This is a genomic window from Hymenobacter sp. B1770 (assembly GCF_049896385.1).
In the GTDB taxonomy this organism is placed as follows: domain Bacteria; phylum Bacteroidota; class Bacteroidia; order Cytophagales; family Hymenobacteraceae; genus Hymenobacter.
The window spans coordinates 287,736-403,078 of the sequence record NZ_JAFCUF010000002.1 but is presented as its reverse complement, the minus strand read 5'-3'; the positions used below and the strand labels follow the sequence as shown (position 1 = coordinate 403,078).

General features: G+C 57.9%; 89 protein-coding genes, 2 tRNA genes and 2 pseudogenes (2 of these 93 cut by a window edge). 35 read left to right on the top strand and 58 right to left on the bottom strand.

Annotation, left to right across the window (positions count from 1 at the left end; all coding sequences use genetic code 11):
• On the bottom strand, positions 1–817 hold the 5' portion of the coding sequence (locus tag ACP7AJ_RS05650) for a tryptophan 2,3-dioxygenase family protein (protein WP_426059219.1). It extends 176 nt beyond the left edge of the window; the window shows 817 of its 993 coding nt (coding positions 1–817); the start codon lies at positions 815–817; its stop codon lies beyond the left edge, outside the window.
• Positions 818–1,090: 273 nt separating this feature from the next.
• Here ACP7AJ_RS05650 and sdaAB point away from each other — a divergent pair, with 273 nt between their 5' ends.
• From sdaAB to ACP7AJ_RS05620, 6 genes are all read left to right on the top strand, one after another.
• Positions 1,091–1,771, top strand: coding sequence for an L-serine ammonia-lyase, iron-sulfur-dependent subunit beta (gene sdaAB, locus ACP7AJ_RS05645; protein WP_426059218.1), 681 nt, complete (start codon positions 1,091–1,093; stop codon positions 1,769–1,771).
• 71 nt (positions 1,772–1,842) lie between these two features.
• Entirely contained in the window at positions 1,843–3,393 is a 1,551-nt protein-coding gene (locus ACP7AJ_RS05640) for a TolC family protein (RefSeq protein ID WP_426059217.1), read from the top strand.
• A 107-nt stretch (positions 3,394–3,500) separates the two neighbouring features.
• Complete coding sequence (locus ACP7AJ_RS05635; protein WP_426059216.1) at positions 3,501–4,907, top strand: efflux RND transporter periplasmic adaptor subunit; 1,407 nt, start codon at positions 3,501–3,503, stop codon at positions 4,905–4,907.
• 272 nt (positions 4,908–5,179) lie between these two features.
• Positions 5,180–6,169 (top strand): NAD(P)H-dependent glycerol-3-phosphate dehydrogenase, encoded by a 990-nt coding sequence (locus ACP7AJ_RS05630; protein ID WP_426059215.1) that lies wholly within the window; start codon positions 5,180–5,182, stop codon positions 6,167–6,169.
• A 6-nt stretch (positions 6,170–6,175) separates the two neighbouring features.
• Positions 6,176–7,048 (top strand): glycosyltransferase family 2 protein, encoded by an 873-nt coding sequence (locus ACP7AJ_RS05625; protein WP_426059214.1) that lies wholly within the window; start codon positions 6,176–6,178, stop codon positions 7,046–7,048.
• A 62-nt stretch (positions 7,049–7,110) separates the two neighbouring features.
• A complete protein-coding gene (locus tag ACP7AJ_RS05620) occupies positions 7,111–7,539 on the top strand; it encodes an EamA family transporter (RefSeq protein ID WP_426059213.1) in 429 nt (142 codons plus the stop codon).
• Positions 7,540–7,591: 52 nt separating this feature from the next.
• On the opposite strand, the gene ACP7AJ_RS05615 is transcribed toward ACP7AJ_RS05620, so the two are convergent.
• The 5 genes from ACP7AJ_RS05615 to pdxH form a co-directional block, all read right to left on the bottom strand.
• Complete coding sequence (locus tag ACP7AJ_RS05615; protein WP_426059212.1) at positions 7,592–9,421, bottom strand: hypothetical protein; 1,830 nt, start codon at positions 9,419–9,421, stop codon at positions 7,592–7,594.
• Positions 9,422–9,523: 102 nt separating this feature from the next.
• Positions 9,524–11,284: a hypothetical protein gene (locus tag ACP7AJ_RS05610; RefSeq protein WP_426059211.1), complete on the bottom strand. Its 1,761-nt coding sequence runs from the start codon at positions 11,282–11,284 to the stop codon at positions 9,524–9,526.
• A gap of 26 nt (positions 11,285–11,310) precedes the next feature.
• The gene (locus tag ACP7AJ_RS05605) at positions 11,311–11,901 is read right to left on the bottom strand and encodes a Maf family protein (RefSeq protein ID WP_426059210.1); all 591 of its coding nucleotides are present in this window, start codon (positions 11,899–11,901) and stop codon (positions 11,311–11,313) included.
• Entirely contained in the window at positions 11,898–13,223 is a 1,326-nt protein-coding gene (locus ACP7AJ_RS05600) for a DUF1015 domain-containing protein (RefSeq protein ID WP_426059209.1), read from the bottom strand. Before ACP7AJ_RS05600 ends, ACP7AJ_RS05605 begins: the two co-directional genes overlap by 4 nt.
• A 99-nt stretch (positions 13,224–13,322) precedes the next feature.
• A complete protein-coding gene (gene pdxH / locus ACP7AJ_RS05595) occupies positions 13,323–13,973 on the bottom strand; it encodes a pyridoxamine 5'-phosphate oxidase (RefSeq protein WP_426059208.1) in 651 nt (216 codons plus the stop codon).
• Positions 13,974–14,271: 298 nt separating this feature from the next.
• Here pdxH and ACP7AJ_RS05590 point away from each other — a divergent pair, with 298 nt between their 5' ends.
• The 10 genes from ACP7AJ_RS05590 to ACP7AJ_RS05545 all read left to right on the top strand — a co-directional run bounded on the left by ACP7AJ_RS05590 (position 14,272) and on the right by ACP7AJ_RS05545 (position 26,948).
• Positions 14,272–14,829: a YqgE/AlgH family protein gene (locus tag ACP7AJ_RS05590; RefSeq protein WP_426059207.1), complete on the top strand. Its 558-nt coding sequence runs from the start codon at positions 14,272–14,274 to the stop codon at positions 14,827–14,829.
• Between the two features lie 90 nt (positions 14,830–14,919).
• The gene (locus ACP7AJ_RS05585) at positions 14,920–17,385 is read left to right on the top strand and encodes a DUF349 domain-containing protein (protein ID WP_426059206.1); all 2,466 of its coding nucleotides are present in this window, start codon (positions 14,920–14,922) and stop codon (positions 17,383–17,385) included.
• Positions 17,386–17,516: 131 nt separating this feature from the next.
• Positions 17,517–17,589: transfer RNA gene (locus tag ACP7AJ_RS05580), tRNA-Thr, on the top strand.
• Between the two features lie 106 nt (positions 17,590–17,695).
• On the top strand, positions 17,696–18,565 hold the full coding sequence (locus ACP7AJ_RS05575; RefSeq protein ID WP_426059205.1) for an EamA family transporter: 870 nt from the start codon (positions 17,696–17,698) through the stop codon (positions 18,563–18,565).
• A 410-nt stretch (positions 18,566–18,975) separates the two neighbouring features.
• Positions 18,976–19,623 carry an HD domain-containing protein gene (locus ACP7AJ_RS05570; RefSeq protein ID WP_426059204.1) on the top strand — a complete coding sequence of 216 codons (648 nt, stop codon included), beginning with the start codon at positions 18,976–18,978 and terminating at the stop codon, positions 19,621–19,623.
• Between the two features lie 63 nt (positions 19,624–19,686).
• Entirely contained in the window at positions 19,687–19,917 is a 231-nt protein-coding gene (locus tag ACP7AJ_RS05565) for a hypothetical protein (protein WP_426059203.1), read from the top strand.
• Positions 19,918–20,205: 288 nt separating this feature from the next.
• Positions 20,206–22,806, top strand: a complete 2,601-nt coding sequence (gene gyrA, locus ACP7AJ_RS05560; RefSeq protein ID WP_426059202.1) for a DNA gyrase subunit A — start codon at positions 20,206–20,208, stop codon at positions 22,804–22,806.
• 195 nt (positions 22,807–23,001) lie between these two features.
• Positions 23,002–24,159, top strand: coding sequence for a tetratricopeptide repeat protein (locus ACP7AJ_RS05555; RefSeq protein WP_426059201.1), 1,158 nt, complete (start codon positions 23,002–23,004; stop codon positions 24,157–24,159).
• A 1,139-nt stretch (positions 24,160–25,298) separates the two neighbouring features.
• On the top strand, positions 25,299–26,339 hold the full coding sequence (locus ACP7AJ_RS05550) for a hypothetical protein (RefSeq protein WP_426059200.1): 1,041 nt from the start codon (positions 25,299–25,301) through the stop codon (positions 26,337–26,339).
• A 120-nt stretch (positions 26,340–26,459) separates the two neighbouring features.
• On the top strand, positions 26,460–26,948 hold the full coding sequence (locus ACP7AJ_RS05545) for a BON domain-containing protein (RefSeq protein ID WP_426059199.1): 489 nt from the start codon (positions 26,460–26,462) through the stop codon (positions 26,946–26,948).
• A 205-nt stretch (positions 26,949–27,153) separates the two neighbouring features.
• Here ACP7AJ_RS05545 and hisIE read toward each other — a convergent pair whose 3' ends face one another.
• The 7 genes from hisIE to hisG form a co-directional block, all read right to left on the bottom strand.
• The gene (gene hisIE, locus ACP7AJ_RS05540; protein WP_426059198.1) at positions 27,154–27,825 is read right to left on the bottom strand and encodes a bifunctional phosphoribosyl-AMP cyclohydrolase/phosphoribosyl-ATP diphosphatase HisIE; all 672 of its coding nucleotides are present in this window, start codon (positions 27,823–27,825) and stop codon (positions 27,154–27,156) included.
• 75 nt (positions 27,826–27,900) lie between these two features.
• On the bottom strand, positions 27,901–28,656 hold the full coding sequence (gene hisF / locus ACP7AJ_RS05535) for an imidazole glycerol phosphate synthase subunit HisF (RefSeq protein ID WP_426059197.1): 756 nt from the start codon (positions 28,654–28,656) through the stop codon (positions 27,901–27,903).
• 126 nt (positions 28,657–28,782) lie between these two features.
• Positions 28,783–29,499: a HisA/HisF-related TIM barrel protein gene (locus tag ACP7AJ_RS05530; protein ID WP_426059196.1), complete on the bottom strand. Its 717-nt coding sequence runs from the start codon at positions 29,497–29,499 to the stop codon at positions 28,783–28,785.
• Between the two features lie 29 nt (positions 29,500–29,528).
• Positions 29,529–30,116: an imidazole glycerol phosphate synthase subunit HisH gene (gene hisH, locus ACP7AJ_RS05525; protein WP_426059195.1), complete on the bottom strand. Its 588-nt coding sequence runs from the start codon at positions 30,114–30,116 to the stop codon at positions 29,529–29,531.
• Positions 30,117–30,189: 73 nt separating this feature from the next.
• The gene (gene hisB, locus ACP7AJ_RS05520; protein ID WP_426059194.1) at positions 30,190–31,290 is read right to left on the bottom strand and encodes a bifunctional histidinol-phosphatase/imidazoleglycerol-phosphate dehydratase HisB; all 1,101 of its coding nucleotides are present in this window, start codon (positions 31,288–31,290) and stop codon (positions 30,190–30,192) included.
• Positions 31,291–31,320: 30 nt separating this feature from the next.
• Positions 31,321–33,729, bottom strand: a complete 2,409-nt coding sequence (hisD, locus tag ACP7AJ_RS05515) for a histidinol dehydrogenase (protein WP_426059193.1) — start codon at positions 33,727–33,729, stop codon at positions 31,321–31,323.
• A gap of 10 nt (positions 33,730–33,739) precedes the next feature.
• A complete protein-coding gene (gene hisG, locus ACP7AJ_RS05510) occupies positions 33,740–34,591 on the bottom strand; it encodes an ATP phosphoribosyltransferase (RefSeq protein WP_426059192.1) in 852 nt (283 codons plus the stop codon).
• A gap of 454 nt (positions 34,592–35,045) precedes the next feature.
• On the opposite strand from hisG, the gene ACP7AJ_RS05505 reads away from it, so the two are divergent.
• The 4 genes from ACP7AJ_RS05505 to ACP7AJ_RS05490 all read left to right on the top strand — a co-directional run bounded on the left by ACP7AJ_RS05505 (position 35,046) and on the right by ACP7AJ_RS05490 (position 37,089).
• Positions 35,046–35,612 (top strand): Crp/Fnr family transcriptional regulator, encoded by a 567-nt coding sequence (locus ACP7AJ_RS05505; RefSeq protein ID WP_426059191.1) that lies wholly within the window; start codon positions 35,046–35,048, stop codon positions 35,610–35,612.
• A 96-nt stretch (positions 35,613–35,708) separates the two neighbouring features.
• On the top strand, positions 35,709–36,038 hold the full coding sequence (locus tag ACP7AJ_RS05500; RefSeq protein WP_426059190.1) for a sterol desaturase family protein: 330 nt from the start codon (positions 35,709–35,711) through the stop codon (positions 36,036–36,038).
• Positions 36,039–36,047: 9 nt separating this feature from the next.
• On the top strand, positions 36,048–36,428 hold the full coding sequence (locus tag ACP7AJ_RS05495) for a sterol desaturase family protein (RefSeq protein WP_426059189.1): 381 nt from the start codon (positions 36,048–36,050) through the stop codon (positions 36,426–36,428).
• Between the two features lie 61 nt (positions 36,429–36,489).
• Positions 36,490–37,089 carry a DUF4202 domain-containing protein gene (locus ACP7AJ_RS05490; RefSeq protein ID WP_426059188.1) on the top strand — a complete coding sequence of 200 codons (600 nt, stop codon included), beginning with the start codon at positions 36,490–36,492 and terminating at the stop codon, positions 37,087–37,089.
• On the opposite strand, the gene cobA is transcribed toward ACP7AJ_RS05490, so the two are convergent.
• From cobA to rpe, 10 genes are all read right to left on the bottom strand, one after another.
• A complete protein-coding gene (cobA, locus tag ACP7AJ_RS05485; RefSeq protein WP_426059187.1) occupies positions 37,059–37,838 on the bottom strand; it encodes a uroporphyrinogen-III C-methyltransferase in 780 nt (259 codons plus the stop codon). The genes ACP7AJ_RS05490 and cobA overlap by 31 nt on opposite strands.
• 32 nt (positions 37,839–37,870) lie before the next feature.
• Positions 37,871–38,599 (bottom strand): precorrin-2 dehydrogenase/sirohydrochlorin ferrochelatase family protein, encoded by a 729-nt coding sequence (locus tag ACP7AJ_RS05480; RefSeq protein WP_426059186.1) that lies wholly within the window; start codon positions 38,597–38,599, stop codon positions 37,871–37,873.
• Positions 38,600–38,629: 30 nt separating this feature from the next.
• Entirely contained in the window at positions 38,630–40,123 is a 1,494-nt protein-coding gene (locus ACP7AJ_RS05475; RefSeq protein WP_426059185.1) for a rubredoxin, read from the bottom strand.
• A gap of 16 nt (positions 40,124–40,139) precedes the next feature.
• Positions 40,140–43,655, bottom strand: a complete 3,516-nt coding sequence (locus ACP7AJ_RS05470; RefSeq protein WP_426059184.1) for a molybdopterin-dependent oxidoreductase — start codon at positions 43,653–43,655, stop codon at positions 40,140–40,142.
• Between the two features lie 53 nt (positions 43,656–43,708).
• A complete protein-coding gene (locus ACP7AJ_RS05465) occupies positions 43,709–45,028 on the bottom strand; it encodes an MFS transporter (RefSeq protein ID WP_426059183.1) in 1,320 nt (439 codons plus the stop codon).
• Positions 45,029–45,069: 41 nt separating this feature from the next.
• The gene (locus ACP7AJ_RS05460; RefSeq protein ID WP_426059182.1) at positions 45,070–46,350 is read right to left on the bottom strand and encodes an alginate export family protein; all 1,281 of its coding nucleotides are present in this window, start codon (positions 46,348–46,350) and stop codon (positions 45,070–45,072) included.
• Positions 46,351–46,390: 40 nt separating this feature from the next.
• Complete coding sequence (gene nirD / locus ACP7AJ_RS05455; RefSeq protein ID WP_426059181.1) at positions 46,391–46,747, bottom strand: nitrite reductase small subunit NirD; 357 nt, start codon at positions 46,745–46,747, stop codon at positions 46,391–46,393.
• A gap of 66 nt (positions 46,748–46,813) precedes the next feature.
• Positions 46,814–49,318, bottom strand: coding sequence for a nitrite reductase large subunit NirB (nirB, locus tag ACP7AJ_RS05450; RefSeq protein WP_426059180.1), 2,505 nt, complete (start codon positions 49,316–49,318; stop codon positions 46,814–46,816).
• Positions 49,319–49,670: 352 nt separating this feature from the next.
• The gene (locus ACP7AJ_RS05445) at positions 49,671–52,232 is read right to left on the bottom strand and encodes a TonB-dependent receptor (protein WP_426059179.1); all 2,562 of its coding nucleotides are present in this window, start codon (positions 52,230–52,232) and stop codon (positions 49,671–49,673) included.
• A gap of 62 nt (positions 52,233–52,294) precedes the next feature.
• Entirely contained in the window at positions 52,295–53,017 is a 723-nt protein-coding gene (rpe, locus tag ACP7AJ_RS05440; RefSeq protein WP_426059178.1) for a ribulose-phosphate 3-epimerase, read from the bottom strand.
• A gap of 139 nt (positions 53,018–53,156) precedes the next feature.
• On the opposite strand from rpe, the gene ACP7AJ_RS05435 reads away from it, so the two are divergent.
• Positions 53,157–53,753 (top strand): hypothetical protein, encoded by a 597-nt coding sequence (locus tag ACP7AJ_RS05435; protein ID WP_426059177.1) that lies wholly within the window; start codon positions 53,157–53,159, stop codon positions 53,751–53,753.
• 69 nt (positions 53,754–53,822) lie between these two features.
• Here the strand turns inward: ACP7AJ_RS05435 and trmB are convergent, their stop codons facing one another.
• The 9 genes from trmB to holA all read right to left on the bottom strand — a co-directional run bounded on the left by trmB (position 53,823) and on the right by holA (position 65,932).
• Positions 53,823–54,488: a tRNA (guanosine(46)-N7)-methyltransferase TrmB gene (gene trmB / locus ACP7AJ_RS05430; protein WP_426059176.1), complete on the bottom strand. Its 666-nt coding sequence runs from the start codon at positions 54,486–54,488 to the stop codon at positions 53,823–53,825.
• A 32-nt stretch (positions 54,489–54,520) separates the two neighbouring features.
• Positions 54,521–55,843 (bottom strand): bifunctional folylpolyglutamate synthase/dihydrofolate synthase, encoded by a 1,323-nt coding sequence (locus tag ACP7AJ_RS05425; protein ID WP_426059175.1) that lies wholly within the window; start codon positions 55,841–55,843, stop codon positions 54,521–54,523.
• Between the two features lie 119 nt (positions 55,844–55,962).
• Entirely contained in the window at positions 55,963–56,844 is an 882-nt protein-coding gene (locus ACP7AJ_RS05420) for a hypothetical protein (protein WP_426059174.1), read from the bottom strand.
• Positions 56,845–57,076: 232 nt separating this feature from the next.
• Complete coding sequence (locus ACP7AJ_RS05415; RefSeq protein ID WP_426059173.1) at positions 57,077–57,496, bottom strand: ExbD/TolR family protein; 420 nt, start codon at positions 57,494–57,496, stop codon at positions 57,077–57,079.
• A 95-nt stretch (positions 57,497–57,591) separates the two neighbouring features.
• Complete coding sequence (locus ACP7AJ_RS05410; RefSeq protein ID WP_426059172.1) at positions 57,592–58,287, bottom strand: MotA/TolQ/ExbB proton channel family protein; 696 nt, start codon at positions 58,285–58,287, stop codon at positions 57,592–57,594.
• 8 nt (positions 58,288–58,295) lie between these two features.
• Positions 58,296–59,537, bottom strand: coding sequence for an SPOR domain-containing protein (locus tag ACP7AJ_RS05405; RefSeq protein WP_426059171.1), 1,242 nt, complete (start codon positions 59,535–59,537; stop codon positions 58,296–58,298).
• Positions 59,538–59,642: 105 nt separating this feature from the next.
• On the bottom strand, positions 59,643–61,436 hold the full coding sequence (locus tag ACP7AJ_RS05400; RefSeq protein WP_426059170.1) for a hypothetical protein: 1,794 nt from the start codon (positions 61,434–61,436) through the stop codon (positions 59,643–59,645).
• A gap of 45 nt (positions 61,437–61,481) precedes the next feature.
• A complete protein-coding gene (locus tag ACP7AJ_RS05395) occupies positions 61,482–64,724 on the bottom strand; it encodes a tetratricopeptide repeat protein (RefSeq protein ID WP_426059169.1) in 3,243 nt (1,080 codons plus the stop codon).
• Between the two features lie 149 nt (positions 64,725–64,873).
• Positions 64,874–65,932, bottom strand: coding sequence for a DNA polymerase III subunit delta (gene holA, locus ACP7AJ_RS05390; protein WP_426059168.1), 1,059 nt, complete (start codon positions 65,930–65,932; stop codon positions 64,874–64,876).
• A 160-nt stretch (positions 65,933–66,092) separates the two neighbouring features.
• On the opposite strand from holA, the gene tyrS reads away from it, so the two are divergent.
• On the top strand, positions 66,093–67,412 hold the full coding sequence (gene tyrS, locus ACP7AJ_RS05385; RefSeq protein WP_426059167.1) for a tyrosine--tRNA ligase: 1,320 nt from the start codon (positions 66,093–66,095) through the stop codon (positions 67,410–67,412).
• Between the two features lie 242 nt (positions 67,413–67,654).
• Here the strand turns inward: tyrS and ACP7AJ_RS05380 are convergent.
• Positions 67,655–67,825, bottom strand: a pseudogene (locus tag ACP7AJ_RS05380) (histone H1); the annotation flags it as partial.
• Positions 67,826–68,079: 254 nt separating this feature from the next.
• On the bottom strand, positions 68,080–69,327 hold the full coding sequence (locus ACP7AJ_RS05375; protein WP_426059456.1) for an aminotransferase class I/II-fold pyridoxal phosphate-dependent enzyme: 1,248 nt from the start codon (positions 69,325–69,327) through the stop codon (positions 68,080–68,082).
• A gap of 279 nt (positions 69,328–69,606) precedes the next feature.
• On the opposite strand from ACP7AJ_RS05375, the gene accC reads away from it, so the two are divergent.
• The 8 genes from accC to ACP7AJ_RS05335 all read left to right on the top strand — a co-directional run bounded on the left by accC (position 69,607) and on the right by ACP7AJ_RS05335 (position 79,739).
• Positions 69,607–71,118 (top strand): acetyl-CoA carboxylase biotin carboxylase subunit, encoded by a 1,512-nt coding sequence (gene accC, locus ACP7AJ_RS05370; protein ID WP_426059166.1) that lies wholly within the window; start codon positions 69,607–69,609, stop codon positions 71,116–71,118.
• A gap of 460 nt (positions 71,119–71,578) precedes the next feature.
• A complete protein-coding gene (locus tag ACP7AJ_RS05365; protein ID WP_426059165.1) occupies positions 71,579–72,016 on the top strand; it encodes a hypothetical protein in 438 nt (145 codons plus the stop codon).
• A gap of 242 nt (positions 72,017–72,258) precedes the next feature.
• Positions 72,259–72,516: a heavy metal-binding domain-containing protein gene (locus tag ACP7AJ_RS05360; RefSeq protein WP_426059164.1), complete on the top strand. Its 258-nt coding sequence runs from the start codon at positions 72,259–72,261 to the stop codon at positions 72,514–72,516.
• Between the two features lie 70 nt (positions 72,517–72,586).
• The gene (locus ACP7AJ_RS05355) at positions 72,587–73,939 is read left to right on the top strand and encodes an efflux RND transporter permease subunit (protein WP_426059163.1); all 1,353 of its coding nucleotides are present in this window, start codon (positions 72,587–72,589) and stop codon (positions 73,937–73,939) included.
• Positions 73,936–75,828: an efflux RND transporter permease subunit gene (locus ACP7AJ_RS05350; protein WP_426059162.1), complete on the top strand. Its 1,893-nt coding sequence runs from the start codon at positions 73,936–73,938 to the stop codon at positions 75,826–75,828. Before ACP7AJ_RS05355 ends, ACP7AJ_RS05350 begins: the two co-directional genes overlap by 4 nt.
• 3 nt (positions 75,829–75,831) lie before the next feature.
• Complete coding sequence (locus tag ACP7AJ_RS05345) at positions 75,832–77,091, top strand: TolC family protein (RefSeq protein WP_426059161.1); 1,260 nt, start codon at positions 75,832–75,834, stop codon at positions 77,089–77,091.
• Complete coding sequence (locus tag ACP7AJ_RS05340; RefSeq protein WP_426059160.1) at positions 77,069–78,427, top strand: efflux RND transporter periplasmic adaptor subunit; 1,359 nt, start codon at positions 77,069–77,071, stop codon at positions 78,425–78,427. Before ACP7AJ_RS05345 ends, ACP7AJ_RS05340 begins: the two co-directional genes overlap by 23 nt.
• Positions 78,414–79,739, top strand: a complete 1,326-nt coding sequence (locus ACP7AJ_RS05335; protein WP_426059159.1) for an efflux RND transporter periplasmic adaptor subunit — start codon at positions 78,414–78,416, stop codon at positions 79,737–79,739. Before ACP7AJ_RS05340 ends, ACP7AJ_RS05335 begins: the two co-directional genes overlap by 14 nt.
• Positions 79,740–79,790: 51 nt before the next feature.
• Here the strand turns inward: ACP7AJ_RS05335 and ACP7AJ_RS05330 are convergent, their stop codons facing one another.
• The 11 genes from ACP7AJ_RS05330 to ACP7AJ_RS05280 form a co-directional block, all read right to left on the bottom strand.
• On the bottom strand, positions 79,791–80,111 hold the full coding sequence (locus tag ACP7AJ_RS05330; RefSeq protein WP_426059158.1) for a cupin domain-containing protein: 321 nt from the start codon (positions 80,109–80,111) through the stop codon (positions 79,791–79,793).
• A 69-nt stretch (positions 80,112–80,180) separates the two neighbouring features.
• Positions 80,181–80,642, bottom strand: coding sequence for an RES family NAD+ phosphorylase (locus tag ACP7AJ_RS05325; RefSeq protein ID WP_426059157.1), 462 nt, complete (start codon positions 80,640–80,642; stop codon positions 80,181–80,183).
• A gap of 9 nt (positions 80,643–80,651) precedes the next feature.
• Positions 80,652–81,092: a type II RES/Xre toxin-antitoxin system antitoxin gene (gene parS, locus ACP7AJ_RS05320; protein ID WP_426059156.1), complete on the bottom strand. Its 441-nt coding sequence runs from the start codon at positions 81,090–81,092 to the stop codon at positions 80,652–80,654.
• Between the two features lie 139 nt (positions 81,093–81,231).
• The gene (gene bshB1, locus ACP7AJ_RS05315; protein ID WP_426059155.1) at positions 81,232–81,954 is read right to left on the bottom strand and encodes a bacillithiol biosynthesis deacetylase BshB1; all 723 of its coding nucleotides are present in this window, start codon (positions 81,952–81,954) and stop codon (positions 81,232–81,234) included.
• A gap of 75 nt (positions 81,955–82,029) precedes the next feature.
• Positions 82,030–83,157, bottom strand: a complete 1,128-nt coding sequence (locus ACP7AJ_RS05310; RefSeq protein WP_426059154.1) for a peptidoglycan DD-metalloendopeptidase family protein — start codon at positions 83,155–83,157, stop codon at positions 82,030–82,032.
• 128 nt (positions 83,158–83,285) lie between these two features.
• Positions 83,286–84,221, bottom strand: coding sequence for a thioredoxin-disulfide reductase (gene trxB, locus ACP7AJ_RS05305; protein ID WP_426059153.1), 936 nt, complete (start codon positions 84,219–84,221; stop codon positions 83,286–83,288).
• Between the two features lie 173 nt (positions 84,222–84,394).
• Positions 84,395–85,258 (bottom strand): sigma-70 family RNA polymerase sigma factor, encoded by an 864-nt coding sequence (locus ACP7AJ_RS05300; RefSeq protein ID WP_035566352.1) that lies wholly within the window; start codon positions 85,256–85,258, stop codon positions 84,395–84,397.
• A gap of 121 nt (positions 85,259–85,379) precedes the next feature.
• Positions 85,380–87,551, bottom strand: coding sequence for a polyribonucleotide nucleotidyltransferase (gene pnp, locus ACP7AJ_RS05295; protein WP_426059152.1), 2,172 nt, complete (start codon positions 87,549–87,551; stop codon positions 85,380–85,382).
• Positions 87,552–87,751: 200 nt separating this feature from the next.
• Positions 87,752–88,027, bottom strand: coding sequence for a 30S ribosomal protein S15 (rpsO, locus tag ACP7AJ_RS05290; RefSeq protein ID WP_092669123.1), 276 nt, complete (start codon positions 88,025–88,027; stop codon positions 87,752–87,754).
• 154 nt (positions 88,028–88,181) lie between these two features.
• Entirely contained in the window at positions 88,182–89,630 is a 1,449-nt protein-coding gene (locus tag ACP7AJ_RS05285) for an LptF/LptG family permease (protein WP_426059151.1), read from the bottom strand.
• A gap of 103 nt (positions 89,631–89,733) precedes the next feature.
• Positions 89,734–90,147, bottom strand: a complete 414-nt coding sequence (locus ACP7AJ_RS05280) for an START-like domain-containing protein (RefSeq protein ID WP_426059150.1) — start codon at positions 90,145–90,147, stop codon at positions 89,734–89,736.
• A gap of 132 nt (positions 90,148–90,279) precedes the next feature.
• Here ACP7AJ_RS05280 and ACP7AJ_RS05275 point away from each other — a divergent pair.
• Positions 90,280–90,353 (top strand) — tRNA-Met (locus ACP7AJ_RS05275).
• A gap of 195 nt (positions 90,354–90,548) precedes the next feature.
• Here the strand turns inward: ACP7AJ_RS05275 and rplT are convergent.
• The 9 genes and pseudogenes from rplT to ACP7AJ_RS05230 form a co-directional block, all read right to left on the bottom strand.
• The gene (rplT, locus tag ACP7AJ_RS05270; protein WP_426059149.1) at positions 90,549–90,893 is read right to left on the bottom strand and encodes a 50S ribosomal protein L20; all 345 of its coding nucleotides are present in this window, start codon (positions 90,891–90,893) and stop codon (positions 90,549–90,551) included.
• A gap of 166 nt (positions 90,894–91,059) precedes the next feature.
• Positions 91,060–91,254: a 50S ribosomal protein L35 gene (gene rpmI / locus ACP7AJ_RS05265; RefSeq protein ID WP_092669127.1), complete on the bottom strand. Its 195-nt coding sequence runs from the start codon at positions 91,252–91,254 to the stop codon at positions 91,060–91,062.
• A 205-nt stretch (positions 91,255–91,459) separates the two neighbouring features.
• Positions 91,460–92,017, bottom strand: a pseudogene (infC, locus tag ACP7AJ_RS05260) (translation initiation factor IF-3); the annotation flags it as partial.
• A gap of 227 nt (positions 92,018–92,244) precedes the next feature.
• A complete protein-coding gene (gene thrS / locus ACP7AJ_RS05255) occupies positions 92,245–94,179 on the bottom strand; it encodes a threonine--tRNA ligase (protein ID WP_426059148.1) in 1,935 nt (644 codons plus the stop codon).
• A 228-nt stretch (positions 94,180–94,407) separates the two neighbouring features.
• Complete coding sequence (locus ACP7AJ_RS05250; RefSeq protein WP_426059147.1) at positions 94,408–95,565, bottom strand: tetratricopeptide repeat protein; 1,158 nt, start codon at positions 95,563–95,565, stop codon at positions 94,408–94,410.
• A 111-nt stretch (positions 95,566–95,676) separates the two neighbouring features.
• Positions 95,677–96,519: a hypothetical protein gene (locus ACP7AJ_RS05245; RefSeq protein ID WP_426059146.1), complete on the bottom strand. Its 843-nt coding sequence runs from the start codon at positions 96,517–96,519 to the stop codon at positions 95,677–95,679.
• A gap of 393 nt (positions 96,520–96,912) precedes the next feature.
• Positions 96,913–99,660: a DNA gyrase/topoisomerase IV subunit A gene (locus tag ACP7AJ_RS05240; RefSeq protein ID WP_426059455.1), complete on the bottom strand. Its 2,748-nt coding sequence runs from the start codon at positions 99,658–99,660 to the stop codon at positions 96,913–96,915.
• Between the two features lie 874 nt (positions 99,661–100,534).
• Positions 100,535–102,499 (bottom strand): tetratricopeptide repeat-containing sensor histidine kinase, encoded by a 1,965-nt coding sequence (locus ACP7AJ_RS05235; protein ID WP_426059145.1) that lies wholly within the window; start codon positions 102,497–102,499, stop codon positions 100,535–100,537.
• Between the two features lie 375 nt (positions 102,500–102,874).
• Positions 102,875–104,818 carry a DNA topoisomerase IV subunit B gene (locus ACP7AJ_RS05230; protein ID WP_426059144.1) on the bottom strand — a complete coding sequence of 648 codons (1,944 nt, stop codon included), beginning with the start codon at positions 104,816–104,818 and terminating at the stop codon, positions 102,875–102,877.
• Positions 104,819–104,998: 180 nt separating this feature from the next.
• On the opposite strand from ACP7AJ_RS05230, the gene ACP7AJ_RS05225 reads away from it, so the two are divergent.
• The 4 genes from ACP7AJ_RS05225 (at position 104,999) to ACP7AJ_RS05210 (ending at position 110,590) form a co-directional block, all read left to right on the top strand.
• On the top strand, positions 104,999–106,192 hold the full coding sequence (locus ACP7AJ_RS05225; protein WP_426059143.1) for an AI-2E family transporter: 1,194 nt from the start codon (positions 104,999–105,001) through the stop codon (positions 106,190–106,192).
• A gap of 90 nt (positions 106,193–106,282) precedes the next feature.
• A complete protein-coding gene (locus tag ACP7AJ_RS05220) occupies positions 106,283–106,759 on the top strand; it encodes a PA2169 family four-helix-bundle protein (protein ID WP_426059142.1) in 477 nt (158 codons plus the stop codon).
• A gap of 289 nt (positions 106,760–107,048) precedes the next feature.
• Positions 107,049–108,986: a cytochrome c oxidase subunit I gene (locus ACP7AJ_RS05215; RefSeq protein WP_426059141.1), complete on the top strand. Its 1,938-nt coding sequence runs from the start codon at positions 107,049–107,051 to the stop codon at positions 108,984–108,986.
• A gap of 119 nt (positions 108,987–109,105) precedes the next feature.
• On the top strand, positions 109,106–110,590 hold the full coding sequence (locus tag ACP7AJ_RS05210; protein WP_426059140.1) for an exonuclease domain-containing protein: 1,485 nt from the start codon (positions 109,106–109,108) through the stop codon (positions 110,588–110,590).
• A gap of 101 nt (positions 110,591–110,691) precedes the next feature.
• Here the strand turns inward: ACP7AJ_RS05210 and acs are convergent, their stop codons facing one another.
• The 4 genes in view from acs to ACP7AJ_RS05190 are tightly spaced (at most 57 nt apart) and all read right to left on the bottom strand, a layout consistent with a single transcriptional unit that may run on beyond the window.
• A complete protein-coding gene (acs, locus tag ACP7AJ_RS05205; protein ID WP_426059139.1) occupies positions 110,692–112,620 on the bottom strand; it encodes an acetate--CoA ligase in 1,929 nt (642 codons plus the stop codon).
• Between the two features lie 57 nt (positions 112,621–112,677).
• Positions 112,678–114,597 carry a propionyl-CoA synthetase gene (locus tag ACP7AJ_RS05200; RefSeq protein WP_426059138.1) on the bottom strand — a complete coding sequence of 640 codons (1,920 nt, stop codon included), beginning with the start codon at positions 114,595–114,597 and terminating at the stop codon, positions 112,678–112,680.
• Positions 114,598–114,654: 57 nt separating this feature from the next.
• Positions 114,655–115,032, bottom strand: coding sequence for a response regulator transcription factor (locus ACP7AJ_RS05195; RefSeq protein WP_426059137.1), 378 nt, complete (start codon positions 115,030–115,032; stop codon positions 114,655–114,657).
• Positions 115,033–115,066: 34 nt separating this feature from the next.
• Positions 115,067–115,343 carry the final stretch of an ATP-binding protein gene (locus tag ACP7AJ_RS05190; protein ID WP_426059136.1) on the bottom strand. It continues 2,537 nt past the right edge of the window, so 277 of the gene's 2,814 nt are visible here — the last part of the coding sequence; the start codon falls outside the window, past its right edge — the gene reads right to left on this strand; the stop codon is at positions 115,067–115,069.

The following is a 115,343-nucleotide window of genomic DNA, read 5'->3' as shown; positions in this document are numbered from 1 at the left end:
AGCGCACCGCCGACTTGAAGTGCATAAGTGGCCAGTTGACGTTCACGCTGATGTCGAGCTGGCGCATGGCGCGCAGCAGGCGGGGGTGGCTGCGGTCTTCCTCGGGCAGGCGCTGCACCACGGCCCACACGTTGCGGTTGCGGTAGGCCTCGGCGTGGCGCACGAGGTCGACCGTGTACTTGCGCTCAAACTCGATTAGGGTCAGGGCTTTGGCGCCGCTTTCCTCAATGGTGGCGCCGGCTTTCCAGTAGATGCAGCCCAGCATCTGGTCGTAGTCGTGGGCAGAAGCTTCGCCCAGGGCCTGGCGTTTGGCTTTGTCGGTCAGGTTTTCGAGGCTGGTGCTGGCGATTTCTATCATGCGGTATTGCACCGACTGGAAGCCTGAGGCGGGCATCAGCGCCATGCGAAAGTCCAGAAACTGCTGCTTGTCCATGCCGTCCACCATCACATCAAACGAGTCGATGAGGTTGTCGAAGTAACGGTTGATGCGGCCCAGGCGCATTACTACTTCGCCCAGGGTGGGCTGGGCGAGGTCGCCAATCTGCTCGTATTCACAGAGACAGAGCTTAAAATACAGCTCTGAAATCTGGTGGTACATGATGAAGATGCGCTCGTCGGGCAGGTTGGTGAGCGGGCGCTGGAGGGAAAGGAGGGTATCGAGCTCGATGTAGTCCCAGTAGTTAATGTATTTGGCGTGGTACAGGCCTTCGAGGTAGGCGGCCAGGTCCTGGCCGTCGGGGGCGTATCGTTCCTGAAGCCGTCGGAGCTGGGTGAGTACGGCCGGAGAAAATTCGTCCAGGGCGGGAGGGGTGGACATGAAAGACAGGGGTGAGGTGGGAGGGAACGGCCTGGGTGGGGCCGCGGCAAATATCGCCAAATTCTTGACGTTGCACTTCCACTTCAAGCGGCTGCTCAAACAATATGCAACCCATCAAGTTTAGCAACATCTTTGTTTGAATCCAGCGGTCCGGCGGCCATTTCCTCCATTTTTGTGGCCCCGGTTTAAGTCGTTCACTTTGCGCGCTCAAGCGCTTGGTATGGCTCAAATGCGCTACTTTTAGGCTTCTAACTACTAGCACGGCGCAAGCCTATGGCCGAGAAATCCAGCATTTTCGATATGATTGGCCCCGTGATGATTGGCCCCAGCTCGTCGCACACCGCCGGTGTGGTCCGCATTGCCCGGGCCGCCATCCGCATTCTGGGGGCTGTGCCCACCGAGGCGGTGGTCACGTTCTACAATTCGTTTGCCCGCACCTACGAAGGCCACGGTTCGGACCGCGCCATTGTGGCCGGCCTGCTGGGCTACGCAGCCGATGACACCCGCATCCGCACGGCATTCGACCACGCCGCCGAGGCGGGCTTGAAGTACACGTTTCAGAGCGTGGGCAATGCCTCCACCATGCACCCCAACACCATCAAGCTCAACCTACTCGACGCCCATACCGGGCACCGCGTGGAGGTGATTGGGCAGAGCCGGGGCGGCGGCGTTATCCGGATTGTGGAGGTCGACGGCTTTCCGTCCGACTTTTCGGGCGCGCTGCACACCCTCGTCATCGATGCCCACGACGTGCCCGGCTCCATCGCCTTTATTGCTTCGGTGATTGCCCATGACGAGTGCAACATTGCCACCATGTTTGTGAGTCGTAAGGGTCGCAACGACGCGGCCCGGCAGTTTATTGAGATGGACAGCCCCGTTAAAGAGATTACCCTCAATTACCTGCGCCAGCTAAACTGGGTGCAACGCATTACCCACATTCCTACCCTCGAATAGCTGGGCCGCGCCACCCGGCCATCTCCTCCTCACGCTCCCTGCCTCTACACATACACGAACTTTTCTGCAAAATGAAACAATGGAAAACTACTACTGCGCTTAGGCCGCGGCCGGTGGCCCTGGCCGGGCTCGTTGGCACCCTGCTCACGCTGGCCCCCGTCCCGCCAGCCCGGGCCCAAGACGTACCCCCGTCAACACTGGGCCAGCAGCAGCCCGCCACCGGCCCCTGGACGCTGCAGCGGGCCGTGGATTACGCCCTGAAGAACAACCTCACCGTTCGCCAAAGCGAGCTAACGGCGCAGCAGCAGGAAGCCACGCAGCGCCTCAACCGCGCTGCGCTGCTGCCCACTGCGGGCCTCAACGGCACTCAGGGGTTCAACTTCGGCACTAACCGCGACCCGTTTACCAACCAGTTCCAGCAGCTGAACGTGCGCACCAACAACTTCACCGCCAGCGCGCAAGTGACGTTGTTCTCAGGTTTTCAGCTGCGCAACGCCGTGCGGCAGGGCCAGCTCGACGCCCAGGCCACCCGCGTCGATATCGACAAAGCCCGCAACGACTTGTCACTCAATGTGGCTTCGTCTTATCTGCAGCTGCTGCTCTCCGAAGAGCTGATTCGGGCGTCGGAGGCCCGCATGAGCACCGTGCGCGAGCAGGTGTCGCGCAGTGAAAAGCTGCTGAAAGCCGGGGCCGTGGCCGAGGGCAATGTGCTCGACAGCCGGGCGCAGCTAGCCGGCGAGGAGCGCACTCTGGTTACGGCCCAAAACCAGCGCGACCTGGCCCAACTGACCCTGGTGCAGCTTCTCAACCTGGACCCCGCCACCGCCTCTCAGTTCCGGGTGGAGGTTCCGGCCCTGCCCGACCCCACGGCTTTCTCAACAACGGCCACCGATGACCTAGACCCCAATGCCACCTTTGAGTTGGCCCGCCAGAACCTGCCCGAAATCAAGGCTGCTGAGTTGCGCGTGGAGAGTGCCCGCCGGGGCATCGACATTGCCCGCGGCGCCTACTATCCCCGCCTGTCGTTAGCCGGAGGCGTCCAGACAGGTTTTTCGTCGGTGCGCACCCAGCAAATCCGGACCTCGACCGGGCTCAACCAAGTCGACGTTTTGCAGAGGGACCCTTCCTCGCCCACAGGGTTCTCGCCCTCGCCCTTCGTCATTCTTACCCCTGCCACCAGTTTCGAGAGCCTGCCCTACAAGTTCTTCGACCAGCTGGCCGACAACCGTGGTGAGTTCGTGCAACTCAGCATGAATATTCCCATCCTGAACGGCTTGCAGACGCGCGTTGGTGTGCAGCGAGCCCAGGTTAATATTCAACAAGCCGAGCTGCGGTCGGAGCAGACCCGCTTGCAGCTGCGCCAAACTATTCAGCAAAGCTATGCCGACGCCCTGGCGGCCCAGCGGCGCTTCGCTGCCAGCTCCCGCCAGGTAGAAGCGCTTAACCTAGCCTTCCGCAACGCGGAAATTCGCTTCAACAACGGCCTGCTCAACGGCACCGATTTTAACATTGCCCGCAACAACCTCACGGCAGCCGAGTCGGATATGATTCAGGCGAAGTATGAGTTTTTCTTCCGGCGCAAAGTGCTGGACTTCTACCAGGGCAAGCCACTGGCGTTGTAAGCTACAAGCTGTCGGCCCCGGGCTGCATGCTCTTGGCTTTTGCCGAACCCTCTCTTTTTACTTCTTCAACAACTTGCAGCCTGTAGCCTACAGGCTGCAGCTTACTTATGAAAAATAACCGTTTACTGTACATTCTGGGCGGCTTGGTGCTGGTGCTGCTGGTGGGCTATACCGTGGCCAAAAAACAAGGTTGGATAGGGAAACCCCCAGGAGTAGAAGTGTTGGTGGCCAAAGCCGGCCCGGCTAACATTGTGGAGAAAGTGAGCGCCTCGGGCAAGCTACAGCCCGAAACCGAAGTAAAAATCTCGCCCGACGTTTCCGGCGAAATCATTGAGCTGTATGTGGAAGAGGGCGACTCGGTGCGCAAAGGCCAGCTCCTGCTACGCATTCGGCCCGACAACTACCAGGCCCAGGTGGCCATGCAAAGTGCCCAGGTGGGCACCCAGCGCGCCAACGTGGGCCAGGCCCAGGCCCGCTTGCAGCAGCTGCTGGCCAGCGCCAAGCAAACCGAGCTGACCTACCGCCGCAATGCCTCGCTCTACAAGCAAAAGGTGATTTCGCAGGCCGATTACGAAGCCAGCCAGGCCGCCTACAATGCCTCGCAGGAAGAAATAAACAGTGCCCGCCAGCAAATACGGGCTTCGCAAAGCACCGTGAGCGCCGCCAATGCCTCACTGGTGGAGGCCCGCCGCAACCTCGACAAAACCACCATCTACGCTCCCGTAAGCGGCACGGTAAGCAAGCTCAACGTGAAGAAAGGCGAACGAGTGGTGGGCACCACCCAAATGGCGGGCACCGAAATCATGCGTATTGCCAACCTTAACAACATGGAGGTGCGGGTGAACGTGAACGAGAACGACGTGAACAACGTGAGCATCGGTGATTCGGTGGAGGTAGACGTGGACGCCTACAGCAGTCGGGCCGAAAAATTCAGAGGCGTAGTGACCAACATTGCCAACACCGCCAAAGACGCCCTGACCGCCGAAGCCGTTACCGAATTTGAAGTGCGCATCCGCCTGCTGCCGGATAGCTACCGCCACTTGCAGCGCGTGGTAGCCGGCAAAACCATTGTGCCTTTCCGCCCGGGCATGACGGCTTCGGTCGACATTATTACCGAGCGCAAAGCCGGCGCGCTAAGTGTGCCGCTCGCTGCCGTCACCACCCGCTCCGACTCCGCTTCTCTGAAAAGCGATAGCAAAGACGGCCCGCGCGTGGGCTCCAACCGGGGCAATGGCACCGCCACGGCTGTGACCGCAGGAGCCCCCAAGCCACAGATTCAGGAAGTTGTATTTGTAATCAAGGATGGCAAAGCCGTGCTAACGCCAGTGAAAACCGGCATCAGCGACTTCCAGAACATTGAGATTGTGAGCGGGGTGCCCGCCGGAGCGCAGGTGGTTAGCGGACCCTTCCGCGCGGTAGCTAAAACGCTGAAAGACGGCTCCCTCGTGGATATCAAAGATGCCAAGAGCCTGAACAAGGAAGCGCTGAAGGAAGAGCCGGAAGAAGGCAAGTAAAAATTGAATGCTGAAGCATAGAAAAATCCCCTCTTTCTCTAAAGGGGGGATTTTTTATTGACACATGTGGGAGACGGGTTCAGCCGGCGCGCCACCCTGGCTGCTGCCCTGAGCCACCTGAACTACTGCACACACCGGCGACTCCAAACCCCTGGTGTCGCTGTTGTGCCAGCACCGCCATGCCTTGGCGCGGCCCAACTAAAACTGCCCCGCCGAAAAAGTGGAGAGGGTTTTCCCGTTCTTGCAGCGGATTACTCACCAGCTTTGCTCTCTTGGAAAAAATAGCTATGCTCGGCGGCGGCTCCTGGGCCACTGCGCTCACCAAAATTCTCAGTGAAAACGGGGCCCGCGTCGACTGGTGGCTGCGCTCGAAAGATGACGTGCAGCACCTGCTGCGCACCCGCCACAACCCCCGCTACCTTTCGGCCGTGCAGTTCGACCTGCACCGCGTGTTCCCCAGCACCGACCTGGAGGATGCCGTTGAGGAAGCCGATTGGCTGGTGCTGGCCGTCCCGGCTGCCTTTGTGCAGCCCGTGCTCGACAAGCTGGACCGCGACGCGCTCAAGCACAAGCGCGTCATCTCGGCCATCAAGGGCATGATACCGGGCAAAAACCAACTGGTGACGGACTACGTGGCCGACCGGTTTAAGCTGGGCCGCCACCAGCTGGGCGTCATTGCCGGGCCGTGCCATGCCGAAGAAGTGGCCCTGGAAAAGCAGAGCTACCTTACCATCGGCTCGCCCGATGCGGAGTTGGCGCTGGAGTTTTGTGGGCTGCTGCGCAACCGCTACGTGCGCGCCCACCCCGCTGCCGACCTCGACGGGATTGAGTACTGCGCCGTGATGAAAAACATCATTGCCCTCACCGGCGGCGTGGCCCACGGCGTGGGCTACGGCGACAATTTCCTGGCGGTGCTGGTGAGCAACGCCGTACAGGAGATACGCCGATTTCTGCAGGCCATCAACCCCCAGCCGCGCGACCTTTCGGCCTCGGCTTACCTCGGCGACCTGCTCGTGACAGCCTACTCGCAGTTCTCCCGCAACCGCACCTTTGGCAGCATGGTGGGGCGGGGCTACTCAGTGAAATCGGCGCAGCTGGAGATGAACATGGTGGCCGAGGGCTACTACGCCGTGAAAAGCATTTTTGAGCTCAACAAGAAGCTAAAGGTGCACATGCCCATCACCACGGCTGCCTATCGGGTGCTCTATGAAAAGGTGTCGCCCGTGGTGGAAATGGAGCTTTTGAAAGACCAACTGCGCTAAGGTCTCATGAAAGTTGTTGGCTTCACCTTCGTTCGCAACGCCATCACCTACGATTACCCGGTGGTGGAAAGCATTCGGTCGTTGCTGCCGCTGTGCGATGAGGTGGTAGTGGCCGTGGGCAAGTCCGACGACGATACCATGTCCTTAATAAGCAGCATCGGCTCGCCTAAAATCCGCATTGTCGAAACCGTGTGGGACGACACCCTGCGCGAGGGAGGGCGCGTGCTGGCTGTGGAAACCGACAAGGCCCTGGCCGCCGTACCCGCCGATGCCGATTGGGCCATCTATTTGCAGGCCGACGAGGTGCTCCACGAAGACGACTATCCGGCCCTGCGAGCCGACATGGAGCGCTGGCTCCACGACCCCGCCATAGACGGTTTGCTGCTAAACTACCGGCATTTCTACGCTTCCTTTGACTACGTTGGCGATTCTAAGCGCTGGTACCGCCGCGAAATCCGAGTTGTGCGGACCGGCATCGGGGTATATTCTTACCGCGATGCGCAGGGGTTTCGCAAGGCCAATAAGCAGAAACTGCGGGTGAAGCTGGTAGCCGCCACCGTGCACCACTACGGCTGGGTGAAGCCCCCGGCAGCTATGCAGCGCAAGCAGCAGACCTTTAACAAGCTGTGGCATTCCGACGAGTGGGTGGCCGAGCATGTGGCCGCGGCCGAGGAGTTCGATTATAGCCAGATTGATTCGCTGGTGCAATTCCAGGGCAAGCACCCAGCCGTGATGGAGGCCCGTATCCGTGCTCAGAACTGGACGTATTCGCACGATATGTCCCGTAACCGCTACGGCTTCAAGGAGCAGATAAAGCATGCCATTGAGAAGCTGACTGGCTATCGGCTCGGCGAGTACCGGAATTATAAGCTTGTTTAACTCATGGCGTCTTCTTACTGCACGGTGGGAGGTGCTTAGTGTAAACAATTAAACCCAAGCTCATGAATTGGCTGCCGCTTGCCCTGCTCACGGCCCTGTGCCTGGCATTCTATAACTTCTTTATTAAGCTGGCCTCAAATCATGTGTCGCCGGCCGTGGGAGCCGTTGTGCTGCAACTGGTAGCGGCGGCGCTGGGGGCAGTGTGGCTATTGCGGCTGAAGCTGCAAGGTCAGCCCCTCGCCGTCACCAGCAAAGGCCTAACGCTCGCCATGCTGGCGGGCTTGGGCGTGGGACTGGCGGAGATTTTGACTTTTGTGGTTTTCCAGCGCGGGGTCAATTCATCAGTGGGCACGCCGGTGATAGTGGGCGGCTCGGTGATGCTCACGGCCGTGCTGGGCTTGGTGGTGCTGCGGGAGATGCTCACAGTGCCACAGGCCGGGGGGCTGCTGCTGATTGTGGCCGGCATTGCGCTGTTGGCGCGAGGACATTAATCCAATTGTACCGTCCCTAAAAGTCGGTTTTATAAGACAAGTCCAGACTGCCCTAGTCTGCTAAGTGGAAATAGGGGGGCAACCCATTGACATCGGCTTGTGGTGCGGGCGTGGGTACACGGTAAATATCCACTTCCTGATTGTGGAAGGCGGGCGGCTGGGTAAACACCGGCTGGAAATAGCCGCGTAGGTTCGGAAAAGCCACCACGTAGGAATAGGGTTTGCCGGGCAGGGGCCGGCCATCAAACTGCCAGGGCTGGCCGGCACGCTCGGAAAGGAAATACATGCCCAAAAAGATGTAGTGCGTTGGCTCGGGTACCAATACCGGGCCGATGGGTTGGGTTGCCAGCCAAGCAAAAGCCGCGTGGTAATGGGCATTGTTCTGGCTGGGCCGGCGGTTGTCGCGCCACAGGCTGGTAAACTGGTAAGTGCACCACAAAAGGAATGTTAGCCCAAGGGCTGGGCGCAACCAGCGTTGCCCTTGCATGACACGCGACTGTAGCAACCATTCTACCACCAGTGCTAGCAGCACAAACAAGAAAAAAGCCTTGTAGAGCAGCGTGCGCCCGGGAGGAAACACCCGTTGCGAAACCACCATGGCGTACGGGAACAGCATAAACCAAAGGGTCGCCGGCACTAGTTGTTGCCAGGGAGCGGCAAGCGCCGGCGGCAGTTGCCCTGTCCGCCCACGACGCCATAGCCAGGCCACTCCCGCCAACGTTGCTACCGTTAGCAAACTGCCTACCTTCATCTGACCAGCCAAAAATCCCTCAGTCTGCCATAAGAAAACGGGTAGGCCCTTCAGAAACTGCGCTATGGGGTGAGAGGCCACAAAGCCGTTGGAAAACAGCATGGCCGGGCCCGATATAAACAGCAAGGGAGTATGGAGAAGCAGCGTGCCCATCACCACGGCCGCGCCAGCTGCCGCCAGCCGGCATACTCTCCCAATCTGGCGCCACCAGTGGAGCCCCAGCCATGTAAAGGCAGAGCCCAGCACCAAAGCAAAAGTGGGAACGGTGTAAGCTCCCAGCACTCCCCCGATAACCAGGCCCGTCCAGGCCAGGCGCGGAAATGCAGTGCCAGCCTGCAGGGCTAGCACGCAGAAAAACACAATCATTGCCAACCCGGTCAGCAACCAATAGCCCCGTCCAACGGCGGCGTGGTAAATGCTGAGCTGCGCCAGACTAAAAAGGGTAACTGCTATGATAGCTGGCCGAAACCCAACGTGGTGCCGCAGCAGCCCCACAAACATTAGTGCTGTGGCGACCGTGGCGGCCAGCACGACGGGCAGCCGCATGGTCCACCAAAAACCGGGGTGGAGTTGGTAAAAAAGCCAACTCAGCGTGTTTGAGAACACATGGTTGTTTGGGATGGGATAGTAGGAGCTGACGGCGATAAGCCCTTTGCTCACAAACAGGGTGTAGGATGCTGCGTCGTCGTACTCAGCGTTCACATCCGGAGAGCTGAGTATCAAACGCAGCAACGTGAGCGCGGCGAGTGCGCCGCCCGCCCAGCGCCGTTGGCCTTGCGTTAGCAAGGACCAAGGCGTCCAGAAGCGGGGAGCCGCGCGCAGCTCTCGGCCCCAGGTCAAAAGCTCGGCTCGCCCGCGTTGGCCCAGGGCGAGGACTCCGAAAATGACCGTCATCAAGGCAGCTCCCGCTAGTAGCAGCTGCTTGGCAGTAGCGTATTCAGCTGGCGAGAACAGGCGCGTCCGCCACTTGTAGAATGGGAAAATAGCGTCAAGCTGACTGGCTTCGGCCCAGGGCGCACTGTTTAGCACCAAGGCCGCATAGCCGGCACACAGGGCCAGCAGTCCCGTACTCAGGAGCCCCATAAATCGATACGCAATGCCTGGGTGAGCAGGGGAAGTGGCAGTAAGCATAATTTATAGCCAAGTGCAGACTAATCGTGAAAAATAAAAAGGGCAGCGCACAAGACTCAAATCAGCACGCTGAAGCTCAATGTGGGCTAGCCGCAGCCGCTCCTAATTGCGTTGGGGAGTGTCGAGCTTATAAATCTGAATTAGCGCGTCCTGATAAGCTAAATGATAAGGGAGGGCAGCGGCCCACGAAGGGAGGATAAGCGTGCCCTGCGGCACCAGCAGATAACGGTAGCGGCCTCCGGGCTCGCTCTTGAATCGGAGTGGTAGCGGGTTGCCATCAGTCAAGCCAAAGTGATGAAACATCAGGCTATGGTAAGAGCCGCCCAGTAGAATGGGGCCGCGGGGCTGAGTTTGAAGCCACTGATATGCGTGCGACACCAGGGCATTTTGCTCACGGCTGCGGCGTAAGGTGCTCCAGCTCCCTGCAAGCTCAGTTACGCGCCAAGCTACCAGCGCCAGCAATAAGGCCAAAGGGACCTTACCCGGCCAATGCCTGGGCCATTTTGTAGCCAAATGGTGGGCTCCGAGAGCTGCCAGCACGAACAGGAAATAGGTCGTGTACATTAATGTTCGGCCCGGGAAAAACATACGCTGTGCTATAGTCAGCACCAAGGGGGTTACCACCATTAGCCAGGCTCCCCAGGCCAGCCACTGCCCACGGGTTTGACTGTGCTGCCGCACCAACACCAGCGGCGTAAGCACTAGCACAGCTGCGCTGCAAACCAGCCCTGGCCGGACGGGGCCCAGCAGCATGGCTGCTGTTTCGTAGAGGTGCGCCCGACTGAGGGCCCAAAATGAGGCGAAGGAATGGGAGGCTAGGTAGCGGTTAGTAAGCAGCCGCTCCCAGCCCGATACGGTGCCAACTGGCATGTAAAGAACCCCGGCGGTAACCATGATGATGGCACCAGCACCCAACATGTGTGCATAATATCCGGCCCGAGCCTGCGCTGGAAGCTGCAGGCTCGCTGCTAATAGCAATACCGCCAGCGCCACCAGTGGTGCTGCATAAGTTGGAATGGTATACAGCCCTATGATGCTGCTAAGCACGAAAACAGCCCAGCCCAGTCGCTGAAAGTTCGGCTTGGTAACTGTTCCTACCGCAGCGAAAAATGCCAGTTCTATGCACACCATCTGCATAAAGTACCCACGCCCGGATGCAGCATACAGCACGGTGAGTGGAGTAAGGCCGAAAAGGGCCGTGACCACCGTAGCCACCCGGAAGTTAAGAAACCAGGTTAGCAGGCCATAGCTTATCGCTGTGCCCACAGTGGCCACCAGCAACGACGGCAGTCGCACGATGAGCAGCACGTGATTTGGCAAGGCTTGCGCCGCAATCCAGCAAAGAAAGTTATAGAAAACGTGGTTGTTGGGAATGGGGTAGAAGCTGGTAACGGCCGCAGCGCCCTGGTGTACAAAGGCGTCGTAGGACGTTATTTCGTCCGGACTCATCGGGTCGAGAAACAACCAGCACAGCCGCGCCAGTAAGATGGCCAGCAGCAACCCTCCCGACACCACGACTTCGGTTCTAGAAAGTTGATGTGCCGTGCCTCGTAATGCTCCTAAGGCTTGGCGTGCTTCCTGCCCCAAGCCCTTGAATTCACTCCTGTAGGCTGGCTGCAATATCAGCAGCGCAGAGCTGATTAAACTGCCCGCCAGCAGAATGCCGAGGCCAGTTCGGAAAGCTGCGTAACGACTCGGCGTCAGGGCGAGTTGCAGGTAGCTGGGCCCATCGGGCACGTACTCATGGTAAGGAACGGCACCCAGCCTTGCCAAGTCCTCGTAAGAAGAAAACCAGAAAATGCCTGCTAGATAAACAGTAGCCCCCAGCAAACACAGCGAGCCGAGGAGCAAGAGAAAGCGCATAAGTGCAGTGATGCAATAGGGCTTGGCTACTTGCTGGACGGTGAGACTGGCAACGCCCCCAGCTTAGACAGCTCCTCCCACACCCGGTGCGTGGGCAGGCCCATCACCGTGAAGTAGGAGCCTTCGAGCCGCGCAATTCCCACCATGCCCAGCCAGTCCTGCGCCCCGTAGGAGCCGGCTTTATCGAAGGGCTGGGCCGTGGCAATGTAGTGGGCAATCTCGGTGGGGCTGAGCGGCCGGAAGTGCACCGTGGTTTGGTCCGAGAACACCACCTCGCGGCCATCTCCGCAGCGCAGGCACACACCCGTGAACACGTCGTGGGCGCGGCCTTGCAGGCGGGTGAGCATGGCGGTAGCTTCGGCTACGTCAGCGGGTTTGTTCAGCACGTCGTCGTCCAGGCACACAATGGTGTCGGCGGTTAGTACTACCTCGTCGTGCGCCAGGTCATCGGCGTAGGCCGCGGCTTTGTGGGCGGCGAGGTACTCGGCTACTTCCGCCCGGCGCAGGTGTTCGGGAAAGGTTTCGTCGACCTCCCGCAGCCGTACCTCATAGGGCAGGCCCAGGGCGGTAAGAAGCTCGCGGCGGCGGGGGGAATTGGAGGCTAAAACAATTTTCACGAAAGAGGGGCTTGAAAATGCTCGGCAAAAAGATTGCCGGCTTCCTCGTCGGCAATGCTGCTGAACAGAAAGCCGCCGATGGTTTTGGGGTAGAAGAAGGTTGATTTAGGAGGCATTACGGCCCCGGAGTGACACACGGCTTCTACTTCCGTCATGCTCACCTCGTTCACAATAAAAGCGGCGCGGGCCTCGCCCCGGTCTACGCGCTGCAGGCATTCGGCGAAGTTGCGCACGTAGGCTACCCCCGGCCAGGCCCGCTGCGCATCCGGACCCACAATTCCCAGGGCTTTTTCTATTACAAAAAAGTGAAGCACTGTTAAGTCCAAAGCCTTTACTTCGGTGGTGGTGTCCCAGTCGAGCAAAGCGTGGGCTTCCGGCCGCAGGCGGATTTTGTAAGCTTGCCCACCGAGGTACACGCCAAAGGCCCACGGCTTGCCTGCAATAATCTCGGGTAGGTCGTTGACATCCTCCTTGGGCAGCACCGTGAAGTACGGCTCGAGCCGGGCCAGCAGTTCGGCGTCGCTGAGGTTGCCGGGCATCTCCAGTAGCAGTCGGTGCGTCGCCAAAATGCGCAGGTCGTCGGCGGCCGAGTTGGTGAGGTACATGAGATGGTAGTTCCAGGGCTCCTGCCCGGTGGCAGCCGGTGCCGCTGCGCTGCGGGCGTGGCGGTAGGAGAGGGAGCCTTCGTACCGGTGGTGACCGTCGGCCAGAATTATCTGCCTCGCTCCGATGATGGCCTGAAACCGTTGAATAATTGCCGCATCCTGAATCACGGCCAGTACATCGCGGGCGCCCTGGTAGTCTTCTTCGGTTTCGAGCAGCGGCGAGCGCATGGCCTCGTCCAGGTACCGCTCCAGCTCAAAATCCTCGTCGCGGTACAAGCCGTGGGTGGCGCTGGTCTGGAATTGGGTGCGGGCCAGCAGATCGGCCCGGTCGTTCACGGAGGCCGGCAGGGTATTTTCGTGTCGCAGCACCACTTCCTCAGCCCAGTCGTAGGCCTTGATGTGGCACATAAAGCCTTTCCGGCAATACTCGCGGGTACTGCCCGGCAGCCGGAAATACTGGTAATAGGCGTAGATGCCGGGCAACTCGTCCTGCCGCAGTACTCCTTCGGCCTGCCATTGCCGAAGCCGCTCCAGCGCCGTTGCCGCCGGGTCGTCGGCGCGCGGCACCGACAGGTGAATTGAATTCAGCGGATTGCGGTAGAGGGTCTCGCGCTGTTTGGCGGATACCACATCAAACAGCGGCGATACATATGAGTCAATATTGGCGCTCAGCGCAGGGCTGTAACGCCAGCCGCGCAATGGTTGAATTTCAGCCACTCAGAAAGGTTGAATAGTTAGTATTTTGTGGGAGCGAGGGCGAACATTAAGGTAAGAAACAGGTATGGCTGTTCTCTCATTACTCATGATAGGCCTTGCTCACGGGGCCAAGCGGCTGCGGTGCCACGTGGTTCCATTCAGTTCATACACAATGCGGTCGTGCAGGCGGCTGGGACGTCCCTGCCAAAACTCCATTCGATGCGGCCGCAAAATGAAGCCGCCCCAGTGGGCCGGGCGCGGGAGCGGGTCCTGGGCGCCAAACTCGGTGGCCATGGCCGCTTCGCGGGCCACCAGCTCTTCGCGGCTGCCAATTATCTGACTTTGCGGCGAGGCCCAGGCTCCGAGCTGGCTGCTGCGAGGGCGGCTCTGGAAATATTCGGTAGACATTTCTTCCGGCGCCTTCTCTACCTGGCCCTCTACCCGCACCTGACGCTCAAGCCCGGGCCAGAAAAAGTTAATGGCTGCCAGGGGCTGCGCAGTCAGTTCCCGGCCTTTGCGCGATTCGTAATTCGTATAGAACAGGAAGCCAATATCATCTGGCAGCCCTTTCAGCAGCACCACGCGCGAGGAGGGCTGGCCCGTGTCAGAAACCGTGCTCAGGGTGAATGCCGTCGGCTCGTCGAGTTTAGCGGCCAGGGCTTCTTCCAGCCACTGCCGAAACTGATGCATGGCATCGGGCAATACGTCGGCTTCGGCAAGGGTGCGCTGTGCGTAGGTTTTGCGCAGGTCGGCAAGTTGCGGGTCAATCATGGGTGATTTTTCATTATCGGCTCGTGGCGGCAAATGACCATTTTGCTGATATATTTAAGAAGCCGAGGCGGGCTGGGCACTGCGTTTGAGCAAGGCCAGCCCACCAAAAGTTTGGTAGCAACAGCTTTACTCCAACCACCCATTTGCTTGCCTGTTTTGGTAAGCCAAAAGGGAATTTTGGCGCAAGGTACTAACATCTGAAAGCCAGTTCATCTTCAAGCTTTATTCCTCGCCCCTGCCTTTGCAATTGCCGTATACCACTCCATACACCATAGGCATTCACTGTTAAGAAAACGATATGCGTCCAGGTACTCTGCTTATCTCTCAGCCTTTTCTTGGCGACCCCAATTTCGAGCGCAGCGTTATTCTTCTCTGCCGCGATGAACCTGAAGAAGGCTCTTTCGGTCTGGTCCTCAACCGGCTCACCTCGCTCACGCTGGGCGATGTACTCGATTTGCCTCCCCAAGTCAGTGCCGCTGCTAATGACTTGCCCATTTATGTAGGCGGACCCGTCGAGCCTGATACCCTGCATTACTTACACCGCCGCGCCGACCTGCCCGGGGCTACCGATTTGGGGCATGATGTATACTGGGGTGGCAATTTTGAGCTGCTTCTGGGCCTGATTGGCAGCGGGGCCGTAGGCAGCGAGGAAGTTCGTTTATTCGCGGGTTATTCCGGGTGGTCGGCGGGCCAACTGGCGGGCGAAATGCAGGGGCAGAGTTGGATACGGCACCCCTCAAGCGCCGGGAAAGTGTTTACTTTGGCATCAGATGCCTTCTGGCGGGAAATTTTGCGGGAGAAAGGTGGGCGTTTCAAGGTGCTGGCCAATTATCCGGTAGACCCCCGACTGAACTGATACGGCCCGCGGGTCTTTTTTTGTTATATTCCAATTCTTTTTTGCTCTCTCCTCTGGCTCCCTTAGTCGGGCTGGCTTTTACGAAGATTTATGGCTGCTGAAGAAAACCCCACCGCCCCCCTAGCTGGCGGCGCCGACCCGTCTGCTGAGGACCGGATGACCATCCTGCAACGGCGCCTTGCCGAAATTCAAGGCAATGCTGCGCCAGATGCGTCTGCTACCACTGCTCCAATGGCTGCCGAAGGCCAGGTTGAAACACCTGCCCAAGGCACCCCCGAGCTTCCTGCCACCGAACCTGCCGGTGCCGGTACGGCTGAGCCCAGCGCTGAGTCCACCATAGCCGCGTCAGAAATCGTTCTGACCCCCGCTGAAGGGACACCCGAAGCGGATGCTGCAGCCGAAACGGCTCAGCACGTTTCCAATCCTGCCTCGGTAGAAGGTCACTTGGTGTCGGCCCCGCAAGCTCGTGCGCTGGCGCATTACGGCGACCAAGGTGCCGACCAAGGCGAGGAAGTGCCCACGCCCAATCCGGAAGCGATGCCTGCCGATGAACACATTGCCACTTCCAATCCTACGCCCATTCCTGACCCTGAAGCCCTTTTGGCTCCGCCTGTGGACGGCACTTCGGTGGAAGACCAAGGCCCCGAGCTGCCCGTCGTGCCTCTGCACAATGCCGACGAGCTGGACGCAGCTTCCGCGCCAGTGGCCATGCTGCCCACTTCCGAAGAAACGCCCCTAAACGCTACCCCAGCCACTGAAAGTGACGTGGTGTTGACGGAGGACACAGCGCAGGAAGGGGAGACCTCCGCGCCCGAATTGGCCATGCCCGACTTTACGGCCTTGGACCTTCCAGCCCAAGCCACCTACCTGGTGAGCCTGTTGCGCGGCCCCGAGGCACGCAGCAACCGCAAGCAAATTCAGGACCTGATCCGTCAGTACGAAGCCAACGTAGGCCTGGCCCGCAGTGCCGCCCGTCAAAAATTTGCCGAAGGCGGCGAAGGGGCTGAAGCCTTTGCATTCCAGCAACCCGAGGGCCAGCAGGAGTTGAATAAAGCAATTCAGGAGTTCCGCGAAAGCCGGGCCAAGGATGCCAAGGCCGAAGATGCCAGCCGTGGCGACAACCTTGTCAAGAAAAAAGAGTTGCTCGATCAGCTCCGTGCCATTGTAGAGGCGGCCGAAACCAAAGACAGCTCGGCCAAGCTGAAAGCCTTACAGGCCGAATGGAAAGCCACCGGTGCCGTACCCCAGGCCGACAGCCAGGCCATTTGGGATACTTACCACGGCTTGCTGGATATTTATTACAGCAAGCAGGGCCGGTTTCTGGAGATGAAGGACCTGGACCGTCGCCGCAACCTAGAGGCCAAAGAGGCCCTCATCAAGCGCGCCGAGGCCCTAGCCCAGGCTCCGGGCATCAACAAAGCCCTTGATGAGCTCACCAAGTTGCACGAGGACTGGAAGCACATTGGGCCCGTGCCCAACGACCAGCGCGAGCCCCTGTGGCAGCGTTTCATCGCGGCTTCCGATGTATTGCACCAGCGCCGCAAAGAGTTTGTAGACCAGCGTTCGACCCAGGAGAAGGCAAATCTGGTGGTTAAGCAGGCCCTGCTCGAGCGGGTACTGCCCTTCGCTACTTTCGATTCGGACCGTGTGAACCTGTGGCGCTCCAAGACCGACGAGCTACAGGAAATCAAAGCCGAATGGGAAGCAGCCGGGTTGGTGCCCCGCGCCCAAGCAGATGCCCTCAACAAGCAGTATTGGGCTGCCTACAAGGCTTTTTTCAACCGCAAGAATGAGTTCTTCAAGTCGCTCGACAACGAGAAATCGGCCAACGTAAAAGCAAAGATTGCCCTCATTGAACAGGCCGAGGAAGCCGCCAACAACCCCGACGGCGATGCCGCACGGCAGGTGGTAATCCGGGTGCAGAAAGAGTGGAAAGACGTAGGTCGTGTGCCCGACAAGCTGGCTGATAAGCTCTGGCATCGCTTTCGTGCCGCGTGCGACGCTGTATTTGAGCGTCCCAAGCACGAAGCTCGCCAGCGCGAAGAAAAGGTGCAGCAGTCCTCGACTGAGCAGGTGGCGCACCTCGACCGCATCGCTGAGCAAGTCAATGCTCTTACTCCCGAAAACCCCGGTACGCTTGAAGGTTTCCGTGAATTGTTGGCTGGCTGGGTTGCGGAATTCGACGCTACCGACGGGGAGCCCGGCCGGGGCACCTCCGACCGCAGCGAAGAGCAGTTGCTGGCTCACTTAGGCAAGTACCTCGACCACGTGCCTGGTCTCGGCTATGCAGACCGTGCCGAGCTGTTGTTCCAAGTGGAAGTGGGTCGTCTCAAAGCCCGTCCGCAGGCCCAGCAGCAGCTTTCCCGCAAGGAGATGGCCTTGCGCAAGGAAATCAACGAGCTCGAAAACGACCACTCGACCTTGCAAACCAACCTAGCATTCTTCGCCCGCTCCAAAAATGCAGCCCAGCTGCGTCAGGAGTACGAAGGCCGCATCGCCGAAGGCCAGAAGCGCATCGAAACGTTGAAAAAACAGTTGAAAATGATTCGCAGCTAGGCATCATCATTTTCAGTGGCTTACCACATGTATCAAGGCCCGGCACTACGCGTGTCGGGCCTTTTTGTGAAAAAGAATGCTGTTGAAGCTGGCATAAATGGTTCGTCTGTGTACTTTTGTGCCACCTCAACGCCTCCTTAGCTCAGCTGGTAGAGCAACTGACTTGTAATCAGTAGGTCGCTGGTTCGATCCCGGCAGGAGGCTCTTTAGGAACCACAGACCCCAAAAGTCGCAGTGCCGTTAGCGGTGGCGAATTTTGGGGTCTGTTTTGTTATAGTGATTGCTTACCCGCCCGCCAAGGGCTTTCGTTATGAATAAAGTTCGCCTTGGTGCCCTGCCACCAGTGCTGTCGGTGCTGCTGGCCTCGCTGAGCGTGCAGGCCGGAGCCGCCATGGCCAAAGGCTTATTTCCGGCGGTGGGGCCCACCGGGGCAGCCAGCTTACGGATTGGTTTGTCGGCGGTGATGCTATTGTTGGCGTTCCGACCCAAATTTGCCTCGATGACTGGTGCTCAATGGAGGGCTGTGGTGCCGTACGGCATTACTTTGGGCACCATGAATGTGCTGTTTTACCTGGCCTTGGCGCGCGTTCCGTTGGGACTATGTGTTACGCTGGAGTTTGTGGGGCCCCTGCTATTGGCTGTGAGCAGCTCCCGGCGCGTTCTGGATTTTCTATGGGTGATGCTGGCCGCCGGTGGCATCGTACTCATCGCCCCGTGGGACGGGCAGGGGCTCGACCTGCTGGGGGCTTTGTTGGCCCTGCTGGCCGGGGCTTGTTGGGCTGGGTACATTGTGCTGGGCGGCCGGGTGTCGCAGGTGCTACCGGGGAGTGGAGCCGTGGCGAGCGGGATGGTTTTCGCCAGCCTCACGGTCCTACCATTTGGTTTAATTGGTGGTGGGCTCACTCAACTTACCCCGGGCTTATTTATGTCGGGGCTGTTGCTGGCACTGCTATCAAGTGCGATTCCATTTAGTTTGGAAATGAATGCGCTGCGCAAGTTGCCTGGGCGCACCTTCAGCATTCTCATGAGTTTAGGGCCAGTGCTGGCGGCATTGTGCGGGCTGTTGTTTTTGCGGGAGCACCTGTCGCCTACGCAATGGCTGGCGGTAGCATTGGTGGTGGCTGCAAGCGTCGGCGCCACCCTGAATGCGAAGAAACTGGTGCCGGCCGTAGAGGGCTGAAGCAAGCCATTTTAATTAGTAATATAGTATTTTAAACATAATATTACTTTTCAGCAGTGCTCTAGTGTTGCAGGGGGGCGTGCAGCCCATTGGTGCCAACCTTTGTCGGGATTTATCGGCTGAAAGCCGGGCGGTTTATGGACTAGTGGTTTTTGCTAGCGGACTCAGAATTACCGGAGCTTAAGCGGAGACGTGCCGAGGTTGCGCATATTCTTGTAAGGGTAACCCTGTCCTAGCGAAATATGGGCGTCTCTTGAAGGGAGAGCGACCCTTGGCTACTTTTGCAATCCGAGCAAGCGGCCTTTATGAGGGTTAAAGGTCAATTCTTTTGGCCTAAGCCGCTGCCTAAATGCATCGTTCTATCCCCTTTCTGCCTGCGGTTAAAACACCCACCAGCAACCCAATCTTTCGTGAGTTTTGTATCTGACACCGCCCAGTTCATCGAACAAAAATTTGCCAACGAGGGCAGTGGCCACGACTGGGCGCACATTCGCCGGGTGTGGCTGATGGCGCGCCGCCTGGCTACCTCCGCCCCCGAAGCCAATGCAGAAGTGACAGAGCTGGCCGCGCTGCTGCACGACATTGCTGACTGGAAGTTTCACAACGGTGACTACGAAGCTGGTCCCCGCGCTGCACGCGAATGGCTTCGCAGCCTGGGCGCGAGCGAACCACTCATAGCCTGCGTAGAAACGGTAATCCGAGAGGTGTCATTTAAAGGACTGGGGGTGGCTACGCCGGTCAGTACCATTGAGGCCGCGCTGGTGCAGGACGCCGACCGGCTCGATGCCATTGGCGCTATTGGCATTGCCCGGGCTTTCGCCTACGGTGGGCACAAGGGACGGCCGCTGCACGACCCGGCCGTGGCGCCGGTAGCGCACGAGAGCTTTGCCAGCTACCAGAAGAACGCCGCGCCTACGCTGAATCATTTTTACGAAAAGCTGCTGCACCTCAAAGACCGGCTCAACACCCATGGAGCCCGCCAAATTGCCGAAGAGCGCCATCGCTTCATGGAGGCTTATGTGGCCCGGTTTCTGGCTGAATGGGACGGGGTCGACTAAAAAAGGGCAGGGTAGGGCTCCAGCAATGGGTTGGTCGGCGGCCACACCCTTTACCTTTGTTTCATGAAGTTGCTCCTCCGCCTGATTCCCTGTGTGCTGCTACTGGCCGTTACAAGCTGCCGCACTTGTCCCATCGAAACGTGTCATGTGCGCAAAGTGCACTTGCACAGTGGCAATAAATACCGTGGCCAGCCGCTGTTCAAAAAGCAGAACCCGTCTATCGGCGAAAAAATCAAAACGTACAATCCAAAGTCGGGCACCCACGCCAACGATAAAAGCAAGTCACTGAAGTAGCTCCTGCTCTTTAGGAGTCTCCATTGCATCGGGTGCGCCCTTTGCAGACTTGCCATTTTGAGTAATGATATCGTCCCTGTGCTTTCTTAGCCAAGGAGCTGCACAAGCTAGTTTTATTTACCTTTCCTCACCGGTTAAACCACAACCGTGGGAAACGCCCAAAAAAGGCCGCAGCGCTTGCCGTTGCGGCCTTTTTGTTGTAACTTCGCACGTATATAAAGAACCATTCACACTGCGGCTAAAATCACCCTTATTGGGGTATTTAAAAGCTGCCTATCAACCCCCTCAATGGCGGAAGGCGAAAAAATCATTCCGATAAACATCGAAGACGAGATGCGGGGCGCGTACATCGACTACTCGATGTCGGTCATCATCTCCCGGGCTTTGCCCGATGTTCGCGACGGCTTGAAACCGGTGCACCGGCGGGTGCTCTACGGCATGAGCGAGCTGGGCGTCGGCTACAACAAATCTTATAAAAAGTCTGCCCGTATCGTGGGCGAAGTGTTGGGTAAATACCACCCGCACGGTGATACTTCCGTGTACGATACCATGGTGCGCATGGCCCAGGACTGGAGCCTGCGCTACCCGTTGGTCGACGGTCAGGGTAACTTCGGCTCCGTCGACGGCGACTCGCCGGCTGCCATGCGTTATACCGAGGCCCGTCTCAAGCGCTTGGCCGATGAAATGCTCAACGACCTGGACAAGGACACCGTTGACTTTCAACCCAACTTCGACGACTCGCTGGAAGAGCCCAGCGTGATGCCCGCCAAGTTCCCGAACCTGCTGGTGAACGGTACTTCGGGCATCGCTGTGGGCATGGCCACCAACATGGCACCCCACAACCTCACCGAAGTGGTAAATGGCATTATTGCCTACCTGGACAACCCCGACATAACGGTTGACGAGTTGATGCAGTACGTTACTGCGCCAGACTTCCCAACGGGTGGCATCATCTACGGCTACGAAGGCGTGAAGCAGGCGTTCCACACCGGCCGCGGCCGGGTTGTGATGCGGGCCAAAGCCACCTTCGAAACTAGCAAAACGGGCAAGGAGCAAATTGTCGTCACCGAGATTCCCTACATGGTGAACAAGGCGTCGATGATTGAAAAGACGGCTGTACTCATCAACGACAAGAAGATTGAGGGCATCTCCGACATGCGCGATGAGTCGGACCGCGACGGCATGCGCATCGTCTACGACCTGAAGCGGGACGCCATGCCCAGCGTGGTACTCAACAACCTTTACAAGTATACCCAACTGCAAAGCTCTTTCGGTGTCAATAACGTGTGCCTGGTAAAAGGCCGCCCCATGACGCTGAACCTGCAGCAGCTCATACAGTACTTCGTTGAGCACCGGGCCGAGGTAATCATTCGTCGTACCAAGTACGAGCTGGCGGAGGCCCTCAAGCGGGCCCATATCCTGGAGGGCTTGCTCATCGCCCTTGACCACCTCGATGAGGTCATAGCCCTTATCCGGAGCTCGCGTGACCCGGAAGTAGCCCGCGGTCAGCTTATCTCGCGCTTTGCTCTGAGCGAAGTGCAAGCCCGCGCCATTCTCGACATGCGCCTGCAGCGCCTCACGGGCCTGGAGCGCGACAAGATTGTGGCCGAGTACGAGGACCTGATGCGCCTGATTGACCACCTGAACGCCGTACTGGCGTCGGATGTGTTGCAGCGGGGCATCATCAAAACCGAGCTGGAAGACATCCGTGAGCGCTACGGCGATGGCCGTCGCACCGAAATCAACTACGTCGGTGGCGATTTCTCGACCGAGGACATGATTGCCGATGAGGCGATGGTTATTACCATTAGCCGCGAAGGTTATATCAAGCGCACCAACCTCGATGAGTACCGCGCACAAGGCCGCGGCGGCGCTGGTTCGCGGGGGGCCATCTCCAAGAAAGACGATTTCACGGAGCATCTGTTTGTGGCCACCACGCACGAGTACCTTTTGTTCTTTACGGAGCTTGGCCGGGTGTTCTGGTTGAAAGTGTACGAAGTACCAGAAGGAGGGAAGGCCACCAAAGGCTTGCCTATTCAGAACCTTATCGAAATTCCGCGCGAAGACAAGGTGCGTTCCGTGCTGAACGTTCGTGGTCTGAAAGACCCCGACTACTTGGAGAATACCTTCCTGATGTTCTGCACCGAGCAGGGTACCGTGAAGAAGACCCCGCTCGAAGCGTATTCGCGTCCGCGTACTGCAGGCATCAACGCCATCACCATCAACGAAGGCGACCGCATTCTGGATGTGCAACTGCTTGCCCCGAATTCGGAGGTCGTTCTGGCGTTGCGTTCTGGCCGAGCCGTGCGCTTCAACGAATCGAAGGTGCGTTCCATGGGCCGCTCGGCGGCCGGGGTTCGCGGCATCTCGTTGTCGGACACGCCCGGCGACCGGGTTGTGGGCATGGTTTGCGTATCCGACCCCTCGCAGGAGCTGCTCGTGGTTAGCGATAACGGCTATGGCAAGCGCAGCCCGCTAGACGAGTACCGGGTAACCAACCGTGGTGGCAAAGGCGTACGCGCCATGAAACTTACGGACAAGACTGGCAACCTGGTGGCCATCAAAGACGTGAATGATACCGATGACTTGATGATTATCAATAAATCGGGCATCACCATTCGTTTGCGCATGAGTGATTTGCGCACCATCGGCCGGGCCACGCAGGGCGTGCGCCTGATTAAGATTGGTAGCAACGATGAAATTTCTTCAGTTGCCAAAGTGGCCGCTGAAGACAAGGACGAAGCTGAGCTTGAGGCGTCCTTGGTTGTTAATACTGAAGGAGATAAATTGGCTGAAGCTAACGGCGTTGACGCTGGTTCTCAGGTTTTAAACGTGGCTGATGATGACGACGAAGCCGACGACGAAGCCGAAGCCGAGGATTTGGCATAATTGCTGAATAGGAGCGGGGCGGCCCATTTGGGCCGCCCTGTTTATTTTTGGCGAACCCAACCGTGGGGGCCTGCGTTTCTGCACTGGGTTTCACTTTTTTTGCTTACCTTTTTCCCACTCTTTCTCGCTGTAATTGGACACGTTAGGCTTTCTTTTAATGCCATAACCATCCGACAAAGGCACATTCACGATTTTATGAAGAAGACTTTTTTGACGATTGCCGCAGCCACCGTGCTAGTCGCTGGCCTGCCTTCGGTGGTTTCGGCTCAAAATTCGGCCGTCACCAATGCCATTCTCAACCAGCGTACGGGCTTGCTCGACAAAGCCCGGACCGATATTGACAAAGCCATCGTGCACGAAAAGACGAGTGGTAAGGCCAAAACCTGGTTCACTCGGGGTGAAATTTATCAGGGCCTGATGGAAAGCCCTATTTATGGCAAGCAGTTGCAGCCGGGTGAAGGTCTGCAAAAGGCTTTTGAGTCTTACAACAAGGCCATTGAACTGGACGGAAAAACGGGCGAATTTGGCAAACAGGCGGTTACGAAAATGGATAACCTGTATGCAGCTGCTTTTAACGATGCCGTAAATAGCTACAACGCCAAGGATTACGATAAGGCTATTGCAAGCTATAAACTTGCTTCAACTATCAAGCCTCAGGATACCACGGCAGTTCTTTACTCTGCCTACGCCTCAGAGGCAAAGCAAGACTATGCCGCTGCCAAAGCCAGCTACGACCAGCTTTTAGGCATGAACTACAAGTCGGTTACGTTGTACACGCGCTTGCTTCAGATGGCCAAGCAGCAGAACAACAGCGCTGAAGCAGCTAACGTATTGAAGCAGGCATTGGCTGCATATCCTAACAATAAGGCCTTCATGCTGGAAGACTTGAACGTTGCCTTGGCTAGTGGCCGTGGCGAGGAGGCTCTGGGAAAAATCAACAAAGCCATAGAGGCAGACCCCAGCAACTCAAATTTGTATGCTGTGCGTGGTTCGATGTATGACCAGCAAAAGAAAAGTGATTTGGCGTTGGCAGATTATCGCAAGGCGGTAGAACTCGACCCAAACAACTTTGACGCCCAGTTCAACCTTGGCGTCTATAATTATAACCGCGCAGCCGATTCATATACCAAGGCTAGTAAGATGGACCTAAAAACCTATCAGGTTTCGGGCAAGAAGTTCGAAGCTGAAGGTAAAAAGTACTTTGAAGCTTCGGTGCCGTATTTTGAAAAGGCCCTGCAGTTGCAGCCCGAAGACCGCAACACGCTTACCTCATTGCAAAAGGTCTATTTCCGACTTGGTCGCAATGCAGACTCAGAGCGCTTGAATGCCAAACTTAAGACGTTGAGCAAATAATTTCGGTGATTTAACTAGGGGAGAGCCCATCCACTTTGTGGGTGGGCTTTTTCATTTTACCTAACTTTCTCTTTCAATTAGCTGATTTTCTCTGTTTCAATTTAACATAATATAAATTATAAGACATTATTTATATGAGTATGAGTCGATGTTAAAGCTATTTGGCTACTTATAAATTCTGTATTTAACCATTCGTTTTGCTTCAGTAGAAGTTTTGAATAGGTTTCTTGATGGACCTTGATTTTTCATATTCCCGTTGCTTATCAATAATGAAGTTGATTTGAATAAATCAACGGCGAATTCTGAATTGCTGGGTAAGTCGGTATGGTACCACAAGTGCATGTTAAATGGGCGATTAGAATCTAATGGTTAGACACATTTTATAATAAATCCATAGGTATTTGTTTAGCCAGAGTATTGTCCGTTAGTTCTTTATTTGTTGAGCACTCGGGTACTCAGGATGACATATTGGCTTTAGGGTATCAAGCTAAGATTCTTTATTCTAAAAGCTGCCAATTCCGACCTTAAGACAAAAAAATATTTTTCAAGTCACGGACTAGATTCACACAATTTTGGAATCTACGTTTTCACCCATTCAAGTTTCTTACTTATGTACCCATAATTTTTAGGCGTATAAGTTTTCAAATGCAGGTCATTAAATAGCCATTTGCTGTGTAGCCTGTCTTTGATACCTCTATCCTACCCTAACAACTTTAATCGTAAAAAATAGTACAAAATTAAAGGACTTTTTGTACTTAAATGTACTTTGTAGATTTGCCTTCAGCATAGTATTTGTACTGAGTCATCTAGTGTGTGGTATTCCTTTAGTATCATATGTAGCTTAAGATTTTTGAGTAACTAAAGAGCCCAATGAGTAGCTTAAGAGCCTGAAGTGACTTAATAATGACTATAGACACTCAGTTCCTAAATAGTAAGTAGTAAGGCATTGTTTCTACATAAATATATTTGTACTAATGGCATTTAGCACAGGGTATGAGTACCACAATGCATTAAACTATAGTTAGTAATAAAAAGCATAAATTTTTTCTCGCGTGTTTACTTTTTTATACTATATTTGTAACTCAATTTTGAAACCCTCGTAATCAAGAACTGATTCAGAAAAGCCTTGTACTAACACCATGCCTAAACTTATAGACTACCCAAGAACGACTTATGCGGGCGCGTGGGAACTTAGCGAGATAGTAGACGACACTGGGGGCAAATGTGCCATTGAAACGGCAGCAAGAAAGCTCAACCGAAAAGTGAGCGGGTCATTTAAAGCCATCATCGGCTCAGCAGTCAAATTTGGATTGCTCACAAGCAAAAGGGATTTACTAACGACTACGACGCTTTTTAAGAGAATAAAACACGCCTATGACAAGCAGGAAGAATTACTGTTCCACCGGGAAGCATTTTTAACCCCACCCCTGTTTACTCAGATTTGCCGCAAGTTTCGGTCCCGCGAGCTTCCCGTCCAGATGCTCGACGTTATGCTCATCAGGGAGTTTGGAGTTGAAGAGATAAACGCTCAAGGCGTCGCGAAAGCATTTATCGAAGGATGTCGGATGGTTGGCCTCTTAGACGAACGAAACATAGTGGCAGATATTGATGCCCTGGCCAATCGCCCTAATTCTCGTCGTGAACTAGCCAACCCCGCTCCTACAGTAAATAATTTCCGTAGCACTCCAGTCCAAAGTCCTGAAATCATTGGGAATGAGAGCATCACCAATTCAAGCATTCCATTCCAGCAAAATGAAAGCCTCACAAATGCGGAGCCGAATCACTTTGATTCAGATTTGACTGCGGAAAGCCCAAACTCCAATAGCAGAGTAGCTACATCCGTCCCACCCAAACAAAGTAGCCCCGATGCAATCGCGAGTTTGTTTGGGTTATTGAATATCCCCGAACAAAATTATACCGAAGCCCAAGTAGAGACGCCCCCTGGTCGAATACCTGTAGCCCACTCCGAACAGCACACGACAGTTGCAGCCTCTACACCAATAGCAACGCATACACCTCGAAGCGCACAAATCACAGAGCTCCCGCAACCAGTAGCAACTACTTATCAACTACAGATGAGTGGACCTGGAGTGAATACCACCTTGACAATTAATGACGAAGACGACATCTCAATTGCCATGGCCCTACTCCAAAAGATAAAGCGTCAGTTAAAGAGCTAAGCCACTTATTTCACTTTTGTTAAGGCGGGCATTTATTGTTAAAATTATTAGTTGTATTTTCATAAAACCTGTTTACACATTCGCAGGAATGATTGGCCGTTATTTAAAATATATAGCGTTATGAAACTACACGACAAATACGCCAGCCATATTCCCAATGTCACTTTTGCGGCTCCTCTTCGCTCCGCCGATGCCGACCTGACAGCGGCCGTAGAATTGCTACTGTTAAAGAAGGGCGTTTGTAGCAACCTAAGCCGCGTAATATGCCACGACGGCATTGTGGAATTAGTAGGGTCTACTGATACCCTACAGTCACGGAAAAAAGCGGCAGAGTTGGCGCTCGCCGTAGGGGGTGTGCAAAATGTTGTCAACAGAATAAGCATCCGCCCACTGGGCATTTCCGATGCCGAACTAAACCAACGCATGGAAGCGGCCTTAGCCAGCGATGCCGTGTTAGGCCAATACCGGCTTTCTGTGAGCGTGCGCAATGGCAAGGCCCGCCTTTCCGGCCGCGTGAATTCCGCTTCTGCGCACGAGCGAGCCGCCGATATAGCCCGACGGGTATGCGGCGTAGTAGCGGTCGACAACCACACTCAAATAGTTGAATGATAGCTATGCAGAGACCACAGCCGGGCCATTCACCAGCGCCTGGATTATGTTAATGCCATGGCCAGTTCCTGAGATAAGTGAGGCCAAACCGATGCAACGCAACTACTTCACCAGTTGCGAGCCAATAGTGTGGAGGCGCTGAGTCTCCTCCATCTCTGCACATAAAATGAACCCATAATGGGCACAATCCCTAACTACCTTCTGTTTATAAACCCTCGGTTAGGTGTCGGGTGTTGGGCAGGCGGTGGCGCTCCTGCAGCACGTCAATGACTTCTGCCATCGGTACACCGGCCGCTACCAGCAGCACCAGCAAGTGGTAGAGCAAATCGGCAACTTCGCCGGGTAGACTTTCGCGGCTGCCCCCCACGGCATCAATAACCGTTTCTACGGCCTCCTCTCCCACTTTCTGGGCTATTTTGGGCATGCCTTTCTTAAATAAAGACACGGTATATGAGGTCGGAGCCCGCTCCGGAAACTGATGCCGCTCCACAATCAAACGCTCCAAATCGGCCAAGAAACCGATAGGCGCGGCGGGCGCCTGCGCCTGCTCCAGCTGCTCAAAGCAGCTCACGGTGCCGCGGTGGCAGGTAGGGCCGGCGGGAATAGCCCGAATAAGGAGCGTGTCGGCGTCGCAATCGACGTGCACGCTACGTACCGTCAGGAAATTACCACTGCTCTCACCCTTCACCCATAGCCGGTTTTTGGAACGTGAGAAAAACGTTACTCGCCCATCCTGCAGGGTGCGGGCCCAGGCCTCGGCATTCATGTAGCCCAGCATGAGCACCTGACCGGTATCGGCATCCTGAATGATGGCGGGCAGCAGGCCGGTAACGGGGTCAAAACGCAGCTCGGAAGCAACAGAAAAAGCGGGAGTCATGGCGGGAATATTAAGGGCAGACAGGCAATACAGCGTCGGTAGAAAACAATCCAACAGGGAACAAAAGCAAGCGGACTACAACCGAACCGGAATTCCTTCGGTGTGTAAATACTGCTTGAGCGCGGGCAAAGCCGTTTCGTTGAAGTGAAAAATGCTGGCGGCCAAAGCAGCATCAGCCCCACCGGCTCGAAACACAGCGGTAAAGTCGGAAGACTGCCCGGCCCCACCGGAAGCAATCACGGGCACGGGCACCGCATCACTTACAGCACGGGTGAGTTCGAGGGCGAAGCCTGACTTGGTGCCGTCGTGGCTCATGGAGGTAAGCAGCAGTTCGCCAGCACCCAACTCGGCGGCTTCGCGGCACCACGCAACGGCCTCTCGCCCGGTGGCTACCGTGCCGGCACGGGTCATCACTTGCCATTCGTTGTCCACCAAGCGAGCGTCAACGGCAACTACAATGCACTGAGAGCCAAAACGACGGGCAAGGTCCCGAATGAGCTCTGGGCGGGCCAGGGCAGCTGAGTTAATTGAAACCTTGTCCGCACCGCTCAGAAGTAGCGCTTCCACATCGGCGACGGTGCTGACGCCGCCGCCCACGGTAAAAGGAATGTCCAACACCCGGGCTACATCGCGAACAAGCTCCGTGAGGGGCTGACGCCGTTGGTTGGTAGCCGTAATATCTAGAAACACGAGTTCATCGGCTCCTTCGCGGGCGTAGCGAGCTGCCAAGGCAATGGGGTCGCCGGCATCGCGCAGGCCTTCGAACTGAATGCCTTTGACAGTGCGGCCATCGCGGACATCGAGGCAGGGTATAAGTCTTTTCTTGACCACGGATTTAACGGATTTGACGAATTACTCGGATTTTGGGGGCAGCGGCTGCATTACTCGGAAAACAAATCTGGTGAAGCTTGGAGCTTCCCTGCACTGCTTCCTGGTGGTGGCAGCGTCTGTTTTATGCTATAAAAAGGGCTTTAGGTCAGGCAATGAAATGGTGCCTTCGTAAATGGCTTTGCCAATAATGGCGCCGTGCATGCCGGCTTCGGCTAGTGCCTCTACATCGGCGATGGTTGTGACGCCCCCACTGGCAATGAATCGGCCCGCAGGGAACTGCTGTACCAAGGTTTTATAGATGGCCAAAGACGGCCCTTGCAGTAGCCCATCCTTGCTCACGTCGGTGCAAATAAAGGTCGTACCGCCTGCCCCTAGATAATTAGTTATGAAGCCGGCGAGGGTGAGCGTACTGGCGTCGGCCCACGCGTTTATCATGATGTGCTCACCTTTGAAGTCGGCGCCCAGGAAGATGGTATCGGCCCCGTAGTTGGCTAGCCAAGCCCCAACCGTGGCGGGCTCCCGCACGGCCAGGCTTCCGGCCGTGACGTGGGCAGCCCCAGCATCAAGCACCTGGGTCAGGGCTTCGAGGGTTTGAATACCCCCGCCTGCATCAATGTCGAGGTTGGTTTGGCGCGCAATGGCCTCCAGGATGCCCAAATTAACCGGCTGACCCGCACGGGCCCCGTCTAAGTCCACCAGATGAAGGCGCCGTATTCCAGCATCGGCAAACCGCTGGGCTACGGCTACGGGGTCAGAATCGTAAGTGGTTTGGCGCGTGAAGTCGCCGGCACTCAGACGGACACACTGCCCATTGACAAGGTCGATTGCGGGAATAATTTCCACGATAAATAGCTAAAAAAGCGAAAAGGAAGCTACAGGTTGAGAAAGTTGGCAAGAATACGGGTACCAGCTACGCCGCTTTTCTCGGTGTGAAACTGCACTCCGTGGAAATTACCGTGCTGCACCGCCGCACTGAAAGGCGCAGGGTGCGAGGATTCGGCCGTAGTGTAGGGCCCCACCGGCGCATAGTAGCTATGCACGAAGTAGACGTGGTCGGCATCGGTGAGGCCGGCGAATAAGGGCCCTTGTAATGCCTGAAGGTTATTCCAGCCCATGTGCGGCACTTTGTGCGTTGCATCAGGCACGAAACGTTTCACCCGAAAGGGCAGCAACCCTAGCATGGGCGTATCGTTTTCTTCGCTGTGCTCGCCTAGCAACTGCATGCCTAGGCAAATTCCAAGGAATGGTTGCGTGAGAGTAGGCAGAACAAGGTCGAGGCCCGCAGCGCGTAACGCCTCCATCGCGGACGATGCTTCGCCCTCGCCTGGGAAAAGCACTTTGTCGGCTTTGCGTAATGTCTCCGGGTCGGCTGTCAGGGTAGCCTGGGCTCCCAAGCGCTCCAATGCGAAAAGCACTGACTGCACGTTCCCTCCTTTATAATCGACGACTGCAATCTCCATGTGAAACCTATTAACTTATTCTTTTGGCGTAATCAAGTAAACTAAATTACACATTTGAATAAGTATGAATTTTCTATAAAATGCCTTTGGTGCTTGGGATTGCCAATGATTCGTCGCGCTGCAAGGCCATCTTGATGGCCTTGGCAACAGCCTTGAAAATGGCCTCTATTTTATGATGCTCGTTATCGCCAGTGCAGGAAATATTGAGGGTAGCTCGGGAGTTGTCGGTGAACGACTTGAAGAAGTGAAAGAACAGCTCAGTAGGCAAATCACCAACTCGCTCGCGCCGAAACTCGGCATCCCAGACCAGCCAAGGACGGCCCGAAAAGTCGATTGCGGCTTGTGCTAAGGCTTCATCCATGGGCAAAAGAAACCCGTAGCGCGCCAACCCACGTTTGTCGCCAAGGGCCTGTGAAAAGGCAGTACCCAGCGCCAGTGCGGTATCTTCTACGGTGTGATGTTCATCAATGTGTAAATCGCCTTTTACACTTATGTGCAAGTCAACACCGCTATGACGGCCCAACTGCTCCAACATGTGGTCAAAGAATCCGAGGCCTGTGTGAATATCCGTCTGGCCGGTGCCGTCGAGATTCAGGCGAATACCAATTTGCGTTTCGTTGGTGTTGCGTTCAATTACGGCGATGCGGGCCGGGAAGCGCAGGTGAAGGTATATGGCCTCCCAGCTGGTGGTAGTGAGCGCAGCGCGGTCGTCGGGCTCCTCTCCTATGAGGATGGCCTTGCTACCGAGGTTTACGGCCAGCTCAACATCGGTGAGCCGGTCGCCAATGACGTAGGAGTTGGCCAGGTCGTATTCATTGGCTGGGTCAAGGTAGCGGCCCAGCAGCCCGGTGCCAGGCTTGCGCGTGGGCAGGCCTTCGTGCGGAAAGCTTCGGTCGATGTGCTCGGCAACAAAACGGATGCCTTCCCCAGCCAGAATCTCCTGCATGAGCTTATGGGGGGGCCAAAAAGTGTCTTCGGGAAAACTATCGGTGCCCAGGCCGTCCTGGTTGGTCACAAGCACGAGTTCGTACTCAGGCAAGTTGTGGGCAATGCGAGCCAGGGCGCTGATGCAACCGGGCAAAAAGGCAAACTTTTCCAGGCTGTCAACCTGCTGGCTGGGCTGAGGTTCCACCAGAATGGTGCCGTCGCGGTCAATAAACAGGGCCTTTTTCAAATTTGGGACAATTATCGGGTGAATTGATTTCTAACGGGCGGCGACTGTGACGGGCAGTTCGGCGCCTATTTCCGCAAGGGCTTGCAGCAGCTGAGCGTTTTCGTGGGCGGTGCCCACAGTCAGGCGCAGGCAGCCGGCACAGCCGGGTTGGGTGGTGCGGTTGCGGACTACAATGCCACGAGCGCGGAGCTGGTCGTACAAAGCCGTGGCGTCTACTTTAAACCGAACCAGCAGGAAGTTGGCATCGGATGGGAAAACGTGGTCCACGAGGGGAAGCAGCGGCAACTCTTCCGCTAGCCGGGCCCGGCCTTCTAATAACTCGGCCTGCAACTCGGGTAGTTGCGGGGCGGCGGCCAAGGCAACCAAGGCGTGCTGCTGCGTGGCGGCTGAGATATTATAAGGCGGCTTGATTTTGTTGAAGTACTCAATGAGCTTCGGGGCGGCGTAGGCCACGCCCAGACGGAGGCCGGCGAGCCCCCACGCTTTGGAGAAGGTTTGCAGTACCACCAGGCGCGGGAATTCGGCTAGGCGGGTCGTCCAACTCGGCGCAGCAGCAAAATCAGCATAGGCTTCATCAACTACCACAATTCCCCGGAAAGTGCGCAAGATGGTTTCCAGCGCGGCTTCGGCCAGCAGGTTACCCGTAGGGTTGTTGGGCGAGCACAGGAATACGACCTTGGCCGATGAAGCAGTCAGCACTTCCACAGCATTGGTCGGCAACTGAAAGTTAGCAGTGAGCGGCAAGCGCTCGACGCGGACGTCGTTGAGATTGGCAGCCACCTCGTACATGCCGTAGGTAGGCGGGCACACGACTATGCTGTCCTTGCCCGGTGTGCAGGTGAGGCGCACCAGCAAGTCGATGGCTTCGTCTGAACCATTTCCCAAGAAAATATTAGCAGGCTCCACTCCTTTCAACCGCGCCAAATCGGCTTTGATGGCCCGCTGGTGTGGGTCGGGGTAGCGGCTGAAATTGTCGGGGCCCACCGAGCCAAGGCTGTTTTCATTGGCGTCGAGCATCACCGGGGCCATGCCTTCAAACTCGTCCCGGGCCGACGAATACGGCTGCATGCGCTCCACGCTAGGACGGATAAGGCCAGCATAGGGGTTGGCGGCAGTCGGGGCATTCTTCTCCGCATCCTGCCCCGTCCCTGCGGCCAAGGCGTCGAGGCGCAGCGTAACAGCCCGGGCGTGGGCGGCGAGGCCTTCGGCTTCGGCCATGGTTTCCACTACCGGGCCCAGGGCCCGCAGCCCTACTGGCGAAAGACGCTGGAAGGTAATTTTCTTAACAAAGGAATCGAGCGAAACTCCGCTGTACTGGCGGGCGTAGCCGCTGGTGGGCAGGGTGTGGTTGGTGCCCGAGGCGTAGTCGCCCACGGCTTCGGGCGTGAGGTGTCCCAGGAATACGGAGCCGGCGTTCACGACCTGTTCGGCCAGGGCTTCGGCGTTGTCGGTGGCCAGAATCAGGTGCTCCGGTGCATACTGATTCGAGAAAGCCAGCATGGTAGCCGCATCGGCCAGCAGCACGGCCCGGCTGTTGGCGAGGGCCTGCGCCGCCACGTCGCGCCGGGGCAACGATGCTAGCTGGCGGTCGAGCTCGGCCTTTACCTGCTCAATAATGGTCTGGCTGTCGCTGAGCAGCACCACCTGCGAGTCGGGACCGTGCTCGGCCTGCGACAACAAATCGGCCGCCACAAAAGCCGGGTTCGCGCTGGCGTCGGCCACCACGAGCACTTCCGACGGACCAGCCGGCATGTCGATGGCCACGCCAAATTCGGCAGCGGCCAACTGCTTCGCGGCGGTAACGTAGCGGTTGCCGGGTCCAAAAACCTTGTCGACGGCGGGCACTGTAACCGTCCCGATTGCCAGCGCGGCCACGGCCTGGGCGCCGCCTGCCTTCACCACCTTGTCGATGCCGAGTAGCTGCGCCACAAACAGAATAATCGGGTTCACGGAGCCATCGGGCTGCGGCGGCGTGCACACCACCACCTCTGGGCAGCCCGCCAGCCGGGCTGGCACCCCCAGCATGAGCAGCGTGCTGAACAAGGGCGCCGTGCCTCCAGGCACGTACAGGCCCACGCGCTGCACTGGCACGGCCCGGCGCGAGCACGCCACGCCGTGCATGGTTTCTACCTGCAACTCGGGTTCACGCTGGGCCCGGTGGAAGGTTTCAATGTTGGTTTTTGCTTGCCGGATGGCAGCTTGTAACTCGGCCGGAACCTGCGCGGCGGCCGCGGCAAACTCAGCTTCCGAAACTACCAAGCTGGCGAGCGTGGCCCGGTCGAGCTCGGCGGCCAAGGACAGCAGGGCGGCATCGCCCCGCTCCCGCACCTGTTCGAAAATAGCGCGCACGCGGGCGGCCACCTGGGGCGCTTCGGCTGCGGCGGGGCGCAGTTGAAGCGCGGGCCAGGTGCCGGGGTCAGGATAGGAATAGACTTGCATGGCGAACCGGCTAGGCAATCATCTTTTCAATGGGTAATACGAGGATGCCCTCGGCGCCAACGGCCTTAAGCTGGCTGGTGATGTGCCAGAAGTCGTCTTCCTGCACCACCGACTGCACCGAAACCCAGCCGGCCTCGGCCAGGGGCGTTATGGTGGGCGACTTGATGCCGGGCAGCAGGCGCCGCACTTCTTCCAGCGCCGACACGGGGGCATTGAGCACGATGTACTTGCTGCGCTTGGCGCGCCGCACGGCTTGCATGCGGAACTGCAACTGCTCGAGCAGCTCACTTTGCTCGGCCGTCAGGTTGGGCTGGGCAATGAGGACAGCTTCGGAGCGGAACACAGTTTCCACTTCGCGCAGGCCATTGCCGAGCAGGGTTGAGCCGCTGCTGACAATGTCGCAAATAGCCTCGGCTAGGCCAATACTGGGCGCAATCTCCACCGAGCCACTGATGGTGTGCAGGTTGGACTGCACGCCGTTTTCGGCCAGGTAGCGGCCCAGGATGTTGGGGTACGAAGTAGCAATGTTCTTGCCCTGCAGGGCCGCTATGGAGGCGTAGGCATCGGCACGGGGCACGGCCAGGCTCAGGCGGCATTTGCTGAAGCCCAGCGCTTCTACTTCCAGCTGGGGCAGGCCTGCTTCTACCAGCACGTTCTGACCTACTATGCCCAAATCGGCTACTCCATCCTGCACGTACCCCGGAATATCATCGTCGCGCAAAAAGAGGATTTCGAGCGGGAAATTGGTGGCTTCGGTCTTGAGCTTGTAGGTGCTGCTGATGAAGTTGATGCCGCATTCGCGAATGAGGGTAAGTGAATCCTCGCTTAGGCGACCGGACTTTTGTATGGCTAAACGTAGCATGAAGTGGGTAAAAGGCGGGCGCGGCCACCGTAGTAGCAACCATCATTTCGACCCCGGCAAGAATGCCCGATGGTGAAATTGCCCAAAATTGAATGAGAGAAGCCCGGCGCAAACACACCCCGGAGCGCGGCGGTGGAGGCGCGGGAGGCCGGTGCTAGCTTAGCACCCGGCACACAACCCGGCCTCCCACAGATGGTGGTGGCGATGATGGGCACCCACAACTACAGCATTGCCTGCGGCCACGCCAATAGCCAGCGCGGCAGTTGCATCAGAGCAAAACAGGGAAGCCAAACAGTTCATATGTGGGGCAAAGGTAGAACAGAAATTCAAAGGGTCATAAGCTGAACGCCTATTTCGTTTCGCAAGACCATACCAGCAACCTATGGCAAAGGTTTGGCCCAGATGAAGAATAATTGGCTGCTAGTTGTGATTATTATCATCAAATTCGCGCTCTATGAGCAATTTCATTGTATTTCTTAATGCCTTACAGCCGCTCAGCCCGGAACTGAATGACACCCTGCTAGCCAACACGTTGCGGGAAGAGTTGCCGGCTCACCACTTACTGCTGCAGCCTGGAAAAATAGCGCGGCGAGTATATTTTGTGGAAACCGGCCTGGTGCGCGGCTACATGCTGCTGCACGGCCGCGAAATTTCGTCGTGGTTTATGCAAGCGGGCGATTTTGTAATTTCCATCCTCAGCTTCTTCACCCAACAGCCCTCCGCAGAGTACCTGGAACTGTTAGAGCCGGCCGTGCTGCACTCCATCTCCTACGAGCAGCTTCAGGCCCTGTACCGGGACTTCCCTGAGTTCAATTTTATTGGCCGGAGCCTGATAGAGAAGTATTATGTACTGAGCGAGCAGCGGGCCTTGCACCTGCGCTCCCGTACCGCAGCCGAGCGCTACGATTTGTTGCTGCGAGACTTCCCGACGGTATTTCAGCGGGTGGCCGTGCAGCACATAGCCTCACACCTGGGCATGGCCCCGGAAACCCTGAGCCGACTGCGAAACAAGCTGCTGTAACACCGCCCGGCAAAGGCGAAAATGATATATATCAAGAAACTGCCGGGGCAGGGCCGCCACCTTTGGGTCATTCATTCACCCCCGAATTTTAAGGTCATGCTCCTCATAATTTTTGGCGTATTCGCCGGCTGCTTTGTACTCGAACGCCTGATTCCGGGCTGGAAACTACCCACGGTGCCCACTTGGACCATCCGGGTGCTGGCCGTCAACTTTCTCCAATTGCTGGTAGTGGTGGTTGCGGGCCTCAGCTGGGAAAAGTGGCTTTCGGCTTATTCGCTTTTTCATTTATCGAAGCACGTTCCGGCCTGGGCCGGCGGCATGCTGGCGTATTTCGTGGCCACGTTCGTGTTTTACTGGTGGCACCGGTGGCGCCACACCGTCGATTTTTTGTGGCAGCACTTCCACCAGATTCATCACAGCCCGTAGCGCATTGAGGTGATTACCTCTTTCTACAAGCACCCGTTGGAGATGACGGCAAATTCCATCATCGGAGGGCTACTAATTTATACGCTGCTGGGTTTGAGCACTCAGGCGGGGGCGATTTATACGCTGTGCACGGCCCTGGGCGAGTTTTTCTATCATACCAATGTGCGGACGCCCCGCTGGGTCGGCTATATCTTTCAACGGCCGGAAATGCACCGCATTCATCACGAGTATGAGAAGCACGCCAACAATTACGGCGACATTGTGTGGTGGGACATGCTATTCGGCACTTACCAAAACCCGGAGAAATTCACTACTTCGTGCGGATTCGACACTCCTAAAGAATTGCGGCTGCTCGACATGCTGCGCTTTCGCGACGTACACAAAAAGTAACGCTTGGTGCTTAAAACGGATGAGATAGGGCTAATTTGCAAGCTCTCCATTGGCCAACCCCATGAGCACCTTCCCCGATTTCCGGCGTTTCGCAGCTGCCTTCGAAGCCTTTGACAACGCAAACGCCGAAGACCCCAACCCGGAAACCGATGCCAACGGACGGGTTTGGCCCAAAGAACTGCTGTATGCCCAGCGCATGAGCGAGTGCCTGGCGCGCGTGGCCCCCGGCGCCCCCGAGGCTGTGCAGCTGGCGGCGCGCTGCCAGCACATCCGCCGCTGGACCATTCCAAGGCAGAGCTTTCCCCTGGACCGGCCAGGCTACCATCGGTGGCGCAATTCCCTGAAGCAGTACCATGCCGAGCTGGCGGGCCAACTGCTGGCGGAAGTTGGCTACGAGCCAGCCGTTATTGGCCGCGTACAGGCCCTGGTGCAAAAGCAGCAGCTGGCGCTCGACCCGGAAGTACAGCTGCTCGAAGATGTCATCTGCCTGGTGTTCCTGGAGTATTATTTCCTCGACTTCGCGCGCCAGCACCCCGAGGAGAAAGTCATCGACATTGTGAAGAAAACCTGGCGCAAGATGAGCCCCCAGGGCCAGGAATGGGCCCTGCAGCTCGCGCTACCCCTGCAGGCTCAAGGCCTCGTGGCCAAGGCCCTCGCATAATCTGGGGGTCCGGCCGTAGCCGGCACGTTGTGCGCCAAGGCCACCACCTCGCCAATAACAATGAGGGCGGGATACGTAATGCCCTGACTCGCGACCAGCTCAGGCAGGTGCTGCACTTGCCCAACGGCGACCTTCTGCTGCGGCAGGGTCAGGTGCTGAACGATGGCGGCGGGGGTGTCGCCTTGGCCCATGTTGCGGTAGGCGGCGGCTATTTCCGGGGCTTTTTTCAGGCCCATGTAAATTACCACGGTGGAGTTGCTTTGCATGGCCAGCCGCAGGTCGGCGGTGAGGGAACCGTCTTTTTTGGTGCCCGTCAACATCCAGATGCCTTCGCTCACCAGGCGGTGCGTGAGGGGGATGTCCTCGAAGCCCAGGCCCTGCATGCTGGAAATGCCCGGGACGTAGTGCGTGGCAATGCCGTTGGCCCGGGCAAAGAGTATTTCCTCAAATCCGCGCCCAAAAACGTAGGGGTCGCCGCCCTTCAGGCGCACCACTCGGCCACGGGTGAAGGCTTTTTCTAAAATCAACGCGTGAATAACCTCCTGCGGAGTGTAGTCACCATAAGGCTTTTTGCCCACGTAGATGCACTCGCACGACAGCGGCGTCATTTTCAGCAGGGCCTCATTGGCGAGGTTATCGTAGAGGACTACGGCCGCCGTTTGCAGCACTTTGAAGGCCTTTAAAGTTAGCAAGTCGGGGTCGCCGGGCCCCGCTCCTACTACATACAGTTCGGGGATGATATCAGCCATAGGGTTACTTAGAATAACTACTGGGAAATAAGCTAGCTTGCTTTTGATAAAGCATTTGGATTGGAAACCCAACGGGCGGCGGCCAAGGCTCCGGCGGCCAGCAGTGCCCCCAGGGCCAGGCGGCGCCAGCGTTTGGTAGCGGGAGGCTCATACCCTGCTCCTCCCACGAGCCCGGCCGTGACGGCATCCAGCGCCCGCACTTTCTGGGCAAAGTCTCCAGCCAGTTGTTGGCGGATGGCAGGCATTTTCTGCAGCACCGAATCCAGTTCCTCGGGCAGGGCAGCTTCCAGCACGGCGCGGAGACGTTTGGCCACCGTCGGAGACTGTCCATTGGTGGAAACTGCCACCTTCAGGGACCCTTTTTGCACCACCGAGGAGAGGTAGAAGTCACAAAGCGGCGGGGTATCGGCCACGTTCACCAGCAGGCGCCGGGCCCGTGCCGCCGTTTTAATGCGCTGGTGCAGAGCCGGGTCGTCGGTAGCGGCGAATACGATATCCACGTCTTGCAGAAATGCATCGTCGTAGGGTCCAGTGTGCAGCTTCACCAGCGGATGGCGTGCCGCCAAGGCCCGCAAGGCTGGCAAAAACGTGAGGCTTACTACCGTAACGGACGTTTCGGGGCTGCTGCGCAGGATGGCCGTGAGCTTCTCCAAGCCCACGTTGCCACCTCCCACTAGCAGCACGCGTAGCTGCTCGAGTTTGAGAAAGATGGGGAATAGTGGGTTGGCAATGGAGGGCTGAGGCACGGAAGCAAGGGGCAAGGAGAGTCAGAATAAAGTGTGGAGCTAGCTTTAGGACATTAAGCGTAGGTCAGGGCTTCCCGCGAAAGCAGGCTCGTGCCAGCGGGTGAACTCAGCGGCTGGGGTTTCGCAGGTTGAACAGCGGTAGTCGGGTAGCTCTTCCCAGAGGGTGCCAGGCGCCACTTCCTGGGCGGGGTCGCCGTAGGCAGCGTCGTACACGGTGAAGCACCGGGGGCACTGAGGCAGCAACACCCTGGTTGGTGCAACGGGTGGTTCCGGAACCGCAGCTTCCGAGTCCTCACGAAGTGCCCCAGTGCCCGCTTGCACGCAGTATTGATGGCATAGCTCAGCCAGGTACCAGCCCAGGCGGTCGCGTTGCACGTGCTGGCGGAAGAGGACAAAGTCGCGGGAGTTGGGGTTGAAATCGCGGGTGTGCAGTATCTCGAACTGCTCGCTGCTGCGCCCGGCTTGGGCTCGAACGACGATGGAGCCGAACAGGCCGGTCTGCGGCTGGGTCTTGATGGCAAAGCAGAGCTGGTAGGTGCGCACGTCCTCCTCGTTGAGGTAGCGCACCAGCTCGTGCTTGAGGGCGAGACCACCGGGGCAGTTGTCTTCTACCTGCCAGTTTAACTCGTTGGCGGCGTGGCGCACGTTGAGGCGGTGACGGCAAAGCACGGCATCCCACAAAGGACGGTCGGCCGGGGCGATGCCTTTTATCACCAACGATTTCCAGGGGGTGGTGCACACCTGGCCAATGCGGGTTTGGAGGCACACCCGGCACAGGTCCTTCAAAAAAGCCACGGTAAAGAGCTCATCACGGCGGTAAATGCCCAACCACAGCTGCTGCCCGGCCCGATTAAAGCCCTCGTAATACGGCAGCATAAAGCCCGGCAGCACCAACGGCGCGGCCACCGGCTGCTGCACCAGCGGCAGCGCGGCACTCACCTGGGCCTGCAGCTGCCCACCGGCCGTGGCCTCGTCCCGGAATCGGCTCGGGTCGGCAAGTAAGGCTCGCTCAAGCGCAGCGCTGAGGGCGGGCACGTCTTCTGAATACACCAAATGGGGCCAAGCATACCGGGTGCCGCTGCGCGGGAAGCGCACGTAAAGGTGCCAGTAATTGCTGGTGTCGGAGGCAATGAAATTGAGGTGACCCGTGAAGAATGGCACGAAAGTTTGCCGGCTGTCGACGAGGTTGATTTTCAGGCGCGGCCGGTAGTCAAACAGGTCCAGAATGTCCTTGTACACGCCTTCGCGCAGCCAGGCGGCGTTGTAAAAGACGTTTTCTCCCGCGTAGGAACTCACGATATTGGGATGCGCCTCCGCATCGGGGTCGCCCAATAAGTTGGCCGCGGCCAGGGCCTGCAACAACGCGCGCCGCCGAGCGGGCACCACTGCCAGCAGCAGCTGCTGGCGGTGGCCCAGCTGCACGTGTTCGACGCCGGCGGCTTCGGCGGCCGTCAGCACGGCCAGCAAGTCGCCGGCCGGCACAATGCCTCCCGGCAGGTTTACAGTGACCACGGAAAGCGGGGATTCAGAAGAGCTCATCAAACAGCACAGTCAGTTAATGGGTAGCCGGGACCAGGGCGGCGAGTTCCGCCAACAAAATCCGTTGCACTTCGGGCCGGCACGAGCCGCAGCCGGTGCCTGCGCCCGTGGCGGCGCAAAGACTTGAGAGGCTATGGCGGCCGTCGGCCACAGCCTGGCGTAGGTTGCCAGCCCCCACGTTGTTGCAGCTGCACACCAGCTTGCCGAGCACGGGCGCGGCGGTGGTGCCGCTGCGCAGGAGCTGCAGGCGCTTGTCGCTCAGCTCGGTTTTATTGGCTATCAGCTCGCGGAACTCCTGAAACTCGCTTTTATCTCCGATGAGGATGGCCCCCACCAGCCGGTCTTGGTGAATGATGCATTTCTTATAGTAGCGCTGGGCTTTGTCGATGAACACGATTTCCTCGTAGTCCTCGGCATTGGGGCATTCCGGCAGGCCAATGCTGCACAGGTCAAAACCGTGGATTTTGATAATGTTCATGAAGGTGCTGCCCTGGTAGCGGCTGCTCACGTCGCCGCTGAGGTAGCGGGCTACCACGGCGGCCTGCTGCTCGGCGGCGGCCGTGATGCCGTAGAGGACGCCCTCAAACTCGGCGATTTCGCCCAGGGCATACACGTTGGGGTCGCTGGTTTGCAATCGTTCGTTCACCTGCACGCCGCGCTTGCACACCAGGCCGCAGTCGCGGGCCAGCTCCAAATTGGGCACGGTGCCAATGGCCAGAATCAAAGCGTCGCAGTCGATGCGGCGGCCGCTTTGCAAACCCACGCCAGTGAGGCGTGTGCGGCCGTAGTAGAGCTCCACTTCATCGTTGAAGTATAGGTCGCAGCCCTGCTCGGCCATCTCATCCTGCAAGAGCTGGCTGCCCAAGGGGTCGAGTTGCCGGTCCAGAAACCGCGAGATGCGCTGGATGATGGTGACCTGGGTGCCCACTTCGCGCAGGGACGCGGCCATTTCCAGCCCCAGCAGGCCGCCGCCCACAATGACCACATGGGCCTGAGCGGGCAGGTGATTTTTGAAATTGTCGGCGTCGGTGCGGCTTCGCATCGTGAAGATGCCAGGCAGCGCGGGCACGTTGCGCGGCACCGCGGCGCGGCTGCCGGTGGCCATAATCAGCACATCGTAGTCGGTGCGCTGCCCGCGGGAGTCCACCACGTATTTCTCGGCGCGGTTTACCATTTCCACGCTCACGCCGCGCAGCAGGTGCAGGTTGTAGGCCGGCTCCTCGGCGTCATGCATTTTCACCAGCTGCTCCCAGCTTTGGTGGCCGCTGATGTAATCCGGCAGCATGACGCGGTTGTAAAACGGGAAGTCCTCCTTGCTGAAAATGGTGATATCGTCTTCCTGGTTGAGCTCGCGGTACGCTTTCACGAACCCAAACGCCCCAGCCCCGGCCCCCACCACCACGATGCGCTGCCGGGGCTTGCGGTACCTGACCACTTGCACGGCGCAGAACTTAAAATCAGGCTCTTTGGAAATTAGGTCGAGGGTACCAGCGGTAAGGTTGTTGGCACGGTTGAGGTCGGAGCCCAAAATCTTGCCCCAGTGCATGGGCAGAAACACCACACCCGGCCGGATACCAGTCGACAGCCGCGCCGCTACCCGCACCATGCCCCGCCGCGAATGCACCTCCACAAGGTCGCCCTCGCGCACATTCAGCGAGTCCGCATCCTGCGGGTGCAACTCCAAAAAAGCGTTGGGGCTGTGCTGGTTTAGCTTGCTCACCTTGCCAGTCTTGGTCATGGTGTGCCACTGGTCCCGAATGCGGCCGGTGGTGAGGATAAAAGGGAAATCCTCGTCTGGTGCTTCGCTGCGAAAAGCGGCCTGGATTGGTTGAATGAGCGCCCGACCCGAGGGAGTATGAAACCGCTTATCTGCAAATAAGCGGGATGAGTCGGACGCAATGCCGTTGGCGCGGTAGGGCCACTGCACCGAGCCGCGCTCCCGCAGCACAGCATAGCTCAGCCCCGAAATATCGAGGCTGGTGCCGGCCGTGAGGCGGGTATGTTCCTGGTAAATGGCTTCCGGATTGGGGTAATTGAACCCCGAAAAGCCCATGGCCCGGGCAAAGCGGCAGATGATTTCGGCATCGGGCAAGGCTTCGCCGGGGGCATCCACCACCTTGGCCAGGTGGCTGATGCGGCGCTCCGAGTTGGTCATGGTGCCTTCCTTTTCGGCCCAGGCGGCGGCGGGCAGCACCACGTCGGCGTAGGCCAGGGTTTCGGGCTGGTTGCTGATATCCTGCACCACCACAAACCGGGCTTTGGCCAGCGCGGCTTCGGCTTGGCGCACGTTGGGCAGGCTGGTGAGCGGATTGGTGCAGATTATCCAGATGGCTTTCAAGCGGCCGTCTTCCAGTGCCTCAAACATTTCGGTGGCCGTGAAGCCCGGCGTGGCCGCCAACGGCCCGCTGCCCCAGAACTGCTGCACCTCGGCCCGGTGCGCGGCATTAGCCAGGTTCCGGTGGGCAGGCAACAAGTTGGAAAGACCACCCACCTCGCGCCCACCCATGGCGTTGGGCTGGCCCGTGAGGGAAAGCGGACCCGCGCCGGGCTTTCCAATCTGCCCCGTAATGAGGTGTAGGTTGAGCAAGCTCAGGTTTTTGTCGACGCCCACGGCGCTTTGGTTCAGCCCCATGGTCCACATCGACATAAAGCCTTGAGCCGCCCCGATGTACTGCGCAGCCAGCCTAATGTCCGCTTCCGGCACCCCGCACAGCCGCGCCGATTCGGCCAGCGGGCGCTCCAGCACAATCTGCTGATAGGCCTCATAACCCTCCGCGTGGTGTTCAATGAAGTGCAGGTCGATGTCGCCGTTCTCAATCAGCACCCGGGCAATGGCCTGGTGCAGCACCACGTCGGTGCCGGGAATGATTTGCAGGTGCAAGTCGGCCAGGGCGCTGGTATCGGTGGCGCGGGGGTCTACTACAACAATTTTGGCGTCGGGGTTGGCGGCTTTGTGGGCCTCCACGCGTCGCCACAAAATGGGGTGGCACCAGGCTGGGTTGGCCCCGGTCACGAGAAAGCAATCGGCCAGTTCGATGTCGTCGTAGCACACGGGCACGCTGTCTTCGCCCAGGGCCATTTTGTAGCCCACCACCGCGCTGCTCATGCACAGGCGCGAGTTAGTATCAAGGTTATTACTGCCAATGAAGCCTTTCATCAGCTTGTTGATGACATAATACTCCTCCGTCAGGCATTGGCCCGACGCATAGAATGCCACCGAATCAGGCCCGTATTGCTCAATGAACGTGGTAAAAACCGCTGCCGTGCGCTGCAGGGCTTCGTCCCAGCTCACGCGTTGCAGGGGGCGGCTCTTGCTGTACCGCATCTGCGGGAACAGCAGCCGGTCGCGGCGGTCGTTCACGGTGTATTGCAGGTTGAGGCCTTTGCTGCACAAGGCTCCCCGGTTCACGGGGTAGTCGGGGTTGCCCACCACGCTCACGTCGCCGTTCTTTTCCTTTTGTACCAATACGCCGCAGCCTACCCCACAATAGCAGCAAGTCGACGGAGCAGCAACGGGAGCAGAAGATTTCATGGGCTTATGGAATTGGAGGGCAGCGACCTCAGGAGAAAGTGCGGGCGCAGGACTTACGCCCCGGCCAGGGTAAGCGGGGCCTCGGGGGCGGCATCGGCAGAATCTTTCACGACCAAGCGAACCAGCAAAACCATTCCACCCACCACGGCCACGCCCACTCCGATGTAGAGAAAAGCCGTGCTGTAGCTAATACTGGAAGATTTGAAGAGGAAGCCCACCAGCATGGCACCCAGGTTGCCACCCGCCCCCACAATGCCGCTCACGCTGCCAATGGCTTTTTTATTCACGAAAGGCACGATGGAATACGTGCAGCCATTGGCCATTTTCAGAAACATGGCAAACAGTAGCATGGACGTGATGGCCAGCGTGAGACTAGGCGCCAGCGAAAACACGGCTATGCCCGCGCCCTCCAGCACCAGTAGCCCACTCAGCAGCAGCCATTTGCCGTTCATGCCATAAGCCCGGCCGGCGCGGTCGCTCACGATGCCGCCCAGGCCCCGAGCGAAAATATTCATAAAGCCAAAAATGCCGGCCAGCAGGCCCGCCACCACCAGCGAGGCCCCAAAATGGTCGACGAAGTACACGGCGGCCACGTTGTCGATGGTGATTTCGATGCCAAAGCAGGCGCCGTAGGCCAGTGCCAGCAGCCAGGTGCGGTAGTCGCGCAACGCCACCATAAAGGTGCCCTTGGCTTTGGCGGCGGGGTCGCGGGGCAGGTCGCGGTAGTTGCCCCGGGGCGTGTCGGCAGTGTATTTGTAGTACACCACGGCCATAAGGAGCAGGATAACGCCCGGCACCACCATGGCCAGCCGCCACGAATTGGCGGTATCGACGTAGCCCAGGGCCACGAACCCGGCTGCTACCAAGGGCATGAGCATGTTGGCAATGCCGCCACCCAGGTTGCCCCAGCCGCCGGCCACGGCGTTGGCCGTGCCCACGATGTTAGGCGCAAACATCATCGAGGTGTGAAACTGTGTGATGACAAACGAGGCCCCGATGATGCCAATGGCCAGGCGAAACAGCAAAAAGCTCTCGTAGCTGTTGCTCAGGCCAATGAGCATAACCGGCAAGGCGCCCACCGCCAGCAGAATGGTATAAGCCAGCCGCGGCCCCAGCGTGTCGCAGAGCCGGCCCATAATCAGCCGCGCCAGGATGGTAGCCGACACCGAGGCAATCACGATGTTGCCCACCTGCCCCTTGTCCAAATGCAGCTGCTCCCGCACCAGGGGCATGAGCGGGGCAATGCCAAACCAGCCAAAGAAGCAGAAGAAGAACGTGAGCCAAGTGAGGTGAAATGTGCGCATCTGCACGCCCTTGGTGGCGAAGATATTGAGCCGGTTCAGGGGCTGCTGGTCAAGTTGCGAAGCATCCATAAGCGGGGTTGTTTAAGGGTAAACCTTTTGGGACCTGATGATTAATTTTTAAAAAGCACCGGCTTGAAAGTGAGCATCACCCACCCCCACTGGTTATTCATTTGGCCGTCGCGGCTTTTCAGGGCGGCCAGCGTGGGCGTGGCCAGCAGGTGTGAGTAGCCCACTTTGAGGTTGAACTCGGGGCTCACGTTCGCATTGAACACGAGGTCGAGCTCTTCGCCGAGTCGGCTCGTGAGCTTCTCATTGGAATCGGATGGGCTGTAAACCGCTACCGGCGACTTGAAATGGTGCAAATGAGCCAGTAGGCTGCTGCCTGGCCCCAGCGTAAAGCTGGTTTTCAGGTAGACGTCGACCAACCCGGCGGTGCGACCGTTTTGCCCGTGGTTGTTGCCCACATAGAAGTAGTCCATGAGCCCGTAAAAAGCGTGATTGGTGCCATAAAGCGGGGCAAAGGCCCGGTTTCGGGTGTCTTTGGCATCAGAGCCCGACAAGTAATCGGCCCCCAGGGTGAGTGGGGTAAGCCTGGTGGGCACCGTTAGGCTCACCGCGGCCAAGTAGGCCTTCACCGCACGCCTCGCCGCATCGGAACCGCTCTGGTAATAAAACTCCCCGGCAACAGTGGCGGCCCAAACCTTTTGCTCGCCAGTCAGGCCATACGTCTGCCGGTACGAAGCGCTGGAATCGGCCCGCTGGCGCTGGTCGTTGAAGAAGAGCCCCGACACTTTGGTGGTAGCCCACTCCTGATGCAGCCACAGGTACTGCATGGCTTTGTAGTTGTCCAGGCCCCCGTAGTAGGTATCGAAGAGCTTGGTGGGCTCTGGGGAAAACGACTGGTTGAAGCCCGCGCCAACGTGGGCCGCAAAGCCCGCACTGTCGGCGTACATGAATTTGATGGCGTCGTGGCTGCGGCCCTGCTGCGCCCAGTCCAGCGCGCCCAGGAAGCGGGCATTGTCGTAGTCCAGCGCCTGGCGGCCCACCCGCAGCGCGAGGCGGTTGGTCATTTGGTATTCGCCATAGGCTTCGAACACGTTGAACAGGTTGGGGTCGGTTTTATACACCTGGCTGGTACTGCCCCAGATGCGCACGTCCTGCACCGAGAGGCGTAGCTGCAGCTTCTCGCGGCCGTAGCCAATGTTGAGCCGGGAACGCTGCTCAATGAAAAAAGCGGGATTGTCGTCCGGGGTCCGCACCGTACGGAACCCATTGCGCAGCTCGGCCCGCGGCCGCACTTCGGCCGACAAAACAAACTGGCCAAACGCCGTTTGGGCGCTCAGCAACAGCCCAGCAGCTAGCATCAGTTTATGGGAGTAGCAGTGTTTCATAAGCACGCAGAGTTTGTGAGAAAAGAAGCTTTAGGCTGTGTTAATAGCCACCCATCCCCACGTACACCTGGTCGCCCACTACCTTCACCGGATAGGTCTGGATGCTGCACTCGTCGCCATTCAGGCACTCGCCGGTTAGGAGCGAAAAGGTGCGCTTGTGAAACGGACAGGCCACTTTGGGCTCGCAGGCTACGCCGGTGCTGCCTATCATGCCGCGGGCCAGGGCCATCTGCTGCTTATGGGGGCACAGGTTCTGGGTGGCGTACCACTCGCCGCGCCGGGCGAAGTTGAAAATGGCTACTTGCTCACCCTCTACCAGCACGCAGGCGCCGCCGTCGGCGGGAATGTCGGTGGTTTTGCACACGGGCAGCCAGTCGACTGCTACTTCAGTTTCCATAATGTTTGCGTTTTAGTGGACGTAGGGTGGCCAGGTGGTTTCCGGCCACATGTCATATTTCAGTCCCTACCAGGTTTTCACCTTCTTCTGGCCGCGCATGATTTCAAATTCCATGGTCGGGTCCTTCACTTTGGGAGCGTTCACGAAGTGGGTGAACTGCTTGCGCAGCTCCGGATTTTCCACCACTTCCTTCCACTCGCAGTGGTAGTTCTGGATGAGCAGCGCCATTTCAGCTTCCAGGTCGGCCGCAATTCCAAGGCTGTCGTTCACCACCACGTTTTTGAGGTAAGCCAGGCCGCCGTCCATCTTATTGAGCCAGGTGGCGGTTCGCATCAGCGGGTCGGCGGTCTTGATGTAAAACATCAGGAAACGGTCGAGGTACTTGATGCAGGTTTCGTTGTCGAGGTCGGTGGCCAGCAACTGGGCGTGCTGGGGCTTCGAGCCGCCGTTGCCGCACACGTAGAGGTTCCAGCCTTTTTCGGTGGCGATGATGCCAAAGTCCTTGGCCTGCGCCTCGGCGCACTCGCGCACGCAGCCGCTCACGCCGCTCTTGATTTTGTGGGGCGAACGGATGCCTTTGTACCGGTTCTCGATTTCGATGGCAAACGACACGCTGTCGTGCAGCCCAAACCGGCACCAGGTGCTTCCCACGCAGCTTTTCACGGTGCGCAGGCTCTTGCCGTAGGCGTGTCCGCTCTCAAAGCCGGCGTTAATCAGCTCCTCCCAGATGTCGGGCAGGTCGCTGACGTGGGCCCCGAACATGTCGATGCGCTGGCCGCCCGTAATCTTGGTGTAGAGGCCGTATTTGTGCGCCACCCGCCCAATCACCATTAGCTGTTCGGGCGAAACCTCGCCGCCCGCGATGCGCGGCACTACCGAGTAGCTGCCGCCCTTCTGGATGTTGGCCAGGTACCGGTCGTTGGTGTCCTGAATAACCGGCTGCTTCACTATCAAATCATTCCACAGGCCCGACAGGATGCTGCCGACCGCCGGCTTACACGTCTCGCAGCCGTCGCCCTGGCCAAAGTGGTCCAGCGCCGCGTCGTAGGAGCGGATATCATTGATTTTCAACAGATCAAACAACTCCTGGCGCGAGTAGTCGAAATGCTCGCACAGGACGTTTTTGATGTACGCGCCCTGCGCCGTAAGCGTACTGTTGATGAGGTCCTTTATCATGGGCACGCAGCCGCCGCAACCGGTGCCCGCCTTGTTGCACTTCTTCATGGCGTCCACGGTCGTCACGTGCTCGTTGGTCACGGCAGTGCAAATAGCACCTTTGGTTATCGCCTCGCAGGAGCACACCAGCGCCTCGTCGGGCAAGCTCAGCACGCCGGCTCCCTCTTCGGCTTCGCCGCCCCGGGCCCCCAGAATGAGGTCCTCGGGATGGGGCGGTAGCACTATCCGGTTGTTCACCGTTTGCAGCAGCATGTTGTAAGCTTCCGCATCGCCGATGAGCACGCCCCCCAGCAGGTACTTACCGTCGGGGCTGATGTTGATGCGCTTATACACACCGCTGTGCGCATCTTCAAACACGATGGCCCGGCTGTGCGGCTCGGCCACAAACGGGTCGCCGAAGCTGGCCACGTCCACCCCAATCAGCTTGAGCTTGCTGCTCATGTCGTAGCCCGTGAAGGCGCGGGCACCCTGCGTGAGCCGGCTCGCCACCACCTCGGCCATGTCGTAGCCGGGGGCCACAAGGCCGTAAATCATTCCCGCATGCAAGGCGCACTCGCCAATGGCGAAGATGCGGGCATCGCTGGTTTCCATCTCGTTGTTAACCACAATGCCACCCCTTAGCCCTACTTCCAGGCCCGCAAGCTTCGCCAGCTCGTCGCGGGGCCGGATGCCTGCTGAAATAACCAGCATGTCCACGTCCAGAACAGAGCCATCGCCGAAGTGCAGAGCATCAATCTTGCCCTCTCCCCCGATACTTGCCGTGGCTTTGCTAAGATGAATTTGCAGGCCCAGGGCTTCGAGCTTGCTTTGGAGCATGGCGCTGCCGGCCGTGTCAATCTGCCGGGGCATGAGCCGGGGCGCAAATTCTACCACGTGGGTTTCCTGCACGCCCAGGTCGAGCAGGGCCTTGGCCGCCTCGAGGCCCAGCAGCCCGCCGCCGAGCACAGCCCCGCAGCGGGCAGTGGCGGCATAGGCCTTTATTTCTTCCAGGTCTTCAATGGTGCGGTACACCATCACCCCTGCTTTTTCCACTCCCGGAATATCGGGCACGAATGCCGAGGAGCCCGTGGCCAACACCAGATAATCGTAAGGCTGCACCAAGCCGCTGCGTGAATGCACCGTTTGGCTTGCCCGGTCAATTTCCAGCACTGGGTCGCCCAAATGCAGGGCAATGTGGTTGTCCAGGTACCACTGCTTGGGAGCCATGAGCAGGTCGTCGGCCGTCTTCCCCCCAAAATATTCGCTCAGGTGCACCCGGTCGTACGCCACCCGGGGTTCTTCTCCAAACACCACCAAGTTAAAATGGGTCGACTTAGCGAGGAGCTTCTCGCAGAATTTGTAGCCAACCATGCCGTTGCCAATGACAACTACTGTGGGAATATGCTGCAATGCCATGCTGACCGGGTTTAGTTGGCTCTATGTGATAGTCGGGTCGGTTAAAGAGTGGGTGGGATTTGGAAGAGGATGAAGTTATACAGTACAAGCACTACCCTTAGTGTTTATGGGGCTTTTCTTATTGTTTCAAACAAATCTACTCAACTACACCTAAAATTCAATGGACATTTTATAAAAATTTAAATCATATTAAACTTTACCCCCTAAAATTTAAGGGCAATTTTCAATTCTGCTCGGTTTTCATATTTCATTAAAACAGCTCGCATACATAACTCAAAAGCCCCGGAGCGGGCGAACGGCACTGTGCTGTTCGCCCGCTCCGGGGCTTTGGGATTGAGGAAAGTATTTTGCGTCAGAAGCGCGCGATAAAACGCAGGTTCACTACCCGCTGCGAGAGGTAGCTAGGCACCGAGTACGTCACACCATTCACGTCCTGCAGGTAGCTATAACCCGCCACATTATTGGCAGCCAGCACGTTCAAAATTTCCAAGCCCAGCCAGAGACTCTCGAAACTGTAGAAGTGAGCTTTCGGCGCATCGTTGTTCTTCAAGCCTACGACTTTCGAAAAACCCAAATCAACCCGCTTGTAGCTGGTTTCCAGGGCCGAAGTGCCACGCAAATCCGGCTGGTTAGGCGGCGTGAACGGCAAACCCGTGCCGTACACAATGTTCACGTAGCCGCGCACCGACGGGTTATTCGGCAGATGGTCCTGGAAAAACACGCCCACATTCAAGCGCTGGTCCTGCGGTCGGCGGATGTAGTCCTTGGCCTGCCGGCTGGTCTGGTTGCCGTTGGCATCAAAAAAGCTGATTGAATCCCCCACCACATTCTCCTGGGTAGTAAGCAGGCCCAGGCTGAACCACGACTCGGCTCCTTTCACAAACTCGCCACTCACGCGGGCATCAAAGCCGGCAGCATAAGCGGTGGCGTTATTTTTTGCGAAGTAGCGCAGCCGCACATTGTCCACGTCGTAGGGCACCACGTCGGTCAGGTACTTATAATAGGCCTCGCCCGAAAACTTAAAGGGCCGGCCAAATTGCTGGAAGCTGATTTCCTTGCCTGCAATGAAATGGTAAGACTTCTGGGCGCGCAGCGCCGGATTCAGGAAGCCTTGCTGCACGCCAAGCTGGGTGGTTTGCTGGTCGCGCAGCTCGCGGTAGAACGGCGCCTGGTAGTACACGCCTACCGCGGCCTTGAACGAGCGGTTCGGGTGGCGCCGGCTGATTTGCGAGTACTGCACCCGCGGGCTGAAGACGAGTTGGCCATTGGTGGTCCAGTAGTGCGCACGCACCCCGTAGCTGATGGTGCGCATCGAGTCCAGCACCCAGGTGTCCTGCACAAACCCTTGGCTGCGCGTGCTCAGCAAGCGCAGGTCGGAACGCAGGCGCAGGCGCCGCTCATCGGGCACAAAGTCGGCCGAGTCGGCAAAGCTGTACTCGTTGAGCACGTCGCTGATTCGCTCCCGGCCAATTTTGGCGCCCCAGCGCACGGTATGGGCACCGCCGGGGGTCCAGCGGCCACGGGTTTCGGCGGTATAAATCTGGGCCGTAAGGTTGTTGCGCGAGTTCTTAAACTGCGAGCCGATGTCGCGCTGCCGCACTGCTTGGTTGAAATCCGGCGAGGTTGGGTCGCGGTTGATTTCGGCAAAGGTGTATGCAGCTTCCACGTCGCGGTATTCCAGCTCGCGCGAAATCAGGGCTGAGCCCAGCAGCTCCATCTGCAGGTTGGGCGAGAAGTCGTGCTTCAGGTTAAGGCCGCTCTGGTAGGTGTCGAACTGCATCCGCTCGCGGCCTTCGTAGGCTATGAACACCCGCGTAAACTGGTTGGTACCGGTGGAGAAAGTAGCCCGGCCGGTTTCTGGCGAAAAGCGGTAGTCGTTGTGAGCCACCACGCCCAGCAAGCCCAGCGTGGTGCGCTGCATGTCCTTCCTCTTGCCCAGCCCGATGTTCACAAACGCCTGAGCATCATAAAACGTGGGGTTGTAGCCTCCTTGGGCCTGTCGCAGCGCATTCAGCACGTATTGGGCATTTTTGTAGCGCACCCCGGCCAGATAGCTCACCCGGCCGTTGGCCGAGCGGGCTTCAGCATGCGCCGCCCCGCCCACTAGGCTGCCCGTGAGCGAAGCGGCAAACTTTTCCGGCGTCTTATAGTCAACACTCAGCACCGAGGCAAGCTTGTCGCCGTACTTTGGCTGCCAGCCCCCGCTGCTAAACTCCACCTGCTTCACCAGGTCGGGGTTAATAAAGCTCAGCCCTTCCTGCTGGGCCGAGGTTACCAGAAACGGCCGATATATCTCAAAGCCGTTGACGTACACGAGGTTCTCGTCGTAGTTGCCGCCGCGTACGTTGTAGGTGCTGCTCAGCTCGTTGTTGGACACCACTCCGGGCAGCGTCTTCAGAATGGCGTTGAAATCACCAAAGGGCGAAGGAATCTCCTTGGCCGAACGCGGGTCTATTCGCGTAATGCTCACCTGCTCGCGGGTGTCGGCCTGGTCCGACCTGCCGGTCACTTTCACGGCTCCCAGGGCCTTGGTATCTAGACGCATGGTCAGCAGCAAAGGCTCCGCGGCATCGGTGGGCAGCTTCAGGGGCACCCGTAAGGGCAGATACCCCAGGCGGCGCACGATGAGAACCGTGCTCTGGCCTGCTTCCGGCACTCGTACCTGCAGCTTAAAGGTGCCTTCGACAGTTGTATTGGCTCCGCTGGGCTGGCCCTCTACTCCTACCGCCGCCAGCTCCAGCGGCTGGCCGTCGGCGTCGCGCAGGGTTCCTGTCACAGTCACCACCGCAGTGGCCGGCACTTGCACCGGAGCCGGCACCGGCTCCTGGGCCTGCACTTGCCCCGCGGCCAGCAGCAGCAGCATTAAGCCACCAGCTCCTACCCGAACCTGGTGGCCCTTCCTTTTTTCCGGCATTACTGACTCCCTCGGCGTAACGTTTTCTTCCACGATGCTTAGATAACGGGCGTCTTTAGCAGCTATTGCGCCCGGTGGCTGTCTGAGGAACCGGCCGCGTGCACCTCCAGGCCCGCCAGGTAGTCGCGCATACTGGCCAGGGTGGCCACTGGCCCTTCAGCAGCACTAAACACAAAGTTGCCAGCCACCAGAACGTCGGCACCGGCCTCCACCAAGGGCCCGGCATTAGTCAGGCTCACGCCGCCGTCAATCTCAATCAACGCATCGGAGCCGGCATCGAGCAGCAGCTCTTTGAGCATGGCCACTTTTTTCAAAGTGTTCGGGATAAAGGCCTGCCCCCCAAACCCCGGGTTCACCGACATCACCAGCACCACGTCCAAGTCGGCGGCAATGTCTTCGAGCAGCGCCACGGGTGTGTGCGGGTTTAGGGCCACGCCCGCCTTGCAGCCCAACTGCTTTATCTGCTGCACCACGCGGTGCAGGTGCTGGCAGGCTTCGTAGTGCACGGTAATGTTGGTGGCCCCGGCATCGCGGAAAGCCGCCAGATAATGCTGCGGCTCCTCTATCATCAAATGCACATCAAGGGGCTGCTTGGCGTAGCGCGCCACGGCCTGCAGCACCGGCAAGCCGAAGGAAATGTTGGGCACAAACCGCCCGTCCATTACATCGAAGTGCAGCCAGTCGGCGGCGCTGGTAGCGAGCCTTTCGGTTTCGGCTTGCAAATTGGCAAGGTCGGCAGCCAGAAACGACGGGGCCAGCAAGGTGGCGCGGCGAGTTGAGTTCATGGCGGCGAAGATACAGCGGGCGGGCACTACCCAAACGCGGTTCAGCCAGCTTGCCGGCTCTACTTTTGTGGCAACCTGGCCGGTCGGTTCCCCTAGTGCCAGTACGCTTACCTTTCCCCTCGCTTCACTTTTTGCTTCTGTGCCCCACCTGCTTCCCCTCCTCATCCGCGGCATCAACAACCTCTCCGATGCCCGCTACTGCGCCGGCATGGGTGCCGACAAACTCACCTTTATTCTCGACCCGGCCATTCCCGGCTTTCTCGACACCAAGGCCGTGAAGGAGCTGGCCGGCTGGGTGGCCGGAGTTGAACTGATAGGTGAATTTGACCAGCTCAATGCTTCCGAAATAAACGCTATAGCAGCTGAGTGCGGGCTCGACGCAGTGCTCCTTCGGCAGCCCCGCTCCGCCGCGGAACTTGCTGAAATAGCCCCCCCTGCTTACATCGAACTAGCCATCGGCTCGGTCAGTATTGCCGGGTACCTACCCCACTCTTCGGCGGGCCTGCTCATTGAGATAACCGAGCCCTTAACCACTAAAACCATGGAAAAGCTACATGCAATTAGCCAGCAGCACCCTCTGTGGCTGGGCCCCGGCCTGCAGCCCGACCTTGCGCGGGACCTGGCCACCCAGTTGCTCTTGGCGGGCCTGGTTTTCCCTTCCGGCGACGAAGTAAAGCCCGGCCTGCGCGATTTCGACCAGCTCGAAGCAGTATTCGAAGCCTTGGAAACTGAGTAGCTAGCTTTCAGATGTTAGGTGTCCGTTGTCAGGGTTCTTATTCCTGACAACGGACACCTAACAACCATTTTAGCTCAGCCGAAACTGCACGTACTTGATGGGCACGCCCACCGCCCGGTATTTGCTCTCGAAGTTGGTTTGAATGGCTTGGGCTTCGGTGAACTCCTCCCCGGTTTCTGAGTAAAGGTCCCGCGTAAACCGCTCCACGCGGGCGCCGGGACGAGCAGCCAGGGTCTCAAGCGTGTACTCAAACAAGCCCTCGTTATCAGTTTTCAAATGCAGCAGGCCGCCGCTGGTTAACAGCTGCTCATACAAAGCCAGGAAACGCGGCGACGTAAGCCGGCGCTTGATGTCCCGGTCACGGGGCCGGGGGTCAGGAAACGTAATCCAGATTTCATCAAGTTCGCCGGGGCCGAACTGCGCGGCCAGCGCTTCGGCACGCATCCGCACGAAGCCCACGTTGGTCAGCTCCATTTCGGCGGCGCGGGTGCTGCCCCGCCAGATGCGCTCACCCTTGATGTCGAGGCCAAGAAAATTGCGGCCGGGATGGCGCTGAGCCAACCCCACGGTGTACTCGCCCTTGCCACAGCCCACTTCCAGCGTCAGCGGGTAGGGCGCTTTAAAAAAATCGGTGCGCCACCGGCCGCCGAGCTGCTCGTACTCGGGCTTGCCGGGTTCAATAATATCGGGGCGGGTGGCATTGTCCGTAAAACGGTGCAGTTTGACGCGAGGCAAAACGAGGGTCGGATGAAATGAAAAATAAAGATTTAAGCGGTGCGGACCGGGGCAAATAGCTCCTCTACCTCCGCCACCACAAAAGTGCTGCCACCGATGAACACAACATCGCGGGGGCCCGCCGCGGCACGCGCTGCGGCTACAGCCGCCGCAACTGGGCCATAGGCCCTGCCGCTCAACCCCAGCGCTACGGCTTGCTCTGCCAGGTCCTGGGCGGGCAGGGCCCGGGGAATATTAGCTGCACAAAAATAGTAGGTAGCCGCTGCCGGCAGCAGCTCTAGCATGGCCGCAACGTCTTTGTCTTGCACCGCTCCGATTACCATATGGAGCTGCTCGTACTCCAGCCGCTGCAGCTGCGCTACCACCAAGCGCAGGCCAGCTGCGTTATGGCCCGTGTCGCATACTACCAGCGGACGTCGCCCGATGATGCTCCAGCGCCCGCGCAAGCCGGTGAGCTGGCTTACATGTTGCAGGCCAGTCCGCACCGCGGCGTCCGTTAGGTGAAAGCCCAGGGCTCGGAGCTCATCCAGGGTAGCCAGCACACCGGGGAGGTTAAACTGTTGATAGTCGCCCGGCAGGCCCAGCTCCGCGTTGGGAAGATACGGGCGACCGTGCTGCGTCACAGACAGGGGCCGCAGGCCTGTTTCGGGTTCGGTCTCGGCGGTAAACTTTGCTTGATAAATCTGGTCTGCAAAAACCAAGTGCGCCAGCTTACCGGCCGCCTCGCGCTTAAATACCTCAGCTACCTCCGGCTGGGTTTGGCTGACTACTACTGGCACACTGGCCTTGATGATGCCCGCTTTTTCACTAGCAATTTCGGGCAGCGTGTTGCCCAGCAGCGCTTGGTGGTCCAAGCTGATGTTGGTGATAAGCGAAACCAACGGCGTAATGATATTGGTGGAATCTAGGCGCCCGCCCAGGCCTACTTCCACAATGGCAATGTCCACGCGCTGTTCGGCAAAGTAGGCGTAAGCCAGCGCCACGCACATCTCAAAAAACGACGGCTGCACTTGCTCAAACAACTGCCGCCAGCGCGCCACCCACGCCACCAAGTAGTCGGGCGGCAGTTCCTGGCCATTCACCCGGATGCGCTCTGTGAACTCGCGCAAGTGCGGCGAAGTATACAGCCCCACCTTGTAGCCCGCAGCCTGCAGCACCGCCGCTAACAGATGCGAGCTGCTGCCTTTGCCGTTGGTGCCGGCTACGTGCACGCTGCGAAACTGCTGCTCCGGATTCCCCAGGGCCTCCGCTAGAGCCAGGGTGTTGCCCAGCCCTTTTTTAAAACCGGCTGCGCCCACCCGCTGGAACATGGGCAACTGGTCGTAGAGGTAGGCCAGAGTTTCAGAATATGTCAAGGCTGGAGGGAATGTGTAAGGTGGGAATCCACAAATTAACGGCCCTCCAGCCTCAGTTTAGCAAAAAGCCCCGTGAGCTGCTTAGCAGACCACGGGGCTTCAACTGGTTGTCAGCAGGATTACCGCACTGTAAATCGAAAAGTATAAAAGCCAGTGGCGCCTCCTGCCGCGCTATTCGTCTTGATGAAGTTGGCATCGAGGAGCTTGTCGCGGCAGAGCTTCTCCTGGGCGCTCGATACGTTGCCCGACACCTTGGACACGGATTCTACTTCGCCATCGGACGAGATTTTAATCCTGAATCGAATCACCCCCGAGTTGTTATCAATGGCTTCCACTACTGGCGTGCTTTCGAAGCGCCAGCCGCTCATCTCCAAGCCACCACTACCGGGGCTACTGCCGCTGCCACCGCTACCGGGCGCCCCGTAAAGGGCCTTGGCGTCGAGCGAGCCATTGGGGTCACCCTGGTCGCCCACGGCGCCCGGCCGGTCGCCGTTGTTGTTGCCTGTGGGGGTATTGCTGGTGCCATTCACGCCGTTGCCGCCGCCGGTAGCGTTGCCATTAGGCGAATACGCGGCTGTTACTTTGCGGGCAGGCTTAGGGGCCACTTTCACCTCTTCCTTGCGCGGGGCCGGCGTCTCAACCGGGGCTTCCGAAACCGGGCTTTCCTCGGCATCGCTGGTAATTATCTTTTCCTGAGCGGGGGGCGTGGGGTCGGGCGTGGCCGCCGCCACGGGGCGGGGCTGCGGGTCAGGGCTCGCAATGGGCGGGCGGCTGTCTTCGCGGTTGAGCGATTTGTTGGCCGTGGCCATGCTTTGCACGTCGCCGGACCCCGCCTCGTCGATGCCGTAGTTCAGCTCTACGCCGTCGCCGCCCATGGCCGCCAGCGGCGGATTGGGACCTTTGAAGAAGGTAAACATAAAGAACAGCAGCAGCAGGCCGTGGAGAACCAAAGTTCCAATCAGGGCCTCGCGGCGGTGCGGTTCTGGATAATCAATTGCCATCTTAGGGTACTAAGGTGATGGAGTTTTGATGTTTTAAAGCATTAACGATGCGGACCCTAGGGAGTTCAAAATCGTTTGGAAGAAATTGGAACGTCCTGTTGAGCCTGTCGAAGCCTCTCTACCGCTTCAGGAGAGCCGTTCAACGAAGCAGTAGAGAGGCTTCGACAGGCTCAACAGGACCTTTGATTTGCCGAATAGGCACTTTTTAGGGTAGCTATTATGCCTCGTTCTGCTATTTACCAGCTGCTTGCTGGGCCTGGGTAGCCATCACCATTTTCAACTTTAGGCGGTTGCCAATTTCCAGAATATCAACCAGCTTCTGAACGTTCAAAGAGTTGTCTACGCGCAGCACCACGGTGGGCTGCTCAGTGGTGGGCACCGTGCCGATGAGCGCCACCAGCTCAGGCTCTACCGAGGCTGGGTTAACGGGTTTCTTATTGACAAAATAGGTGCCTGCTGCATCCACCGAAATGGTAATGGGCTGCTTCATCACCTGCTTGCTCGAGCGGGCGTTGGGCAACAGAAGCTTGATAACGTTGGGGTTCACCAGCGTGGAGGCAATGAGGAAGAACAACATCAGGAAGAACATGATGTCGTTCATGGCCCCAGTCTCGACGTGTGACGTGAGGCGATGGCGGCGGGAAAGATTCATTGGTTGATGTGCTAATGGCTTGATGTGCAAATGTGCTGAAGGTTGACAAATGATAGCATCAGCACTTCAGCACATCAATAAATTCAGCACCCAGTTTAGTTGTCCTGAAGAATGTCCATAAACTCAATGGCTGAGTTCTCCATCCGGAACACCATGCGCTCGACCAGGATGCTGAGCCAGTGGTAGCCTACGTGGGCAATGATACCCACAATAAGGCCCGTAGCCGAAGTAACCAGCTTCACATACAAGCCGTCGGCTACCTGCGGAATGCCGAACTCTTTGGTAGCAGCAATGGAGTAGAAAATCTTAATAACCCCGATGATGGTGCCCACGAAACCCAGCATGGGCGCAATGCCGGCAATGATGCCGAGGATGCTGATGTTCTTTTCGAGGCGGGCAATTTCAATCTTGCCGACGTTTTCTACGCTGGTTTCAATCTCCTTAAGCGGCAGGCCAATGCGGCGCAGGCCTTTTTCAACCATGCGGGCTAGTGGAGAAGCCGTTTGGGCGCAGAGCAGTTTGGCCCCGGCCAGGTCGCCCTTCACCATCAGCGAGCGGATGCCGTTCATGAACGACTCCGGGTTGCCGGCGGCCCGGCGAATGGTGAAGTAGCGCTCAATAATGATGTAAACCGAAACCAGGGAAAGTGCCAGCAGGGGAACCATTATCAGGCCCCCACGCAGGATAAGGTCAATAACTGGGACGTCGGACTGAACTATCGGAGCATCTGAAACAACGGTATTTACAGTGTCGGCCGCAGCAGCGGCAATTTGCAAGAAGAATGCGGACATGCTAGGGGTTAAAATTTCAAAGTATTGTAATCACAATGCGTGGTTACGCGCAGGCGCTGGGCCTCACGTTGGGCCGAGGCCAGGTCTGAATAATCACCAGCCGTGAGACGAAACAGCCGGCTGCCGGGGTGCGGCAGAATGATATAAGAAGCATGCCCGGTTCGCGTCAGGGTCTGACGGCCCTTTTCAGCGCTTTTCAGGCTGCGATAAGCACCGGCGATGACGTAATAACGGCCGGTCCTATTTTTAATTGTAGTTGCGCTTACTTCAGTAGGCTTGGCAGTTTTGGCAACCATTGCCACTTTGGCTATTGCCGGAGCGGCAGTTGCCGCTGGCTTGGCCGCTACCGGTGCAGCTACAACGGGCGAAGCGGCGGTAACCTTTTCTGCAGTAGCTGTCACCTCTGGGGTAGTAGCTGTTGTAGCGGGTGCCGTCACAACGACTTCCGGCTTAGCCGTGGCGCTGGCCTCTTCAGTAGCCGCGGAGGCTGGCTGCGTCTCAACCTGAGGAACCGGTGTAGTTGAAGGCGTTTCCAACGGGGTCATGCCTTCGGTAGCAACGGGGGCGTTGTGGGCAGCAAAGTCGTGCTGGCCCAAAGTTGCCTGCTGAGGCTCATTCAGGGCCGGCGCCGGGCGCGACTGTGCCCACTCCAGCTGCGGCAGCTGTTTCTGCCAGGCCGTGGGCAGGGAACTCACTTGGTAGTTCACCAGCAACACCAGGCCTACCGCTGCAGCCACTAGCCCTCCTGGCACCAAGCGAGCCCACCGCGAACGGCGGGTAGCGGCCCCACGCAAAGCAGGTTGTGGGCTCTTGGCACGCGAATCGGTGGCGCGCACGGGACGTGCCGCCAGCTCTGGCAAGCCAAAAGCCGAAGCCAGCAAATTATCAGTACCCGTGTATTCAAAAGCTAAGCCCCGGCCTACGGCCCGGCGAAAAATCCCAATGCCAGGCAATTCGGTCCGATTGGTTTCTTCCAACTCGCGCTGCAGGCCTGCCACGGCGGTGCGCACGGCTTCGCGGGCCTGCGCAATCGATAGCCCCAGGTGTTGGCTTAGTGCATCCACCAGCAGGCCGTCGTTGCGGGTCAGGGCTTGGTTGAAAGCCACGAGCTTGGTTGGCGGACTCAGCTCCTGCCGGCCGGGCTGAGCGCGGGCCGGCGACACATCGGCCACAAGGCCCCCAAAGTCCGGAATTATCACACAGTCGTGGTCGCGGAGCAGGGGGCGGATGTGGTCGGCTAAGTGCAGCATAATGGTTTTAAATAATCAATGTTGAGCTATATGTTTAACAAAGCATCTGATTGTCAGAAACCTGAGCAACGAATACGTTACTCAGCCCTCCACATGCAGGCCTTCCTAAAACATAAAAGTAGCCCCGCCTATCACGTTGACGCCCTTCACCGGATAACCGTAGAAGCGCTGGTACGAACGATTGGCGAGGTTATTACCCATTACAAAGATGGATATTTTTGGCGTAATGCGGTAATCGGCCCGGAGGTTTAAATCGATAATGGGGTCGGTAGCGCGATAAAAATCAGGCACCCGCACCTCCCCTGGGTTCGACGCCGGCCGGTAGCTGATGCCGTAGCTCGCTGCAAAGAAATAGCCCTCCAGGCCCAGGATCAGCTTGTCAAAGACGTTGTAGGTACCGAACACTGTGCCTTGGAACTCGGGGCGGTGAAAGGGCTGCGGCAGGTTACGCAAGGCGTACCTGTTGAAATCAATCCGTGAGCCGAGGCGGATTTTCTCGGCAACGCTGTAGAGCAGCTCGCCGTGAATATTCAGGACACCGGTCGCATTCTGGTCATACACCAGGTCGAATTTGGTGGGGTCGATGGGGTTGTTCAGGTAGAAATACAGGTTGCGGTCGCGGGCGTAGGTGGCGCGGGCGTTCAGCTCAAGGCCCCGGGCGGGCGTGGAAGTAAAACCGGCATACACAGTGGGGCCGCGGTGGGTATCGGCCACGTTCAGGCCACGGTTGAGCCACGGGTTTTCTGTGCTCAGGTCGTAACGGGTCACGCGCTGCAGGGCACCACCCAGACCAGCGTATATCATAAACTTCTCGGGCTCGACGGTATAGCCCAGCCGCACGGCTGGGTACACCACGCCCCGACTCACGTTGGTGGTGGTATCGGACGAATAGCCTAAGGTAGCGCCGACGGTAAAAGCTACTCGCTTTTTGATGAACTCATAAGCCGGCGTGGCCTGTATAAAGGTGCGGGTGCGCGTCTGACTGTCTTCGGGTGCGGGCTGCTGCCGATTGCCAGGTAGAAGGTCCTTTTCCGAAATAAACGATGCGTCAGTGGTCACGGTGATACGGCTGGCATCGCCCATGGCATAGCCCACTTTGGCATTCACCATCACGTTGTTTTCCTGGGCATTGAATATGTCCGCCCAGTAGCGGTAGCCTAGGCTGGCGTCATACGTCAGTACTTGGTCGGGGGCGCGGTTATGAGCGTAGGCTTTCACGCCAAAGCGCTTAAACAATTGCTTAATGCTCTCCGTTTCGGGCCGTACGATGGGCTCGGCCTGGTTGGCGGCCCGCTCGTAGCCATAGAAATTATACCGCTCGCGGCCAAAGTCCAGCGCGGCCCCAAAGGCCGCCGTGCCCCGGTACAGTTCGCCCATCAGGCGGGCACTGGATTCGGAAACCCCTGAGTTTCTGCCATCCACCGGCCCAGTCTGAGAACTCACGTGCTTGATGTCGAGGCCATAGGAATGGTCGGTGTTGCGCGTGCTGTGGAAGTAACCGCGACCGTAAAATGTACCATAGTTGCCCAAACCCGCTTTCAGGAAGTTCCCCGTGAGGGGCGTCAGCTCTTCGCTGCGGATGGTGAGCACCTTCACCGAGGGGTTGAGGCGGTCGGCCGGCAACCGGAAGTCGGGAAAGGTATAGGCTACTTTTCGTTCGGCTGGGGGCGGTTCTGGCAGTTTGATTTTATCGAAGTTGCGTGTGGCTTCGGGCAGTTGGTTTACCCGTTCCTTCACAATCTCGATTTCGGCCTCTTCAATCTTACCCGTGGTGCGGGGCTTGGTAGGCTGGGCCAGGGCGGAAGGAGCAGCGCCCCCTACCAAAGCCGCGACCAATACCAACCCTGCCACGGCACCTGAGCCTTGGCGCACCAGCGGCTTATATTTTATTAAAGTCAAACGCTTCATCAGCAATCGATTATTCATTGAGAAACTACGCCGAACTTAGCGCTGGGAGTCGGCCTCGGTGGGCGCTATGGAATTGCCCTGCCCATTGGTGCGGGGCGCAGCAGCTTTGCCTTTGGTGGGGGCTGGCGCAGGAGCCACCTTGCTAGGAGCTGGAGCGGCGGGGGTTTTGGCAGGTGCTTTGGTGGGGGCAGCTTTAGGCGCTGCGGGCTCCGGGGTTTCGTCGGGCTGGTCAGCCCCTAGGGTTTTGAGGCGCTGCTTGGCTCCAGCCACAATTTCGGCCACCGGGAAATTATTGTCGATAATGGAGTTGAGCGTGCCCCGGGCCTGGAAGTTGTCGCCTTGCGCGGCGTAAGCATCGGCTACCAGAAGGAAGGCACGGCCCTGCCACAGGGTGTAGCTGCTGAAGCTGGAATTCACTTTCAGAGCGGCTGCAATGGCTTCTTCGTTCTTCTTTTGCTTGAACAGCGTCTCGGCCAGATAGTACTGGGCTTCGGCACCGTTCACATCATTGGGCGCTGCGGCAGCAGCGGCGGCCAGTTCCGTAGCAGCTTGGTCGAGGTTGCCAGCCCGGTAGCTGGCTTTGCCCAAGTAGAGCAAGGCGGCGTTGGTGGCATTGGCGGTGGCGCCGGCTTGCGTGCGCAAGTCTTCGGCCACGCGGCGGGTGCCGGGGTAGTCGCCGCTTTCGTAGAGGCTGCGCATCTGGCCCAGGGTGGCATTGGCTACTTCGCGGCGGTTGGTGCTGGAGGTGCGCAGCCGCTCATAGAATTTTGCCGATTCGGCGTAATTCTTATTTTCAAATTCGAGGTCAGCCAGTCGGCCCACGGCACGGTTCAAGAACTCACTCTTACCTTCCGTCACCACGTCGCGCAGGCGGGTCAGGCCTTGCTGCTTGTCGCCAGTTTTCAGGTAAGAGTCGGCTAAAAAGAAACGAGCGTCGGGCCCCAGGGCCGTCTGCGGGTATTGCTTCAAGTAAGATTCCAGGCGTAGGATAGCAGGCTTGTATTTCTCAGCCAGATACAAAGACTTAGCCGCTTCAAACTCGACGCTTTCGGTAGCTTTGCTGTCCGGGTTTTGCGCCTTGAAAGAAGCTAGCGCAGCATCAAACTCCTCGGTCCGGCCCAGCGCCGCCAAACTTTCCTGCATGCTGTAAAGGGCCTGCGAGGCGGCTTCGCTACGGGGGAAATCGGTAAGCACCCGCTGGAAATCGGCCACAGCTTTTTCCTGCTGCTGCAGGTTGGCGTAGGATACCCCGCGCTTTTGCAGGGCCTGGGGCAAGAGCGGACTGTTGGGTCGGTTGTCAATCAAACGTGAGAAACCCGTTGCGGCCGGCTGGTACTCGCCCGCTTCAAAGGCCAACTGCGCCTGCTGAAACACGGCCTCTTCTGCATAGCGGGAATTCGGGTTGGTTTTCAGCAGCGAGGCCAGGGTGCTGGTGGCTTCGTCGCGCCGGCCCATCAGGCCCAGGGTCCGGCCCTTCTGGTAATAGGCGTAGTCCTTGTCGGCGGCGTTGGCTCCAATCACCTTGTCGTAGAGCTCCAGGGCCTGCGAGTAGCTCTTAGCTACGTAATAGGTATCCGCCAGACGCAGGGTAGCGTCGTAATAGTTGGGGTCCGAGGGCTTGGCCGACTTGTCGCTCACGTACGCCTGAAACTGCGGCCGGGCGCGGTCATACTGCTTGGTGTTGTAGTAGGCATAGCCCAGCCCGTAGCGGGCCTTCTGTTCAAACTCAGTCTCCTCGGCGCTCACCCCGCCCCGCCGGGCCGAACGCTCCGCGGCGGTATAGGCCTTTATGGCGTCAGGGTACTGCTGGCCCACGCTATAGATTTCGCCACGCAACACCTGCGCCGCCGCCCGCAACGCGTCGTCTGAAGGGTATTTCAACGATTTGTCTAGCAGCGGCAGGGCCGCGCCGTAGTTGCCGTTATTATAGAGCGTGGCTGCTTGCGAGTATGCGACGCGCTGGTAAGTTGCGTTTAGCTTCTCGCTGCGTTCATCAAGCCCTTCGAGGTAAGCCAATGCCTGAGAAAAGTCAGTAGATGCCAGGAAACTGGTGCTCAGCAACTCATCTACCGTTGGTTGGTTGGCAGAGCGGGGAAACTTTTTGCTAAAGTCGCGCAGGACTGCAATTACTTCCGGCAGGTTGCCCTGCTCGTATTGCACCTGCCCGAGCTTAAGAGTGGCGTTTTCCGTAATCTGCTTGTCGAAGGAGCCCTGTCGAGCCGCTTCAAAGGCCGTAACCGCCTGTGGCTTTTGGTTGGCCTGCACGTAGCTCAAGCCCAAATGGTAAGCGGCATTTTGCCCAAGGGAATCGCGCTGCACGGCCACGTTGCGCAAGCCGGCGATAGCGCCCTTGAAGTCGCCCATCTTGTAATTGGCAAAGCCAATCTTGTATTGCAGCTTCGGCTCGATTCGTCCTTTCTGAATGGCGGCGTAACGGTCAAAGTACTCGGCCGCTTCCTTGTAGTTTTCTTTCTGGTAAAATGCGTCGCCGACCAGCAGCTGGATTTCGGCAGAGTTCTGGGGCGGTGGCGTGTTTTTCAGCGCGGCCGTTGCGTAGCTGATAAGTCCATCGTAGTCGCCCTCCCGATAATAAATCTGAGAAAGAATGGCAGGCACTACGGGCTTGTAGGCGTCGTTTTGCTCGGCCACGGCCAAGTCGGTGCGAGCACCGGCAAAGTCGCCGGCCCGGTAGGCCAGGTAGCCGGCGTAGTACGAGCTAGCGTATTTAAATTGGCTAGGCACCTGCTTGCTGCGGTCAAACAGCAGGCGGGCTTTTTCATATTCCTTCTGCTCAAAATAGCTGTAAGCCAGCTTAAAGTCGGACTCGGCGCGCTGCTCGTTGCTGAGGTTGTCGGGCGCTACCTTTTGCAGGTAGCGAATGGCCGACTCGTAATTTTTCTGGTCGAAGTAGAATTTACCCAGTTCAAAATAGGCAACCGCAGCGCGCGGATGGGCCGGGTGCTGCTCCGCAAAGGCCAGTATCAGGCCCTCGGCGTCGGGATGCAGCAGGTACAGGCCGCTCACGGCATAGTAGTACTCGGCATCGGCGGTGCGGTTGGTCTGAATGGGGCTGGCCTGGCTGGTATGCACTGGCTCCAGAGCCAGGTATTGCCGAAATGCCTCCTTGGCCGCGCCGTACTGGCCGCGGTCAAACAGTTCTAGTCCCTCCTGAAAGAACCGCTCGTCGGCGGCGAGAACCTGGGTTTGCTGGGCGTGGGCTGCCATTGGCGCCGCGGCACTCAGGGCCGTGGCCAGCACCAGCTGGGGAAATAGCTTCATGAAAATACCTTGCATGGGGGCGAATCGGGCCCGGGAAGTAGCCAAAAGTAGCGAAAAATGGCCGTAGGTTGCCTAGGCAACGCCGAAATGCTTCAACCATTGCTCTTTTGACCAGCAGCCGGGGCGATGATGGCCACTCGGGCCCCATGCTACCCCAGCACGCCCTCTGGTACTTGGTGCAGAATCAGCCACACTAGCTCGCGTAGAATCTCGCCATCGTCCATCGACCCACTTTCTATGCCCTTGCTTTGGGCATCTGCCCTCCGGATAAGGTGAATGATGCCCACCACCCGCTCCACTGGGTACACGCGTAATGCTTGCTGGTACTCCTTTTGGGCAAAGCTGTTCATGATGCCCAGCTTTTTGAACTCGCCATCGGCGGGGTTGGGGCCCGCCTGGTGCAGCACCAGCAGCTTGCTGAAGAAGCCGAATAGCAAAGTCAGATTGGGGATAAGCGGGTTGGCCTTGGGGTTGGCCGCGAAGTAGCCCAGAATGCGGTTGGCCTTGAGCACGTCGCGCTGCACCAGGGCTTTTTGCAGCTCAAAAATGTTGTAGTCCTTGCTGATGCCTACAAGTTGCTGCACCAGTTCCTCGTCGATGGGCTGCCCGGGTTTGAGGTTCAGCACCAGCTTATCTACTTCATTGGCCAGCCGGCCAAGGTCGGCCCCGATGTACTCGGCCAGCATGGCCGTGGCCTGACCCGTGATTTGCTGGCCCCGGCTGCGGACGTTGGCCGTGAGCCACTGCGGCACCTGATTATCGTACAGCTTTTTGCTGGTCATGAGCACAGCCGGCGAGTCTTTGCCGCTCAGCAGCTTGCCCAGCTTCTTGCGGCTGTCCAGGGTCTTGTGCTTGTAACAAAATACCAGCACGGTGCTGGCTAGTGGGTTTTTCAGGTACGCTTCTAGAAAAGGCCAGCTTCGCTCCTGCTCTAAATCGGCTACGGACTGCGCTTCTTTCACAATCACCACCGAGCGTTCGGCCATCATGGGAAAGCGCTTGGCCTGGCCTAGTATGCCGACTACGTCCACGTCTTTGCCATACAGCACCACTTGGTTGAAGCTGCGCTCGTGCTCAGCCAGCGCATTTTTTTCAATCAAGTCGGCTATGGCATCTATATAATAGGGCTCCTCGCCCTGTAAGAAATACACGGGCTGAAACTGGCGCTGCTGCAGCTGCTTGAGAAGGGCGTCGGCTTCGAGTATCAAGAGAAGTAAAGCTGAATGAGTGAATGGGTGAACCAGCCCGTGGCCATATTCTCCCTGCTGGCAAATAGCAAAGGTAAAACCGCCTAGTACCTTTGGGGTCAAGTTTGGCGGCGCGAATCCTTTATTCCTTCGCTTGTTCTCTCACTCAGCCTTTCTCCCCTTGAACCTCATTGAAGAACTGACCTGGCGCAGCATGTACCACGACGCCATGCCCGGCACCGCCGAACACCTGGCCGCCAACGCCCCCATCACCGGCTACATCGGCTTCGACCCCACGGCGGCTTCGCTGCACATTGGCAACCTGGCCACCATAATGCTGCTGGTGCACCTGCAACGGGCTGGCCACCGCCCCGTGGCCTTGGTGGGCGGCGCCACGGGCATGATTGGCGACCCCAGCGGCAAATCGGCCGAGCGCAACCTGCTCGACGAAGTTACCCTGCGCCGCAATCAGGAAGGCATCCGGGCGCAGCTTGAGAAGTTCCTGGATTTTTCGGAAGGCCCCACCGGCGCACTGGTGGTCAACAACTACGACTGGTTTAAGGAGTTCGGCTTTTTGCAGTTTCTGCGCGAAGTAGGCAAGCACCTCACTGTAAACTACATGATGGCCAAAGACTCTGTAAAGCGCCGTATCAGCGGCAACGAAGACAGCGGCGCCGACGGCCTCAGTTACACTGAGTTTAGCTACCAGCTGCTGCAGGGCTACGACTTCGTGCACCTCAACAAAACCCTGGGCTGCACCCTGCAAATGGGCGCTTCCGACCAGTGGGGCAACATCACGACGGGCACTGAGCTCATTCGCCGCATCGCCAATGCCGAAGGCACCGAGGCCAAGGCCTATGCCCTTACCGGCCAGCTCATCACCAAGGCCGACGGCACGAAGTACGGCAAATCGGAAACAGGCACCGTTTGGCTCGACCCTGCCCTGACGTCGCCTTACCAGTTCTACCAGTTCTTCTTCAACGCCGCCGACGCCGACGCCCCGCGGCTTATCCGCGTGTTCACGCTGCTTGCCGAGCCCGAAATCCTGGCCTTGGAAGCCGAGCATGCTCAGGCACCGCACCTGCGCGTGCTGCAAAAAGCGCTGGCTCGCGACGTCACCACCCGCGTGCACTCCGCCGAAGCCACCGAAGCCGCCATTGCAGCCTCGGAAGTATTGTTTGGCAAAGGCGACCTCGCCGCCTTGCAAGCACTGGACGAAGCCACCCTGCTCGATGTGTTTGCCGGCGTGCCGCACATCCACGTCATGCGTTCTGAGATGGAAGCGCTCAACGCAGTTACCCTGCTGAGTGAGACCACCATGCACAAAATCTTTCCTTCGAAAGGCGAAGCCAAAAAGATGATTCAGGCCGGTGGAGTAAGCATCAACCGCGAGAAAGTGGCTTCACCTGAAGCCTCGGTTGCGGCCATGCCTTTGCTGGCCGGCAAGTACTTGGTGGCTCAAAAGGGGAAGAAAAACTATTTCCTGATTGAGTTAGAATAAATCGCAAGCTTTACTGAGCCAAAGCCAATTCTAGGTGGCACCATCAGAAATGAAAAAGGCCCCGCTGCATGCAGCGGGGCCTTTCTGTTGGCGCTAGCCAGGCCACAAGTTCCGTAGGCTTCGCAAAGCCTGCCGTACCAAGTGGCTTGGAATTACTTCTTCTTAGCAGCAGGAGCCTTTTTGGCAGCAGCGGGAGCAGCTTTCTTAGCAGCAGGCGCGGCTTTGGCAGCACCTGCAGCACCGGCGTTCTTGGTGTTCTGCACTTCGGTGCGGAACTCCTGGGCCATCGTCTTCAACTCCTGCATGCCTTTGCGCACGCGGGTGCCTGCAGCAGCATTCTGCTTGTCGTAAAATTTCGAAAAGTCGTCTTCGAGCGACATCACGAGGTCCTTCAGTTTGCCGAAATTGTTCATCGGAGGTTTGGGGTTTGGGGTGAAAAATGAATTGATGAGGGTGTTAAGCCGGCCCTAATATACAGGGATTTCAAATGCAAGCAAGTTTTCCACTTTTTTTCTAAAAGCCCCTCCCCTGCTTTTGGAGGGCGATTTTGCTTAAAAAAAGGCCCTTTTCACACTATTCATCTTTGCCCGCACTCTTAAAATAGTACCAAAACAAAAGCGCCGGCAGCCCTTGCGGACCGCCGGCGCTAAGTGCCTCTGCGGCGTTTTTAAGCAGTTTGGAAGGGGGCAGGCGTTTTATTGTAAAGGCCTTTTGCCAGCTTCTCGCCCATAGCCTCGAAGGCCACAATCGTTTCTTGCACGTCCTCCAGCGTGTGCATGGCAGTAGGTATCAGGCGCAGCATAATAACGCCCTTGGGAACCACCGGATACACCACAATAGAGCAGAAAATGCCGTGATTCTCACGTAAATCGAAGGTTAAGGCCGTTGCTTCCGACAGCTCCCCGTTCAGCAGCACCGGCGTCACCGGTGACTCAGTGGTGCCAAGGTTGAAGCCCTTTTCCTTCAAGCCGCCTTGCAGCGCCCGCACAATCGTCCAGAGCTTCTCGCGGTATTCAGGGTGGTTGCGAATCAGCTCCAGGCGCTTCAGGGCACCAATTACTAACGGCATGGGCAGCGATTTAGCAAAAATCTGGCTACGCATGTTGTATCGCAAATATTCAATCACACTTTCTTGTCCGGCCACGAACGCGCCGATGCTGGCCATGCTCTTGGCAAACGTGTAAAAAATTAGGTCTACGCCCTCTGTGCAGCCCAAATGTTCAGCCGTTCCGGCCCCGTTGGCACCCAGCGTGCCAAAACCATGAGCATCGTCAACGAAGAGGCGGAAGTCGTATTTTTTCTTTAGCTCTACGATTTCGCGCAGCTTGCCCAAGTTGCCCGACATGCCGAACATGCCCTCGGTAATTACCAGGATGCCGCCACCGGTTTCATCCGTCAGGCGCTTGGCGCGCTCCAGCTGCTTCTCCAGGTTTTCGATGTTGTTATGCGGAAACACAAACCGCTTGCCTTGGTGCAGGCGCACGCCGTCGATGATGCAGGCGTGCGACTCGGCGTCGTACACAATGGCATCGTGCCGGCTCACCAGCGCGTCGATGATGCTCACCACGCCCTGGTAGCCAAAGTTGAGCAGCAAGGCCCCGGGCTTCTGCACAAAGTCAGCCAACTCGCTTTCCAACTGCTCGTGCAGGGTCGAGTTGCCGCTCATGATGCGTGCGCCCATAGGGTAGGCCATGCCGTACTCCGAGGCCCCGTCGATGTCGGCTTGCCGCACCTCAGGATGGTTGGCCAATCCGAGGTAGTTATTCAGGCTCCAGGTCAAAACCTCCTTGCCGCGAAACTGCATGCGGGGATGAATTTGACCCTCCAGCTTTGGGAAAGCAAAATAACCGTGGGCGTAATGAGATTGCGAGCCCAAGGGGCCGCGGTTGGCCGAAATCCGGTCGAAAATATCCACTGAAAAGACGGGGAATAGGATGGTTGTAAAAGCAGAGTAGCGGCCATACGTTGCGCGAGTATCCCGCACACAGCATGCCTAATCACAAAGGTAGCCCCGGGCCGCCGTTGTACATAATTTGGGCTTAATAACGGCGTAATGCCCTCGATGTTTATCATAAGCCGTCAGTTTCCAACTTTCTTTGCGCGAGAGTTCCAGCTTTCCGTTAGAGAATCGCCTCCGCCAACTGCCTCCCACCCACTGCTCACTGCCTCTCCAACGGAAAGTTGGAGCCACCTTATGAAGAAAATTTCCAAGCTGCTCGTCGCCAACCGGGGCGAAATTGCCCTTCGTGTCCTTCGCTCTGCCAAAGAAATGGGCATTGCCACCGTGGCTATTTATTCCGAAGCCGACCGCAACGCCCTGCACGTGCGCTACGCCGATGAGGCGGTGTGCGTAGGCCCGCCTGCCTCGGCTCAGAGCTACCTGCGCGGCGATAAGATTCTGGAGGTTTGCAAAGAGCTAGGCGTTGATGCCATTCACCCCGGCTACGGCTTCCTATCGGAGAATGCTGGTTTTGCCCGCGCTGTCCGTGAGGCCGGCCTCATTTTCGTAGGCCCCTCGCCCGAGGCCATGGAGATTATGGGCGACAAGCTTTCGGCCAAGCAGGCCGTGAAAGCCTACAACATCCCGCTTGTGCCCGGCACCGACGAGGCCATTTCCGATGTAGCCGCTGCCAAGCAGATTGCCGAGGAAGTGGGCTTCCCCATTCTTATCAAGGCCTCGGCGGGCGGTGGTGGCAAGGGCATGCGCATCGTAAACAATGTCGGCGAGTTTGAGGAGCAGATGCAGCTGGCCATCAACGAGGCCATTTCGGCTTTTGGCGATGGCGCGGTGTTTATCGAGAAGTTCGTGACCGGACCCCGCCACATCGAAATCCAGGTGCTGGGCGACGAGCATGGTAACATCGTGCACCTGTTCGAGCGCGAATGCAGCATTCAGCGCCGCCACCAGAAAGTGATTGAAGAAGCGCCCTCTTCGGTGCTCACGCCCGAGCTACGCGCCCAGATGGGCCAGTGCGCCGTGGACGTGGCCCGGGCTTGCGACTACACCGGGGCCGGCACCGTGGAGTTTCTGCTTGATGATAAGCACAACTTCTACTTCCTGGAGATGAACACCCGCCTCCAGGTAGAGCACCCCGTCACGGAACAAATCACGGGCCTCGACTTGGTAAAGGAACAAATCAAAGTGGCCCAGGGCAAGCCCCTTGCCTTCGCTCAGGAAGACCTCACTATCACCGGCCACGCCCTGGAGCTGCGCGTGTACGCCGAAGACCCGCAAAACAACTTCCTGCCTGACATTGGTACCCTCAGCACCTACGTGCGCCCCCAGGGCCCCGGTGTGCGCGTCGACGACGGCTTCGAGCAGGGCATGGACATTCCAATTTACTACGACCCGATGATTGCCAAGCTGGTCACCTTTGGGGCTGACCGCGCCGAGGCCATTGCCCGCATGCTGCGTGCCATTGAGGAGTATAAAATCACGGGCATTGAAACCACGCTACCCTTTGGCACCTACGTGCTGACGCACCCCGCCTTTGTGAGCGGCAACTTCGACACCAACTTCATCCGCGACCATTTCACGCCTACGACCCTTGCTCCTGCCGCGCCCGATGCTGCTACAGCCAAGGTAGCGGCCGCACTCGGCGCCATGCTGTTCAGCGAGAAGAAACCTAAAGCGGCCGCGGCATCTGGCGAAACGCCTAACTCAGAGGTTTCGGGCTGGCGCCGGAACCGGCTGGGCGTGCGGTAGAGCTTATAGTTCGAAGCTGTTTAGAAATTTGTGAAAGGTCATGCTGAGCTTGTCGAAGCATCTCTACCGCAGCAGTAATTCATTTACTATTGCGGTAGAGATGCTTCGACAAGCTCAGCATGAATGTTTAAATGAATCCCCTAAACCCTAAACAGCATCTACACTTGTCTTTGCAACAAGAATAAATATTGGGGATACTATTTTGATGCGCCAAACGCACTCCCGTAACCGCAGTTAAATAATTATCGCCGAGACTTACATAATTCGTCGCTTTCCCAACGCTGCATTATTGGAGAGAGCTACCCCTTACACCTGCTTTAAAGCGGTTTATCTCTCAACGCAGGCAGTTTAAGCAGTTTTGATAGCAACTACTCTTCCCTTTGCAGCTGGGTGCGAGGGCTCGACTTGATTCTGAATGGCGCAAACTTAACGGGTTGATATCCCGTTCAGTTTTGCACCTATGTACCAACTCTCCTCCCTTATACGACGCCTGACGGCGGTGACTTTTCTGGTCACCTACCTGAGTGTGTTTGCCGGACAGGCGTTTTGCACCAGCTCGGCTGACCCGTGGGCCAAGGATGGCGTTGCCGCCTGCTGCGTGGGCAAGCCCTGTGCGAGCGCGGGCAAATCGGCAGTTGAAACCCGAAACACCAAGGCGCCGAAAGGGCTCGACTGCAACAAGCGGGGCATCGCGCGCCTGCTGGCCGAGCAAGCGTCTCCGCAGGGGCACTTCATGGGAATACATGCGCCGGCCGTGCTACCAGAACCAGCGTTTACACTAGTTATCCCGCGCTTTACCAACTGGCCCCTGACGCAGAAAGTGGCCCTGGAGCCCACCCGGTACCTCAAGCCTAAAATCCCCGACATCCGGATTTACATACGGTCCCTCACTGTCTAATTGCTGATTTTACGCCACGGCCCTGCCCGGTATAGCGCTGCTGTACCCGGCAGGGCCGTGGCGTATGCGTATTTAAGCCAGTTGGCGCAGGTTTAACATTGGCTATACCCAGCTTAAGTGCTAGACAGGCTTCTGCTGACTCTCTTAGCTGCCGGCTTTCCGGGTCTCTCATCAGTCAACTGCCAATAGTTTTTCAGCCAAATTTCATCAACCTCTTTTTTCATTTTTTAACTTCAAAAGCCATGCGTACCAACCTCTTATTCCTGACCCTGAGCATTGCCGCTACCACGCTACTGAGCAGCTGCGACAACAAAGCCACCACCACGGAAACATCCACCACTACGGCCACAGAGCCGCAAGCTGGCAGCACCCCGACCAACGCTGGCACGCCGGCATCCGACGTGGCCACTGCCTCTTACACCTGCGAGATGCACCCTGAAGTGGTGAGCGACAAACCCGGCGACTGCCCCAAATGCGGCATGACACTCACGAAAAAATAGCTTGTTCCCCGGGCGGCGCGGGACAGGCTCCTTCGCCGCACCTAGCTTTTGCCTGATTTCCTTACGCTTTATGGTTAACCATCTCATTTCGCTGGCCCTGCGCAACCGCGTGCTCGTGCTGCTGCTCGCCGCCGGTCTGTTTGGCTGGGGCGTGTACTCGCTGCGCCGCAACCCGATTGACGCAATTCCGGACTTGTCGGAAAACCAGGTTATCGTGTTCACGGAGTGGAGCGGCCGCAGCCCCCAGGTGATAGAAGACCAAGTGACTTATCCGCTGGTGTCGAACCTGCAGGGCGTGCCCAAGGTCAAGAATATCCGCGGCACCTCCATGTTTGGGATGAGCTTCGTGTACCTGCTGTTTGAAGACGACGTGGACTTGTACTGGGCCCGCTCGCGGGTGCTCGAACGCCTCAACTACGCGCAGCGACTGATGCCGCCCCAGGTAACGCCCACCCTGGGCCCCGATGGCACCGGCGTGGGCCACGTGCTCTGGTACACCCTCGACGCCAAGGACATGGACCTGGGCGAGCAGCGGGCCCTACAGGACTGGTACGTGAAATTTGCGCTGCAAACGGTGCCGGGCGTGAGCGAAGTGGCTTCCTTCGGGGGCTTCGAGAAGCAATATCAGATTAACCTGGACCCCACCAAGCTTAACTACTACCGGATTCCGCTACAGGAAGTACTGCGGGCGGTACGGGCCAATAACAACGACGTGGGCGGGCGTAAGTTCGAGCTCAGCGACATGGGCTACATCGTGCGCGGGCTGGGCTACATCCGCAATATTCAGGACGTTGAAAACATGCCCGTGGGCACTTTTCAGTCGGTGCCGGTGCGCGTGAAGGACGTAGCCACCGTGCAGATGGGCGGCGACCTTCGCCTGGGCATATTCGACGTGGACGGGCAGGGCGAGGCGGTGGGCGGCATCGTGGTGATGCGCTACGGCGAGAATGCCAACCAGGTGATTCAGGCGGTGAAAGCCAAGATGACTGAAGTGCAGAAAGGTCTGCCGCCGGGCGTGAAGTTCAGCCTGGCCTATGACCGCAGCACCCTGATTGAGAAGGCCATTGCCTCCATCCAGGGCACGCTCATCGAAGAGATGGTGGTAGTGTCCATCATCGTCCTGATTTTCCTGTTCCACTGGCGCAGCGCCCTGATTATTCTGGTTCAGATGCCGCTTTCCATTGCCATTGCCTTCATTCTGCTCGAAGCCTTTCACGTTTCCTCCAACATCATGTCGCTCACCGGCATTGCCCTGGCAATCGGCGTGATTGTGGACGACGGCATTGTGGTGGTCGAAAATGCCTACCGCCACCTAGCCGAAGCACAGGCCGCCGAAGCGGCCGGCCTGCCGCCGGGCGCCGGAACCGAAGCAGCGTCTTTACCTGCGCCCGCCCCGGCGCCCACTTCCCGCCCCACCGCATGACCGCTGCCGAACGCAACCGCATTATCGAGAAGGCCTGCAAGCAGGTCGGCACCGGGGTGTTCTACTCCTCGGTCATTGTCATCGTGTCCTTTCTGCCGGTATTTCTGCTCACCGGGCAAGAGGGGAAGCTGTTCTCGCCACTGGCCTGGACCAAGACCTTTATTCTACTGGTCGATGCCTTTGTGGCCATCACCGTGGGGCCAGTGCTCATCAGTTTTTTGCTGAAAGGCAAGCTCAAGCCGGAAAGCAGCAACCCGCTGGGCCGCTTTCTGGAGCGCCTCTATACACCCCTTCTGAGCTGGTGCCTGCGCTGGCGCAAAACCACGCTGGGCATCAACATTCTGGCCCTGCTGGTCACCATTCCCATGCTGCTGAGTCTGGGCACGGAGTTTATGCCGCCGCTGGACGAGGGCAGCATCCTTTTTATGCCCGTGACGCTACCCGACGTGTCGAACACCGAAGTCAAGCGCATTCTGCAGGTGCAGGACCGCATTATTAAGGCCACGCCGGAGGTGGCGCATGTGCTGGGCAAGGCCGGCCGGGCCAGCACTGCCACCGACAACTCGCCCATCTCGATGATAGAAACCATCATCCTGCTCAAGCCCCGAGAGCAGTGGCGGGCCGGCATGACCAAGGCCCGCATCGTGGACGAGCTCAACGGCAAGCTGCAGATTCCGGGCGTGGTCAACGGCTGGACCCAGCCCATCATCAACCGCATCAACATGCTGAGCACCGGCATCCGCACCGACGTGGGCGTGAAGGTGTACGGTCAAAACCTGGACTCCATCTATCGGCTGGCCACCCTCATTCGGCAGCAGCTCGACGGCGTGCCCGGCGTGAAGGACCTGTACGTGGAGCCCATCACCGGCGGCAAGTACCTCGACATTCGCATCCGCAAGGATGAAATCGGCCGCTACGGCCTTAGCATCGACGACGTTAACATGCTGGTGGAGTCGACCCTGGGCGGCATGCCGCTCACCACCACCATTGAGGGCCGGCAGCGCTTTAGTGTGAACGCGCGCTTTGCCCAGGACTTTCGCAGCTCGCTGCCCGCCATCCGCCGCCTGCAAGTGCAAACGCCCAACTCGGGTCCCATTCCCCTTTCGGCCGTGGCCGACATTGAGGTGGCGGAAGGCCCGCCGATGATAAACTCTGAAAATGCCCTGCTGCGCGGCACGGTGCTTTTTAACGTACGCGACCGGGACCTGGGCGGCACGGTGCAGGAAGCCAAGCAAAAGCTGGAAAGTATGCTTAGCCAGATGCCCAAGGGCTATTTCCTGGATTGGAGCGGGCAGTATGAAAATCAAATCCGGGCCAACCAGACCCTGAAGCTCATCATTCCCATCGTCATCCTCATCATTTTCGGGGTGCTCTACTTTACGTTCGGCTCGCTGAAGGAGGCGTTTTTCAACATCGTTACCATCCCCTTTGCGCTCATCGGCGGGGTATTCATTGTGTATTTCTACGGCATCAACCTGTCGGTAGCCGTGGCGGTGGGCTTCATTGCCCTGTTTGGGCTGGCGGTGGAAACCAGCATTCTGATGGTCATTTACCTCAACGAGGCCATGCAGAAGCTGGTATCCGAAAAAGGCAACTCGCGCGACACCCTCACCAACGCCGACATCCGGGCCGCGGTGATGGAAGGCGCTGCCAAACGCCTGCGGCCCAAGATTATGACCGTATCGGTATCGCTGTTCGGGCTGGTGCCTGTGCTATGGGCTTCGGGCGTGGGGGCCGATGTGATGCTGCCCATTGTGCTGCCGCTTATTGGGGGCGTGTTTACGTCCTCGGTGCACATTCTGCTAGTAACGCCGGTGGTGTTTGAGATGACCAAGGAGTACGAGCTGCGCAAACACGGGCGGCTGGAAGTTCCGGCAATAAATCATTAAGCCATGAAAATCAACTTCTTGTTTTTAGGGTTGCTGCTCGCGCTGCCGCAGCTAGGAGCTGCCCAGGGCTGGCCGCGCCTGTCGCTGGACTCGGTGCTGCGCCGCGTGGAGCGCGACAACCCGCGCCTGCGCCAGTACGACGCGCAAATCAAGGCCGCCGAGGCTTACGCGAAAGGTGCCCGAACCTGGGCCCCGCCCCGCGTGGGCGCCGGCACTTTCATGATGCCCTACGCGCCCGCCCGCCGGGGCGAACCCATGGACAACGCCATGGGCCGCGGCTCGGTGATGGTGTCGGTGGAGCAGATGATACCGAGCCCGGCCCGGCAGCGGGTCACGGAGCGCTACCTGCAAAGCCGGACCGGCGTGGAGCAGGAAAGCCGCGCCTACGAGCGCAACCAGCTCTTGGCCGAAGTCCGCCAGAACTACTTCGCCTGGCTGCTGCTGAAGCGCAAAGAGCGGGTACTCGACGGCACCGAAGAGCTGCTGCGCTTCATCATCCGCTCGATAGAGCTACGCTATAAGTACGGCGGCGAGAAGCTCAGCGACGCCTTCCGGGCCAAGGCCGAGCTGCAGCGCCACCACGCCGAAGTGCTGGAGGTGCAGGGCCAGATGGAGGAAAAGCGCATGGCCCTGAACACCCTCATGAACCGACACCCCGGCGAAATATTTGAGATTGACACTACCTACTCGCGGCCCGACTACAGCGACGCGCCCGACACCGCCACCCTGGCCCGGTCGCGCAGCGACATCCGCCGCCTCGACCGCACCCTGGCCCGCACCCGCCTGCAGCAGGAGCTGGAGCTGACAAGCAGCCGGCCTGAGTTCGGGGTGCAGTACCAGCACATGAACACACTGGGCCGCAACACCCCCAACCAGTACACGCTCATGGGCATGGTTTCAGTGCCCATTGTGCCGTGGGCAGCGCGGGGCTACCAGGCCAACGTGGCCGGCCTGAGCTTGGAAGCGCAGGCCCTGCGCGCGCAGCGAAATGCCCTAGTGGCCCAGGCCAAAGGGCGGGCCTCCGGTTTGCTGGCCCGCCTGCAGTCCAAAGCAGCTCAGGTTGAGTTGTATGAGAAGAACATCATTCCGGCAGTGCTCAAAAGCTACCGCGCTTCCCTGCTGGCCTACGAGCAGAACACCGAGCAGATGCCGGCCGTGCTGCAGGCCTGGGAAAGCCTGCGGGCCGTGCGCCTGGAAGCCATTAACCAGGAAATGGAGCTGGTTCAACTGCAAACAGACTATGAGCGTGAACTGGAACAATAGCCTCACCGCCCGGGCTCAGTGGCTTGTCATTGCGCTACTGGCCGGCGCACTGCTGGGCGGCTGTGCCGAGCAAAAGGGCGCCGACGAAGCGGCCGGAACCTCCGCCGCCACCGACGTCTACACCTGCCCCATGCACCCGGAAATCATCCGCAATGAGCCCGGAAAGTGCCCGGTCTGTGGCATGCACCTGGTCAAGAAAGCTGGCAGTCCGCCCGCCAGTCCGGCCTCGGCAAGCACGCGCGCTACCGGCCCCAACGACTCGGCTCGGGTACCATCGCCCAATGAGCAGGTGCTTTCCCGGGTGCGCCTCATCCGGCCGGTGCGCGCCGCCGAGGCCGCCGCCATCACCGCCCCCGGAGCTATAACCTACGACCCGCGCCGCATTGAAAACATCGCCGCCCGTTTCGCCGGCCGAATTGAGCGTCTGTATGTGAGCTACTCGTTCCAGCCCGTGCGCCGCGGCCAGAAGCTCTATGACATTTACAGCCCCGAACTGGTGACCGAGCAGCAAAACCTGCTGTTCCTGTTGCAAACCAACGACCCCGACGACCATGCCCTGCTGCAGGCCTCCCGCCAGAAACTGCGCCTCCTGGGCCTCTCGGCCGCGCAGGTTCGGGCCGTGGAGCAGCGCAGGCGTCCGCAGTTGAGCATAAGCGTGTATAGCCCCGTGAGCGGCTACGTCATGGAGCCAGCAGCACAACCGAACAGTTCCGGGGCGGCCAGCTCAATGATTGCCGCGCCAATGCCCGGCCCTTCATCAACCGGCGCCGCGCTGGAGCAAACCGCGCCGCTGGCCATCCGCGAAGGCCAGTATGTGGAACGCGGCCAGCGCGTGTTTCAGGTGGTGAACACCGACCAGGTTTGGGCCCGCTTGCAGGTGTACGCCGCCGATGTGGCCGCCGTGCAGCGGGGCCAGCCCGTGGAAATCACCCTCAACGACCAACCCGACGCCCCCCCGCGGCGCGCCACCATCGCCTTGCTGGAACCCGTGCTGGCCGGCGATGCCGCCACGGTTACTGCGCGGGTGTATTTGCCCAACCCCGGTGGCCAGCTTAAGATTGGCCAGCTGGTTACGGCCCGCATCAGCCTGCCCGCCGCGGCGGGCTTATGGGTACCGGCCACGGCGGTGGTGGAGCTGGGCACGCGTCAGGTGGTGTTTCGCCAACAGGCCCGCAGCTCCCGGCTGCTGGCGGTGCCCGTCGTCACCGGGGCCCGCAGCGGCACACAGGTGCAGGTGGTGCAGGGCCTCAATGCCAACGACCAGATTACCGAAAACGCTCAGTACCTCGTCGACAGTGAATCCTTCATTAAGCCCGTCGCTCATGCTCAGCAATAAAAGAAAGGTTGGCTTGCTGTTTCTGCTCCTGACCACTAGCCTGACAAACTGCGGACGTCAGGACGACCACGCCGAACCCTCCGCTACGCCAACCGATGCCACGGCCACATCGGCCACGGCTGCGCTGGGCAGCTATTACACCTGCTCCATGCACCCCGAGGTGCACCAGGACCACCCCGGCAACTGCCCCATCTGCGGCATGACCCTCACCAAGACCACGCCGCCAGCGATGCAGCCAGCCGGCAGCACCACCCGCGTCCTCAACCTAAGTGAGGAGCAAATTCGCCTGGGCAACATCCAGGTAGCCACCGTTGGCCCAGCCGATGCGAGCGGCCCGCCCAGCCAATCACCCACCGCTACTGGCCTGCGCCTGACGGGCCGGGTAGTCCTCAACCCCGAAAACCTGGTGCAGGTAAGTGCCCGCGTGCCCGGCCGCATCGAGCGCCTCTACGTGCGCGCCGCCGGCGAAGCCGTGCGGGCCGGGGCGCCTCTCTATGCCATCTACAGCGAGGAGCTGCTCAAAGCCCAGCAGGAGTTCCTGCTGGCCCGCACCCAGCAGCGCGAGCTGGCCGGCAATGGCATTGACTACGCCCCGCTGGCTGAGGCTGCCCGCACCCGGCTGCGCCTCTGGGGCATGACGCCCGCGCAGCTGAATGCCCTGGCGCGCTCGGGCAAGGTACTCAACCCCCTGCCCTATTATAGCCCCAGCGCCGGCGTGGTGCAGGAGCTCAACCTTCGCGAAGGCGACTATTTGAGCGAAGGCATGGCGGTGATGAAGCTCGCCGACCTGCGCTCTGTTTGGGTAGAAGCCCAACTCTACGCCACCGACCAGCCCCTGCGCGCCGGCCAGCCCGTGCAGGTTTCTTTCCCCGCTTACCCGGGCCAGCACGTGAGCGGGCGCGTAAGTTTCATCAGCCCGGAGCTGGCCGGCGACAGCAAAGTAACCCTGGTGCGCGTGCAAATTCCCAACCCCAACCAGCAGTACACGCCCGGCCTGCAGGCGTTTGTGGAAACGGTGGCCGCGCTGGCAGCACCAGCCAATCAAGCCTCAGTAGCCAGCAGCCTGCGAGTGCCCGTCGATGCCGTGCTGCAGGGGGCAAACGGCAATACCCTGTGGGTCCACAACCCCGACGGTGGCTTCGAAATGCGCATGGTTCAAATCGGCCGGCAAACCAGCGAACAGGTTGAAATCATCTCCAATCTGAAAGCCGGCGAGCAAGTGGTGGTCAACGGGGCTTACCTGCTGAACAGCGAATACATTTTGCAAAAAGGCGCCTCTTCCATGGCCGGCATGGAAGGAATGAAGATGTAAGCATTACGCAGTCGCGAAGGCTGGGTGCCGCCTTTCCTCACGCGCTTTGCCTTACCGCCCTTTATTGCTCCACACCAGGATGGTGCAGCCGGTGGGGCTGGTGGCGTTGTGCTCGGTGCCGATGGGATAATACAGAAATGAGCCCGGCCCAAACGCTTTTCCCTGCTCTACACCGGGGTCTACATACGTCCCCTCCACAACAAACACTTCATCCGGAACCGAATGCGCGTGGACGGGATAGCCCTTGCCCGGTGCAATGCGCAGCAGCACGCGGCTTTCGCCGCTCTCGGCCCGCAGCACCTTTTTCTCGACTCCATCAAACACAGACTCCCATTTCCCTTCCTCGCCATCGGCATAAATCACACTTGACATACTATTGCTTGTTGAGTTTATAAAAACGAAACACTGCTTTAGAAGAGCTTCTCCAACACCACGATGCTGCTATTCTGCCGGCTCTTCCTTAATCCGGGGGTCAAACGCAAAATCCTCCCAGCCCACGATACGAATTTGCCCAAAGTCCGGGTGGCGGGTATTGAGCACGTAGTTGTGCTCGTGGGCAATGATGGACGAGGGTACCCGCAGCACGGCCGCGGTCTGGCGCTGGTACCACGTGGCGCCCAAGGGCTGGCAGCGGGCGTAGTGGCGCGGCAACTGCCACTCGGCCGGCATTTGGTCCAGGGTTAATTCCTCAACAGCTAAGGCGTCGGGAATTTCAATGCGGATAACTTTGAAGAGGCTGTTTAGCCCCTCGCCGCTGCGGTGCACCACGTTTTCGAGGCAGGCTAGGGCGCGGCTGCCGGCAGCATAAATAACCAGTTGGCCGCGCAGGTTCCAGCGGCCCGGGTTGCCGGAGGCCACCAGTTCGCCAGCGTACTTCGCGAGGCAAATACGATAGATTTCCACGCTCGCAGCCTAGGCGAAGTCGCCGTGGGCGATGCGGTCTACTTCGTCGGCCACCAGGTCGATGCCGCCGCTGGTTTCAAGCAGCGCTAGCGGTGGCTGGTTGTCGAGGCCATAAGCAGGCTTGTCGAGCCAGCGCCGGAAGGCTAGCACCGAACCAAACACTTCTTCGCCCTGACGGGCCAGCGCCAGCAGCTTCAGCACCTGCTCGCTGGCGGCCGGCGCCAGGCGCTTCTTGCCTTCGCGGTAGGTACGCAGGGTTTTGGTGGTGGTGTGCAGCAAATTGGCCAGCTCATCGGCGGTCAGCTGCAGCAGGGCGGCTACGTCGAAGGCGGTTTTGGCCAGCACCCCGGTGCGCGCGTGCATCACCAGCGCGAAGGAATCGGCCACGGTTGCTTGCAGCCCAAGCAGGGCGGGTGAATAAACGGCGGAAGGATGGGCGGCAGCAGTCATGAGTACGGGCGAAGAATACATTCCCAAAGATGGGAATATTTTCCATAACAACGGGAAAAACTTCCGCTTTGTTTTGGACTCTGGTCCCTAACCTACTGCCATGCTGGACTTGCAAGGCATGAGAGCAAGGGTGTCCTGCTTAAAGCAACTCCGTCACTTCGCGCACGCCCACTGGCCGGTGCACCGTGAAGCCTTCGCCAAACTCCACCCCTATCATGTGGCCGAACTCCCGAGCGCGGGCCTCCATAAACTTAGAAAACTCCTCACTTGATAAGTAAGTAGCCGGGCCATCACTGTTTGGGTTAAAGAACTGGGTGCCGTAGGCTTGGATGCTGGCCCACTTGGTTTCCCAGTGCGCCGAGATATCAACCACAAACGCCGGCACGATGGCGCGGTCCTGAATGTAGTGATAGACATTTTTGGGCCGCCAGGGTGCTTGCGGCAGGCCGTCGTCGCCCAGCGTCTCAATCATGCGCAGGCCCGCCAGAAAGCAAGCATCCGTAGCCAGTTGAGCAGCCCGCCCATGGTCGGGGTGCCGGTCATGAATGGCGTTGCAGAGCACCACTTCGGGCTGGTAGCGACGGATGGCGGCAATAAGCGGCAGCTGATGCTCCCGGTCGTTGCGGAAAAAGCCATCGGGCAAGCCCAGGTTTTCGCGGGCGCTCAACCCCAGCACCTTACTCGCCGCTGCGGCTTCGGACGCCCGAATTGTCGGGGTTCCCCGGGTACCTAATTCACCGCGTGTGAAATCAACAACACCAATCTTTTTGCCGGCAGCTGCCGAAGCCGCCAGCGTGCCAGAGCACGACATTTCCACGTCGTCGGGGTGAGCACCCAGGGCCAGTATATCGAGTTTTGTCACTGATTAAAACGGTTGCGAGTTACACACTGTGTAACTCGAAGAAAACAGAAGAAAACAATAGTGCAGTCCTAAGGCCTACTTAACCCGAAGCTTACGCCCGGGCTGCAAGGTCTTGACACCCGGATTCAGCTTTTTCAGGGTGCTGAGGCCAACGCCATACTTCTCGGCCACTTCCGAAAGTGTGTCACCCGACCGCACTTTGTGCGTCACCACCTGCCGGGCCTTGGAAGGCCGGCTACCGCCCCCTCCTCCGCTGCTGCGGTGGTGCAGGGCCCGGCTGTAGTAGTTAAACAGCTCCGACGTAATTGTAAAATTGTCCCTGCGCAGCTTGTAGTCTGGAAAATCGTACACCAGCGCTGGGTTGATGGGGTTGCCCTGGTAGCGTACTTCAAAGTGCAGGTGCGAGCCCGTGCTACGCCCCGTGCTGCCGCCGTAGCCGATGAGTTGGCCGGCTTTCACGAACGTGCCCACGGGCACCAGCGCCTTGCTCATGTGGCCATAAATGGTCTCCAGTCCGTTGTAATGGCGCACCAGAATATAGTTGCCATAGCCGCCACCGTCCCAGGCGTTGATACGCACCACACCGTCGAACACGGTTTTCACCGAGTCGCCGGTCTCCAGGTCCAGGTCCATGCCGTAGTGCCAGCGGTAGCCCCGAAAAGCAAAGCCCGAGGTGATGGGCGTGCTCACCAGCGGCATGCTGGCGAGGCGCTGCCGGGGCGGGTCGGTTAGTTTCAGTTTGAGCGAGTCTCGGTAGCTCCGGCCATCCACCCGGTAAGGGTTCACGCTGCGCGTATCCCAAATAGAGTAATAACCCGCCACTTTGACCCACGACGAGTCGATGAGTACTTCCTCCGACATTTCCACAATTTCCTGTCCGCCCAGGTTAAGCTTGGAGGTGTCCTCGCTGACGATGCTAAGCTTCTTGGCCGGGTTGAAGTAGATGGATTTTGCGGCGTCGGAGTTATCGTCGGGCAGCTCCTCAGTTTCAATAACTGTGGTGGTGTCGGGCCGCACATAGCGCATCTTCGGCGTTCTGATACGGAAGAAGTCGGAGTTGCCGCCGGTGCTACCGGCCTGGGCTTTGGTGCGCGGCGTCGGCTTGCGGCGTTGCGCCTGGGTCGGGTTCAGCCCCGTCAGCAGTAGGAGCAGCGTCAGCAGCATCCATATCGGACGCCAGTAAGTTGTTTTTAGAAAAGTCAAAGGCAAGTAGAAAAAAGCCACGGGGCAAGGACAAAAGAGCCCAAACCCCGTGCCATATGTTCTAAACAAAGCAGTCAAAAAAGACGAACCACAAAGCTCGTCTTTTCTAACACGTCAATGCAAGGGTTTTAGTGTACGCCTAGGGCAGCTAAATAACGCTCGGCATCCAGCGCCGCCATGCACCCAGTGCCAGCGGCCGTCACAGCTTGGCGATACGTGTAGTCCTGCACGTCGCCGCAGGCAAATACGCCATCGATATTGGTCTTGCTGGTGCCAGGAATGGTCTTAAGGTAACCTTGCTCGTCGTGGTGCAGGTAAGGCTGGAAAATCTTGGAATTCGGCTCGTGGCCGATGGCCACAAAGAAACCCGTGAGCTTAATTTCCTGGGTTTCGTGGGTCATCAGGTTTTTCACCCGAACTCCTTCTACAGAGTGCTCGCCCAGAATCTCATCAGTTACAGTGTTAAACAGCACCTCAATCTTGGGGTTGTCGAGCACGCGCTGCTGCATGATTTTCGAAGCCTTCATTTCGCTTTTGCGCACTATCATGGTCACCTTACTGCACAAGTTGGCCAAGTAAGTGGCCTCCTCGGCCGCCGTGTCGCCGGCACCCACAATGGCCACTTCCTGCCCACGGTAAAAGAAGCCGTCGCACACGGCGCAGGCCGAAACCCCGGAGCCGTTGAGGCGGGCTTCCGAAGGCAGCCCCAGCCACTTGGCCGAAGCGCCCGTAGCGATGATGACCGTATCGGCAGTCAGTTCCACCGTTTCGTCGATGGTAACTTTGCGTGGAGTTACCGAAAAATCAACCGCCGTGGCAATGCCGTAGCGAATATCCGTTCCGAAGCGGGCAGCCTGCTTTTTCAGGTCTTCCATCATCTGAGGACCGTTTACGCCATCGGCATAGCCGGGAAAGTTCTCCACGTCATTGGTAATCGTGAGCTGACCACCCGGCTGCAGGCCCATGTACATTACAGGTGCCATGTTGGCCCGGGCAGCATAGATGGCAGCAGTATAACCGGCGGGGCCGGAGCCGATAATCAGGCATTTGATGTGTTCAGGCATTGGTATTAGCTATATCGCGCAGCATTGCTGCGCATATCGTTGAACGAGGAAGGTTATAACGGTGTGCTTGGCCCGCGCCGCAAAGCTGGGTCTCGCATCCGTAAACAAGCACTAGACTTTACAAAAAACCCCAACCTAACGGTCGGGGTTTTTCATTTTGCAAAACTAATTGATTAACCGAGATAAGGCTTCAGTGCTTTCGAGCGCGACGTGTGGCGTAAGCGACGAATGGCCTTCTCTTTAATCTGCCGGACCCGCTCGCGGGTCAGGTTAAACTTCTCGCCAATTTCCTCCAAGGTCAAAGCAGCTTCGCCGTTCAACCCAAAGTACAGCGTGATAACATCGGCCTCGCGCTTGGTGAGCGTGCTCAGGGCGCGCTGCACCTCCTTGCGGAGCGAGTCGTTCATCAGGGCCATGTCCGGCGACTCTTCGTCCTCGTTTTCGAGCACGTCGAGCAAACGGTTTTCTTCGCCCTGCACAAAAGGCGCATCCACGGACACGTGACGGCCACTAATCTTCAAAGTGTCCACTACTTCCGAAGTGGTCAGTTCGAGTACTTCAGCAATCTCTTCCGGCGAAGGCTCGCGCTCGAATTTCTGCTCCAACTCCGAGAAGGATTTGCTGATTTTGTTCAGCGAACCCACACGGTTCAGGGGCAAACGCACAATGCGGCTCTGCTCGGCCAAGGCCTGCAGAATGGACTGACGAATCCACCACACGGCGTATGAGATAAATTTAAAACCGCGGGTTTCGTCAAAACGCTTGGCGGCTTTGATAAGACCGAGGTTGCCCTCGTTAATGAGGTCACCCAGGGATAAGCCCTGGTTCTGATACTGCTTGGCTACCGACACCACGAAACGCAGGTTGGCTTTCGTCAATTTCTCCAGCGCTTGCTGGTCTCCGTCGCGGATACGCTGCGCGAGCGTTACCTCTTCGTCGGGCGTGAGCAAATCAACCTTGCCAATCTCCTGGAGGTATTTATCCAGCGACTGGCTTTCGCGGTTGGTAATCTGCTTACTAATTTTTAGCTGTCTCATGGGACTAGGTAAGAACGATATCTGATGGGGTTATACGTAAGAAAAAGCCGCCAGGCCAGTCCCGTAGTCAGAGAAAGCCAACAGGCCCCCTCTGACATTAGTTCGGGACAATGCGCTGTAGCTAGGCTTTCGCTTCGCCGTTGCTGGCCGCCGCTGCTTCTGGCTTTGGAAGCAACACCTTGCGCGAGAGCCGGTACTTGCCGGTTTTCTTGTCGATTTCCACCAGTTTCACGTCGATGTCCTGCCCTACTTCCAACAGTCCTTCCAGGGTCTGAATCCGCTCGTGCGTCACCTCCGAGATGTGGAGCAAGCCGTCCTTGCCAGGCATGATTTCTACGAAGGCACCGTAAGGCTGTATGCTGCGCACTTTGCCTTTGTAGGTCTCGCCCACTTCCGGCTGCGCCGCGATGGCCCGGATGCGGTCGATGGCACCTTGCATGTCCTCCTGGTTGGAGGCGTAGATGCTAACGTGGCCTTTCTCGTCCTTCTCCTCGATGATAACCGTAGCGTTGGTATCCTTCTGGATTTGCTGAATGACTTTGCCGCCCGGCCCGATTACAGCGCCGATAAATTCCTTGTCAATCAACATCTTGTGCGACCGAGGCGTGTGAGGCTTCAGTTCAGCAGCCGGGGCCGCAATGGTCTTGGCCATTTCGCCCAGGATGTGCAGGCGGCCTTCGCGGGCCTGATGCAGGGCAGCGGTCAGAATCTCATTGCTCAGGCCCTGGATTTTGATGTCCATCTGGCAAGCGCAAATGCCTTTCTCGGTGCCGGTTACTTTGAAGTCCATGTCGCCGAGGTGGTCCTCGTCGCCGAGAATGTCGCTCAGTACAGCGTACTCACCGGTTTCCTTGTCTTGCACCAGGCCCATGGCGATACCGGCCACTGCGGCCGAAATCTTCACGCCAGCATCCATCAGTGCCAGCGAGCCAGCACAAACGGTAGCCATTGAGCTCGAGCCATTCGATTCCAGAATGTCCGACACGATGCGGATGGTGTAAGGGTTCTCCTCTTCGGGGGGCAGCACCTGGCGCAGCGAGCGCAGGGCCAGGTTGCCGTGGCCGATTTCGCGGCGGCCAGCACCGCGGTTTGGCTTCACCTCACCGGTCGAGAAACCGGGGAAGTTGTAGTGCAGCATAAACTTTGAGTAACCTTTGGTCAGCGGCTGGTCTACGATTTGCTCGTCGAGCTTGGTGCCGAGGGTGGCCGTGGTCAAGCTCTGGGTTTCGCCGCGGGTAAAGATGGCCGAGCCGTGCGCACCGGGCAGGTAGTTGATTTCCGACCAGATGGGGCGGATTTCGGTGAGCTGGCGGCCGTCGAGGCGCACACGCTCCTTCACCATCATGTCGCGGATGGCTTTCTTCTCGGCTGAGCCATAATAGCGGCTGAACATCTTCATGTCCAATTCGGGCTGCTCAGCAATGAGCTTGTCCAAGAATGCCTTTTTCACGCCCGAGAAACCCTCCTTGCGGCCGGCCTTGCTGGTGTTGCCAGCGCGGGCTACGTCGTAGGCACCCTGGTAAACACCTTCCTGAATCAGCTTTTTCAGCGCTTCGTTTTCCTCGTACTTCGGGTACTCGCGGGGAGCCGATTCCGGTGTGCGGCCCACGGCTTCCGCCAGTTCTTTCTGAAGCTGGCACTGAGCTTTGATGGCTTCGTGGCCGAAGGCAATGGCCGCCACCATTTCTTCTTCGCTCACTTCCTTCATGGCACCTTCCACCATGGCCACAGAGTCGGCAGTGGCACCTACCATCAGGTCCATGTCGGCACGCTCCAGGTCCGAGGTCTTGGGGTTGATGTGGAACTGGCCGTCAATGCGCGCCACGCGCACCTCGGAGATGGGGCCGGCAAACGGAATATCCGAAATCGACAGGGCAGCCGAAGCAGCCAGAGCGGCCAAGGCATCGGGCTGCACTTCTTTGTCGGCAGAGATGAGTGTAATCATCACCTGCACTTCGTAGTGGTAGTCTTTGGGGAACATCGGCCGCAGGATGCGGTCAACGAGGCGGCAGACCAGGATTTCGTGGTCGCTCAGGCGACCTTCGCGGCGCTGAAAGGAACCGGGAATCTTGCCGGCCGAGCCGAACTTCTCTTGGTAGTCGACCGACAGGGGCAGGAAATCAACGCCTTCGCGCTGGCTCGGAGCCGACACCACCGTGGCGAGCAGCATGGTGTCGCCGAGGCGAACCACGACCGCGCCGTCGGCGAATTTGGCCAGTTTGCCGGTTTCGATGGAAATGACACGGCCGTCGGGCAGCGTCAAGGATTTGGTAATGGCGTGGGGTTGGGACATCAGCGGGATTTGCTTGGAAAAGCGACAGCGGGCGAGCAGCCAAAAACGAGTGCCACACAGAACATTCGTTACTCAGGTAAACACAGCAACAGCGCGCCGATACAAAACAGTGCCCGGGGCAGCCTCGGCGCAAAACCGACCCGAACAAAAAAAGAGTAGGGAACCTTCGTTGGAAGGCTCCCTACTCTCAGACTCTGGACTTACTTACGGATGCCCAGCTCCTTGATGATTGCGCGGTAGCGGTTGATTTCGCGGTGCTGCAGGTAATCCAACATGCGGCGACGCTTACCTACCAGCTTCAGCAGGCCCAAGCGAGTGCTGTGGTCCTTCTTGTTAGCCTTGAGGTGCTCGGTGAGGTGGTTGATGCGGTGGGTAAAGAGACCAATCTGAGCCTCGGCCGAACCGGTATCGGTTTTAACTTTTTGCAGGCTGTTCTTTTCGAAAATGGCCTGTTTTGCTTCGGTGGTTAAAATCATCGGTTGATAGGTATTACCCCGTCTTAGATTTAAGGATGAGAAAAATGTTATTGAATACCCCACACATTGGGGTGCCGCAAAGGTACGCAATTTAAAAACAGGATAAAAGCGCGTTGGCGCATTTTTTCATGCAGTAGTTCCAGTGGCATGGCCCCTACTCTTCCACCGTAGGCTCCGTTATTTTGCGCAGCCCCGGAATACCTAGCCGCTGTGGCAAACGCCGCCAGAAATCCATTTCCAACAGGCCCGAGTCGTTGTAGGCTTGGTACAGGAAAAACAGGCCAGCAGGCAATAGCACCAAGTTGGACATCCACATGCCAATGCCTACCGGCATCACAAACTCGCGGCCATACTTCTCGCCCATGATGCTGAGCACGTAGTACACAATGAAAAAGAGGATGGACACCAGAATGGGTACCCCCAGTCCTCCTTTCTTTATGATGGACCCCAGCGGCGCTCCAATCAAAAACATCAGCAACACGGCTACCGATTGAGAATATTTGCGGTAGACCTCTATGCGGAACAAGGCCGAGTTGCGGGCATATTCGTTGAGGCGGTCAGCCGTTGAATTGGCGAAGGCTTTGAGGTTGCTAGCCCGGTTGGACGCTTGCTGCATAATGGGCCCCGAAGGAGGTGCCAATCGGGAAGCTGGTACCTTAATGCTTTCAACCCGGCGGTTTGCGGCCTGGCCAGTGGTATCGAAGCGCAGGAAAGTGTAATAGGCATTGGTTTGCCGCGTGAGCTGCGCCTGTTCGTTGTTCAGCTTCTTTTGCACCGAGTCGGTAGCCGTATGCAGCTGGGCGATATTCAGCATCATTCGGTTTTCCTTGAATAGGTCCTCCTTGGTGCGACCCAGGTCGAACGACGCCAAGGAGAACGTAACTAGGTTGTGGTCGAAGCCCTGCCGAATAAAGGTGGAGCCGGCACGGTTCTGAACATCCGGCTGCTCGACGTACATATTGCCGTGGAAAAGCTCCAGACCCAGGTACCCCCCATTGAAGCGGGTAAACATCCGCCCCGAATCGGCGAACATAACAGTGGCGTTGCCCGACTTTTGGGTGTGGTCGTAAATGATTACGCCGTGCAGCCGGTCGCCATTTTCACCCGTCTTCTTATCTACCTTAATGGTGTAGCCGGGAATGCCGCTATAGAACACGCCTTCACGGATATCCAGGGCCAGTTTTTGCTGACGCACATCCCAGAGCAAGCTATACGCTTTGAGGTTAGCCCGGGGCACAATGGTTTCGTTAAACCAAAAGGCCCCAACGGCCAGCGCTATGGTGAGCAATAGCACGGGACGCAAAATTCGGGTGAGCGCAATGCCCGAAGCCTTAATGGCCGTCAATTCGTGGTGCTCGCCCAAATTGCCATACGTCATCAGCGAAGACAACAACACGGCCAGCGGAAGCGAGACCGGTACTATAAGCACACTGAAATAGAAAAGCAGCTGCAACAGCACGCCCGTGCCCAAATCCTTGCCGATGATATCGTCAAGGTATTTGAGCAAAGTATGCGTGAGCAGAATAAACTGCACCACCGCAAACGTGAGCAAGAATGGCCCGGCAAAGGCCTTCAGAATAAGCTTATCGAGCTTTTTGAGCATAAAGTAAAGCGGTGAGCTGATGCCGCACGCCAGCGCTGAAACGCAAGTCTGTGGAAAAAAGTACCAGAGCCGGACCGCCCGGCCAAGCCAGTTTCCTTAGCTCTTACCCTCCTACCTGCTCGCGTAGCTTGGCCACGAGGCCTTCCCACATTTCCTGCTGCTCGCTGGCATCGTGCGTGCTGGAGTAATCAATCACGCGCAAATAAACTTCGTCGGTTACTTGCGAAGAATCTAGGGAGAACTCCAGGTAATTGGCATCGGGAACTGCCTTTCGCAGCTCATCGAGGAAAACAAAACGTACACCGCGGTTGAGGCGCTGGCCTGAGATTTCGGCGTAATGGTTTTCCTGGTCCCAAATAAAATTAAGACGCTGCCCCTCTACGTAGCGGACATCGTCACAAAACCACTGCGAAAGGCCCGAGGCAGTAGCCAAATAGGGAAAAAGAATTTTGGGCGAAGCGTTGATTGGGAATTCAACAACAAAACGCGTTTTGATTTGGGTATCAGGCAGAGCCATAGCAATAAAGACGAAGGGGCCTGGTTTGACTGAAGTCTCAAACCGGCCACACGAAAGAAATACGGTGTTTTTTACCCCTGAGCCTTGCTTCGGGGTTATTTGTAGCGTTACCTTTGCACCCACAAAAAACCCGGCGGGGTAGCTCAGTTGGTTAGAGCACAGGATTCATAACCCTGAGGTCACGAGTTCAACTCTCGTCCCCGCTACTTCAAAAACCGTTTTGGCTGTATGCCGAGACGGTTTTTTTGTTTAAAGGCTAACTTAACCCATTGAATGGATTGAAAGCCTTGGGGAAATCAACATCTGCCAACCGAGTTATTAGCTGGGCTGAAAGCACCAAAAACAAGAAAACGCTGAACCCAAGGGTCAGCGTTTTCTTGGTTATTAGCTCACAGGGGCAATTACTTTATTTTCTCAACGATGCCCTGGAAGGCCGTTGGGTGGTTCAAAGCCAAGTCGGCCAGAACTTTGCGATTCAACTCGATGCCAGCCTTTTTCAGGCCACCCATCAATTGCGAGTACGACAGGCCGTGCTCGCGAGCGCCGGCGTTGATACGCTGAATCCAGAGAGCCCGGAACTCGCGCTTCTTTACTTTACGGTCGCGGTAAGCGTACAGGAGGCCTTTTTCAACGGCGTTCTTGGCTACGGTCCATACGTTCTTACGACGGCCATAGTAGCCTTTCGCCAAACGCATGATTTTCTTACGACGGTGGCGGGAGGCCACGTGGTTGACACTTCTTGGCATAACCTGAGGAGTTTTTGGCAGCCGGCGCCCAGCGTCTGCTGAAGCTTACAATTGCGGCCGGAAGCCTGGTGTATTAATTAGTGATGGGTAATTGGCAATTAATATTTAGCTTAAAAAGAGTGATTGCACTAGGCACAACTCTTGATTACTAATTCTTAATTACTAATTAAAAGTTAAGCATCTGACGCACGCGGTTCATATCGGCGCTGCTCACAAGACCGGTTTTGGTCAGGTTACGCTTTTGCTTCGTGGTCTTCTTGGTCAGAATGTGTGATTTGAAGGCGTGCTTCCGCTTCACCTTGCCCGTTCCGGTGAGCGCAAAGCGCTTCTTGGCACCGGATTTCGTCTTTACTTTCGGCATTGTAATAAGATTGGAGGGTTGGTTGTTGATTGTTGATTGCTCACTGACCGGAGGTCGGGAAGCCATCTTCAACCGGTAAAATCTATTCGTTGTCAGCTTCGGCGGTGGAGGTTGCCGGAGCTTCTTCAGAGGTCTTTTCTTTGGTGTCGGCGGGCTTGGTTACCTTCTTGTCAGCCTTCGCGTCTGGAGCAGCTGGTTTAGCTGGCTTGGCTACCGCAGCAGCTTTGGGAGCTAGGTAAAGGAACATGCGCTTGCCTTCAAGCTTGGGCAACTGCTCTACCTTGGCAAGGTCCTCTAGGGCCTGAGCAAACTTGAGCAGCAGGATTTCGCCCCGCTCTTTAAACACGATGCTGCGGCCAACAAAGTGCACGTAGCTCTTGATTTTGGCACCTTCGCGCAAAAATTCCTGAGCGTGCTTCACTTTAAAAGCAAAGTCGTGCTCGTCAGTGTTAGGACCGAAGCGAATCTCTTTGAGAACAACTTTGGTTTGTTTGGCCTTTAGCTCGCGGGTCTTCTTCTTCTGCTCGTACTTAAATTTCGAGTAGTCGATGACACGACAAACGGGCGGCGTAGCCGTGGGCGAAATCTCAACGAGGTCGAGATTTTGGTCCTGGGCCATTTTACGGGCTTGGTCGGTTGGATAAACGCCTTGTTCGACGTTATCGCCTACCAGGCGCACTTCGCGGGCCAGGATTTTTTGGTTGATTTTGAACGGCTCTTCCACCTGCTGGCGGGGCACGTACCGACGGTTCGGGGCTGCTATGGTTTGGTCCTCCTCCTAAAAAAGTGGCGGGAAATGAGATTCTGGGCGGTTTAGGCCGGTTAGGGCCTGGCAATCAGGGGGCAAATATCGGTATTTATCTTGGTAAACGCAAGCAATGCTATAAGCTTCAAGCTTTAAGTCGCAATCTCTATGCTTTAACGACCTAATAAAAAGGAATTTGCACAGACAATAGCGATGCTTGAGGCTTGAGGCTTATAATTTTGGGCTTACATGGCTTCTACTACCTGGCTTTGCACACTCTTCACGAAAGCATCTAGCGGCATGGACCCGAGGTCGCCTTCGCCATGCTTACGCACTGAAATGATGTTGTCCTGGGCTTCTTTCTCACCAACTACCAGGAGGTAAGGTATTTTGCTCATTTCAGCGTCGCGGATTTTACGGCCGATGCGTTCGTCGCGGGCATCTACGGTGCCGCGCAGTTCGCGCTGCTCGAGTTGTGCTTTTACCTCGTTGGCGTAATCAATGTACTTGTCCGAAATCGGCAGGACAATGAATTGCTCCGGTGTGAGCCACAGCGGGAAGTTGCCGGCGCAGTGCTCGATAAGCACGGCCACAAAGCGCTCCAGCGAGCCAAAAGGGGCGCGGTGCAGCATCACGGGGCGCTGGCGGGAGTTGTCGGGGGCCACGTACTCGAGGTCGAAACGCTCGGGCAGGTTGTAGTCGACCTGAATGGTGCCGAGCTGCCACCGGCGGCCAAGGGCGTCGCGCACCATGAAGTCTAGCTTGGGGCCGTAAAAAGCCGCTTCGCCCAATTCGGTTACCGTAGGCAAACCCTTCTCAACGGCAGCTTCCTGAATAGCCGCTTCGGCCAAAGCCCAGTTCTCATCAGAACCTATGTACTTGGTCTTGTTTTCCGGGTCGCGCAGGCTGATTTGAGCCGTGTAGTTTTCAAAACCTAAGTTTTTGAAAACGTACAGCACGAGGTCAATCACCTTCTTGAATTCCTCCTTTACCTGGTCGGGGCGGCAGAAGATGTGGGCATCGTCCTGGGTGAAGCCCCGCACTCGCGTCAGGCCATGCAATTCACCCGACTGCTCATAGCGGTACACCGTACCGAATTCGGCGTAGCGCACGGGTAGGTCGCGGTAGCTGCGAGGCTCGGTTTTGTAGATTTCGCAGTGGTGGGGGCAGTTCATCGGCTTGAGGAAGAATTCCTCGCCGGGGTTTGGCGTTTTAATGGGCTGAAAGGAATCAGCGCCATATTTTTCGTAGTGACCGCTGGTTACGTACAGCTCCTTGGCGCCAATGTGCGGCGTAACGACGGGCTGATAACCGGCTTTCACCTGAGCTTTGCGCAGGAATTGCTCAAGGCGCTCGCGCAGAGCCGTGCCCTTGGGCAGCCACAAGGGTAGCCCCGCTCCTACTTTCTCTGAGAAAGCAAAGAGCTTCAATTCCTTGCCCAGCTTGCGGTGGTCGCGGCGCTTGGCCTCTTCCAGACGTTCAAGGTACTCGGTGAGGTCTTTGGCCTTCTGAAAAGTGATGCCGTAGAGGCGGGTGAGTTGCTTGTTCTTTTCATCGCCGCGCCAATAAGCCCCGGCCACGTTCATGAGCTTAGCTGCCTTGATAGAGCTAGTATCGGGAATGTGCGGGCCACGGCAGAGGTCGGTGAACCCCCCTTGGGTGTAGAAGGTAATTTGGCCGTCTTCGAGGTTTTCGAGCAACTCGAGCTTATAAGGGTCCTGCTTCTCCTGGAAGTAGGCAATGGCGTCGGCCTTGGAGATTTCCTGGCGGATGAAGCGGCTTTTGGTTTTGGCCAGCTCCAGCATTTTTTTCTCGATTTCGGGGAAGTCCTCGCTGGAAATGCTGCGTCCTTCGCCTAGGTCTACATCGTAATAGAAGCCGTTTTCAACGGCGGGGCCGATGGCTAGTTTCACGCCCGGATACAGGATTTCGAGGGCTTCGGCCATCAGGTGAGCCGAGGAGTGCCAGTAGGTCGCTTTGCCGGCCTCGTCGTTCCAGGTCAGGATTTCAACTTTGGCATCTTCGGTGAGGGGGCGGTGCAGGTCGCGGACTTCGCCGTTGACACGCACAGCCAAGGCATTGCGAGCCAAGCCTTCGCTGATGCTGTTGGCCAAGGCGTGGCCGGTAGAGCCGGACTCGACCTGGCGAACCGAGCCGTCGGGGAGGGTAATATTGAGCATAAAAGGAGGTAAAAGGTGCCCATGGGGCAGAGCAGGGCGCAAGTTACGCTTCGCTCTCCGAGGAATTAAGAATAAAGAAGGTGGAATTGTGCTTTTTTACTTATCTAATACTCTTTTAGAAGCTGTAGGATTGGTAGCCGGTCGAGTTCCCCGAAGCTCTGCTTTAAGTCGAGAGTTAAAGGGAGCCGTTCTACCGGGCCGATGCAAAGCTTCGGAGTAATCGGCCGGCTAGCCCGCGCTGGGTTTGAGGGAGGAAATGGGGCTGATGGGCTCCAGGCGCGGTGGCGAGGCCGGACGGCGGTAGTAGTAGTGGGGCGTAGGACGGAGGCTATCGGGAAGCAGGGCTTGCACCCGCTCATTGGTTTTCCAGACTTTGAAGGTCCAGTGCGTATTGCCGGGGTTTTCGGCTACCAAACGTCGGAACTGGGCCAAGGCTTCGGGCAAGCGGTTTTGTGATTCCAGCGCCTCCGCCAACAAAGCGCGGGCCTGGGGAAGGCGCGGGTTGCGGCGCAGGGCGCGCTGGAGGTGCTCAATAACGGCAGCGGGGCGACGTTCCTTGGCCGCGGCCAAGCCCAGGCGGTAGTCGGCCCGGTACACAGTGGTGTCCAGTGCCAGGGCCCGGCGGTAATACCACAGGGCACTGTCGGGACGGCCACGCAACTCCAACTGACGGCCATAGTCGTAGCTCAACAAGCCGGACGTGGTATCGAGCTTCATGCCCAGGGCGGCGTAGCGAGCGGCATCAGCCGGCACCCGCCAGGCGTTGAGTAGAAAAGCCAGCTGGTGCAGAATTTCGGGCTGGCGGGGGTCGCGGGCCAGCGCATCCTGCAGGTATTGCACGGCAGTAGAAGTATCGGCCGTAGCAGCGTAAGCGAGGCCTTTATAGAAAAGGGCCGCGGGTTGGTCGGGGTCGAGGCGTAAAGTGCGGTCGAGGTTGTCGAGAGCCGCTGTGTAATTGCGCGCTGCCAAGTGGGTTTCGCCCACCAGCAAAGGCAGCTCCGGACCAGAGAAACCGTATTGAGCGGCCTGTCGGGCGGCGGCGAGGGCAGCGGGCAATTGGCCCAAGGCACGAAAAGCCCGGGCCTGCAAAAAATACAGGTTGCCGGCAGTTTCGTCTATTTCAAGGGCTGCGGCAACGTCAGCCAGTGCCGCGCTGGGCTGGCCGGCAGCCAGCCGCAGCGTAGCACGGCGCGCCAGCAAGGCAGTGTTGCGGGGCTTGCTGGCAATAGCGCCATTTAGCTCATCGGCCTGCACGCGCGGGCCACTCTGCACCGTGGCCAGGTCGACCAACGTGTCGGGGCGTTGACTGGGCTCGGTCGAGCAGCCAGCGGCCGCCAAGGCCAGCAGTGGCAACGAAACAAAGGCAATGAGGCGAGGAGGTAACATTAAACAAGCAGCAAATCACTACAAAGAAAGAACGTACAATGCGAGGTGATTAAAGCTGGCCCTCCAATTTACCAAGTAGAACGCGCATCACCCGAGGTGAAGCCGGCTGCACTACTCAGTTTTTTTGCTAGCCTCCACCGCTGAGCGGACGGCTTCCTGCTCCGGTTGGTCAGCTGGTAGCAGGCCGCGAGCCAGCCGCTTTTGCCGGCGGGCATCGGCACGCACCAAGAGAGGCAGCATTTGACGGCAGAGGCGAATCAAAACCAAATCTTCGCTGGTGATAGCCGGAATTTTTTCAGCTTCACGCAATACTTCTATGGCTCGGCGGCGACGCCCCTGGTAGCGACACATCCGGGCCAAATCATAGCAAATCTGAAGGTTTTGAGGAGCCAGCCCGTGTGCTGTTTCCATGGATTCGATGGCGGTGCGGCTGTCACCGCCATCGGGCACGTCCCCGAGGACCAGCTTACTATAAATCCGCTCCAGCACATTGTAGTGGGCCACCCGGTACTGCCAGCGGCCAAGCAGCTGCCACGCTTCGGGATAATCGGGCCGGTGCTGGGTAGCCAGGTACACGTGCGAGCGCAAGTCGCGGAAAGCCAGCAGGCGGGCTCCGGCATTATACAAAGTGGCCTGACTGAATAAAGCCAATGCAACGGCGTAATTGCTCTCCCCTCCTTCGGGCTGCATAAGCAAAGCCCGGTCGGCGTATTGGCGGGCAGCATCGAAGTACGCCGCTTTGCGGGTTTCATCGGAATAGCGGCGCCCTATTTTCACGCTTAGCACAGTAGCCTGGCACAAGGCCAGGTAATGCCTTGGCGCTTTCTTGATGATTTCCTGATAAACTGCCAGGGCTTCGGAGTCCTTAAATGCATTTGCGAGGGTCGAGGCCTGCAACAGCATCATGCGCACCTCGGGCGAGTCGTTGGCAGGAGCAGCGGGTGCCTGGCGCACCGACGAGACAAGAGGCTTGAGCTTTTGCAGCTGTGACTGACCTGCTGCGGGGCTCCCTCCTATCACCCCAAGCAAACCCACTGCAAGCAACCACCCCCGCCACGGCCTAGGTGTAAAAGTAGGGCACCCCCGCAATGGAAATGAAACACGCATAGAGGCAAATAAATACGGCCCTGGTCCAAACGCTTAGTCAGTCCGTTAAATTCATGCTTGCACCGGCTGGTGGCGGTGTGCGTTAGAGCGCAGGTTAAGGCAGCGCCTGGTTTATGGAACATTTGAACGTTCAGTATCGCGGGACGAAAGTTGCGTACTTATTAACGATTAAATCGGTAAGCACATTTCGTCCCGGGGCCTCGAACGCTAAGCATGACAATAGCCTTACAAGTGTATTGCCTAAAAAAGACCTAACTGAGCCTTGGGCCGCTTCAGCAACTCACGCGCCTGGGCTACCTCCTCGGCCGTCACGTCGACCGGGCCCGCGGATTCGGGCCTTTCAACGGCCGTGACGATACCCACGTGCTCGCTTGCCTTGGGCAGTGCCACAGCCACCCGCTTTTTAGGCACTTCGCGGCGCTGGGGCTCGGGCCCTTCATCGGTTAGCAAGGTCAGAGCGTGGACTTTAAAGTAGTTGAGCTTGTTGCCCATGGCCTTCCAGCCCTTCACATCAATAAACTCGTGCAGGTTGATTTTCTCGGTCTCCTTCTCCGCTTTTTTGTCCTTCTGGATTTTCAGCTCCGCCACGGGCTCAGGGTTGGCCGTCACGGCCAGCAGCTTGGAGCCCTTGGTTTCGGAGATGAAGGTGAAGCGCTTCTCCAGCGTGCTGGTTTCGATTTTGAAACGCTTTACGTAATGAAGCTTGGTTTCGCCGTCCATGTACACGGCCGACAGCACCGTGTCGGGCTCGTGCTTGCGCAGGAGCAGGATGTTGGGCACGTCGTAGTGGTTGGTGGGGTTGGGCGCTGTTAGCTCATAGCTGCCATCTTTGAACACCACCAGCACGGTGTTTTCGGTGTCGAAGGTGCCGAGATAACGGCCGTGACCGGCCGTGTTGAGGCGGCCTACCACGCTGTCGAAGAAGATTTCGCGGCCGCCCAAGGTAGAATCGCCCAGGGTTTTCTGGGTGATTTTTTTGATGGGCTGTTTGGTGACGATGTTACCCATGGAGCCCTTGCCCTTGATGGCCAGCTCGGCAAAGTCAAAGTCAAATTGCTTTACCCGTGCAGGGGCCTTGTCGCTGAGCTGAATGCTTACAATTTCGGACTCGGAATTGGGGTTGGCCGTGAGGTAAAGGGTTTTGGTGCCCTTGGTGCCTTTGGTGAGGTCGTAGGTTTTGTCGCGGGTGATGCCCGACACCAGGAAGCGCTTGGCAAAGCTGATGCCCGAGGCGCCGTCGAGGTACACCATGTTGTACACCAATCGGTCGTCGTTTTTATTGTAGACACCGACGTGCAGTATATCCTTGCCCACAAAGGTTTTCTCAGCAATTTTGGTTACCGTGAACGTGCCTTCGCGCTTGATGGCGATGATGTCGTCCAAGTCAGAGCAGTCGCAGATGGTAACCGCATTTTCGTCCTTTTTAAGGCCATAGCCCACGAAACCGTCTTGGTAGTTCACGTAGAGCTTTTGATTGGCCACCGCTACTTTCTGGGCGGTTACCACATCGAAGGTGCGAAGCTGGGTTTTGCGCTCGCGGCCCGCGCCGTACTTCTTCAGCAGGCCTTCGAAGTAATTGATGGCGTAGCGAGTCAGGTTGGCGAGGTGGTCGGCTACTTCGGCCAGTTCGGCTTCGAGGCGCTGGATATACTCATCGGCCTTGAAACCGTCGAATTTCGAGATGCGCTTGATGCGGATTTCGGTAAGGCGGGTGAGGTCGTCTTCCGTGATGGGGCGGCGCAGGAGGATGCGCTGGTCGTCAGCTTTGGCCTTTTCCCCTTCGATGCGCACGAATTTCTTCAGGCCTTTGTCGATGGTCTCCAGAATTTCAGGCCAGGTCTCGCACTCCTCAATTTTGCGGTAGATGCGGTTTTCGATGAAAATCTTCTCCAGCGAGGCGTTGTGCCATTTCTCCCACAGCTCATCCTGACGAATTTCCAGCTCACGCTCCAGCAGGCGCACCGTAGCCTTGGTGCTCTGCCGCAACACGTCCTCCACGCCCACAAAGCGGGGCTTGTCGTCAATAATAACGCAGGTGTTGGGCGAAATGCTGATTTCGCAGTCGGTGAAGGCATACAGCGCATCCATGGTCAGGTCGGGCGAGACCCCGGCAGGCAGCTGTACCTGAATTTCCACGTCAGCAGCCGTGTTGTCGACCACCTTCTTAATCTTGATTTTGTTGGCTTCCGAAGCCTTCACGATGCTTTCCATCAGCGCCGTGGTGGTGGATCCGTAGGGAATGTCGCGAATTACAAGCAGAGTCTTATCGACCTTCTCGATGGTGGCACGCAGCCGGATTTTGGCTCCGCGCATGCCCGAGTTGTAGTTGCTGACGTCGCACAAGCCACCGGTCGAAAAGTCCGGAAACAACTGCACTTCCCGGCCCCGCAGCACGTCGATGCTAGCCTTGCACAACTCGCGGAAGTTGTGCGGCATAATCTTGGTGCTCAAACCCACGGCAATGCCTTCGACACCCTGCGCCAGCAGCAGCGGGAATTTTACAGGCAGCGTGGTAGGCTCGCGCTTGCGGCCGTCGTAGCTGAGCTGCCACTCGGTGGTGTCGGGGTTGAAAACCACGTCGAGGGCAAACTTGGAGAGGCGGGCTTCGATATAGCGGGGTGCAGCGGCGCCATCGCCGGTGCGCACGTCGCCCCAGTTGCCCTGAGTCTCGATGAGCAGGTCTTTCTGGCCCAGGTTCACCATGGCGTCGCCAATGCTGGCGTCGCCGTGGGGGTGGTACTGCATGGTCTGACCGATGACGTTAGCCACCTTGTTGAAGCGACCGTCGTCCATCTCCTTCATGGCGTGCAGGATGCGCCGCTGCACGGGCTTGAGGCCGTCTTCGATGGCCGGGACGGCCCGCTCCAGAATTACGTATGACGCGTAGTCCAGAAACCAGTTCTGGTACATGCCCTTCACCGTGGCCACGTCGTGAATGGTTTCGCCGGGAGCGAACTTGGGTTCCTCTTCGGTTTCGGGCTCGGGCACGGTGTCGATTGCCAGATGCACGGTGGGGGTTGCCCCAAACAAGTCCGATGCTGCAGCAACTGGAACGCCGGCTTCGGAAGAAGCTAATACGTCTGCCGTTTCTTGGTGCTGGGCTGCTGCCTCAGCGGCAAAACTGGGGTCTTCTTCCGCGTCCGCGGCGGCAGCAGGTGAGAAAGCGGAGAGGTCAAAATCCACCGAATCGCCGGACTGCAGAAAATTTTTGTCGGGAAATTCGGAAGCGGGAGTATCGAGAGTAGCCACAGGGAAAACGAAAGAGGTCGGCGAACTGCCGTCAAAAATACCGGAATGCGCGCGGAGCGCAATAAATTACAATCCCTGAGAAGGCCGGAAAGTTCCCAAGATTTTTAGCGAATTGCGAGGCACTCTCAGTTCTGAGAGCAACCATAAAACAGCCCATGTTTTAAATTAAGGCAATATTTTGGCGAAATGCAAGCTAAAATAAATAGCCAAAAGCACAACAGCAACAGATGCACAAAGCTCGTCAATTAGCCCATATTGCCCAAAACGAAAAAAGCCCGAGCCAAGGGCCCGGGCTTTTCCGTGGAATGTGCCGACTAGTCTACCCCTAGGCGGCGGTTCAAACCTACGAAAAAAATAATACACAGCAAAACCTTAACAATTCGTTAACCACATTTCTGGCTGCGTATTACTGAATTTTACAGTTTAAAAGAGACATCAATGGAGTCTTGATGGGGCAGAAAACCTGCATTGATTTGAGTGCCTGCGCGAAAAAGGATGAAGGGTATAATTACGCAGCCGCATTTACTCCAACAGAAACTTATTTAATTACTTCGCTATGCGCTTTTTTTTCTCCTAGCACCGCGACGCATGTGGGGTTAGGCCCTAACACGAACTAGGCACTAAGATGAGGCAAGGGCACGACTACCCGTACCCCATAACCGGTTACTGTGCCGGTGGCAGCCAATACCGGTCCTGTGGTTGCCGCCCCGCCAATGGCGGTAGCGCGGTTATAAATCGTAGTCACCCCTTGGCCATTGCGGCCAAGGGCTACGTGCGTTCCAACAGCCGCGGGCTGGCCATCATCCACAATATCCAGTATCAGCTGCGGGCCCTCCAAGCGCACCCCTACCGTGACGCGCGAAACCGCCTGCGCATGCTTGAGGATGTTTTGCAGGCTTTCCTTGTATATCAGATACAGATTGCGGCGCAAGCGGGCATGGAGGCGATAAACAGGCAGGGCATTGGGCAGCTTAAAATCAAGCTCGATGTTGCGGGGGCATATCACTTCGTGGCCATAGTCCCGCATGCGGCTAAGAAGGTCGGTGAGGTAATCGTTCTGGGCATCGAGACTCCATACTACGTCGTTGAGCTGACGCACGGCGGTCCGGCTGGCATCAGAAAGGCGGTTGATTTGGAGGCGCTGGCCCGCAGCGTCGGCCAGGCCTTCCTGGAGCAGATTGCTTTGCAGGCTGATTTGCCGGAGGAGCGTACCGACATCGTCGCGCAGGTCGGCGGCTAGGCGGGCACGCAACTCTGTTTCGCGGGCGGATTGTCGCCGGCGGAAGCGCCAAAAGAAATACCCTCCCACCAAAATGGCCAGCAGGCTGATTCCGGCAATGCCAATGAGTTGGGTTTGCTGACGCAGGCGGTAAAGTTCGCGTTGTTGGGCTTGCAAACGGGCTTGCTGGGTAAGCACCTTAATTTGGTTTTGCTGCTGGCCCAGCTCATAATTGAGGCGCAGGGCAGCGGTCCGGTTGGTGGTGGCTTCGTTAAGGAGGCTGTCGTTGTAAGCCTTGCGGCCGCTTGAAGCCGTGTAGGCCTGCGCGAAATCCTTACGGGCCGCATAAGCTAGTGCCAGCACCTCGTTGGCAGCACGAGCGCCTTCTTTCGAGCGAACTGCCTGGCTGGCACGTAGGCTACGTTTCCCGTAATAAATGGCACTATCGGGCCGGCCCATTTGCAGAGATGCACGCGCCAGCAACCCCAGAGCCCTCGGAATGGCCAGCAGCTGCCCAGCTGCAACGGATTGTCGCAAAACCGGGTAACCTAGGGCCAGCGCATTGGCATTATTACCCTGCCGTTCATCTACCTCCGCCAGGTTGAGCTGCATAGCCAGGACCTCCGCCGCCAGGCCCAAACGCTGGCTGACTGCCATGCTCTGCAAGTAAAAGCGCCGGGCCAAAGCCCAGTGCTTTTGGCGGCGGGCTACATCGCCAAGGCCACCCAAAGCCAGGTTGATACGGTCCGGGTAATCGTAGTGACGGGCTACTCTCAGTGCATCGCTCAGATACTCGTGCGCATGCTTATAATCGCCGAGCTTGGTAAATGTGTTGCCCGCCTGAATTTTCAGGCTGGTTTGGAAACGGCGAGTTTCGCTAGTATTGGCCATGGTCATGCCCTTATAGCAATAAGCCAAGCTAGCCGCGTACTGACCCTGCTGGTCGGCCACGAGAGCCAGCCGGCCCAGGCACCGCACTTCGCCTCCCAAGTCGCGTATGAGCTCAAATTCGAGTTGAGCATCTTGCAGGCATCGCTTGGCGGGGCCGTAATTGGCAAGGCTGATGTAATAGTCGGCCAAATCCAACAAAGTTTCGGCCACCAAGTCGTGGCGTTCGAGTTGCCGGGCCAGTCGAACGGCTTCTTCCAATACAGGCAGGGCATCTTCTACCTGCTTGAGCTTGAGCGCACGCGCTAATTCGGTGAGCAGGACCACTCGCCTGTAATCGGGAGTCAGGTTGGCGTCCACCAGCGCGCTCACGCTATCGATACGGTGCTGCTGAGCTTGCTTCAGGGCCGAAAGATTGGCGGCTTTGGCTTCAGCAAAAGGCGGGGACTGGGTTGAAGCTGGCTCTGGCACGGGAGCTTGAGCGGCCAGTGGCCCCTTCCCCCAAGCAACGCATGTTGCTGCCAAGAGCAAAGCCCAGCGGTACCGCCCCTTGATTTTATGCATTTGAATAGCTTAACAGCGCATAAAGGTACTGATAATGAGCAAGCACATGACACAAGTAATCTACTTGAACTGCCAAGAAAGTAATACTTACCAAGCAAACAGCTTATTCATGTCCGTTCAGGATTTTCAGAGTGGTTTAAAAGACCTTAGCGGCGGGTACCTAACCGTGGTTTGCCAGCCATTTTCCCCTCTCTGCAAAAAAACACCCCACCTAGCAAATGCTAAGCGGGGCGAATTCAATTATGTAGTGCTCAAGGCAGGATGCCTGGTACCCTGAGCACATCAGGCAGCTTCGGCTTCGACCAGTTCGGCCACCGGCAATACGTCGCTGGTAATCAGGTCTTTTTCCAGCCGCAAGTTGTCGATGATGAAGGTCTGGCGGTCGGGCGTGTTTTTGCCCATGTAATAAGTGAGTACCTGCTGAATGCTACGGTCAGACTGTAGAATAACCGGCTCGAGCTTTATGTTTTCGCCGATAAATTTGCCAAACTCTTCAGGTGAAATCTCCCCTAGGCCTTTAAAGCGGGTTATCTCGGGGTTTTTGCCCAGCTTGCGCATTGCGGCTTGCTTTTCCTGCTCATTGTAGCAATAAATGGTTTCCTTCTTGTTGCGCACGCGGAAGAGTGGCGTTTCAAGAATGAAAACGTGCCCGTTGCGCACCAGGTCGGGGAAGAACTGCAGGAAGAAGGTGAGCAGCAGCAGACGAATGTGCATGCCATCGACGTCGGCATCGGTGGCCACCACCACGCGGTTGTAGCGCAAGTGCTCAATGCCTTCTTCGATGTTTAGCGCGTGCTGCAGGAGGTTCAGCTCCTCGTTCTCGTACACGATTTTCTTTTTCAGGCCAAAGCAGTTCAGCGGCTTGCCGCGCAAACTGAACACGGCCTCCAGTTCCACGTTGCGGCTCTTGGTGATGCTGCCCGAGGCCGAGTCGCCCTCGGTGATGAAGAGCGTAGTAAGCAGCTCTTTCTCGGCGCCGTCCTTGGCGTTCTCGCCCAGGTGAAAGCGGCAGTCGCGCAGCTTGCGGTTGTGCAGGTTGGCTTTTTTGGCGCGCTGGTTGGCTAGCTTTTTCACGCCGGCCATGTCTTTGCGCTCGCGCTCGCTCTGCTCAATGCGCTTGCGCAGCTTCTCGGCGGCATCGGCATTTTTGTGCAGGTAGTTGTCGAGGTGCTCTTTGACAAAATCGACGATAAAGCCACGGACTGTGGGGCCGTCTTCGCCCATGTTCACGCTGCCGAGCTTGGTTTTGGTCTGGCTCTCGAACACAGGTTCCTGCACGCGCACCGAAATGGCGGCGATGATGCTGGCCCGAATGTCGGCTGCGTCGTAGTCCTTTTTATAAAACTCGCGCACGGCCTTCACCACGGCTTCGCGGAACGCCGCCAAGTGCGTGCCACCCTGTGTGGTATACTGCCCGTTCACGAAGGAATAGTACTCCTCGCCGTAGTCGTTGCCGTGCGTCATGGCCATTTCAATATCCGGCCCCTTGAGGTGGATAATGGGGTAACGCATGCTCTCAACGTCGGCTTTGCGGGCAAGCAAATCGAGCAGGCCGTTTTCGGAATAATACTTCTGACCGTTGAAGTTGATGGTCAGGCCGGCGTTGAGGTAGACGTAGTTCCAGATTTGGTTTTCCAAGTACTCCGGAATGAAGCGGTAGTTCTTGAAAATGGTATCGTCGGGCTGGAAAGTAACGAGGGTACCGTTGCGCTGGCTGGTCTTCTGAGGCTTGGGGTCGCTCACGAGCTTGCCCTGGGCAAACTCGGCCGATTTCATCACGCCCTCGCGCACGCTCTGCACCAAGAAGTAGCCGCTGAGGGCGTTCACGGCCTTGGTGCCCACGCCGTTGAGGCCCACGGACTTTTGGAATACCTTGGAATCGTATTTGCCGCCGGTGTTGATTTTGCTCACCACATCGACCACCTTGCCCAGCGGGATGCCGCGGCCGTAGTCGCGCACCTGTACCCGGGAGTCGGAAATCTTAATGTCGATAGTGCGGCCGTGCCCCATTACGTGTTCGTCGATGCAGTTATCGACCACTTCCTTCACCAATACGTAGATGCCGTCGTCGTAAGCAGAGCCATCGCCAAGTTTGCCGATGTACATGCCCGGCCGGAGGCGGATGTGCTCGCGCCAGTCCAGCGAGCGAATGCTGTCTTCGTTATAGCCGTGGTCGGGGACTTTTGGCGCCACTTCCGGGGCGTCAGTCAGTAGTTCGTCGTTCATGGGGCAACTGTTCTCAAGAATTCAGGTAAAATAACGCAGAAATTAGCGGTAGGGCAAGAAATTATGCCAGCTCAGTTAGCACAGCCCCGCTAATTTATTTAGTTTTTAACATCATCTCAGGGCCCTGGGTTCACGCCTGGTGCAGTGTTAAGCCAATTAACTTCTTCTCCTCCCCTACGCATGTTTCCTCCCCTCGCCACCCGCGGCACACCGCACTCCAATGTCAGTCAGCAAAGCGGGAGCGTGCCCGAGGCCCGGCTGGCGCCCGTAATACACTACACGTTTATGCTGATTGGTCTCTCGCTGCTGGTGTATGTGCTGCACAAGCTCGACGGCATTTTGCTGCCCTTGTTCTTTGCGGCCCTGCTCTCGACTCTGCTGCTGCCCATGGTTAGCAAACTAGAGAACCGGGGCTGGCCGCGAATACTGGCCATCATCACGGCCATCCTATTGCTGGTGGGTGGCGTAGTGGGGCTGGGGGTAGTGTTTGGTGCTCAGATTATGGACCTGAAAGCCGAATTGCCTCTCATTCAGCAAAAGATGGTGGTGTACCTCGACCAGGGCCAGCAGTGGCTGCACGACCGGCTAGGGATGCGCATCATGAGCAAGGACGAAATAATTGATTCGTCGCTCAGCTCGGCCAAAAAGTCGGCGGGCGGGTTTCTGGGCAGTACCATCAGCACCACGGCGGGGGTGCTAAGCGTGCTCACGCTTATTCCCATTTACATCTTTTGCTTTTTGTATTACCGCGACCATATGCGCCAGTTTATGTTCCGGTTTGTGTCGCCTGACAAGCGAACGGCGGTGCTGCACACCATGGACAGCATTCAGGCGGTGGTCCAGGCTTACATCACCGGGCTGCTCATGGTGATTGTGATTGTGGCGATACTCAACGGGATTGGCCTGCTGCTGCTGGGCGTTAAGTTCGCCATCTTCTTTGCCATTTTCGCTTCGGTACTGGCGGTGATTCCCTACATCGGCATTCTGGTGGGGGCTACCATTCCGGCCCTGATTACGCTGGTTGAAACCGGCTCGCCGGGCAAAGCCGCGGCCGTTGTGGGCGTGTTTGTGTTTGTGCAGTTTCTCGAGGGCAATTTCATCACGCCCATGATTACGGGCTCCAAAGTGAGCATCAACCCCATGGCGGCCATCGTGGCCCTCATTTTGGGCGGCGAGCTGTGGGGCACACCGGGCATGATTTTGAGCATTCCGATGGTGGCCGTGCTCAAGGTGGTGTTCGATTCGAACAAGGCCACCGAGCCCTGGGGCTTCTTGCTAGGTGACGTAACCGATGGCGAAGACACCAAAAAGGACAAGTCGGACGACAAGCCCGGTTTTTTGGGCAAGGCTTGGCACATGCTCAAGCGCATCTAGTGCGCAACGCTGGCTTCAGTGCAACCCCCAGGTCGGCTAAACAGTATAGCTTACCAAACTTTCCTTCCACATAACTTACCTTTTCCTACAATGGCTACGACCACTGAAACCACCGCCCGCGCTTACAATGACCTTGTTGAAATCAACAAAACCGGTGCAAAAGGCTACCAGGAAGCCGCCGAAGGCGTAACCAACCCCCAGCTGAAATCGGAGCTGAGCCGCCTTTCGCAGCAGCGCGCTCAGTTTGCTTCGGAGCTCACCCAACGCGCCAGCCAATACGGTCTTAACATACAAGACAGCAACACTGTAGAGGGACTGCTGACCGATGCAGCCGCTGCAGTGCATCATGGCTGGATTAACCTCAAGTCGGCCATCACCGGCCATAGCGACACTGCCATCCTGGGCGAATGCGAAACCGGAGATTCTGTAGCCCTTAAAGCTTACGAGACGGCCCTCCAAGCCGAAAACCTGCCTACCGAAGCCAAGAGCATTCTGCAGCAGCAGCACAGCGAAGTGCTGCAGGCCAAAAACTGGGTTACCCAGCAAAAAGGCAGCTTGAGCAATTAAGAAACCAACTGACGCCCGCGTCAGGACCTGCACTAACTAGCCCCACCGCTTGCACAAAATGCAGCCGGTGGGGCTTTTTGCGTGTTGGACGTAAATACCAAGCAGATGCTAGGCCAGTGTAAGTTAGACTCTAAATACGGTTGAGGCAACAGCGTAAAACTGAATGCAAGGAAGGATAAAATACGGAGTGGATTCTCGGGAAACACCGATGCAAATGGTATAAAATACCTATAAACATCCTGTTTCTCATACCGTTAACTTTACACCAACCCCTCCTAAAACCAGTTCTATGGATGCAAACCTTCCCTCCCCAACCGGCGAAACTGTAAACTCTGAAATGGTCTCGACGGTGGCCACTGGGACGTCTGCCGAACAAGCGCAGGCGCAAGGCGGCCGTGGCACCCAGATTCCGTCGCGGCCACAAGGCGACCACCTCGACCATGGACACCCCGACCACGACGACCACGAGCAGCACTGGCTGTGGAAATACGTGTTCAGCCAAGACCACAAAACCATTGCCAAGCAGTTTCTGATTACCGGCATTGCTTGGGCTTTTGTGGGAGGCGCATTGTCGAGCCTAATGCGCGTGCAACTTGGGTGGCCCGAGGCTGCGTTGGAGTTTTTAAGCCCCGTGCTGGGCAAATGGATTCAAGCTGGCAAGCTCAACCCGGAGTTTTACTTATCGTTGGTGACGATGCACGGCACCATCATGGTGTTTTTCGTGCTAACGGCCGGGCTGAGCGGTACGTTTTCCAACTTCTTGATTCCGCTGCAGATTGGAGCCCGTGACATGGCGTCAGGCTTCATGAACATGCTCTCGTACTGGTTCTTCTTTCTGTCGAGCGTGGTCATGTTATCCTCGCTCTTTATTGAAACAGGGCCAGCAGCGGCGGGCTGGACCATTTACCCACCGTTGAGCGCTCTGCCACAATCCATTCCGGGCTCGGGCGCGGGCCAGACTTTATGGCTCGTTTCGATGGCGCTGTTTATCGTTTCGCAGTTGCTGGGCGGGGTAAACTACGTAACCACGGTAATAAACCTGCGCACAAAAGGCATGAGTATGAGCAAGCTTCCGCTCACCATTTGGGCCTTTTTTCTGACGGCTATACTGGGTATTCTGGCATTTCCAGTGCTTTTCTCAGCCGTGCTGCTGCTCGTGTTTGACCGCTCATTTGGCACTTCCTTTTATTTGTCTGACATCTACATTGCTGGGCAGGCCCTGCACCACCAGGGGGGCTCGCCGGTTCTGTTCCAGCACTTGTTCTGGTTCCTGGGCCACCCGGAAGTGTACATCGTGATTTTGCCAGCCTTCGGTATTGTGAACGAAGTGCTGCCCATCAATGCCCGCAAGCCCATATTTGGCTACCGGGCCATGATTGGCTCGCTGGTCGGCATTTCGCTGCTCTCGTTCGTCGTGTGGGGGCACCACATGTTCGTAACGGGCATGAACCCCTTCCTGGGCTCAGTCTTTATGTTTCTGACGCTGATTATTGCCGTGCCTTCGGGCGTGAAGGTATTCAACTGGCTAGCCACGCTCTGGCGCGGAAATATCCGGTTTACCACGGCCATGCTGTTTAGCATCGGGTTTGTGTCGCTGTTTATAACTGGTGGTTTGACGGGCATCATTCTTGGCAATTCCACACTGGATATACAGGCTCACAACACTTACTTCGTGGTGGCGCACTTCCACTTGGTAATGGGCAGCTCGGCCTTCTTTGCCATGTTTGCAGGCGTCTATCACTGGTTTCCGAAGATGTTTGGCCGAATGATGGACGAGAAGTTGGGATACATCCACTTCTGGTCGACTTTATTGGGAGCCTACTGCGTGTTTATGCCCATGCACTACATTGGCATTGCGGGTTTTCCGCGCCGCTATTATGCCTGGACGGCCTTTGATTCCTTCTCGCAGTTTGCGGACTTAAATAAGTTCATCAGTACAGCGGCTATTCTGGTGTGGGTGGGGCAGTTTGTCTTCCTGTTCAACTTTATCTACAGCATGTACCGTGGCCGACGGGCCACGCAAAACCCCTGGCGCGCCAACACGCTGGAGTGGACTACGCCTATCAACCCCGGACACGGCAACTGGCCGGGCGAAATCCCGACGGTATACCGCTGGCCCTACGACTACAGTAAGCCAGGTGCCGAAGATGACTTTATCCCGCAAAACGTGCCGCTTTCCAAAACTGTCTCGTCAAATCTGCCCTACGAACAGGAAATGGCTGAGTAATTTATTTAAGGAGGTGGGTACAATTGCAGGCCCGGCTTTTTTAGAAAAGCCGGGCCTGCAACCTTCTGCCTGGCTAAGTTTGTTAGCTTAGCTAACGACCACCTTTTCCGCGCAGCGATTTGTACGCCATTATTGACCTTGAGACTACTGGCGGACAGCCTACTCAGGACCGCATCACCGAAATAGCAATTTATATCCACGACGGCGAAAAAATCGTGGACGAATACGCGACGCTGCTTAATCCGGGGCGGGCCATCCCGCCGTTTATTACCCAGCTCACGGGCATCACCAACGACATGGTGAGCGCTGCGCCGAAGTTCCACGAAGTGGCGCGCAAGGTGGTGGAGATGACCGAAGGCTGCGTATTTGTGGCCCACAACGTGCGGTTCGACTACTCGTTTCTGAAAAAGGAATTTGCCGACCTCGGCTACAACTACTCGCGCAAAACCCTGTGCACGGTGCGTCTCAGCCGCTCGCTCATGCCGGGCCAGCCCAGCTACAGCCTAGGCAAGCTGTGCCAGAACATTGGGATTCCGCTGGAGAACCGCCACCGCGCTGCGGGCGACGCGCATGCCACGACGGTACTTTTTGGGCGCCTCCTGAAAATTACCCAGGACAGCGAAGCCGTGCAAAATGGCCTTGCCCCGGCTGATACGCTGGCCCGCGTGGATGCCCTGGCCCCGGACGGCCGCCGGCCCGATGGCACGAAGGCGCCCTCGCCCAAGCGGGTGGCGGCCGTGCAGGAAGCTATTCGCACTGCTTTGATTCCGCCGTTGGTATCGCCCACGCTGGTGGCCAGTCTGCCCCAGGCCACGGGGGTTTACTATTTCCACAACGAGGCGGGCGAGGTTATTTACGTTGGCAAAAGCATCAACATCTACAAGCGCATTCAGCAGCACTTTGCAGTGGATGTGAAGTCGCGCAAGAGCCTGGAGTTTAAGAACAGCATTGCCGACATCACCTGGGAGCTGACGGGCTCAGAGTTGGTGGCGCTGCTTTATGAGTCGCACCTCATCAAGCAGCTAAAGCCGGCGTATAACCGCCAGCAGCGGCGCTCGGTGTTTCCGGCGGGCATCTACCTCCGCGTTGATGAGCAGGGCTACAAGCGCCTAGCCTACGGCCGCGCCGATGCCCGCAACGCCGAAATCCCCATCATTGCGCTGGGCAATCAGTTTAAGGCCCAGGGTTTCCTGTACCACAAAGTGGCCAAATACAATCTTTGCCAGAAGATGTGCGGCCTCTACAAAACCCAGGGGGCCTGCTTCGATTACCAGGTGCATCGCTGCCAGGGCGCCTGCCTGGGCCTGGAGCCGCCGGAAACTTACAACCTGCGCGTAGACGAGGCCATCGATAGCATCAGCTACGAGCACGACACCTTCGCGGTGATAGGACCCGGCCGCACTGAGTTGGAAAAAACCATTGTGCTGGTTGAAAACGGCAGCTACCGCGGCTTTGGGTATGTCGACGAGACGTTCTCGGCCCGCAAGCTGGCCGACTTTCGCGATGTTATTAAGCCATACAACGACAACAAGGACATTCAGCAGATTATCCGGCAGCACTTACGCACCAAGCACAAAGGCGAGCGGGTGAAGGTGTTTGGCTAAATATTTTGGTTGAAGCGATGAAACCCTTGGCTGTTCATCAAAACACGAAGCGGCCCACCGAAATGCATCCGGTGGGCCGCTTCGTGTTTTGGCATGAATGCTTACTTCTTCCCAGCCACAATTTCGTCTACTATCAGTGGGTCGAGCAGCGTGGTTACGTCGCCCAGGTTGCTGGTTTCGCCTTCGGCCACTTTGCGCAGGATGCGGCGCATGATTTTGCCCGACCGCGTTTTGGGCAGGCCCGAAACCAGCTGAATTTTGTCGGGCTTGGCAATGCGGCCAATGTGGGCTACCACGGCTTCGATGATGCTGGCCTCGGTGCGTTGAATGTCGATGTCGGTGGTAGGCACCCCGTTCTGGCAGATGACGTAGGCGTAGATGCCTTGGCCTTTCACGTCGTGGGGGTAGCCCACCACGGCGCTTTCCACCACAAATTCGCTCTCGTTGATGGCGCTTTCGATTTCGGCGGTTCCGAAGCGGTGGCCGCTCACGTTGATGACGTCATCGACACGGCCAATGATGCGGTAGAGGCCTTTTTCGTCGCGCCGGGCGCCGTCGCCGGTGAAATAGTAGCCGGGGTACGGCTGAAAATAGGTCTGGCGGGCGCGCTCGTGGTCACCCCAGGTAGTGCGGATAATACCCGGCCAGCTGCCCTTAATGGCCAAGTAGCCCTCCTGGTCGTTGCCCTCGATTTCGGTGCCGTCCTGGTTTAGCAGCACGGGCTGTACGCCGGGCAGCGGCAGGCCGGCACGGGCCGGCACCGAAGGCGTGATGCCTGCCATGGCAGAAATCATGATGCCGCCAGTTTCGGTTTGCCACCACGTGTCTACGATGGGGCAACGGCCCTTGCCCACGTGCTGGTGGTACCAGTGCCAGGCTTCCTCGTTGATGGGCTCGCCCACCGAGCCCAGAATGCGCAGGCTGCTAAGCGAGTAGGCCAGTACGTGGTCGATGGGTGCGGCCATGAGCGAGCGGATGGCCGTGGGCGCGGTATAGAATATGGTAACGTGGTGCTTGTCGATTACTTCCCAGAAACGGCCCGGCGAAGGAAAGGTGGGTACACCCTCAAACAACAGCGTGGTGCTGCCTGCTAGCAGCGGGCCATACAAGCCATAGGTGTGCCCCGTAACCCAGCCAATGTCGGCAGTGCACCAGTACACATCGTTTTCCTCCACCTGAAACACGTTGCGGAAGGTGTAATCAGCCCATACCATGTAGCCAGCCTGGCTGTGCACCACTCCCTTGGGCTTGCCGGTGCTGCCGCTGGTGTAGAGAATGAACAGCGGGTCTTCGGCTGCCATCTCTTCGGGAGGGCAGGTTTTCTCTACGTCCAGCACTTCCTCATGAAACCACACGTCGCGGTCGGCCACCATTTCCACGGGCCAGCCAGTGTGCTCCACCACCAGCATGCGGCGCACCGAGGGGCACTGCGTCAGGGCCTCATCGACCACGCTCTTGACCGGAATTTGCTTGGCGCCCCGCTCGAGGGCATCGGCTGTGATGACGAAGCTGGCTTGGGCGTCGTTTATGCGGTCGCCAATGGCGGAGGCCGAGAAGCCGGCAAACACTACGCCGTGCACCGCCCCTATGCGGGCGCAGGCCAATACGGCAACAGCCAGCTGCGGAATCATGGGCAGGTAGAGCACCACCCGGTCGCCCTTTTTCACGCCATTCTTCTTGAGCACGTTGGCCATTTCGCACACCTGGGTATGCAGCTCGCGGTACGTCAGGCGCAGGTGGCGGGTGCGGGGGTCGTTGGGCTCGAAGATGATGGCCAGCTTATTGGCTCGTAATTCCAAATGGCGGTCGAGGCAGTTTTCGGTAATATTGAGGACTGCCCCGTCGAACCAAGTGCTTTGGCCCTCGGGCGAGAACTGCCCCCCGCGCACGCTGTCCCATTTGCGCCGCCAGGTGAAGGGCTCGGCCGCGGCGGCCCAAAAGGCGTCGGGGTCTTCTACCGATTGCTGGTAAGCAGCATGGTATTCTTCGAGGTTGCGGACGCGGGAGTGCGTTGGAATGATGTCAGACATAGTAGGGTGTTATGAAGGTGCAGAATGTGACTTGCCAGCCTTGGCTGGAGCTGACTATTAAACGGAAGTTTCAAATGCGGTACCAATGGCACGGCGTTGTAGGGCGGTACTGATTTCATCGAGAATTAGTGGGTCATCGATGGTGGAAGGCGTGACGAATTCCTCGCCGTCGGCGAGCTGACGCAATGTTTTACGAAGGATTTTGCCGGAGCGCGTTTTAGGCAGGCGTTTCACCACTATCACCGCCCGGAAGCACGCCAGGGCGCCAATTTGAGCGCGCACGCTGCTCACCAGGTCGCGCTCGATTTCCTCCTCTCCTATTGCCTGCCCATCTTTCAGCACCACCAGTCCCACCGGCACCTGGCCACGCAGGGAGTCGGCAATGCCCAGCACCGCGCATTCGGCCACGGCGGGATGCGCGGCCAGAATCTCCTCCATTTCCCCAGTGCTCAGGCGGTGACCTGCCACGTTGATGACATCATCAACCCGCCCCATGATGTAGCAGTAGCCGTCGGTGTCGCGATAGCCACCATCACCGCTGAGGTAGTAACCGGGGAAAGTGCTCAGGTAGGCTTCTTTGAAGCGGGCATCGTCGCGCCAGAGCGTGGGGAAGCAGCCGGGCGGCAAGGGCAGTTTCACGGCCACCAACCCGGTGGTGCCGGCGGGCACGGGCACACCTTCTTCGTCCAAAATCTGCACGTCGTAGCCGGGCACCGGGAAGCCGGCGCTGCCAGCCCGGGGCGGCGGCATGCCCTCCAGCCCGACGAGGGTTGCGAGCATGGGCCAGCCCGATTCGGTTTGCCACCAATGGTCTACTACCGGCACCTGCAGCAGATTCTGGGCCCAGGCAAAAGTGGCTGGGTCGCAGCGCTCACCGGCCAGGAATAGCTGGCGCAGGCCCCGCAGGTCGAACTGCCTGGCAAGCACGCCCTCCGGGTCTTCCTTTTTGATGGCCCGAATGGCCGTGGGGGCCGTGAACATCACCTGCACGTTGTGCTGCGCCACCAAGCGCCAGAACGTGCCCGCGTCGGGCGTACGCACGGGCTTGCCTTCAAACAGCACCGACGTGCACCCCCGCAGCAGCGGCCCGTACACGATGTAGGAATGCCCTACCGCCCAGCCAATGTCGGAGCCGGTAAACATCGTTTCGCCCGGGGCTAGGCCGTAGATGGCTTGCATGCTGAAGCGCAAGGCCACGGCGTGTCCGCCGTGGTCGCGCAGCACGCCCTTGGGCCGGCCCGTGGTGCCGCTGGTATACAGAATATATAGCGGATGGGTGCCCGGCACCGGCACGGCAGCGATGGGAGCCGCCCGGAGCAGCTCCTGATAATCCCGGTCGCGGCCGGGCTGCAGGTCGGCGGTCACGAAACCGCGCTGCAGCACCACCACGTGAGCCGGCTGGTGGGTGGCTTTGGCCAGGGCTTCGTCAACCAGAGGCTTGTAGGGAATGACGCGGTCAAACTCCATGCCGCCCGAAGCACATACAATGACCCGCGGCTGGGCATCGTCGATGCGCACGGCCAGCTCGTGGGGCGCAAAGCCTCCAAACACCACTGAATGCACCGCTCCTATGCGCGCACAGGCCAGCATGGCCACCACCGCTTCGGGCAGGTTGGGCATGTAGATGATAACCCGGTCGCCCAGGTTCACCCCCAGTTCCCGCAGGCCGCCGGCAAACCGGGCCGTCATGTCCAGCAGCTCGGCATAGGTGTAGGTGCGGAGGGTGTTGGTTACCGGCGAATCGTAAATCAGGGCGGCCTGCTCGCCGCGGCCGTTCTGCACGTGGTAGTCGAGGCAGAGAAACGAAGTATTCAGCTTGCCATTATGGAACCAGCGGTAGAAGCCATTTTTATCCTGGGTGAGGGGTTTAGTGGGCAGTGTGTCCCACTGCAGGTTATGGGCCTGAGCTAGCCAGAAGGCGGCGGGGTCGGCCAAACTCGCCGCGTGGGTCGCAGCGTAAGAGCAAGCAGGTTTCATGGCGGGTGGGATTGGGAGGAGGTGGATAGTGCATCACGTTAATTGTACGTAGCAGCGCTAAGCTGCGACGCCCAGCAGCTCGCGAACTTTTTCCATGAGCTGCCGGGTGCTAAAAGGTTTGGGAATATACAAATCGGCCCCAACTTCATAGCCTTTCTGAATGTCGGGTTCCCGGCTCTTGGCCGAAAGGAAAATAACCTTGGTACCCGCACGGTCGGGGCGCTGGCGCAACACTCGGCACACCTGGTATCCGTCGACGTCCGGCATCATAATATCGAGCAACACCAAGTCATACGGGGTTTGCTCGATGGCCGTCATGGCCTCGGTGCCGTTGCGGGCAATGCCCACCTGGTAGCCGTTTTTGCGCATCAGGAATTCCAGCGACATCACAATATTAGGCTCATCATCAACAATTAGGATATGTGGTACTTTCATAGCTCAAGGATAGCATGCAGATAGAAAAAGGACATTAGCTGACGAGTTCGGGAATACTTACCACGGGCAACTCCACAAAGAAGGTAGCGCCCTGGTCGGGCTGGCTTTCCACCCACATGCGGCCGTGGTGCAGGTCAACAATTTTTTTGGTGATGGCCAGTCCGAGCCCGGTGCCCTCCGGCTTGCGGGTGGTTTGGTTGCGGGCTTGAAAAAACTTCTCGAAAATGTGGTGCAGGTCGCCCGGGGCAATGCCTTTGCCATTGTCGGCGATGATGATGGTGATGACGTGGGCCGGTGCATCCGGGTGCGTG

What these genes read in the sequence shown, in the direction of transcription:
- ACP7AJ_RS05585 (WP_426059206.1), top strand. Translation starts at nt 14,920, where the DNA reads ATGGCTGCTGAAGAAAACCCCACCGCCCCCCTAGCTGGCGGCGCCGAC.
- ACP7AJ_RS05365 (WP_426059165.1), top strand. Translation starts at nt 71,579, where the DNA reads ATGTACCAACTCTCCTCCCTTATACGACGCCTGACGGCGGTGACTTTT.
- ACP7AJ_RS05330 (WP_426059158.1), bottom strand. Translation starts at nt 80,111, where the DNA reads ATGTCAAGTGTGATTTATGCCGATGGCGAGGAAGGGAAATGGGAGTCT.
- ACP7AJ_RS05405 (WP_426059171.1), bottom strand. Translation starts at nt 59,537, where the DNA reads ATGCTGCACTTAGCCGACCACATCCGCCCCCTGCTCCGCGACCACGAC.
- ACP7AJ_RS05345 (WP_426059161.1), top strand. Translation starts at nt 75,832, where the DNA reads ATGAAAATCAACTTCTTGTTTTTAGGGTTGCTGCTCGCGCTGCCGCAG.
- accC (WP_426059166.1), top strand. Translation starts at nt 69,607, where the DNA reads ATGAAGAAAATTTCCAAGCTGCTCGTCGCCAACCGGGGCGAAATTGCC.
- ACP7AJ_RS05280 (WP_426059150.1), bottom strand. Translation starts at nt 90,147, where the DNA reads ATGGCTCTGCCTGATACCCAAATCAAAACGCGTTTTGTTGTTGAATTC.
- rplT (WP_426059149.1), bottom strand. Translation starts at nt 90,893, where the DNA reads ATGCCAAGAAGTGTCAACCACGTGGCCTCCCGCCACCGTCGTAAGAAA.
- ACP7AJ_RS05285 (WP_426059151.1), bottom strand. Translation starts at nt 89,630, where the DNA reads ATGCTCAAAAAGCTCGATAAGCTTATTCTGAAGGCCTTTGCCGGGCCA.
- hisG (WP_426059192.1), bottom strand. Translation starts at nt 34,591, where the DNA reads ATGCTACGTTTAGCCATACAAAAGTCCGGTCGCCTAAGCGAGGATTCA.
- ACP7AJ_RS05635 (WP_426059216.1), top strand. Translation starts at nt 3,501, where the DNA reads ATGAAAAATAACCGTTTACTGTACATTCTGGGCGGCTTGGTGCTGGTG.
- ACP7AJ_RS05200 (WP_426059138.1), bottom strand. Translation starts at nt 114,597, where the DNA reads ATGAAACCTGCTTGCTCTTACGCTGCGACCCACGCGGCGAGTTTGGCC.
- ACP7AJ_RS05620 (WP_426059213.1), top strand. Translation starts at nt 7,111, where the DNA reads ATGAATTGGCTGCCGCTTGCCCTGCTCACGGCCCTGTGCCTGGCATTC.
- ACP7AJ_RS05340 (WP_426059160.1), top strand. Translation starts at nt 77,069, where the DNA reads ATGAGCGTGAACTGGAACAATAGCCTCACCGCCCGGGCTCAGTGGCTT.
- ACP7AJ_RS05360 (WP_426059164.1), top strand. Translation starts at nt 72,259, where the DNA reads ATGCGTACCAACCTCTTATTCCTGACCCTGAGCATTGCCGCTACCACG.
- ACP7AJ_RS05230 (WP_426059144.1), bottom strand. Translation starts at nt 104,818, where the DNA reads ATGAACGACGAACTACTGACTGACGCCCCGGAAGTGGCGCCAAAAGTC.
- ACP7AJ_RS05575 (WP_426059205.1), top strand. Translation starts at nt 17,696, where the DNA reads ATGAATAAAGTTCGCCTTGGTGCCCTGCCACCAGTGCTGTCGGTGCTG.
- ACP7AJ_RS05415 (WP_426059173.1), bottom strand. Translation starts at nt 57,496, where the DNA reads ATGAATCTTTCCCGCCGCCATCGCCTCACGTCACACGTCGAGACTGGG.
- ACP7AJ_RS05505 (WP_426059191.1), top strand. Translation starts at nt 35,046, where the DNA reads ATGAGCAATTTCATTGTATTTCTTAATGCCTTACAGCCGCTCAGCCCG.
- ACP7AJ_RS05555 (WP_426059201.1), top strand. Translation starts at nt 23,002, where the DNA reads ATGAAGAAGACTTTTTTGACGATTGCCGCAGCCACCGTGCTAGTCGCT.
- nirB (WP_426059180.1), bottom strand. Translation starts at nt 49,318, where the DNA reads ATGGCATTGCAGCATATTCCCACAGTAGTTGTCATTGGCAACGGCATG.
- ACP7AJ_RS05335 (WP_426059159.1), top strand. Translation starts at nt 78,414, where the DNA reads ATGCTCAGCAATAAAAGAAAGGTTGGCTTGCTGTTTCTGCTCCTGACC.
- ACP7AJ_RS05500 (WP_426059190.1), top strand. Translation starts at nt 35,709, where the DNA reads ATGCTCCTCATAATTTTTGGCGTATTCGCCGGCTGCTTTGTACTCGAA.
- acs (WP_426059139.1), bottom strand. Translation starts at nt 112,620, where the DNA reads ATGTCTGACATCATTCCAACGCACTCCCGCGTCCGCAACCTCGAAGAA.
- rpsO (WP_092669123.1), bottom strand. Translation starts at nt 88,027, where the DNA reads ATGATTTTAACCACCGAAGCAAAACAGGCCATTTTCGAAAAGAACAGC.
- pdxH (WP_426059208.1), bottom strand. Translation starts at nt 13,973, where the DNA reads ATGATTGACCCGCAACTTGCCGACCTGCGCAAAACCTACGCACAGCGC.
- ACP7AJ_RS05420 (WP_426059174.1), bottom strand. Translation starts at nt 56,844, where the DNA reads ATGGCAATTGATTATCCAGAACCGCACCGCCGCGAGGCCCTGATTGGA.
- ACP7AJ_RS05355 (WP_426059163.1), top strand. Translation starts at nt 72,587, where the DNA reads ATGGTTAACCATCTCATTTCGCTGGCCCTGCGCAACCGCGTGCTCGTG.
- trxB (WP_426059153.1), bottom strand. Translation starts at nt 84,221, where the DNA reads ATGCCTGAACACATCAAATGCCTGATTATCGGCTCCGGCCCCGCCGGT.
- ACP7AJ_RS05625 (WP_426059214.1), top strand. Translation starts at nt 6,176, where the DNA reads ATGAAAGTTGTTGGCTTCACCTTCGTTCGCAACGCCATCACCTACGAT.
- ACP7AJ_RS05550 (WP_426059200.1), top strand. Translation starts at nt 25,299, where the DNA reads ATGCCTAAACTTATAGACTACCCAAGAACGACTTATGCGGGCGCGTGG.
- ACP7AJ_RS05610 (WP_426059211.1), bottom strand. Translation starts at nt 11,284, where the DNA reads ATGCGCTTTCTCTTGCTCCTCGGCTCGCTGTGTTTGCTGGGGGCTACT.
- ACP7AJ_RS05410 (WP_426059172.1), bottom strand. Translation starts at nt 58,287, where the DNA reads ATGTCCGCATTCTTCTTGCAAATTGCCGCTGCTGCGGCCGACACTGTA.
- ACP7AJ_RS05250 (WP_426059147.1), bottom strand. Translation starts at nt 95,565, where the DNA reads ATGTTACCTCCTCGCCTCATTGCCTTTGTTTCGTTGCCACTGCTGGCC.
- hisH (WP_426059195.1), bottom strand. Translation starts at nt 30,116, where the DNA reads ATGGAGATTGCAGTCGTCGATTATAAAGGAGGGAACGTGCAGTCAGTG.
- hisD (WP_426059193.1), bottom strand. Translation starts at nt 33,729, where the DNA reads ATGCAAGTCTATTCCTATCCTGACCCCGGCACCTGGCCCGCGCTTCAA.
- ACP7AJ_RS05220 (WP_426059142.1), top strand. Translation starts at nt 106,283, where the DNA reads ATGGCTACGACCACTGAAACCACCGCCCGCGCTTACAATGACCTTGTT.
- cobA (WP_426059187.1), bottom strand. Translation starts at nt 37,838, where the DNA reads ATGGCTGATATCATCCCCGAACTGTATGTAGTAGGAGCGGGGCCCGGC.
- ACP7AJ_RS05225 (WP_426059143.1), top strand. Translation starts at nt 104,999, where the DNA reads ATGTTTCCTCCCCTCGCCACCCGCGGCACACCGCACTCCAATGTCAGT.
- ACP7AJ_RS05545 (WP_426059199.1), top strand. Translation starts at nt 26,460, where the DNA reads ATGAAACTACACGACAAATACGCCAGCCATATTCCCAATGTCACTTTT.
- ACP7AJ_RS05195 (WP_426059137.1), bottom strand. Translation starts at nt 115,032, where the DNA reads ATGAAAGTACCACATATCCTAATTGTTGATGATGAGCCTAATATTGTG.
- rpmI (WP_092669127.1), bottom strand. Translation starts at nt 91,254, where the DNA reads ATGCCGAAAGTAAAGACGAAATCCGGTGCCAAGAAGCGCTTTGCGCTC.
- sdaAB (WP_426059218.1), top strand. Translation starts at nt 1,091, where the DNA reads ATGGCCGAGAAATCCAGCATTTTCGATATGATTGGCCCCGTGATGATT.
- ACP7AJ_RS05590 (WP_426059207.1), top strand. Translation starts at nt 14,272, where the DNA reads ATGCGTCCAGGTACTCTGCTTATCTCTCAGCCTTTTCTTGGCGACCCC.
- thrS (WP_426059148.1), bottom strand. Translation starts at nt 94,179, where the DNA reads ATGCTCAATATTACCCTCCCCGACGGCTCGGTTCGCCAGGTCGAGTCC.
- ACP7AJ_RS05640 (WP_426059217.1), top strand. Translation starts at nt 1,843, where the DNA reads ATGAAACAATGGAAAACTACTACTGCGCTTAGGCCGCGGCCGGTGGCC.
- ACP7AJ_RS05565 (WP_426059203.1), top strand. Translation starts at nt 19,687, where the DNA reads ATGAAGTTGCTCCTCCGCCTGATTCCCTGTGTGCTGCTACTGGCCGTT.
- gyrA (WP_426059202.1), top strand. Translation starts at nt 20,206, where the DNA reads ATGGCGGAAGGCGAAAAAATCATTCCGATAAACATCGAAGACGAGATG.
- ACP7AJ_RS05615 (WP_426059212.1), bottom strand. Translation starts at nt 9,421, where the DNA reads ATGCTTACTGCCACTTCCCCTGCTCACCCAGGCATTGCGTATCGATTT.
- ACP7AJ_RS05470 (WP_426059184.1), bottom strand. Translation starts at nt 43,655, where the DNA reads ATGAAATCTTCTGCTCCCGTTGCTGCTCCGTCGACTTGCTGCTATTGT.
- ACP7AJ_RS05215 (WP_426059141.1), top strand. Translation starts at nt 107,049, where the DNA reads ATGGATGCAAACCTTCCCTCCCCAACCGGCGAAACTGTAAACTCTGAA.
- ACP7AJ_RS05300 (WP_035566352.1), bottom strand. Translation starts at nt 85,258, where the DNA reads ATGAGACAGCTAAAAATTAGTAAGCAGATTACCAACCGCGAAAGCCAG.
- ACP7AJ_RS05460 (WP_426059182.1), bottom strand. Translation starts at nt 46,350, where the DNA reads ATGAAACACTGCTACTCCCATAAACTGATGCTAGCTGCTGGGCTGTTG.
- rpe (WP_426059178.1), bottom strand. Translation starts at nt 53,017, where the DNA reads ATGAACTCAACTCGCCGCGCCACCTTGCTGGCCCCGTCGTTTCTGGCT.
- ACP7AJ_RS05350 (WP_426059162.1), top strand. Translation starts at nt 73,936, where the DNA reads ATGACCGCTGCCGAACGCAACCGCATTATCGAGAAGGCCTGCAAGCAG.
- ACP7AJ_RS05475 (WP_426059185.1), bottom strand. Translation starts at nt 40,123, where the DNA reads ATGAGCTCTTCTGAATCCCCGCTTTCCGTGGTCACTGTAAACCTGCCG.
- nirD (WP_426059181.1), bottom strand. Translation starts at nt 46,747, where the DNA reads ATGGAAACTGAAGTAGCAGTCGACTGGCTGCCCGTGTGCAAAACCACC.
- ACP7AJ_RS05395 (WP_426059169.1), bottom strand. Translation starts at nt 64,724, where the DNA reads ATGAAGCTATTTCCCCAGCTGGTGCTGGCCACGGCCCTGAGTGCCGCG.
- ACP7AJ_RS05445 (WP_426059179.1), bottom strand. Translation starts at nt 52,232, where the DNA reads ATGCCGGAAAAAAGGAAGGGCCACCAGGTTCGGGTAGGAGCTGGTGGC.
- pnp (WP_426059152.1), bottom strand. Translation starts at nt 87,551, where the DNA reads ATGTCCCAACCCCACGCCATTACCAAATCCTTGACGCTGCCCGACGGC.
- ACP7AJ_RS05465 (WP_426059183.1), bottom strand. Translation starts at nt 45,028, where the DNA reads ATGGATGCTTCGCAACTTGACCAGCAGCCCCTGAACCGGCTCAATATC.
- hisIE (WP_426059198.1), bottom strand. Translation starts at nt 27,825, where the DNA reads ATGACTCCCGCTTTTTCTGTTGCTTCCGAGCTGCGTTTTGACCCCGTT.
- parS (WP_426059156.1), bottom strand. Translation starts at nt 81,092, where the DNA reads ATGACTGCTGCCGCCCATCCTTCCGCCGTTTATTCACCCGCCCTGCTT.
- ACP7AJ_RS05490 (WP_426059188.1), top strand. Translation starts at nt 36,490, where the DNA reads ATGAGCACCTTCCCCGATTTCCGGCGTTTCGCAGCTGCCTTCGAAGCC.